The sequence below is a fragment of the Mesorhizobium sp. M0518 genome, assembly GCF_040321125.1.
GTDB lineage: Bacteria > Pseudomonadota > Alphaproteobacteria > Rhizobiales > Rhizobiaceae > Mesorhizobium.
On record NZ_JAMYQY010000012.1, the window covers coordinates 1 to 112,265 of the forward strand.

Here is a 112,265-nt window from a genome sequence, read left to right on the forward strand (position 1 = left end):
GGCGACCTAATACAGGGTCGCATTGCGCCCGAAATCCGCCGAACCCGTCAAACCCCAGCCAATCCGGCCTCAAACCCGAGCCGCAAGGCACCCCACATTGGCCCGACCCTCCCTCCTTGCCCCTATAACTTAATAACGCAACGGGCCCGCAAGGGGGGAGATCGGCTGTCACCAGCGCCTCCGCCAAACTTGTAAAGGTGTTTCGCGCCACCCTCACCGCTTGACCTCCCACGTCGTCACTCGCTCGCCGTTGACCGGATCCTTGCCGTCCTTCAACTGTACACCTTGCGCCAGCAGTTCGTCGCGGATGCGGTCGGCCTCGGCCCAGTTCTTGGCGGCGATGAATGCGAGACGCTTGGCGATGGCCTTGGCGACGTGGTCTTCATCAACCGTCGCCGACGCGACATCGAAGCCGAGGAACAGCAGCGACGCCTTCAGCGCAGCAGCCGCATCGTTGCCGTCCGCTGCCTCGCCAGCCAACTGCGTCAAGACCTGGAAGGCGGCATAGGTTGCGAGATCGTCCGACAAGGCATCGATGACCTGCACGGGCAGCAGTCCTGCGGCGGCCGGCGCAAGGTCGGCCGCCCGCTTCCATTTGCGCAGCGTGTTCTCGGCCTCTTCCAGCTTGCGCACGGAAAAGTCGATTGGTTCGCGATAGTGCGTCATCAGCATCGCCAGCCGCAGGACCTCGCCCGGCCATTTGCGGCCGCCAAACGTCTCGGTCTCGAGCAGTTCGTTGATCGAATAGAAATTGCCGACGCTTTTCGACATTTTCTGACCTTCGACCTGCAGGAAGCCGTTGTGCATCCAGATGTTGGCCATCACGTCCGTGCCATGGGCGCAGCGCGACTGGGCGATCTCGTTCTCATGGTGCGGGAAAATCAGGTCGAGGCCGCCGCCATGGATGTCGAACACCTCGCCAAGATAGGCGGCCGACATTGCCGAGCATTCGATGTGCCAGCCCGGCCGACCCCTGCCCCATGGCGAATTCCAGCCAGGCTCCTCCGGCGACGACAACTTCCACAGGACAAAATCGCCGGGATTTTTCTTGTGCGCGTCGACGGCGACGCGAGCACCAGCCTGCTGCTCGTCGAGATTGCGCTTCGACAGTTGGCCGTAGTCCGGCATCGACGCGGTGTCGAACAGGACTTCGCCCGCGGCAACATAGGCATGGCCGCGTTCGATCAGGCTTTGAATCAAGGTGATCATGTCGACTTTGCCGTCGGCGCGGGGCTCGACGAATTCGGTGGCGCGCGGCTCGACCGTCGGCTCCAGGCAGCCGAGAACCGCCACATCCCTGTGGAACTGGTCGGCGGTCTTTTCGGTCACCCGCCGGATCGCCTCGTTGAGCGAAAGTGTTCCGGAAGCGATCTCGCCGCCGAAGTCGCGCAGAGCGCGCGCGTTGATCTTGTCGTCGACGTCGGTGATGTTGCGCACATAGGTGACGTGCGCCTGCCCATAAACGTGACGCAGCAAGCGGAAAAGCACGTCAAAGACGATCACCGGCCTGGCATTGCCGATATGGGCAAAGTCGTAGACGGTCGGGCCGCAGACATACATGCGCACGTTCAGCGGATCGATCGGGACGAAATCCTCTTTCGTCCGCGTCAGCGTGTTGTAGAGGCGCAGGCCCTGCGATGCGTCGGACATTCGTGCCTTCCCGGTTCAGAACTCAATGTGACGAAGCCAGCCCCGCGCGAAACGCAAATCAGGCTCCAGCCTGCTGGCCGGGGCGTTTGTCCAATCTGGGGAAAGATGAGGCGTAAACGTCCGGACCAGCACGAGGCTAGCCAATAATGCAAATGCCACAGATGGCGAAAGACGTTTTCATGGGCGGCTTTATCGCCTTGGCTTGTGTTGCCGTCAAGTCGCAAGTCTCGGCAAAAACGTCGCTGGATCACAGGTAATGATGCACTGAAACATTTTATTAAACATGTCGGCACAGTCATGAAACATTCGCCGGCTAGATCAGCAGGCGTCACGATTTGGTCAGAATCAGCTATCAAACGCAGACACGAAAATGTTACCTGGGAAGAGAAACATGCCCCGAACCAAGCAGGAAGCCAACCGAGCCAAGCAGCCGGCACTGGCCAACCACTATCGCGCGATCGGCCCGGCCGCGATCGTCGCCGCCCTCCTCCACACCGCGAAGAAGAAAAAGCCGGTACAGAAGATCGTGTCGCCCCGCGCCGCCTGAAGTGGTGTGCGGCCCTGCGCCAAGGGCGCCTGGCAAATGGCGCAGACATACGCCGCTGAAGAACAGTTCAACTAGAACAACGTCATCTGATTGTCGTCCGCGCCGGGCTTCTGGCGCTTGACCTTTTCGGGCTCCGGCCCGATCTCGCCCCGCTCCTGAATCTCCGGGCCGGTGTTGGCGACCTTGTTGACCAGGTCGGAGACGGGAATGGCCTCGAAGAAATCGAGTTGAGCCGGCCGCAACAGATCGGCGACATCACGCGGTTCGAGCGTGCGGCAATCCAGCCAACGGGCGAAATCCCTGGGGTCGATCACCACAGGCATGCGGTCGTGGATATGCGCGATGTCGGCATTGGCGTTGATGGTCAGGATGGCGCCGGTGTCCATTTCCGAACCGCCCGACTCGGCATAGGTCTCGATCAGTCCGGCGAAGGCGACCAGCCCGCCATGCCTTGGGCGTATCCAGTAAGGCTGGCCTTTCTTGCCGCCGGTTTGCCGCCATTCATAAAAGCCGGACGCCGGCACCAAGGCGCGGCGATGGCGCATGGCGGCCTTGAACGACGCCTTTTCGGCAGCCCCTTCGGAGCGCGCGTTGAACAGCAGCGGAAACTCGCCTGTGTCCTTCACCCAGGTCGGGATCAGCCCCCAGCGCACCAGCATTGGCTGCCGGTCCGGCTGATTGGAGCCCGGCGCCCGCGGGGGGCCGGCGACCGCCATCAGGATCGGCTGGGTCGGGGCGATGTTGTAGCGCGCCGGGAAATCCTCCAGTTCCGCCAAGCCTAGCAACGCGGCAGTCTGGTCCGGCGTCGCGGTCAAGGCAAAACGTCCGCACATGGTCGATTGGCGTCCTTCGAATGGTTCAGCTTGAAAGTGGCGATGCAACCGGCGTTGCGCAACCGCTAAAGCTTGCCCATGCTGGGCGATCCACAACAGACCTGCCTACACGCCTGATCGGGAACCCATGAACGAAGCGCGCAAAACACTTCCGGCAGTCTCGGTCGCCGTCGTGCGGGCAGACACCGTGCTTCTGGTCAAGCGCGCCCGGCAACCCTCGCAAGGGCTCTATGCCTTTCCGGGTGGCAAGGTCGAAGCCGGTGAGACGCTGGAACAGGCCGCGGTCCGCGAACTGTTGGAAGAGACCGGCTTGCGGGCCACCGATTATCGCCGGCTTCGGGAAATCCACATCGACGGCAGGGACGACAGCCACCCGGTTGACTATCTCCTCACAGTCTTCGGAGCCGTCTATGCCGGCGGCGAGGCGGTGGCCAGCGACGATGCAGAGACGGCGGCCTTCTATACGCTCATCGAGATGGCGGCGCTGCCGCTAGCAGGCTCGGTATTCGCGGTCGCAGAAGACTTGTTGGCCCCTGGCAGAAACGCCGGACTGCTGCCCTGAAAACCGCCTTGCAGGCGACAAATTGTTTCGCCACAAAGACTTATCCTGTTTGGCAGAGCCACGCCGTTGGGTAGAGAAGGCTTATGAACCGTCCATCCATGCTCCTCGCCGTGTGTCTTTCCGTCAGCACGACCGTTTCGATACGGCCCGCGCTCAGCGCCGAGTCGCCGTTCGAGCCTGGGTTGATGCGGCTGGCGGAGGTTCTGGGCTCGCTGCATTTCCTGCGCAATCTGTGCGGCGAGAAGGGCGAGCAGTGGCGTGTCGAGATGACAAAACTGCTCGATTCGGAAAATCCGGACGCCGAGCGGCGCGCCCGCTTCATCGCCAGCTTCAATCGCGGCTACCGCTCTTTCGGCGGCACCTATACGAGGTGCACGCCCTCGGCGACCGAAGCCATCAGCCGCTACATGAAGGAAGGCGAGACGCTATCTCGCGATATCGCCTCGCGTTACGGCAACTAGGCACTCGCTCATCAACAACTATCCGGATCATTGCTGGGCACAGCGGATATATCGGCTTGTGCCAGGCGATATCTTGGTGCAATCCTCATGTTGCACTTCTGCAACAGTATTAACGAAACCTTACCGCGCGAAAGCGGAATTAACTCAAACTGAAGGTTTTCGCCCCGCAGGCCGCCCCAATCGGCTAAGTTTGACTCGAGCTGAACGCAGCTTCGCACAAGGCAATCGGGCTTTGTAAAAGACGATCAAAAAAATGTCGTATTTACAAATACTTAATTGCCCCTGCGTGTGAAATGAACAGATCAGGCCTGATCCACATCGATGGATCGCAGCTTGAAAGGGTGGACATTCGCTTATGGAACATGGTGTCAACGACATCGACGCGCTGGTCAGGGAAGAAAAACGCCTGACCGCCGTGGAAAGCCACAGCGAGGCCTGGGCGGAAGGTCTCTCCGCCGGGATAGAGCCCGAGATCATCGCCGAAGCAGCGCTCGAAACAGCCTTCGGCGAGATGTTGCGTGCCAATGGCGAGACCTCGGCCCTTGCCCTGCTCGACCGTATGCGTGAAAAGGTGATTGCTGGCGCCTTCGAACCTGAACGGCTGCGGCACTGAACCGACGTCCGGTTCTTTGACGGGAACATGCCGCTCGGGCGTCATGCCCGGAAGCAGGGAGAAACGGGCAGTGAGTTTTTCGATGTCAGGCAAGCCGTGTGGCTTGATCCTTCGCATCTCCTTCGCCGCTTGCTGTGCCGCGATTCCCCTGCTTGTGTGTCTCGCGAGCAGCCCCGTGTATGCGCTGAGCGAAATCAAGCGCGAAGAGCTCCCCCCGACAGTCACGCCGCCGGCCGACGACGACATGTCGCCCCCCGGAAGCGCCGTGCCAATGCCCAACCCGGTCGGAACACCGCCGCCGGCCAGCCAGCCGACTGCTCCTGCCGAAGCCGAGCCGGACAGCCCGGCGGATGGCGGCGTGACCAGACCGCGCGTCGATCCGGAAACGCCGGTGCCTGAGGTCGTCTACGATCTCGGCAAGCTGCCGGAACCGGTGCGGCGCATGCACGATCTGATCGTCGAAGCCTGCAAGGGCGGCGATATCGAAAAGCTGCGACCGTTGATCGGCACGGGCGAGAGCATGACACAGATATCGCTGACCGACATAGACGGCGACGCCATCGCCTTCCTCAAGGGCCTCTCCGGAGACCCAGACGGCCAGGAGATTCTGGCCATCCTGGAGGAGGTGCTTAATGCCGGCTACGTCCACCTCGATGCCGGCACGCCACAAGAACTCTATGTGTGGCCGTATTTCTTCGCCCTGCCGCTGGACAAGCTGGACGCCAAGCAGCGGGTCGAGCTCTTCAAGATCGTCACCGCCGGCGATTTCAATGATATGAAGCAGTTCGGCGCCTATATCTTCTACCGTGTCGGCATCACGCCTGCCGGACAGTGGTCGTTCTTCGTCGCCGGGGATTGAGCTTTCTGCCTCTGCCCTTGCAGAGATCCGGGAGCCTAGACGGGCAATGCCTCGGAAAACTCCACCGCTTTGCCTTGGCCTGGCGTGACGATTTCGCCCTCCCACATGACACGTCGGCCTCGAATGACGGTGCCGACCGGCCAACCCGTCACTTCCCTGCCATCATAAGGCGTCCAGCCGGCTTTCGAGCCGGCCTGCGCATTGGTGATCATCTCGCGCCGCATCATGTCTACGATGGTGAAGTCGGCGTCATAGCCGGCGGCGATGCGGCCTTTCCTGGCCATGCCGAAGATCCGCTGCGGGCCATGACTGGACAGGTCGACAAAGCGCTGCAAGGTCAGCCGGCCGGCATTGACGTGGTCGAGCATGATCGGCACCAGCGTCTGCACGCCGGTCATTCCCGACGGTGAGGCCGGATACGGCTTGGCCTTCTCGGCCAGCGTGTGCGGCGCATGGTCGGAGCCGAGCACGTCGACGACGCCTTGGGCAATGCCGTGCCAGACGCCGTCGCGATGGCGGGCGGCGCGCACCGGCGGGTTCATCTGGATCAGCGTGCCAAGGCGTGCGTAGTCGTCGGCGCTTAGCGTCAAATGATGCGGCGTTGCCTCGCAGGTCGCGACATCCTTGTGTTGTTCGAGAAACACAATCTCCTCGGCCGTCGAGATGTGCAGGACATGAATGCGGGCGCGAACGCTGCGCGCGATGCGTACAAGCCGTTCGGTACAGCGTAAGGCGGCGATCTCGTCGCGCCAGACAGGGTGCGATGCCGGGTCGCCCTCGATGCGCTCGCCAAGACGCTCGCGCAGCCGGAATTCGTCTTCCGAATGAAAGGCGGCGCGCCGGCGCGTGTTTCTCAGGATCGACGCCACGCCCTCGTCATCCTCGACCAGCAGGTCGCCAGTGGACGAGCCCATGAAAACCTTGATCCCGGCAGCGCCCGGCAGCCGCTCAAGCTCGCCGACATCCCCGGCGTTTTCGCGGGTACCGCCGACCCAGAAGGCGAAATCGCAATGCATGCGATCCGTGCCGCGCCGGACCTTGTCGGCAAGCGCTGCCTCGCTGGTGGTCAGCGGATTGGTGTTGGGCATCTCGAACACGGCGGTGACGCCGCCAAGCACGGCCGCGCGCGAACCCGTTTCCAAATCTTCCTTGTGCTCCAGTCCCGGCTCGCGAAAGTGCACCTGGCTGTCGATGACACCCGGCAGGATATGCAGGCCGCGGCAGTCGATCGTCTCGCCGGCCGAGGCCTGGCGGAGATCGCCGATGGCGGCGATGCGCCCGCCCTTCACGCCGATGTCGCGAGCCCCTTCGCCGTCGTGGTTGACCACGGTGCCGCCTGTCAGGATGAGGTCGTAGATCATGGCCATGCTCTCTTGCGGGGGGAGTGCCAGCGGCTTACGTAAAGGCCGACCGTTTTGCAAGATCAGGTTGCTTTTCCGCCCATGCCCTTTGCCCAGCTCAAAGACCGCGCCCTCATTTCCGTATCAGGTCCGGATGCCGAGCATTTTTTGCAAAACATCGTGACCACCGATCTCGACATCCTGGCTCCCGGCGAAGCCAAGCCCGGTGCGCTGCTGACGCCGCAAGGCAAGATCCTGTTCGATTTCCTGATCTCGCGCACCGGCGAGAATGCATTCCGGCTCGAATGCCGTGCCGACATAGCGGACGATTTCATACGCCGGCTGACGCTCTACAAACTGCGCGCCAAGGTCGAGATTGCCAAATCCGATCAGGCATTTGTCACCGTCGCATGGGGACATGAATCAACACCCTCACAATCTGATTCAACGGCAGCCGCCGACACACGCTTTCCGAAGGGTGCCGTCACGCGTTCCTATGGCGAAACAGATGAGCGCAGCGATCTTGCCGCGTGGCAAGCCTTCCGCATTGCCGGCGGCATTGCCGAAAGCGGCAGCGACTACCAACTCGGAGACGCCTTCCCCCACGACGTGCTGCTGGACGAAACCGGTGGCGTCGGCTTCAAGAAGGGCTGCTATGTCGGCCAGGAGGTCGTCTCGCGCATGCAGCATCGCGGCACGGCCAGGCGGCGTGTGCTGATTGTGTCGGCCGACGGGCCCCTGCCCGCGCCGGGCACCGAGCTAACCGTTGCAGGCCGGCCGGTTGGCACGCTCGGCTCGACCACCGGCACGACCGGTCTGGCCATTGCACGCATCGACCGGGTCAAGGCGGCGCTCGACGCCGGCCAGCCGATCATGGCCGGTGACGCCACCGTTTCACTCGCCATCCCGGTCTGGGCAAAATTCGCCTTCCCGCAGGAAGCCGTCAGCGCGGAGGAGGCCTGATGGCTGCCGACCGCGTCGGCGCGCCGGCACGCGCGTGGCAGCGCATGCTCTCGGGCCGCCGGCTCGACCTGCTCGATCCCTCGCCGCTCGACATCGAGATTTCAGACATTGCGCATGGGCTCGCCCGCGTTGCCCGCTGGAACGGCCAGACCAGCGGTGAGCATGCCTTTTCGGTCGCCCAGCACTCGCTGCTGGTCGAAGCGCTGTTCCGCGACCTGGTACCCGAGGCTTCGGCCGACGCCCGGCTGGCGGCTCTTCTGCACGACGCCCCCGAATATGTCATCGGCGACATGATCTCACCGTTCAAATCGGTAATGGGCGGCAGCTACAAGGATTGTGAGTTGCGGCTGCAACGCGCCATCCATCTGCGCTTCTCGCTGCCGGAACCGGGTGCTGCGCTGCGCAAGGAGATCAAGCGCGCCGACCAGATCGCCGCCTATTTCGAGGCAACGCTGCTCGCCGGCTTTTCGACCGCCGAGGCGACCGAGTTCTTCGGCCGTCCGCGCGGCTTCAATGCCGACCGCTTCGATTTCACGCCACGCTCGGTGACCTGGGCGCAAAATGCGTTCCTGAAGCGGTTTTCCGCGATCGAGACATCGCGACACCAGGTTTCGGCGACCGCAATCGACTAAAAACGCTAAATTAACCGGCGGCGGCCACAATAGCGCGTTCGATCACGGTCCGCAGGCGCGCTCATGCCCGTCGCTGATGCCAAGGATGGTCCGACCATCCCGAAACGGGAGGCCGAAGGCATGGACCACTCCCGCCACATGGAAGACGAACTGCGCGAGCAGAACCAACGCTTTTCGGCTGCGGTCGAGAACATGTCGCACGGCCTGTGCATGTTCGACGCCGACGAGCGGATGATCATCTGCAACGGCAACTACCTGAACATCTTTTGCCTCGAAGCCAGCGTGATAAGGCCCGGCATCCGGTTCCTCGACATTCTGCGCCACAGCGCCGATATCGGCATCGCCTCGCAAACCGCCGACGAACTCTACGCCATCCGCAAGCCCTATATCGATCAGGCAAAGCCCTCGACCTACGAAGAAACACTGTCGGACGGCCGCATCGTCAGCATCTCGCACCGCCCTCTGACTCTGGGCGGCTGGGTCTCGATCTATGAGGACATCACTGAGCAGCGCCGCGCGCAAGAGGATCTCAAGGAGCAGCACCGCCGCTTCGACGCAGCGCTCGCCAACATGTCGCAAGGCCTGCTGATGTATGACGCCGACGGCAAGATGATCGTGCGCAACGGGCGTTTCCTAGAACTCTACAACGTCACCGCGGCGGACTTCCCGCTTGGAACGACGCACCGCGACGCGCTCGAACGATTGCTGGAACTCGGCATCTATACGAAGATCGATGTCGACAGCGAAGTCGCCAAGACCGAAGCCTGCCTGGTGGCGAGAAAAATGCATTCGGCCTATCGGCATCTTACCGACGGCAGGACGGTTCTGGTCACCCGCCAGCCGATGAGCGGCGGCGGTTGGGTGGCGACCTTCGACGATGTTACGGAGCGCCGCCGTACCGAAGAGCGCATGACCCATCTTGCGCATCACGACATGCTGACCGGACTGCCCAACCGCTCGATGTTTCGCGAACGGCTCGACCTTGCGCTGGAGGACACGGCGGCCACGCCGCTGGCGATCTTCTCGCTCGATCTCGATCGCTTCAAGGCGGTCAACGACACTTGGGGACATCCGGCCGGCGACTGGCTGCTGAAGAGCGTGGCCGAGCGGCTGCAGCGCTGCCTTCATAATGAAAACGACGTCGTTGCCCGCTTCGGCGGTGACGAATTCGTCATCATCCAGTTCAATTTCAAGGGCATTGCCAATGCTGAAAAACTCGCGAAGCGCATCATCGAGACAATAGGAAAACCGTTCCGCGACAAGAGCCGCGAGATGCATATCGGCATCAGCCTGGGCATAGCGGTTTTCCCCGACGACGGTGGAGATGCCGACACGCTGCTGAGGAACGCCGATACGGCGCTTTACCGGGCGAAGAGCGAAGGGCGCAATCAGTATCGGTTCTTCGAACCCGGAATGGACGCAATGGTACAGGCACGGCGTGCGCTGGAGATCGACCTCGAGACCGCGCTGCCGCGCCAGGAATTCGACCTCGACTTCCAGCCCATCATGAACATCGCATCCGGGGAGATCGTCGGCGCGGAAGCCTTGATGCGCTGGCATTCGCCGACACGCGGCACGGTGGCGCCGGACAGCTTCATTCCGGTCGCCGAAGACACTGGATTGATCGTGCCGCTTGGCGAATGGGCGCTGAGGAAAGCCTGCACGGCGGCGGCCGACTGGCCCGCCGGCCTGCGCGTCGCGGTCAATGTCTCGGCCGTGCAACTTAAAAGCGGCAGCTTCGCCCGCAGCGTCATCTCGGCGCTGGCTTTCTCCGGCGTGCCAGCCGATCGGTTGGAACTGGAGATAACCGAAACCGTGCTGATGGACGAAAGCGAGGCGGTGCTAAGGACGCTGCGGCAGTTGCGCGAACTCGGCGTCCGCATCGCGCTGGACGATTTCGGCACCGGCTATTCCTCGCTCGGCTACCTCAGGCGTTTTCCCGTCGACAAGATCAAGATCGATCGTTCGTTCATCCACGACCTGGGCAATCGTGACGCCGCGGCGATCGTTCGCACCGTCATCGGGCTGGGCGCCGAGCTTGGCATCACTGTCACCGCCGAGGGGGTCGAGACCGAGGTGCAACTCGACATCCTGCGCGGCAATGGCTGTACCGAGGCGCAGGGCTATCTGATCGGCGTGCCGTCAACGGCCGCCGAGATCCAGCGTCTGTTGAAATCCCGAGCGCTCCACAGCCAGACCGGCTGAGGCCGGCCATCGTCAACGCAGCGTGTCGATGTATTTGCCGTGGAAGCTGACATAGCCGGGCTCGACCACCTTGAGATGCCGCCCGATCAGTGCATGAAACCGCGGCAGTTGATGAAACGGCACGCCGGGATAGGCATGATGCTCGGCATGGAACGGCATGTTCCACGCCAGCCTGCGGACCAGCCAGTTGGTCAACGTGGTCCTGGTGTTCTCCAGCATGTTGGCGACGAACGGACAACGGCCGTGCTCGGCTAAGAGATAGAGGCGCAGAAACGGCTGTCCCAACAGAGCGGGCAGGATCCAGACATAGAGAAGCACCGAGAGCCGGAAATAAACGGTCACCAGAATGACCACGGCATAAAGGGCGATCATGGCGCGCGCCTCGCTGCGCACCTTGTCATAGCCTTTTGGCGGAACGTAGCTTTCCCGGCCGCGGTCCATCGCATTGGCATAAAGCGTCTTGAGGTGGCCCCACCACAAGGGGATGCCGGATATGTGGACGAGATATTGCCGCCATGTCTCCGGTTTGGGGAAGGCCAGTTCCGGGTCGTTCTGCGGGTCCTGCGTGTATCGATGGTGGGCGAAATGGAAATAGCGAAACCAGTCCGCCGGCAGCGCGATCGCCAGGCTGCACACCCGCGCCACGGCATCGTTCAGCCATTGCGACTCAAAGGCCGTGCGATGGACCGTTTCGTGCAGCAGCGTGAACAGGAAGACGATGAGGATACCTTGCGGCAGCATCAGCAGTGGCCAGAACGGCACCTTGACGGCGATCAGCGATCCGACGACCACGATCGCGCCCCAATGAGCAGCAAGCTGAACGAGGCCCGCAACATCAGACTTGGCGGTCAGCCGATTGCGCTCCTCCTGCGTCAGCGATGAAATTACGTCACGATGATCCACGTGCTTCGATCCAGACTGGAGTTTGATGAACCCACTGTAGCCAATGAACAACCTTTCCAAAAACGACGATTTCTGCAATCTAGATAAGCTGAACTTATCTATTCGGTGATTATGGCCGTACCTCCCTCTCTCAAAGGGCTTCAAGCTTTCGAGGCTGCGGCCCGTATAGGCAGCTTTGCCGCGGCGGCGGAAGAGCTTTCGGTGTCGGCCGCTGCCGTCAGTCAGCTCATCCGCACGGTCGAGGAGCAGATGGGCCGCAAGCTGTTCCACCGCGTCAACCGGCGCGTCGTCCTCACCGAGGCCGGCGTCGAGATGCTGCCCAGGCTGACCATGGCCTTCCAGGAGATCGGCAGCGTCGCGCGCCAGCTGGGCGGCGATACGTTCCGCCCACGCCTTGTGGTGTCGGTGCCGCCATCCATGGCCATGGGTTGGCTTTCGCAGCGTCTCGCTGGTTTTGCCTCAAGCCATGGCGTCGTCGACATATCGCTCAGAGGCGACGACGACCCGGTGCCGTTCGACCGTGAACTGATCGACATCAGGCTCTCCTATGGGCCGCATTATCGCGAGCACCCGACCGAGGACATCGTCCAGGACGCAGTCTATCCCGTGTGTGCCCCCGGGCTGGCGGACACAATCAAACCCGAGGGCCTGGCCAGCCTGCCGCTTATCCACACGGGCTGGGGACCGACTGGTGCGTCCTTTCCGTCCTGGCACAACTGGTTCGAGGCGGCCGGCATTGAGCCCGGCCGGGCAGCGCAGCGCGGCCTCTCGGCCAACTCATCGCGCGCGGCACTCGACCTTGCCATTTCGGGATTGGGCGTGGCGCTGGCGCAAGGGATCTACTGTGCCGCGGCGCTGGCAGACGGCCGACTTGTCAGGCCCCTCGCCCAGGCACTGGAGCTGCGCCAGCCCTATTGCCTGACGATCCCGGAGCGCAGCGCCAGGCGCGATGTCGTGGCGGCGTTTCGCCTGTGGCTGATCGACGAGTGTCGGCGCGCAGTCGGCTCGCCGGCACTGCGTTGACGTAGTGTGCGGCGATGATCAGAGGTGCCCGCTCAATGCCTCAGCCATGTCCTTGTTTGTCGCCACGGGGATGATCTCGAACTCCACCAGATCCGCCCATTCGATGACCCAACGCTGCAGCAGTGTGACGTCATCGGTCTCCACCAGCAGGAAGCAGCGGCTCATGTCCGCCGCGATCCAACTGTGGTGCACGAGAAGCTCGTCAGGTTTCAGGCGGCCGCGGTCGCGAAAGCGGCGGTAGATCTCCTTGCGATCGCAGCCGGTGAAATCCTCGATGACGATGAACTGCATGTTCTACCCCCGATCAAATTACCGCCCCGGCCGGTCCAGCCGCTCCAGGAACCACTGCGTCAGCCGCACCCAGACCTCGTCCTTCTCGCCGGAATCCTCCCAGCCATGGTCGAGGTTGGGATTGTCGTTGACCTCTATGACGAAGACGCCGTCCTTGGTCTCCTTGAGATCGACTCCATAGAGCCCGTCACCGATGCAGCGCGCCGCCTTCACTGCCGTCTCGACGACATGCGCCGGCGTTTCCTTTAGCGTGAAGGTCTTGATGCCGCCCTGGTCGGGCTTGCCGTTGGCCTTGTGGTTGACGATCTGCCAGTGCTTCTTGGCCATCAGATAGTGCACGGCAAACAATGGCTGGCCGCCGAGCACGCCGACGCGCCAGTCATACTCGGTCGGAATGAATTTCTGCGCGATCAGAAGGTCGGAATCCTCCAGCCATTCGGTGGCCAGCGTCTTCAGTTCCTCGAAATTGGCGCATTTCTTGACGCCGCGCGAGAACGACGAATCCGGGATCTTCAGCACCAGCGGAAAGCCCAGGGTCTGCGCCGCCAGTTCGAGATCCGAGGTGCCGGCGATCATCACCGTCGGCGGCACCGGCACCTTGTTGTAGGCCATCAGCTCGTTGAGATAGACCTTGTTGGTGCAGCGGATCATCGACAGCGGATCGTCGATCACCGGCATTCCTTCCTGCTGGGCGCGGCGGGCGAAACGATAGGTGTGGTTGGAGATCGAGGTGGTCTCGCGGATGAACAGCGCGTCGTAATTGGCGAGCTTGGCGAGGTCCCGTTTGGTGATCGGCTCGATTTCGACGCCCATCTTCTCGGCGATCTTGGCCCAATAGCGCAGCGACGATATCTCCGAGGGCGGCAATTCCTCATGCGGGTCGACCAGCGTGGCGAAGGTGTAGCGCGCCGGCGTGCGGCCCTTGGTGTCGCGCCATTCGCGGTTGGTGTAGGTCTCCAGGCACTGGATGAAGCTTTTTTCCTCGTCCTCGGTCATCCGCGCCAGCGGATGGAAACCGATCTTGCGGATCGAGGCCCATTCGGCGCTGTCCTTGATGTGGACTTCGAGCGCCGGCGCGCGGAACCAGTCGAACAGAAGTTTGGCGAAGCGGTCCCAGATTTTCGACGGGCCGATGCCGAAGAAGATGCAGACCTTTTGCGGAAAAACGTCGCCGAGGTCCTTGCGGCATTTGTTGAGCGCCAGTTCCAGTTCCGGCAAAGCGTGTTCATAGAGCTTGCGCTCCGACAGGTCGATCATCGTCTCGACGGTCGGGATCACCTTGTGGCCGCGCGAGCTTGCCAGCAGCGACGCATAGTAGCCGCGGCTCTGGTAGGCGTAGTTGTTCGACAGGTTGATGACCTTCGGCCGCTGGCCGCGAAACAGCGACGGATGCGCAAGATAGTCGCGATTGGTGATGATCTTGTGTGGTGTCGCCACCTGGTCGAGATCGCTCTGCCTGCCGGTAAGGATGACCCAGGTCATTATCTGTCACGCTTTCCCAGAGTGATGGCGGCACGCAGTCCATCGCGACCGAACTGCGCCATGTTCATGAAGATGCCGTAAGGCACGGGAATGTTGGCTGCATCAAGGATGGTCTCCTGCCTTTCATCCTCGACCCAAGGGTCGTGGATCAGGATATGGTCGCCGTCATCGCCGATCGCCAGCACCCAGTGCGGCACCTTCTTGCCGAACATCAGGAAGCCGCTGATCAGCACCAGCACCAGCTTTCCCCCAGCGATCGCAGCGCGGATATCGTCGATTGTGAATGCACGGTAATTCACCGGGATACCGTAAAGTTCCGCGCGTCGGCGAAAGTCGACCTGGGCCAGTTCCATCACCCTGCGCTTGTCCTCACTGCGCACCGATTGCAGGAACAGCGCGCCATAGAAGGAAACGTAGATCTCCACCGCGAGCCCGCTTTCGTAGCCCGAGACAGCAAGGCCGAATGGCTCGCAACCACCGGGACCCGACATCATGAAGACGGTCGTCGCTTCACGCCACAGGCGGATTTCCATGACCGGATCCGGCACGAAGCCGCGATCGAAATTGGCCATCGCCATCATCAGGCAGCACGGGCCGCAGGTGAATTCGCAGGTCTGCGGGTAGAACGGAACCTTGGTGGCGATCGGAATGTCGCCACGCAAGGTCTTTTCGTAGCGAAGTGCCGTTTCGCCATCCTCATAGTAGCCGGGCTCACGGCCGATCTTGCGATAACCGGCCCGTTCGTAGATGCGGATCGCGCGGCTGTTGTCCTCGCGAACTTCGAGGCGCAGCATCATGCGGTCGTGCTCGAAGGCGGCATCTTCGGCGGATCCGAGCAGCATGCGGCCGACACCCAGTCCGCCGAAAAACGGACTGGTCGCAATCGAGTAGAGGCGCGCCACGCCGCTGCCCTTGCGAAACAGCACGATCGCATAGCCGGCCACGCGGCCGTCGACTTCGGCGACCAGCGTCTCGGCGGTTTCACGCTCGATGAACAGGCGGAAGGAGCGGCGGGAAATACGGTCGCTTGAGAAAACAGCTTTCTCAATGGCGGCGAGATCATCGACGTCAGACGCGCGGGCCGTGCGGATCTCGGCAGGCATGCGGCTTCAGAAAACCTCGATTGGTGGTGGAAATGGCCCTACTCGAACACGTCCTTGACGCCAACCAGGGCGTTGGGAAAACCGGCGTCCACCTGGGCGCACGAAGTCCGCTCCACCACCTTGAATCTTCGCCTCGGGTTTCCAAAAACCGTTTCCGATTTTCGGGGCGATGCGACGGCATTCATCAAGCGCTATCGCACCTCGATTAGGGCCGAATTGTGACAAATCCGACGCCGGCCCGACGGGCGCAAAAGGTCCTTCGGCCGGATCAGCATTCGCGCATCGACGGCACCGGCAAAAGCGATGCCGTTCAGCTTGCCAGCCCGTTTACAAGTTGCGTGTAGGCGCTCCTCGCGACCTCGGCCAACCGCTCGCGCGGCAAGGAGCCGACCACGGCACAGCCATAGCCCTTGTCCAGCCAGTAGACGGCCTCGGGTCCGTCTTGCGCGGCGGCGTAGGTGCCCTTGGCATTCTCGGTCGATTCCGTGGTGACGAACAGCGAGATACGCTGCCCATTGCCGTCCTCGTAAAGCAGCATGGCGGCCTTGCTCTCGCCTGCCGGCAACAGCCGGCCGCCCACCAGCTGGAATCCGTCGGCGGTCAGGTCCGGCGCCACCAGCTTCAGCCCTACCCGGTTGGACAGCCAGGTCTGCAGATGGTCCTTGTCGCTGGCCGGCACCTCGACGGCATGCCGCTTTTCGGCGGCATAGATGACATGGGCCGCGATTGCCTGCTCGGCCAGCCGATCTTCCGCCGGGTCCTCCTGGCCGATGCCATCGATGCCGGCAAAGTAGCCACCAAGTCCGCCAGTGACCAGAAGCACGGCGGCAGCAGCGGCAAGCCACCAGCGTGAGCGTGGCACAGATGCCTTGACCGGCACCTCGCCAAGCACGACCTTGCGCAACCGCGCAGGCACGGCTTCGTCCAGCACGTCGGCGAAGGCGGCACGCAGCGCCGCTCGGTCGGCGGTGAAACGGGCGCTCTTGGCCTTCATCTCGGGATTGGCGTCGAGCCAGGCATCGTAGGCCGAGCGCTCATCGCCGGGCAGCTCGCCATCGAGCGCCATGTGGATGTCACGTTCGGAAAAGTCGCGGCGGATCATTTCTCGACGATCCTTATCGCCCGGCGGCGCGCCGTGTCGTCCAGCAACCCGCGCAATTCCTCACGCCCGCGCGCAATGCGCGACATCAGCGTGCCCGCAGGCACGCCCAGAATGTTGGCGGCTTCGGCATAGGAAAAACCTTCGATGGCAACCATGACAAGGGCTGCGCGACGGTCGGGGCTGATCGCCTGCAATGCGTCGATGATCTCGCGCGAGGCAATGCTCTCCATCTGCTCGGCCGGCTGGGCAACGGCCTCGCCCGCCTCCAGCGGCAGCATCGCCGCCTCGCCGCGGCGGTTCACCTTGCGCATCTGGTCGATGAACAAATGATGCATGATCGTAAACAGCCACCTCCTGGGGCTTTCTCCTGTCTGCCAATTGTCGAGCCGCACAAGCGCCCGCTCGAGGCAATCCTGGACGAGATCGGCGGCAGCGTCGCGGTCGCGCAAAAGCGAGCGTGCGTAGCGGCGCAGGCGCGGTATTTCGCCAAGGATTGCTGCCTTCTTTTCGTCCATGACCGCTGGTTTTCGAGGTCGCCCTTGTTGATCCGATTGAACGCGCCTTCCGGGCGCGGCGCAAGCGGCCAGCGCGAAGCGGTCCGCCGCTCCGGTCACCCAAGCAATGAGATAACGCTGGCTGGTGCCGATTTATTCCCGACCGGAAGGCAGCGGCAAATCGATTGCTTAGATACGTAAAATATGCACAATAGGTGAAATACGTATGAGGACCACCCGATGAAGCAGTTCACCTTTTCAGACATGAACCGGGCGTCCGGCGAAATTCTCGAAACGGCAATGATCGAGCCTGTCGCTCTCACGAAACGTGGCAAGGAGAAGCTGATCATCCTGTCAGCCACCCAATACCGGCAGCTCGTCAGTTCGCCTCATGCCGTAGCCTACACGCTTGAGGACGCGCCGGACGAGATCCACGATGAACTCATGTCCGGATTGGAGGCCATCACAACCGGCGACAAGCCGGATGCTTAAGCCCGGCGATTTGCTTCGATACTACTATCTATGGGCGCGGCAGGCTGATGTCGGCGAGGAGTCCGGCCGCAAGGCGCGGCCCGTCTGCATTGTGGTTAGAACGCCCGGCAACGCCTGCCGCACTCTTCTTGTTCCCGCTCACTTCGCAAAAGCCCGACCAGTCCCACACGCATGTTGCCGTGAGCGAAATCGAGTGCCGCAGAGGTGGGCTCGATTTTCCGTCGTGGCTGATTCTAGACGAGTACAACCGCGTACAAGTCGACGAAGCTTATGATCTGGTCACGACGAAGCCAATAGGCCCCTTCAGCCCGGCGTTTGTCCGCAAGATCGCGGGCCTCATCAAAGAGGCAGTCGTACAACGCCGCGTGCGTGGCACCATCCGAAAATAGCGAATAGGCGGTCCATGAACCGGTAAGAACTGTTCACGGAAGCAAGCGTGTCATCCCTCCTTCGCCGCCCGCGTCAGCAGCCGCTGATAAAACAGTCCGATGCCGATCAGCACCGCGCCGAGGCCGATGAAGGACAGCGCCCTGAGCACTCCCTCCAACTCCGACATGTCGAAGATGAAGACTTTCAGCACGGCGATCGCGATCAGCGCGGCCGAGGCAATTCGCAGCACCTGCGACTTCAGCCAGACGCCGGCGGTGAGCAGCGCCACACCGATGACCAGCCAAAGCGCCGAGTAGGTGTAGGTTTCCAGCTGGCCGAGGCCGCTCCACAAGCCGATGAACTCGCCCTTGAACAGACGCCTCACCGAGAGCGTGGCATAGGCGAAGGCAAGTGCGGCAGCCACCACAGCCAGCATCTGCGCATACCATTTCGGCCGCTTGTCCCTGGTGTAGAGCGCCAGTCCCCCGGCGGCGATCGCCGGCAGGAGATAGGCGAGGAACAACAGGTTGAACACCGGGATGCGGCCGGTCGATTCGTCGGTGAACAATGGGTTCAGCAAGACGAAATGCCTGACAACGATGAAGGCGACCGAGGCCACACCGGCGGCCATCGAACCATAGCGCAGCACCGAGCTTGGCGAGCGCATGTCGATGGCGACCAGGATGGCGCCGGCGCCAATGGCGATCAGCGTGTAGATCGACTGTTCGGCGAGCGTCATGGCACCCGTGTCGATGACGCCGCCGTGCATGGCGTGGCGCACCAGCATGGCGAGCGTGAGCAGCGCAAACAGCGCCGCAGCCGCCTCCATGGCAAGGCGCGGCCGGCCATTCGTGGTGCGGGCGAGCTGCCAGGCGGCGAAGCCGAAGGCCAGCGCCGGCACGCCGTAGCCGGGCAACAGCCAGTTGAAGACCGGTGTCCTCGACAGGAACCCGGCGCCGACAATGGTCGGGTCGAAAGCGACGCGGCCAAGCACCGCGATCACAGCGCCGACCGAAATCCAGCCGAGCACCGGATAGGCGCGCCGGCGCGTGGCCAGCGCCGGCACGATGGCCGCCGCACCGAGCAGGATGGTGGCCCAGCCGGAATCGAAAGCCATATGCATGAGCAGGAGCCCGGCGATGGCCGCGCCGCCCAGGGCAAACGACACCGCGACACCGCCCTTGAGCGGCGGCTCCTCGGCCCGCGCGATCCACTCGCCACCGGCGGCGAAAATGACGACCAGCAGTGCCGCCGCGGCAGCGTAGACAAAGTCACGGTCGAGATTGCCGAAAGTGAACCAGAGCGCCAGCAGGACGACCAGCGGGACGATGACGCCCCACGCTGCCCATGAGGCCGCGCGGATCTGCGTGCCGGCGGCGAACCGGCGTGCGGCCCAGAAGCCGGCGCCGATGAAAACCAGGCCAAGTACGATGCCGATGCGCAAGGTCAGCGCGTTGGACGTGGCCACCGGCAGTCCGTCGACGCCCAGGGCACCGCCCGAAAAATCGGAAGCGATCGAGGTTGGCGGGATGATGCCGAGATAGATCAGCACCATGACCAGTCCCGCGGCATAGAGGAGCGGCAGCGCCAGCGGACGATAAAGCGCGACAGCCACCATTGCGGCGATCACCACCGCGCCCGGCAAGGCATCGCCGGCGGCTGCAAAGACCGGGTCGACCGACAGGCCCAGCGCCGAGAATGCGATGAACAAGCCAGGCACGATAGACGGCCAGTCGAAAACCCTGGCCGGCCCGGTTTCATCGCCACGGCGAGCGAGCCAGACAAGGGCCAGCACAGCCAGCGTGACGGCGTCGATGAACAGGATGGCGGAGAGGTTCGCCCCCGGCGCATCGGTCATATAGAGGATGGTCCAGACACCGGTGCCGAAAAAGGCGGCCGCGATCAGTAATTTCCAGTCGCGCATGCGGGCGATGACGCCGGTCGCTGCGAGCACGATCGCGAGATAGCCGAACAGCGCCCAGGGACTGGGTGCCTGCGAGGCGACCAGCACTGGCGTCACCATGGCGCCGACAAGGCCGATGCCGGCCAGCGCCTGGCCATGGACAAGGGCTGCCGCGATCGTCGCCACCCCGATGACGCCAAGCAGAATGAAAGCAAGTGCCGGGCCGATGAAGCCGTAAATGCCATGCGCGGCATAGACGGTGCCGAACAGGATGAAGGCACCGGCCGCGGTCAGGATCGCCGGGATATAGGCGCCGGCAGCGCCTTGCACCGGTACTTTGAAGCCGGTGCGCCGGATGAACTCGCCGCCGGCGACCAGCACAAGGCCGAGCACGCCGGCCATGCTCAGCCGCACGCCGGGACCGAAAATGCCGGCTTCGATGGTGTAGCGGATTAGGAACAGGCCGCCCAGCGCCAGTGCGATGCCTCCGACCCAGACCGCCCAGCGGGTGCCGAGCGCGGTTTCGACATCGGATTGGCGGGCGGCTTTCGCCGCTCCGGGAAGCTCCGCGGGATCCACCGCCTTCGGTGCCGGTTCTGGAGCGGTCCACGGCCCGGAGACGATCTCGCCGGTCGAGTCTTCCGTGTCCGTGGCTGGCGCCGGGGCGGTGACTGATGCGCTTACCTCCGGCGGAACGATATCGGTCGCAGCCGCTGCGTCCGGAGCCATGTCGGCGGGCGCGTTGTCGTCCACCTGTTCGGACGACTGGGCCGCAGGCGGCACGGCACCGGAAAGGACCAGGCTGCGCAGCGCGCCAAGCTCGCGCTCGACAAGGCCGATGCGGCTCTGCTGGCGCGAAATGATGACGAACAAAGCGATGATGGCGACAAGGCCGATCAGGCTTTCAAACATGGCGGTTCCCCCAAACCAGGCCAGTTTTCACTGACATCCGTCGTACTGACATTCAAATGCGGCGGCCAAGCGGCCAGAAAATCCAAGCTCGGAAAACTCAATGCGCCGCCAGTCAACGCGCCGCCAGATTGGCGGCCGGAAAGATCGAGCATGTTTCGGTGCCGAAAGCCAGCAGCTTGCCGCCGGCATCCTTCAACGTCGCTTCCGACACCGCCAACGTGCGGCCCTTGTGAACAACCCTGCCCTCGCACACCACCTCGCCGGTCCTCGGCGTGATGGGACGCGTCAAATTCACCTTGAACTCCGCCGTCGTATAGGCCTCGCCCTTTTCGAGCAGCGTCTGCACGGCACAGGCCAGTGCCGAATCGAGCAGCGTCGCCGCCCAGCCGCCATGTACGCTGCCCAGCGGATTGAGATGGCGCTCGCTCGGCATGCCACGAAAGACAGCGCGCCCTTCCGAGACTTCGGTGAGAGTGAAATTCAGCTGAAAGGAAATCGGCGGCGCCGGATACTTGCCGTCGACGATGCGCTGCAGCAATTCCAAACCGGTGTATTTCAGGATGTCGGCGTGCGGAATGGTGCCGAGGCCGAGCGGTGAGACCCGGCCAGGATAAAGTTCGACCTCGCTCATGTGATGATTTCTCTGGCTGCGTCCTCGCCAGCTATGGCCTTGCCGCGCGCGTGATGTTTGCGCAAGGCGGCGAGGAAGCCGGTACGAGCGTCTGGCGGCTCGAAGCCGCGCGGCTCATAGACATGGCGGTTGAAGAAGAAGCCGGTGAGCCGGAAGGCGTCCTCGACCGCTGCCGCATCGGCGCGCAGGCCGGAGCCGCGCTGCAGGAAAGCCGGCAGAGTCAGCATCTTGTCGCGCCAAGGCAAACCGGCTTCGCGCGATACCGCGCGTCCCGACTTCGGCGAGACATAGGCCAGGTCCTGTCGCGTGCCGGTGGCGGCACATTGACTGAGATCGAGGCCGAAGCCGAGTTCGTCCAGCACCAGAAGCTCGAAGCGCGCCACCAGTTCGCCGGCAATTTCGGCATCGTCGAGATGGACGATCATTACGGCAAGCGTTTCGTAAAGACCTTCGTGCGCATCGCGCTCGGGCAGCAGGCGCAGATGCGCGGCCATGGTCTGCAAGCCGTAGACGGCGACGGCGCTGTCCATCAGCCGGGCCGCGTTCATCTCGATCGCTTCGGCCTGGAACGTGCCGAGGTGCTCGTCAAGGCGCGCTCGCCACAACAGGTCGACACGGTTGCCGGGCTGGAGAACAGGCTGCTGCTTGCGCGAACGGCCGCCGCGAACAAGGCCGAGATGACGGCCATGCGCTCGCGTCAACACCTCGAGAATGGCGCTGGTTTCGCCATGCTTGCGGGTGCCGAGAATGATTCCCTCGTCGCGCCATTCCATTTCAGGAGCTTTTCACCGATCGGGTGGCGAAATCAAGGTATCGGCTTGGCCCTGGGTAACTCTCATGCCAATGGCATAAAAAACCGCCCGCAGCGATGTGCTGCGGGCGGGCTGGTGAGGTCAGTCGATCTGTTAGAAATTGCGCTGGAAGCGAACGATGCCGCCGACGCTGCTCTTCTTGTCGGCCTTGGTCCAGTTGTTGAAATCGAAGTCGTCGAATTTTCCTGCATTGAGGTAATCGACTTCGGCCGTGATCGTGTAACCGGGGACGATGGTGTAGGCAACGTTGGCCGCGACGCCGAGGTTCTTCCAGTCGTCATAGGAGACCTGGGCGTTGAACGAGGTCTTGTCGTTGAACTTGTAGGTGCCGCCGCCCCAGATCGCCCAGTTTCCGCCCCATGGCTTGTATTGGGTACGGCCTGTGCCGAAGTCGTTGATGTTGTCGTTGGTGCCGTAGCCGCCCATGACGAACAGCGTCAGTTCCTTGCTGACGTTGACGTCCAGACGGACCTTGCCGGACACTTCCTCATAGTTGCTGTCATAGGCCACGACGCCGGTGATCGCACCCCAGTCGCCCTTGTACTTCAAACCGCCGACAACATGCGGAACGTAGCTGTCGATCGTGTTGACGGCGGTGCCTTCTTCGAGCGAGACCACGCCCGTGAAGCCGCTGCCTGCGTCGAAGTAGTAGCTGATGAGGTTGGTATCCTTGACACCATACGGGATGAGCGTGTCCTGGATGACATTGCCGGCATAGCCGATGAACTGGTCGTATACCGTTTCATCCTTGCCGACCCGCAGGCCACCGAGCTGGATCCAGGCGAAATTCAGCGAAGTCTTGCTGGTTCCATCTGCCTTGTTATTGCCGGCTTGCCAGCCAGTGCTTGAGCTTCCGTCATAGTCGCCAGAGGAGTTGCCGAACTGGAACCGGGTCTCGGTGAAGGTCTTCAACGTGCCGAGCTCGGTTTCCTGGCCGGTATAAGTCCTCAGCGTGAAGCGCATGTTCTTGTAATAAGTGTCGTGCCTATCGCCGTCCATGTGATCGGCAACGTTGTTGACACCATCGAACGTGCCGGAATCGCCGACGCCCATGTCGTAGCGAAGATAGCCGCCGATGCGCAGGCAGGTCTCGGTGCCAGGGATGTAGAAGTAGCCGGCGCCATAGACGTCGCAAATCTTGACGTATTCGGCAGGTTCCGGCTCGGCAACGACGACAGCGTCCGCGGCGCGCGCGCCGCTGGCCGCGATGAGGGCCGCGGCTGAGCCGAGAAGGAGGCTCTTGATGTTCATTCTCTGACCTCTCCAGTCATAGTTATAAATGGCTTCGGATTTGTGGCTGGCGGCAATGTTTTCCCGCCTCACCCCCACAGCGAAAAAGGCTCGCATCGCTCGCCCTTTTCAGCGGCGAACATACCCATCGATCATCTGTCTTCAATGACGATTTCCCGAATAATGCCAATTCCTTGAACAGATTAATACTGTGTTGCACAAATAACACTTGCGAATCCGACGAGTGGCACAACTGGCACAATGTCATTTATTAAATATATATACCGATACTTTCGCGGCTAAATACAATTGTGACGTGCTATATTTCCAAAATGACCGTATAATGCGGAATATCTACCTGATTTACGCCGAAATCGCCTGAATCTTGCCGCCCCCTTTATCGTCAGATGCCGCCGATCCGCCAAACCCACTTTGATACCGAGGCGAAAAGCAGGATGACGCCTCCAAGCCTGTCTGCCTCTTCCAAAGCGATCGAAACCCCCTGGAGCGCTGTCGCGTCGCTGATTGTGACAGCAGTCAACCGTTGAAGGCGATTCCTTCGCGACGCCTCTCAGTCGACCTTGGCGACGCAGGCGACGTGGTCGCCCGCCTCGATAGGCGGATTGGCACACATAGGTCCTGGAAAGCATCGCTTCGGCCAGAATGTCCCTGGTCACGCCATGCGATGGCGGATGGTCCGGCGACAGGATCAGGGTTCTGGTTGGCTAGAGCGGCGTACCGTTCGGCACTTCACGCCCGCGCGCGTGATCGGCAAGCACTTCATCGGCCACGTGCCAGGATTTTTCAAACTCGACGGGGTTGATGCCGATGTATCCGCCGACCGTGATCAGCGCTTTGCACATCATCGCTTCGTCGGCGGGAAGGTCGGCGCAGAACGCTTCCCGGCTTTTGCCCTCGAAAAGCGTCCAGGCAATTGCCAGATCACAGGCGGGATCGCCCTTTTCCACCTCATCTCGTCGCTAAGATAGAAGCCTCAGCTGCCAATCTCGACCGGCCTGACCGCAAGATCACTCCTGCGTGGCGACCAGTCGGCTGACAAGCGCCGTGTCGATGTTCAGATTGCTGACCATGGACCTGGAGCGATTTATTTGAACTCTCCGAAAACCGCTTGCCGCTGTCGCTACGCGAACCTTCGGTCTAGCGCGGAAACTCGAGCCCCATCTCGCGATAGCGCTCGGGGTCGTCGCCCCAGTTCTCGCGCACCTTGACGAACAGGAACAGGTGCACCTTCTGTTCCAGGATACCGGCTATTTCCATGCGTGCCGCCTGGCCGATGGCGCGGATGGTCTCGCCCTTGTGGCCGAGCACGATCTTCTTCTGGCTGTCGCGCTCGACATAGATGGTCTGGTCGATGCGCACCGAGCCATCCGGCTTCTCTTCCCATTTCTCGGTCTCGATATGCGAGGAATAGGGCAGTTCCTGATGCAGCCTGAGATACAGCTTCTCGCGCGTGATCTCGGCCGCGAGTTGGCGCATCGGCAGGTCCGAGATCTGGTCTTCCGGATAGTACCAGGGGCCGACCGGCAGAGCCTCGGCCAGATAATCGAGCACGTCCTTGCAGCCGGAACCGGTCAACGCCGACACCATGAAGGTGCGCTTGAACGGCACCCTTTCGTTGGCTGCCGCCGATAAGGCCAGCAGCGCCTCGTGCTTGACCCGGTCGACCTTGTTGAGGATCAGCACCATCGGCTGGCGCACATCCTTCAGCCGCTCGAGGATGGCGTCGGCGTCGCCCCTGATGCCGCGTTCGGCGTCGATCAAAAGCAGCACGATATCGGCGTCCTTGGCGCCGCCCCAGGCGGTGGTCACCATCGCCGTGTCGAGCCGCCGCTTTGGCTTGAAGATGCCGGGCGTGTCGACAAAAACGATCTGCGCATTATCATGCGTGGCGATGCCGCGCACGATGGCGCGGGTCGTCTGCACCTTGTGGGTGACGATCGACACCTTGGCACCGACCAATTGGTTGACCAAGGTCGACTTGCCCGCGTTGGGCGCGCCGATCAGCGCGACAAAGCCGGAATGCGTGGCGGCTGCGGTCGCCGGCTCTTCGGTGGCGGTCATGCCGCACTCCCTTCACTTGAGCGCGCGCGCTCCGGTTTTTGGGCCGACGTGGTGGCCCAGACGCCTTCGCGCACAAGAAATGCCGAAGCCGCCGCTTCTTCGGCAACCCTGCGGGAGCCGCCAGTACCGCTTATCGGCGCAAAGCCGCGGACCTGCAAGGACACGGTGAAGACGGGCTGGTGGTCCGGGCCTTCTCGTTTCTCGATCACATATTCAGGGCGCGCATCGCGGGTCTTGGCAATCCATTCCTGCAGATCGGATTTCGGATTGAGCGGCTTTGCGATCACCGTATGCGAGCGCGGTTCCCAGTAGCGCAGGACGAACCGCCGCGCGGCCTCGATGCCACCGTCGACGTAAACCGCCGCGATCAGCGCTTCGACCGCATCCGCCAGATAGTTTCCGCCCGAGCCACGCGACCGCATCTTCAAGGCGGAATCGGCGCGGACCAGATCCTCCAGCTGCATTTCGATGCCGATTTCGGAGCATGTCCGCGCATCGACCAGCGCATTGAAGCGCGGCGCGATTTCACCTTCCGGCGCATCGGGAAATTTCTCGAAAAGCATATCGGCGACGACAAGCCCAAGCACGCGGTCGCCAAGGAATTCCAGACGCTGGTTGTTGCTGGCCGCCTTGACCGCACTGGAATGCGTCAAGGCGGTCTCGAGCAAACGGATATCCTTGAAGACGTGACCGGTCTTGGCCTTCACCAAACCGGCCAGAGTTTCGCCCGTCGGACGCTTCAAAGCCATCAATTGACGAAGTGGAACAGGCGCGAAGCGCGCATCAGCGACGGCCATTTCCAGATTTCGAGAGGGCTCGCCTTGCCGGCGATCGAGAAGAAGACAAGATTGGCGCGGCCAACCAGATTTTCCGCGGGAACGTAGCCGACGGTGAAACGGCTGTCGGCGGAATTGTCCCGGTTGTCGCCCATCATGAAATAGTGGCCGGCCGGCACGTCGAATTCGCGGGTGTTGTCGCCGATCGAGTTCGAATTCAGATCGAGCGTGTCGTAGCTGACGCCGTTGGGCAAGGTCTCACGATAGACGTCGATCGGGCGCGATTCCTCGGTGATGTCGGGATTGTCGATCTGGCCTGTTTTCACGCGCGGCACGCCGACGCCGTTGATGAACAGCTGGCCGTCCTTGACCTGGATCTTGTCACCCGGCAGGCCGACCACGCGCTTGATGTAGTCGACGGACGGATCAGGCGGGAACTTGAAAACCGCTACATCGCCGCGCTTCGGCTCGGAGCCCCAGATGCGGCCTGAAAAAATATCGGGTCCGAAAGGCAGCGAGTAGCGCGAATAGCCGTAGGACCATTTGGTGACGAACAGATAGTCGCCTTCCAAAAGCGTCGGCCGCATCGATCCCGACGGGATCGAAAAAGGCTGGAACAGCAGCGTGCGGATGACCAGGGCGAGCAAAAGCGCCTGGACGATGACGCTGACGGTCTCGCCAAGCCCGCCGGATTTCTTCTCGGATTTTTCAGCCACGCTCATGTCGTCCTCGATTGTGCGTTGGATGGTATAGAGTCTCGGCGCGCGCTGGGCAACGTCAATGCCGGTCGTCAGAGGCAATCAATGTGGCGCTTCTTCGACGGGCAGCGCCTCGATGATCACAAAGGCTTGAGCGAGCGGGAAATCATCCGTGATGGTGAGGTGGATCGCCGCCCGGTGGCCCTTTGGCAGGATTTTGTCCAGCCTGGCCTGCGCTCCTCCCGTCAGCGCCATGGTCGGCGCGCCACTGGGCAGGTTGACGACACCCATGTCGCGCCAGAACACGCCCTGCGCCAGACCGGTGCCCAGCGCCTTGGCGCAGGCCTCCTTGGCAGCGAACCGCTTGGCATAGGAGGCAGCACGCGCCCGCCGGTTTTCGGAGCGGGCCTGTTCGATCTCGGTGTAGATTCTCTGGATGAAGCGCTGGCCGTGACGCTCCAGCGACTTTTCGATGCGTCTGATGTCGATCAGGTCGCTGCCGATGCCGATGATCATCGCGCGGTGGAACCGATGCTTGCGCCGGGATGGGACGATTGCGCATGCCGGCTTGCACGCTCGGCCAGACGCTTGCGCCGCTGTTCGCGGAAAGCGTTCATGCCCCAGCGCGTGATGGCGTAGAACAGCAGCCCGAAGGCGAGCCCGAGCGGAACCGCGCCGATCAGCATCGGTTCGAGGACCGGTTTCCACAATTGCGCGAAGGAGAGATTATGCAGCATCTCGCCCAGATGTGCCGGCGGCCCATGCGTCGGCAGGCGGTCATGCAGGATGAGCTTGCCCGTTTCCCACGACGCGCCCCATAGCAACGGGAAGGTCAGCGGGTTGCCGAAAAAAACCGCGCCGAGAGCGGCCGCCACCAGATTGCCGGCGATCACCCAGCACAGGAGGGCAGCGATGATGAAATGGAAACCGACGGGAAAGAATGAAGCGAAGACACCGGCCGCAACACCGGCCGCAACCGCATGCGGTGTGGCCTTCAGCCGCAGGATGCGCTTGGAAAAATACTGAAGCGAGCGCGAAAACGAGCGGCGCGGCCAAAGGTAGGTACGCACCCGCTCATAAAAGCCATCAGGCTTGCGGCGTCGAAAAAGCACTCTGTTCCCGTTCCACAGCGCCCGCAACGGCACCTTCAGCCGGGCGTGGCAGCCACATCTTGCGCTTGACGATCACCCTATGGCAATCGCCACCTTATATAACGACGCGCTGGCGCAAGAACAACCAAACACCTTCTGTGCGCCGCGCTTGTCGCCGCCCTTAGGGGCGGCAGGTCTTGCTTCGAACATCGGATAATCGCGGCGAATTTAGGGAACCGGCAGTCGCATCGCCGAAAGGCGCATCGTCGCCGGCGGCTACGGCAGGTATTCGCTGACCTCGACCAGATTGCCGTCTGGGTCACGGAAATAAACCGACATCATCGGACCTCGGGCCCCGATACGTTCAACCGGGCCGAGTTCCACCACCACACCATTGGCCGCGAGCCGGGCACGGACCTCATCCAGTGGCCGGTCGGTGATCAGGCAGAAATCACCTGATCCTGATGTCGGCGACTTCGCCTTGGGCTCGAAAGTGCGGCCGACCTCATGCACATTGATCTTATGGGTACCGAAAGCCAGCGCCGTCGGCCGATCCGCCGCGTCGATGCGCTCAAAACCCAGCACGCGCTGGTAAAACTCACAGGTCACTTCCAGCGAAGCGACCGTCAGCACGAAATGATCGATGCCGGCGACCATTTCCAATCTGTCTTCACGCATGTCGCTTTCCCCAAAACCGCCGCACATTGTTGGGCGAAAAAAATGCCCCGTCAGATGTTGCGGCTGCCGGGCTTGATCGCCGGGATGGCGGCAAGCTCCGGCGGCAGCCGGTCGGCCGGATAGGCCGGGACCTCATACTCGGCAAGCGCGATGAGCGGCACACCGACATCGGTCTTGCCGGCCGAACGGTCGATGATGCAGGCCGCGGCCGCCACCTCGGCGCCAAGATCGCGCAGGCACTCGATGGTCTCACGGATCGACAGGCCAGTGGTGACGATGTCCTCGACGATGACGACACGCGAGCCCCTGGCGATCTCGAAGCGGCGCAAGCGGAACTCGCCCCCTTCCCGCTCGACCCAGATCGCCGGCACGCGGAGATGACGCGAGGTCTCGTAGGCTGGGATCAGCCCTCCGATCGCCGGGCCGACGACATAATCAATCTTGCCTGGCACGCCAGCGCGTATCTTCTCGGCCAACGCCTTGCACAGAAGCTCGGTCTTGTCGGCATGCATGAACACGCGCGCCTTCTGCAGGAAGACCGGACTGCGCAGGCCCGAGGTCAAAATGAAATGCCCTTCCAGAACAGCACCCGCCTCGCGGAAAATGCCCAGCACTTCATCGGTGTTCATGTCTGCCTCTTTTTGATTGACCATGACTTTGTCCGAAACCGGAGCATGGTCTAGCCATTGACGCGTCTTGCGTCGCTGACGCTCGAATTGTCCTTGAGCTGCGACAGCAGCCGGTTGAGGTGCTTGAGATCCCAGACTTCGAGATCGATCAGCATTTCGGTGAAGTCGGGAGCAGTGCGCACCATCGACAGTGTATGGATGTTGGCGTCGTTCGAGGCAACCACCTGCGCTATATCGGCGAGTGACCCCGGCGCGTTGATGGCGGTGACCGATACGCGCGCCGGAAAGCGTTCCTTGGTGCGCTCGTCGATGTCCCAGCGCACGTCGATCCAGCGTTCGGGCTGATCGTCGAACGCCTGCAGCGCCGGCGACTGGATCGGATAGATGGTGATGCCGGTGCCCGGCTGGACGATGCCGACGATGCGATCGCCAGGCACCGCCCCTTCCGGCGCGAAGCGCACCGGCAGATCGCCGCGCACGCCGCGGATCGGCACGGCGCCATCGCGTGGCTGGTCCTTGTCCTTGCGCGCGGCACGACCCGGAATCTGGAACAGCATGCCGGCGGCATTGCGGATCTTCGACCAGCCCTCCTCGCGCGGCTTGGGGACGGCCGTGGTGACGCGCTCATCCTTGTAGTCGGGGAATACCGCCTTCATGACGTCGGTGGAGGCGAGCTCGCCGCGCCCGACGGAGGCCAGCACATCCTCGATGTCCTTGCGCGCCAGCCTGTGCAGCACCTGCTTCAGGCTCTCCTTGGTGAAGGTCTTGCCGGCACGCTCGAAGGCGCGTTCCAGGATGCGGATGCCGAGACCCGAATATTGCTTGCGGATGGCATTCTTGGTGGCACGGCGGATGGCCGAGCGCGCCTTGCCGGTGACGACGACCGATTCCCACGCCGCCGGCGGAACCTGTGCCTTGGAGCGGATGATCTCGACCTCATCGCCGTTCTTCAGCTCCGTCATCAGCGGCATGATGCGGCCGTTGACCTTGGCACCGACGCAGGTGTCACCGACATCGGTGTGCACCGCGTAGGCGAAGTCGATCGGTGTCGCGCCGCGCGGCAGCGCAATCAACATGCCTTTCGGGGTGAAGCAGAACACCTGGTCCTGAAACAGTTCTAGCTTGGTATTTTCGAGGAAATCCTCGGGATTGTCGCCTTCGGCAAGCTGCTCGATGGTGCGCCGCAGCCAGGCATAGGCGTTGGTTTCCTTCGAAATCGCGTGGGCGGCGCCATTCGTCTTGCCGCCGGTGTCCTTGTAGATCGAATGGGCAGCGACGCCGTATTCGGCGATCTTGTTCATCTCTCGGGTGCGGATCTGCAGTTCGACACGCTGGCGCGACGGGCCGACGATGGTGGTGTGGATCGACCGATAATCGTTCTGCTTCGGCGTCGAGATGTAATCCTTGAAGCGGCCCGGCACCATCGACCACGCGGTGTGGATGGCGCCAAGCGCCCGGTAACAGTCCTCGACCGTATCGACGACGACGCGGAAGCCGAAAATATCCGAGAGCTGCTCGAAGGACAGTGCCTTGGCCTCCATCTTGCGGAACACCGACCACGGCTTCTTCTGCCGGCTCTTCACGCCGGCGTTGATCGCATGCTTCTCGAACAGCGTGGACAGCGCTTTTTCGATGTCCGTCAGCACGCCCTTGTTGCGCTCGAAGATTTCGGCAAGCCGTGCGGTGACGGCGCGATAGGCCTCCGGATTGATGAAGCGGAAGGCGATCTCCTCCAGCTCCTCGCGCATGCCTTGCATGCCCATGCGGCCGGCCAGCGGCGCGTAGATATCCATCGTCTCCTCGGCGATGCGCAGGCGCTTGGCTTCCGGCATGTGGTCGAGGGTGCGCATATTGTGCAGGCGGTCGGCGAGCTTGACCAGCAGCACGCGGACATCTTCTGAAATCGCCAGCAGAAGCTTTCTCAGGTTTTCCGCCTGCTCGGCCTTCTTCGAGACGAGATCGAGCTTCTTCAGCTTGGTCAGGCCCTCGACCAGCTTGCCCATTTCGGGGCCGAACAGATCGTCGATCTCGGCCCGTGTGGCGGTCGTGTCCTCGATCGTGTCGTGCAGCAGGGCGACCGCGATCGTCGCCTCGTCCATATGCATCTCGGTGAGGATGGCGGCGACTTCGAGCGGGTGCGAGAAATACGGGTCGCCGGAAGCGCGCTTCTGGTGGCCATGCTTCTGCATGGCATAGACATAGGCCTTGTTGAGCAACGCCTCGTTGACGTCAGGCTTGTAGCGCTGGACGCGCTCGACAAGCTCATACTGACGCATCATGGGCGGGATCTCGCGGTGCTGAAATGATTGATGCGCCGCACTAGCGTACGGCGCATCCCATAGATAGCCACGAAACTGACTGGACGGAAGTGCCGGAAACGTATTCCAGGCAGGTCCAGAGCGCTGGCTTAGTAGTCGTCGCTCTTTTCCGGCGGCACCAGGCCCTCGATGCCGGCCAGGAGGTCTTCCTCGGTCATCCGGTCGAAGGTGACGTTCTCCTCGGTGTCATCGGCGTCGGTGGCCGCAACGGCGGCGCCGGTCTGATCGGCAATCGCCTCGCCGTCGGCTTCGGGCTCGTCGACCTCGACATGCTTCTGCAGCGAATGGATCAGATCTTCCTTGAGGTCGTCGGGCGAAAGCGTCTCATCGGCGATCTCGCGCAGCGCCACGACCGGGTTCTTGTCGTTGTCACGCGGCACGGTGATCGGCGCGCCCTGGCTGATCTGGCGGGCGCGGTGGCCGGCCAAGAGCACCAGCTCGAAGCGGTTGTCGACCTTGTCGATGCAATCTTCAACGGTTACGCGGGCCATGGATTGCCCCTTTCATGCGATGGATTTGATGGAAAACAGGCGCGGTCCATAACCCGAACGCCGCCAAAATACAAGCATCATGGCAATGGCCGGGCTGCATGGCGCCCAAACCTTGGTTCAAACACCCGATTTGGCAAAACCTGTCTGTGGTTATGTGTTCGGTGTCCCGATCACAATTGCTTGCAGTACAGCACGCACCCTTGGATTGCCGCGAAACTGGCGCTATCTCGGATGGCATGGAGGTCAGCCGGTTTATTATGAGCCTGACCGAACGCTATCGCATTTCGTTTAGACGGCCGTTTATTTCGAGAAGGAATATTTTCCATGTTCGACCCTCGTGAAAAAATCGCCCTATTCATCGACGGCGCCAATCTTTACGCGACGTCGCGTGCACTCGGCTTCGACATCGACTATCGCAAGCTCCTGTCGAGCTTTCAGAAGCGCGGCTATCTGTTGCGCGCCTATTATTACACGGCGCTGGTCGAGGATCAGGAATACTCCTCGATCCGTCCGTTGATCGACTGGCTCGACTATAATGGCTTCAAGGTGGTCACCAAGCCGGCCAAGGAGTTCACCGACTCGACCGGTCGCCGCAAGATCAAGGGCAATATGGACATCGAGCTTGCGGTCGATGCGCTGCAGCTCGCCGATGTCGTCGACCACTACGTCATCTTTTCCGGCGACGGCGACTTCCGCACGCTGGTCGAGGCGTTGCAGCGGCGTGGCCGCAAGGTGTCGATCGTCTCGACCATGGCCTCGCAGCCGCCGATGATCTCCGACGACCTGCGCCGCCAGGCCGACCATTTCATCGACCTGATGACATTGAAGAACGAGGTCGGCCGTGATCCCTCCGAGCGGTCGGTGCGGCGGCCCGAGCCGGCCGAAGTCGACGAGGACGATTACTGAGGCCAGTCGCCTTGACCGCCCTTTCCGCCTCCGAACCCGGCCGCGATTGCCCGCTCTGCCCGCGGCTGCATGACTTCATCGCCGAATGGCGGCAGCGCGAGCCGTCCTGGTTCAATGCGCCGGTGCCGACTTTTTTGCCTCCCGAAGGTGACGCGACGGTCCAACTGCTGATCGTCGGGCTGGCGCCCGGCCTTCGCGGTGCCAACCGAACGGGCCGCCCGTTCACCGGCGACTATGCCGGCGACCTGCTCTACTCGACGCTGATTTCGCACGGTTTTGCACGCGGCGAATTCAAGGCCAGACCCGACGACGGATTGGAGCTTGTCGGCACCGCGATCACCAACGCGGTGCGCTGCGTGCCGCCGGAGAACAAGCCGGTGGCCGCAGAGATTGCCACCTGTCGGACATTCCTGGTGCCGACGATCGCGCGGTTCCCCAATTTGCGCGCCGTGCTGGCACTGGGATCGATCGCGCACCAGTCGACCGTGCGGGCACTGGGTGGGCGCGTCGCCGCCTACCCGTTCAAGCATGGCGGGCAGCTGCCGGCCGGTGGCGTCACGCTGTTTTCGAGCTATCACTGCTCACGCTACAACACCAATACCGGCGTGCTGACCGAGGCAATGTTCGTCAGCGTTTTCAGCCAGATAGCGGCGTTCTTGGGCAAGTAGGCACGATAAGCAATCAGCTTCTCCCCTTGACAATAGTCAACCATGGTTTACAGTTACCATGATGCAGGTTTTCGAAACCGATACATTCAAACGCTGGCTCGAAGACCTCCGCGACGCGCAAGCAAAAGCCCGCATTGTTCGGCGCATCGACCGACTGACTGTAGGCAATCCGGGAGACGTCAAGCCCGTTGGCGAGGGCATAAGCGAAATGCGGATCGACGATGGTCCTGGCTATCGCATCTATTTCCTCCAAGCAGGCAACTTGTGCGTGCTGCTCCTTTGCGGTGGCGACAAAGGAACGCAAAGCAGAGACATCGCAGCCGCAAAAAAACTCGCCAAGGAATGGAAGGACAAGGCAATATGGCAATGAAAGTCACAGCCTTTGACGGGGCCGAATATCTCGACACTCCAGAGGCAATCGAAGCATATCTGGCAGCGACGTGCGAAGATGGCACCGCAGCGGAGATTGCTCATGCGCTTGGCGTCATTGCGCGTGCGCAGAACATGACGAGACTTGCCGAGAAAGCCGGTATGACGCGACAGGCTCTCTACAAGGCCCTGAGCGGCGAAGGGAATCCCGAATTCGCAACGATCATGAAAGTGGCCGAGGCGCTTGGTCTGAAACTGACCTTCGTGAGCGCGCAGGCAGGACGGAACGCTGCGTAACACGAATCAGCGCGCCGACATTTGGTTCTCCATCTCGCCAGCGGAATTCGTCTGATCAAGGTGCAGCGAACAGCTCGGCCAATTTCTCCGGCCCACCCTGCAGCACATTCAGGTCGACATCGCCGTTGATGCCGTCGACGCGACCCCTGTTGTGGTACTGCCAGTAGACCCAGTCGTCGCGATCCGGCTCCAGGAGCAATGAGCGGAGCCAGAGCGGACGGGCAGCAATCCGCGCTGCATACGCTTCCGCTGCGTCGTCGGTCAGATAGACCACCGCCGGCTTGCCGAACGCCGCCTCGACTGGAGCGAGGAACGCGGCCAGTTCGGCGTTCAATTGTTCGGGCGTCGGCCGCTGCGGGCAGTTGCCGCCGAATTCGATATCGACCACGGGTGGCAGCAGGGGCTGATCGTGCGGCACCACCGAGATGAAATTCTTCGCCTGGTCCGCACCCGGCCGGCAAAAGGTGAAAAAGTGATAGGCGCCGACGGCGAGACCGGCGGCCCGGGCCTCTTCCAAATTCCGTGCGAAAGCATCATCGACATGATCGCCGCCTTCGGTCGCCTTGATGACGGCAAAGGCGACATCGTCGGCGGCTACGCGCCGCCAATCAATCTGGCCCTGATGATGGGAGACGTCGATGCCCCTGACCGGATATTTATCGCGATCCGGCGAGAATGTGCGGAAGTAGAGATAGCCGCCTGCCGTGATGAGGCACACCGAGACCAGGCTCGCTAGACCGAAAAGAACAATCCGGTTCGTCAAGCGAATGGCCCCAGCCTACCCACGCTCTTTTAAGAGCCGGCCCTTCTCGCGCGACCAGTCGCGCTGCTTCTCGGATTCGCGCTTGTCGTGCAGTTTCTTGCCGCGGCCGACGGCGAGCAACAGCTTGGCGCGACCCTGGTCGTTGAAATAGATTTTCAGCGGCACCAGCGTCATGCCTTCGCGGTCGACACTCTGCGACAGTTTCGCCATCTCGCGCTTGTTGAGCAGCAGCTTGCGGCGCCGGCGCGGCTCATGGTTGAAGCGGTTGGCCTGCAGATATTCCGGCAGATAAGAGTTGATCAGCCAGATCTCGCCGCCTTCGACCGAGGCATAGCTGTCTTGGATGTTGGCTTGGCCCTGGCGCAGCGACTTGACCTCGGTGCCGGTCAGCACCAGACCGGCCTCGACCGTGTCGAGCACCTCATAGGAAAACCGCGCCTTGCGGTTTTCCGAAACGGTCTTGTTGTTGGGATCGGCTTTTCTGACTTGATTCATGATGCGGAGAGGTGGCGCCTCATCCCTAATTAATCAAGCCGGCGTGCTTCATCGCCGCATCGATCTTGTCGGCGGTCGACTGTTCGACCGTCATTAGCGGCGAACGCAGCACATTTTCGACCTTGCCCAGCTTCGACAGCGCATATTTCGCCCCGGAAACGCCAGGTTCGATAAAGATCGCCTTGTGCAGCGGCAGCAGACGATCTTGCAATTCCAGTGCCTTGGCGCTGTCGCCGGACAGCGTCGCTTCCTGGAATTCCGCGCACAGCCGCGGCGCGACATTCGAGGTCACCGAGATGCAGCCGACGCCGCCATGCGCGTTGAATCCAAGCGCCGAAGCATCCTCGCCCGAAAGCTGGATAAAATCCATGCCGCACGTGGCGCGCTGCTCGGAGACCCGTTCGACCTTGCCGGTGGCATCCTTGACGCCGACAATGTTCTTGAAGTCGTGCGCAAGCCGCCCCATCGTCTCCGGCATCATGTCGATCACCGAGCGCGGCGGGATGTTGTAGATGATGATCGGCAGCTTGGTCGCCCTGGCGACCGCCGCGAAGTGCTCGTACAGGCCGCGTTGTGTCGGCCTGTTGTAATAGGGCGTGACAACGAGTGCAGCATCCGCACCGGCCTTCTCGGCATACTGCACGAGGCCGACCGCTTCCTCGGTGTTGTTGGAGCCGGCGCCGGCGACGACCGGAACGCGGCCCTTGGCCACCTCGATACACACCTTGACGACCTGGCGGTGCTCGTCATGCGACAGCGTCGGCGACTCGCCGGTGGTGCCGACCGGCACCAGTCCAGTCGTGCCCTCGCCGAGTTGCCATTCGACGAATGCGCGAAAGGCTTTCTCGTCGAAACGCCCGCTCTTTTCGAACGGTGTCACGAGCGCAGTAAGCGAGCCTCTCAGCATATCGTCCAACTCCTTGGCACTTCTATTTTGTGTCGGTGTTTTGTTGTGCGCGCCTTCTAGCCGAAAGCGAAGCGGCGCACCATAGTCTCGACATGGTTGCACGGCAAGCATTGCCATGGTGCCAGCAAGCGCAATTCGAACGGCCTCGATAACTCTTTGTTTACGAGCTCTTCACGACCTAAGTTTAGGCTTCGAGGCATCTCCGCCTGCTTGTGGAATGCCAGGACAAGGAAGATTTAAGGATCATGCCGGGCGGTCGGCCTCACATTCTCGCGCTGCTTGGCGCCACGCTCGCGCTGATGCCGGGCATGGCGATCAGTGGTAGCGTGGACGTACGGGTCACCTCAGCCATTCCGATGCCAGGCGCGGCAATTGCGCTGCCTGACCTGCAGGGCAGGATCCCACAGCCGCCCTTGCCCGACGTCGCCCCCTTGAAAAGCGGGCTGGATGCGTTGGCGGCGGGCGATAGTCCCCGCGCTCGTGGTGTGCGCGATGGCCTTCCCGCTCAGTCGCTCGACCAGCATATCCTTGCCTGGGCGATCGCGCTTTATGGCGGCGACAAGATTCCGAGCGGCGATATCACTGCTGCGGCCAAGATGCTGCCCAATTGGCCGGGCACCGTCACCCTGCGCAAAAACAGCGAACGCGCACTCTATCGCGAGAACCCTGCCCCCGATGCCGTCATTGCGGCATTCGACGGCGGCCAGCCGCAGACATTCGAAGGCGTGATGGTTCTTGCCCGCGCCTATGTGGCGTCAGGCAATATCAAGGCGGCACGTTCGGTGCTGTCGCCCTTCTGGCGCACCGCGATCCTGGAGGCCAAGGACGAGGCGGCGCTGATCAAGGAATTCGGTAGCCTGATCCCGGCCGCCGACCACCGCTTTCGCATGGAGCGCATGTTCTATGCCGACCGTGCGAATTCCGCCCTGCGTGTCGCCGGCCTTGCCGGTGCCCAGCAGCTCGCCGATGCATGGGCGGCGGCCGACAAAGGCGACAAGAACGCGCCCAAGCTGCTGAAGGCCGTGCCGGCAATGCAACGTTCGGCCGGCTACTTCTTCGCGCAGGCCGAATATCTGCGCAAGCAGGAGGATTTTGCCGGCGCCGCGGCCATTGTGATGCAGGCGCCGACCGATCGCGAAGCTCTGGTCGATCCGGATGCCTGGTGGGTCGAGCGCCGGGTGCTGTCGCGCGAACTGGTAGACCAGGGCGACATGAAGACCGCGTACAAGATCGTCGCCACACACGCCGCCGAAAGTGCCACCAATGCGGCGGACGCCGAATTCCATGCTGGCTGGTATGCGCTGCGCGGCCTGAACGACCCAAAAACCGCGGCCAGTCATTTCGCTCGCATCGCGGACCTCGCCCAGGGGCCGATGACGCTGTCGCGCGCCTATTACTGGCTCGGCCGTGCCGCGGAAGTCGGCGGTCCGGGCAATGCCAAGGACTATTTTGCGCGCGCCGCTGCCTATGGCACGACATTCTACGGCCAGCTTGCCGCCGAACGCGTGGGGCGGCAGGCGCTGAACATCGTCTATCCCTCGCCAAGTGCAGCCGACCGGCAGAATTTTGCCGGCCGCGAGGCCGTCAGCGCCATCAAGCGGCTGCAGGAGGCGGGCTACGACCGCTATGCCGAGACGCTCTATCGCGACCTTGCCGGGCAGTTGACCAGTCCGGGAGAACTGGCGCTGCTGGCTGTCGTTGCGGAAAAGCAAGGGAACCATTTCATGGCACTGAAAATCGGCAAGATCGCCGGGGCGCGCGGCATCGATGTCGGGGCATTGTCGCATCCGCTCGGCGTCATTCCCGATTCGGCCGACATTTCCGGCTCGGGCAAGGCGCTGGCCTATGCGATCGCCCGCCAGGAAAGCGAATTCAACATCGGCGCAGTGTCGAGCGCCGGCGCGCGCGGGCTGCTGCAGCTGATGCCGGGAACCGCAAGGCAACTGGCGAAGAAGGCCGGGCTGCAGTTTTCGCAAACACGGCTGACCACTGATGCCGGCTATAACGCGACGCTTGGTTCGGCCTTCCTCGGCGAACAGCTCGACCGCTTCAACGGCTCCTACGTGCTGACCTTCGCCGGCTACAATGCCGGCCCCAACCGGGCCAGCCAATGGGTGGCCAGGTATGGCGACCCACGCGGCAAGGACATCGACGCGGTCGTCGACTGGATCGAGCGAATTCCCTACACGGAAACAAGAAGTTACGTTCAGCGCGTGATGGAGAATTACGAAGTCTACAAGATGCGTATTTCGGGTAAATATGACATCGTGGGAGATCTGGTGAACGGGCGGAGTTGAGGCTTTCTGTCCTTCTCCCCTTGTGGGAGAAGGCAAAAGAGCCTTTCATTTGACCATCCCTGCCCTCGCCTGTAGCTGTCCAGATCGGTACAGCGAGATCGAACATTCTGATGGCAAGCGAGCAAAGTTTCTCCGACTTCTTCTTCAGCGCACCCGATGGGCTACGCCTTCATGCGCGCATCTATGGTGAGGCCAATACCGGATCCTGGCCGGTTGTCTGCCTGCCTGGCCTGACCCGCAATGCCAGGGATTTTCACGAGCTGGCGCTCTATCTGTCGACGGATGCGGCAACTCCGCGAAAGGTCGTCGCCTTCGACTACCGTGGGCGCGGGCAGTCAACCTATGATCCCGACGTCAAAAATTACAATGTCGGCGTGGAGGCCGGCGACCTCCTGGCCGGGCTGACGGCGCTGAACATCGGAGAAGCGGCCTTCATCGGCACCTCGCGCGGCGGGCTGATCATCCATGTGCTCGGGATGATGCGGCCATCCATCCTGAAAGTCATTGTTTTCAACGACATCGGACCGGTGATCGAGACGGCCGGGCTTGCCCATATCCAGTCTTATCTCGAGCGCGACCCGGGACCGAAAACCCGCACGCAGGCGGCGGCCGCCCAGCGCAGCGTGCATGGCGAAGACTTCCCCTCCCTTGCCGGCGCCGATTGGGATCGAATGGTATGGGCTCTCTACCGCGAAACGGATGGTGGGCTGGTGCCGGATTTCGATCCGAAGCTGGTGGATACCGTTGCCAGTCTCGATCTGACGCAGAAGCTGCCTGATCTATGGCCTCAATTCGAGGCGTTGGCCGCCATCCCGTTGCTCGCCATACGTGGTGCCAATTCGAGATTGCTGTCCATGGATACGCTCAAGCAAATGAGAGAGCGCCATTCCATGATGGAGACGATCACTGTCGAGGGCCAGGGCCACGCGCCATTCCTCGAGACCGGCAGCCTGCCGGGCGACATAGCCGCTTTTCTCGATCAAGCCGAGCGGAAGAATATCCTGAAGTAAATCCCATGACCAAACAAGGTCACGGGACAACTACAATAGTATAGGCAGGATTCTTCAGCCTACTTGGCTTTTGAACTTTTCCGAGTCGCTTTCGGGGATTCCTTTGCGGTAGCGGCTGCCTCGTCCCTCTTTTTCCGCCCTGCCGTCGGCGACGAAGGCGTCGTCACGGGCGAAGAAAACATGGTGCCTTCAGCGCGATTGCCGCCCGGCTGAGTCGATCGAGGCGTTTCCAACACAATGACGCAGCCGTCGAGATCGTTTGTGGCCAGATGCGCGTAGCGCATGGTCATCGACAGCGTCTGGTGGCCGAGCCACATCTGCACGCGCCTGATGTCGATGCCGCCCTGGACAAGACGCGAGGCGCAGGTATGGCGCAGTATGTGCGGCACCACCTGATCATCGGCGCCGAGGCCGACTTCGGCCTTCGCGTCGTTCCAGATGGCACGAAACTGTGCCTGGCTGAGCTTGGTGAACGGTCCTTTGGGCCGGCGACCCTCAGTGGGAGGCAGCTTGATGACTTCTTTGACTCGCTCGGTCATTGGAATGGTGCGGCTGCGGCCGGATTTGGTGATCCAGAAACTGACGCGATGCTCCTGGATATCGTTCCAGATCAGCCCAAGCGCCTCGCCGAGACGGCATCCGGTGTCGACCAGGAAGACGGAAAGCCTGTAGGCATCCTCGCTGCGGTTCTTGATGGCGGCGAACAGGCGCGCCTCTTCGTCCCTTTCGAGGAAGCGAATCCGACCCGCCCGCTCCTTCTGGCGGCGGAACTCGGGCAGGCTGTGGATATCTCCCATCTTGTGAGCCTTGCGCAGCAGTTTGCTGAGGGCAGCCATTTTTCGATTGATGGTTGCGTTGCTGTTGCCGCGCTGGCGCAAGGTGCCGATAAGGTTGTCCAGGGTACTTTGGTCAAAGGCGCTGAAACGCTCCCCAAGGAGAATCTCGTCTATTTCGCCGATGAACGAGCTGACATTATACTTATGCCGCCCATCATCCCATAATATGTCCCGATATGCTGAAAAAAGATCTCCGACCCGATGCGACTTTACTTCTCTAATCTTGTTGTAGGTGTATCGAATCTTCGGACTTTGAGAAGAAAACATCGAAAAATGATCAGAGGTCTCGCCCTCTTGAATCGCTTCGTTCGTCATCATTTGCCACACCCCCGAGTGGGATAGGTCAGCCCTACCCGCTTGGAAGCGTCCTTTCAAGAGATTTTAATCACGCAGTTGTGATTTCATCCGCCCATCAGCGGATCCCACGAAATCACCCCACGGATTTATTCAGCTACCGTTACCCCCATCCTTCCGTTTGCCTTGATCCAGTCACGAAACAAAAACAGCCCGGGCGTTGTGCGCCCGGGCTGGATTTCACCTGTAAGGAACCAGCCCTTAGAACGAGCGCTGGAAGCGGAGGATACCGCCGATGCTGCTGTCATCGTCAGCGCCGGTCCAGTTGGACGCCGGGAAGCTGCCCGCATTGACGTAGTCGACTTCGGCCGTGACCGTGAAGCCGGGAACGACGTCATAGGCGATATTCGCCGCGATGCCGAGGTTCTCGTCTTCATCATACGACACCTGGGCGTTGAACGAGGTCTTCTCGTTGAACTTGTAGGTGCCACCGCCCCAGACTGCCCAGTTGCCGCCCCACAGCTTGTACATGGAGCGACCACCGCCGAAGTCGTTGATATTATCATCAGTGCCGTAGCCACCCATGATAAACAGCGAAAGTTCATTCGTGGCGTTCACATCCAAACGAACCTTTCCAGCAACTTCTTCGTAATTGCTGTCATAAGCAATGACACCGCTGATGCCACCCCAACCCTGCGTCCACTTCACGCCGCCAACGACATGAGGGACGTAGCTGTCGATCGTGAAGTCGCCATAGCCTTCTTCGAGAGAGACCACAGCCGAGAAGCCGTTCCCAGCGTCGAAGTAGTACTGAATCACGTTCGTGTCGAAGCCACCATAAGGAACGAGCGTATCCTGGATGACGTTGCCAGCATAACCGGTAAACGTATCGAACGCCGATTCGTCCTTACCGACGCGCAGGCCACCGAGCTGGATCCAAGCGAAATTAAGCGAAATGCCCTTATTGAAGGCTTCGTCGCTAAAATTCGTGTTGCCGAAATTGATACGAGTCTCGGTGTAGGTCTTCAAGGTACCGAGTTCGGTCTCCTGGCCGGTCCAGGTCTTCAGCGTGAAGCGTGCATTTTTTCTCCAGGTATCCTGGACGTCACCATCCATCCGGTCGATAGCACGAGCACCATTAAACGAACCAATGTCACCAGCGCCGATGTCGTAACGCACATAGCCGCCGATGCGCAGGCAGGTTTCGGTGCCGGGGATGTAGAAGTAGCCAGCGCCATAGACGTCGCAAATCTTGACGTATTCAGCGGGTTCCGGCTCGGCGACGACGACGGCGTCGGCGGCGCGCGCACCGGAAACTGCGATCAGGGCCGCAGCGGAGCCGAGGAGAAGGCTCTTGATGTTCATTTTCTGACCTCCAGTCAAAAGTTAAAAAACGGGTCTGGGTATTCTTTGCTGAAGGACAGCGTTCCCTGCCCCATCCCCACTACCGAAAAAGATGCGCACCGCGCCGCTCCTTCGAAATCGACATTACCCATGAGCCGGCGGCGTTCAACCACGATCGTACCGGCGAAAGGGCTGTTCGGATGCTATCCCCTGGCGTTGTTGCACAAATGACACGATTTGGCCTCACTCAGAAAGCTCTCGTTAACCATCAGGCCCGCCGCACCCCCTTGTTTGCCGCCGAATCCGGCGAAGGGCCGTCGGAATCATGGCAAGCTCCCGAGTCGCTAGCCAGGAAACAACCGCAGAACCGCCACATCCATGGAAGGTCGCGGTTCGGCGCCTTCTTATTTTTGCATATAATGATGCGGGCTTGTTGATTGTGCCGGCGCTTTTCTTTATCCACCGGCGCAACGGAGAGGTGGCCGAGTGGTCGAAGGCGCTCCCCTGCTAAGGGAGTAGAGGTCAAAAGCTTCTCGTGGGTTCGAATCCCATCCTCTCCGCCATCCTGCTTCGCTCTTCGAGCTTCGCAGGACAAGTCCAGACCTCTGCGCGAAGCAGGATGCCCTCCGAAGCCTCGGCGAAGGAGGGCTAAAACCCTAGCAAAACAAGGTTTTCTGCTTGCACTGTGCGCTTCGCAGGACAAGTCCAGACCTCTGTGCGATCCCAGCAAAAGCAGGGGTTGGCGGGCCGCCTTCCCCGAGCCAGGATACTCGCTTGGTTAAGGGGGTGGCTCGTGTGGTACGTATACCTGCTGGAAAGCAAGGCTACGGAAGGTGAGCGCTACATCGGCGTGACTTCAGACCTGAAGCGCCGACTTGCCGAACATAACGCCGGAAAATCCAGCCATACATCCAAGTTCATGCCATGGCGGATCGTCACCTATATCGCCTTCTCGAATCGAGCCAAGGCGACCTCGTTCGAACGTTATCTCAAATCCGGCTCCGGACACGCTTTCGCCAGCAAACGTCTTTGGTGATTGTTCGCGCGACGGCGGAAAATCCAGTATATTTTCGAAAAACCCTGGAGCCTCAATCACTTAACGCATAAAAGCGGTTTGCCGGTTCCGCTGTTTCGTTCGATTCTGACTGGAGGTCAGAAAATGAACATCAAGAGCCTTCTCCTCGGCTCCGCTGCGGCCCTGATCGCAGTTTCCGGTGCGCGCGCCGCCGACGCCGTCGTCGTCGCCGAGCCGGAACCCGCTGAATACGTCAAGATCTGCGACGTCTACGGCGCTGGCTACTTCTACATCCCCGGCACCGAAACCTGCCTGCGCATCGGCGGCTATGTCCGTTATGACATCGGCGCCGGCGACGTCGGCTCGTTCGATGGTGCTCGCAGCAACGACGTGCAGGACGGCAAGAACCAGGGAGCCTGGTACAAGAACACCCGCTTCACGCTCAAAACCTGGACCGGCCAGGAGACCGAGCTCGGTACCTTGAAGACCTACACCGAGACCCGCTTCAATTTCGGCAACAGCAACGGTGATCCCGACTTTGGCCCGAACGATGCGCACAACAAGGACGTATCGCTGAACTTCGCCTGGATCCAACTCGGCGGTCTGCGCGTCGGTAAAGACGAATCGGCCTTCGATACGTTCATCGGCTACGCCGGCAACGTCATCCAGGATACGCTGGTTCCCTACGGCGACTTCGACACCAACGTCGTCCAGTACTATTTCGACGCAGGCAATGGTTTCTCGGCCGTGCTCTCGCTCGAAGAAGGCTCGGGCGCTGGCTCTGTCGACGATCTCGGCAACGGCAAGTATGGCGTTGGCACGATCGACAGCTATGTTCCCCATGTCGTCGGCGGCGTGAAGTGGACCCAGGGCTGGGGCGCGATCACCGGTGTCGTTGCGTATGACAGCAACTACGAAGAAGTCGCTGGCAAGGTTCGCTTGGATGTGAACGTTTCCAACGAGTTGTCGTTGTTCATCATTGGTGGCTATGGCACCGACGATAACCTCAACGACCCGACCTACGATCAGCCCGCGGGCGGTCGAGGCTTCTACAAGCAGTGGGGCGGCAACTGGGCAGTTTGGGGCGGTGGCACCTACAAGTTCAACGAGAAGACCTCGTTCAACCTTCAGGCGTCTGCTGATGACTGGAAGAACGTCGGCGTCGCAGCGAACGTTGCCTATGACATCGTCCCCGGCTTCACCGTCACGGCCGAAGTTGACTATCTTCACGCCGGCAAGTTCGATGAGGGCAGCACGGATAACGTCGCCTGGACTCCGGCCGACAAGAAGAACAGCGTCGGCGGCCTGCTCCGCTTCCAGCGCTCGTTCTAATACATTTCGACTTGTCGAAATCGAAACCTGGCGGGCAACCGCCGGGTTTTTTCAGGACGTTGTACGACCATCGGATGCGGTGCTGATTCGGTATTAACAGCGAAAGTCTCGGACGCATTGCATGCACCCGCAAAGCTCGTCGGCAAATTACGGATTGGACTATTTGTCCGCTAGATCGCCCAACGCATCAATCAGCGTCTGAATTTCGTTTTCATAATTCTTCCAGCGCTTGACGGACGATTTGTAGATCGGCTGGCGAACCTGCCAGCGGCTGGGCGTGTTGACCGAACCATCCCTGTCGAAAAAACGCAGGCAGGCGTCATCCCAGGGCAGCCCAAGGTACTCTATGAGGCGGCGTGACTGCGCCTCCTGATCCTCGACCAGCGTTTCGTAGCGGTTTTCGAAAATCCTGCCTGGAAAAATCTTATCCCAATGCCGCATCAGGCGGTCATATTCGCGATAATAGAGGCCCAGTGTTCTCAGATCGCTATTGTAGCTGTGTCCCTCGCTGAAGTTCTGGACAAAACAAGACACGCAATTGTCGATGGCGTCACGGCGGCAATGAATGATGCGCGCGCCAGGAAAAAGAAGACCAATAAGTCCGATCAGCTCAAAATTATGCGGCGTCTTGTCCACCACCCGAAGTGCGGCAGGCGCTCGTTCCGTCAGATAGGACAGATGCTCTTCGGCCAGTGTTCTGGACATATCCGCCGTGATCGACATGATCGGCCGGCTCAGATCTCCAGCCGATGACGTTTTGAGGCCAATCGCATTTGCAACCCGCCTAAGTTTGCTGAGTTCCCCTGCCCCATGAACATCGGGATGGCTGCCGCAGATCTGTTCCGTGAGCGTTGTCCCCGAGCGCGGCATGCCAACCACGAACACCGGCGCGTCCGAAGAGTTTCCATACCCTGCCCTGGCGACCAACATATCCGGCGTGAAGGTCTCAATCATCGAATCGACCCAGCGACGGTACAGTTCGATGTGGAACTTGTAGCCGGAAGCCTTTTTCGCCTCATTGAAATGATCGAAAGCTTCTTCATAGCGCTTGAGGTCATTCAGCACCTTGCCGGCAGCGAAATGAAGCTTCTGAGCGCCATCTGAATCAAGCTTGGGATTGCGGAGTTCAAGAAGGATGGATTGGAGTTCCACCGGCTCTTCGGTGAACTTCTGTGTCTGTACAAGATCGTTGTAAGCAGCGGGAACCGCGATGCGACGCTTGATTGTTTCCTTCAAGTGGGCGGAGGCGCTGTCCATGCGCCCCAGGCTGGTTAGCGCGCTGGCCAGTCCGACCAGCACCTTAGGGTGATGGCGGTTGATCTTCAGCGCCTTCTCGTAGACCGGCAAAGCCATGTCGGGTTTGCCAAATTCATTGTAAGCGCGCCCCAATGCGCAAAGCGCATCGACCAGATCCGGCTTCAGTTGCAGCGCGTGCAGCATATGCTTGATTGCCGACGAATATTCCCCGACCTTCACATAGGCCTCGCCCAGGCTGAGGTGGTAGTAAGGGTTTTTCGGTTCCTCCCCGACGGCTCTGGCGAAATATCGCAAAGCCGCCTCATCGTCGTAGCCGAGGCAAATGGTCCCCAGGATATATAGAGCGAGCGGATGATTTGGCGTGCGCGACAGAACTCGAAGGCACAGGTCTTGAGCCTCGTTGAGCCGTTTTGCCTGCTGGAAAGTGTATGCCTGTTGCAGTAACGCTTCATCGACCTGCGCATGTGAAGGTGAATTTGCCACCGGCAAATTGGCTTGCGGCAATTTGAGTTTCGGCGCGGGACCGGGCTTGATGTGCTTGGACCAGGCAGGCGGCAGACGATTGTTCATTGCGTGTCGCTAGCAAAAACGGCCGAAAGAATCCAGCATTACTGATCTGCCCAGCGGCAACTTGCACCGACCCATCCGGCGCGCTAGCAAGAAGGCCCTTTCAAGCGAGCTTCCGCCATGCACCAGCGCCCTCCCCTCATGCCGCTCATCGCAGCGCTTCCCTCGACGGTGCCGTTTGTCGGCCCCGAAGCGCAGGAGCGCGAGCGTGGCCGCGCTTTTCGCGCCCGCATCGGCGCCAATGAGAGCAGCTTTGGTCCCTCGCCGCGCGTCACCGCCCGGATGGCCGAGATCGCCGGCGACATGTGGATGTATTGCGATCCCGACAATCACGATCTGAAGGTGGCGGTCGCCGCGCATCACGGCGTGAAGGCCGAGAACGTCGTTGTCGGCGAAGGCATAGATGGCCTGCTCAGCCTGGTGGCACGCATGTATGTCGCGCCTGGTGACGCGGTGGTTACCTCGCTCGGCGCTTATCCGACCTTCAACTTCCACATTGCCGGTGTCGGCGGGCGGCTGGTGACAGTCCCTTACGAGAACGACAAAGAAAGCCTGGATGGCCTGCTGGCGGCGGTGCGCAAGGACAAGGCCCCGCTGGTCTATCTCTCCAACCCCGACAATCCAATGGGCAGCTGGTGGGAGGCGAGCGAGATCATCCGCTTCATCGAGGCGCTGCCGGAAACCACCATGCTGGTGCTCGACGAGGCCTATGGCGAACTCGGGCCGGCCTCGGCGATGCCGCCGATCAATATCTCCAGGCCAAACGTCATCCGCATGCGCACCTTCTCGAAGGCTTACGGGCTGGCGGGCATACGTTGCGGCTATGCGATCGCCGAGGCCCAGGTGATCCGCGACTTCGAGAAGATCCGCAACCATTATGGCGTCAGCCGCATGGCGCAGATCGCCGGCGTCGAGGCGCTCGCCGATCAGGACTATCTGCAAAGCGTGGTCACGCGGGTCGCGGCCGGCCGCCGACGCATCGCCGGCATTGCCGAAGCGAACGGGTTGAAGCCACTGGCATCGGCGACCAATTTCGTCACCATCGATTGCTGCGGCGATGGCGCTTTCGCGCTGAAAGTTCTGCAAGGTCTGCTGTCACGCGACGTCTTCATCCGCAAGCCTATGGTGCCACGGCTCGACCGCTGCATCCGCGTCAGCGTCGGCCTCGATCACGAGCTCGATATTCTTGCCGAGGAGTTGCCTGGCGCGCTGGCAACGGCGCGGGGGAACTAGAATCGCGTCTGCAAGCAGCCCAGCAGCAAAAGCTGCCTACAAATCCATTTCCCAGGTCTGGCCGGTCAGATCCTTGCCGAAGCTGTGGTGGTGCTCCTGCGAGACCAGCGTGAAGCCGGCACGTTCGTAGATTGCACGCGCCGCAACGAGGATGTCGTTGGTCCACAGCACCAGCTTGGTGTAGCCGCAAGCTCGAGCCCGGTTCACGCATTCCGCGACCAGTCGTTTGCCGATGCCGAGGCCGCGCGCCGACGCCTCGACATGCAGCATTCTCAGCTTGGCCACCTTGTCGTCCTGATGAACAAGGAACACCGCGCCGACCGGCTGACCACCGCGCTCGGCGATCCAGCAGAAATCGCGGCCGGGCACGAAATTGCGAATGAAATCGGCGCCGATCTCGGCGAGCATGGCCTCGAACTCGATCGTCCAGCCATATTCCTCGGCATAGAGTTGGGCCTGGCGCTGCACGACCCAGCCGACATCGCCGACGCGATGCGGCCGCAACGTCACCTCGCTGCTTTCACGGGTGGGGTCGCCCAGCAATTCCCCCGCCTTGCGCAAGGCGCTGCGCAGTTCATGCAACCTGTCGTCGGGGACGCTTTCGATCAGCCGCGCCGTGTCCCGATCGGCCGCCGCTTGCAGTCTGGCAAGCGCTGCCTCGCCTCGTGAGGTCAGCGAGAGGACCCTTCGGCGCCGGTCAGCCGGGTCCGTTCTGGCCTCGGTCAGCCCCTGGCCCGCGAACTTGCGCAGGATCCGCGTCAGATAGGCGGCATCGACACGCAACTGTCTTGATATTTCGGAGGCCGCCGGGCCATTCTCCAGCCGAAAAGCATCAGCCAGGAAACCTCGCTCGCCGGCGATTTCGGCGGAAGCCAGGTTGCTGCGGTGACCCAGTTCGAACAGCACGCGCGCCTCGGTCAAAGTGAATGCACTTTGTGTCAGCGTCTCGTCGAGAAGGCCGACGGTGCGCGTGTAGAAGCGATTGAAGCGCCTGACATCGGCCACCAATGCGTTGCGTTCGTCCAACATCCAGCCAACTCCCAATAGGGCAGCTCCATTTTTCAAAATTAATGGACTGAGTCAATGAAATTTCAAAGCCAGAGGGCCCAGCTATTGCGTCGTGCGCGCAACTCTCATGTTGCATTCCCTGAGCCATGCACCAGATTTTAACGAGACAGGCTTGGAGAGATTCATGACTGGTCATCGCAGGAAAGTGCAGGCGCGCATCTACGGCAATGTGCAAGGCGTCGGCTTCAGAGCATGGGCCCGGGATGAGGCCACAGGCCTTGGTCTTGCGGGCTGGGTTTGCAATGAAGCGGATGGGGCCGTAACGACGCAAATTGCAGGCCTTGATGAAGCGGTCTCGACAATGATCAAGCGCCTCTGGGAAGGGCCGGCCGGAGCTTCTGTTTCCAAGGTCGACATCGAGGAGTTGGCAGCCGGAGAGGCTTTTGTTGGGTACAGGATCGTTGCATGAAGGTGAATTTGGATCGGGCGCCTTGAATTAATTGAACGTTTGTTTTATTGTTGCTCCGCAGAGGAGCTGACATGGCACGCACCACGGGGTCCGATGGCGAAAAGACCGAAGCGACCATCCGTGGGGCGGCGGTCAACCTCATCGCGCGCCTTGGTTACGAGGCGATGTCGATGCGCCAGCTTGCCGCCGAGGTCGGCGTCCAGGCAGCTGCGCTTTACCGCTACTTTCCAACCAAGGAAGAGCTTCTGTTCACGCTGATGCGCGAGCACATGGAAGGTCTTACCGATGCGTGGGAAGCCGCCCGCCCCGTCAGCGCAGATCCCGCGCAACGGCTCTCGGCCTATGTGCGCAATCACATCGCCTTTCACATCGAGCGACGGCACGCCACGCATGTGTCGAACATGGAATTGCGCAGCCTGTCGCCCGAACGGCTGACGCAGATTCTGCGCATGCGCACAGCTTACGAGAAGGAACTGCGCGCCATCCTGCGCGATGGCGACGAGACGGGCGCCTTCAGCATCGACGACACCGGGCTGACGGCCATGGCGCTGATCCAGATGATGACCGGCGTCATCGTCTGGTTTCGGCCGGGCGAACGGCTGTCGATCGCTGAAGTAACGGCGACATATCTTTCAATGACAATGCGGCTCGTCGGCGCGAAGATCGACGCCTACAGCGCCGCGCGTCCCTTCGGACGCGCAAAGGACGCTGCAGCATTTTGATTTCGCGCATGATCCCTTTCCGAAAATCAAAGGCGATTTTCGGGGTCATGCGCAGGGAGGACAAGCATGTACACGAACACGCTCAGCTTCGGGCATGACGAGGAGATCGAGGCGCTGCGCGACTTGGTGCGGCGCTTCGCCCAGGACCGGATCGCTCCGATCGCCGCCGACATCGATCGCTCGAACGAATTTCCGGCGCATCTGTGGGGTGAACTCGGTGCGCTCGGCCTGCTCGGCATCACGGCCGATCCCGATTTCGGCGGCAGCGGCATGGGCTATCTCGCGCATGTGATCGCCGTCGAGGAAATCTCGCGCGCTTCGGCCTCGGTCGGCCTCTCCTATGGTGCCCACTCCAATCTCTGCGTCAACCAGATCAACCGCTGGGGAACGCCGGCGCAGAAGGAAAAATTCCTGCCGCCACTGTGCTCGGGCGAGCGGGTCGGCGCGCTGGCGATGTCGGAACCCGGCGCCGGCTCGGACGTCGTCTCGCTCAAGCTGCGCGCCGAAAAGCGCAACGACCGCTACGTGCTCAACGGCACCAAGATGTGGATCACCAACGGGCCTGACGCCGAGACCCTGGTCGTCTACGCCAAGACCGACCCGGACCTGAAATCGCGCGGCATCACCGCTTTCATCGTCGAGAAGGCTTTTGCCGGGTTTTCCGTGGCGCAAAAGCTCGACAAGCTCGGCATGCGCGGCTCCAACACCGGCGAACTGGTGTTCAGGGATGTCGAGGTGCCCTTCGACAATGTGCTGCATGAGGAAAGGCGCGGCGTCGAGGTGCTGATGTCTGGCCTCGACTATGAGCGCACGGTGCTCGCCGGCGGCCCGATCGGCCTTATGGCGGCGTGCCTCGACGTGGCGGTCCCCTATGTGCACGAGCGCAAGCAGTTCGGCCAGGCGATCGGCGAGTTCCAGCTGGTGCAAGGCAAGTTGGCCGACATGTACACGACGATGAACGCCGCGCGCGCCTATGTCTATGCCGTCGCCGCAGCCTGCGACCGCGGCCAGACGACACGCAAGGACGCCGCCGGCTGCGTGCTGTTTGCCGCCGAGAAGGCGACGCTGATGGCGCTCGACGCCATCCAGCTGCTTGGCGGCAATGGCTACATCAACGACTATCCGACCGGCCGCCTGCTGCGCGACGCCAAGCTCTACGAGATCGGCGCCGGCACCAGCGAAATCCGCCGCTGGCTGATCGGCCGCGAGATCATGGCGGAAGAGGTATAGCATGGCTACGCTGCAAACCCAGATATCCCCCTCCTCCGAAGCATTCCATGCCAATGCCGAGCGCATGCGGGCGCTGGTCGCCGACATTGCGGAGAAGGCGGCCACCGTCGAGCGCGGCGGCTCGGAGGAAGCGCGTGAGCGGCATGTTTCGCGCGGCAAGCTCCTGCCGCGCGAGCGCCTCGCGCAATTGCTGGATGTCGGTTCACCCTTCCTCGAGATCGGCCAGTTCGCTGCTTGGTCGATGTATGGCGAGGAGATTTCGTCGGCCGGCATGATCGCCGGCGTCGGCCGCGTCGAGGGCACCGAGGTGATGGTCGTCGTCAACGACGCCACGGTGAAGGGCGGCACCTATTATCCGCTGACGGTGAAGAAGCATTTGCGGGCGCAGGAGATCGCACTGCAAAACAATCTGCCTTGCATCTACCTCGTCGACAGCGGCGGCGCCAATCTGCCCAATCAGGACGAGGTGTTTCCCGATCGGGAGCATTTCGGCCGCATCTTCTACAACCAGGCCAACATGTCGGCATCAGGCATTCCGCAGATTGCCTGCGTCATGGGTTCCTGCACGGCGGGCGGCGCCTATGTGCCGGCGATGTCCGACGAGACGATCATGGTGCGCAACCAGGCGACCATCTTCCTCGGCGGTCCGCCGCTGGTGAAAGCGGCGACCGGCGAGGACGTCAGCGCCGAGCATCTCGGCGGCGCCGATGTGCACACCAGGCTCTCCGGTGTTGCCGACCACTATGCGCTGGACGACGACCATGCGCTCGCCATCTGCCGCCGCATCGTCAAAAACCTGAATCGGAACAAGACTGTAAGCCTAAACTTACAGAGATCGATTCCGCCGCTTCATCCGGCGGATGAACTCTACGGCATCGTGCCGACCGACCTGCGCCAGCCCTATGACGCACGCGAGGTGATTGCGCGCATCGTCGACGGTTCCGAATTCGACGAGTTCAAGCAGAATTACGGCACCACGCTGATCACCGGCTTTGCCCATCTCCATGGCATGCCGGTCGGCATCATCGCCAACAACGGCGTGCTGTTTTCCGAAAGCGCTGTGAAGGGCGCGCACTTCATCGAACTGTGCTGCCAGCGCAAGATCCCATTGGTCTTCCTGCAAAACATCACCGGCTTCATGGTCGGTCGAAAATATGAAGCAGGCGGCATCGCCAAGGACGGCGCCAAGCTGGTGATGGCGGTCGCTACCGCCCGCGTGCCAAAGGTGACGATCATCATCGGCGGTTCGTTCGGCGCCGGCAATTACGGCATGTGCGGCCGCGCCTATTCGCCGCGCTTCCTGTGGATGTGGCCGAACGCCCGCATCTCGGTGATGGGCGGCGAGCAAGCAGCAACGGTGCTTGCCATGGTCAAGCGCGAAGGCATCGAGCGCAAGGGCGGGGAATGGAGCGCCGAGGAAGAGGCGAAATTCAAGAAGCCGATCCTGATGAAATACGAGCATGAGGGCCATCCGCTCTATTCGTCCGCACGCCTCTGGGACGACGGCATCATCGACCCTGCGAAGACCCGCGACGTGCTGGCGCTCAGCCTGTCCGCTGCGCTCAACGCCGAAATCGAGGACACGCGCTTCGGCGTGTTTCGGATGTGAGAATGGACGGTCAACTTCGACGGACAAACGGCGGAACTATACCAGCAGGCCGTTGCTGCCGTGCGAAAAGGCTGAACTGTATGGACCAACCGATTCATCAGCATAGGCGGCTTCGAATCTCAAACAGTGAACTGGCGGCGAGGCAAAATATTCGATACTGCTTATCCAGCATGGGGCAATGGGGACGGGCTGGAAATGAAACTGAAATATTGCCAGGGAACGGCTGCTTCGATACTTTCCGTATTTCTAATATTAACAGCGACCGGCGTCGGCTCGGCGGAATCGCTCGCAGGACGCAAGGGAGACGTGCGTTTTCCGCCGACCTTGGGTTCGGGCGAATGCAACGTTGCCTACAAGGGCTACGTCGCGGCGAGCGGCCATTCGGCCTACGCTACAACCTTTTATTCGCGTGTCGTCGACCTCTACATTGTCTGCGGGGCGAAGCTCAACGCGCCGTCCCAGAAGGCGGCGGAAGAGACGGCGCTGCGCAATTGCCAGGCCGGCTTGACACGGTGGAAGCTCAAGACCGCGAGTGGCGGCTGCGCAATTTCGTCATCGAAATAGATACTACCGACCGCAAGGTAGAACACTCCCTTGGTAAGGGAGAGGTCTACGCCGAGGGCTGGAATGGCTCGCTGGACAGTAGCCCCCTCTGTCCTGCCGGACATCTCCCCCGCATGGGGGGAGATCGACTGTCGCTATCGCTTTCGCCAAATTCCAACATTGAAAGTTCGCAGCGAGGGCAAAGCTGCCAATCTCCCTCCTTGCGGGGGCCGGCAGGACAGAGAGGGGTGTTCAAGCGCCCTGCTTCCCATGGACTGCGAGCCTTACATGCGGAGGCTCCATGTTTGCCAAGATTCTGATTGCCAATCGCGGCGAGATCGCCTGTCGTGTCATCCGCACGGCTCGGAAACTGGGTGTGGGCACTGTCGCCGTCTATTCGGATGCCGACGCGAGATCCCTGCATGTCGAGATGGCCGACGAGGCGGTGCATATCGGCCCCTCGCCCGTCGGCGAAAGCTATCTGCGCGGTGACAAGATCATCGCCGCGGCCTTGGCTACCGGCGCACAAGCCATTCATCCCGGCTACGGCTTCCTGTCGGAAAATCCCGATTTCGTCGACCAGGTGGCGGCGGCGGGGCTCATTTTCATCGGCCCGTCGGCGGCCTCGATCCGTGCCATGGGGCTGAAGGACGCGGCCAAGCGGCTGATGGAAAAGGCCGGCGTTCCGGTCGTTCCGGGTTACCATGGCGAGGCGCAGGAGATCGTGCTGCTTGCCTCCAAGGCACGCGAGATCGGCTATCCCGTGCTGATCAAGGCACGCGCCGGCGGCGGCGGCAAGGGTATGCGCCGGGTCGAGCATCCCGATGAGTTTTCCGAGGCGTTGTCCAGCGCGCGGCGCGAGGCGAAAGCCGCGTTCGGCGACGACCGCGTGCTGGTCGAAAAATATGTCGACAAGCCGCGCCATATCGAAGTGCAGGTGTTCGGCGACAATTTCGGCAACGCCGTGCACCTCTACGAGCGCGACTGCTCGGCGCAGCGCCGCCACCAGAAGGTGATCGAGGAATCGCCCGCGCCCGGCATGACCGAGGCTTTGCGCAAGGCGATGACGGATGCGGCGGTGAAGGCCGCCAAGGCGATCAATTATTCAGGCGCCGGCACCATCGAGTTCATCGTCGATGCTTCGCAGGGCCTGAAGGCCGACCGCTTCTGGTTCATGGAGATGAACACCCGTCTGCAGGTCGAACATCCGGTCACCGAAATGGTGACCGGCACCGACCTGGTCGAGTGGCAGTTGCGGGTCGCCAGCGGCGAAAAGCTGCCCAAGACGCAAAGCGAGATCGCGCTTACCGGCCATGCCTTCGAGGCGCGCATCTATGCCGAGGACGCGGCAAAAGGTTTTCTGCCGGCAACGGGCACGCTGCATCATCTGAGATTTCCAGACGCGGCCCCGCAAGGCGCCACGATGCGCATCGAGACTGGCGTGCGGGCGGGTGACGCCATCTCGCCCTATTACGATCCGATGATCGCCAAGCTGGTCGTCCACGCCACGGACCGCCAGGCGGCTCTGGAAGCGCTTGGCGCGGCGCTATCCCGGACCGAGATCGCCGGCTCGACCGTCAACACCGCCTTTCTTGCCGCTCTCGCCGCCGATCCGGATTTCGCCGCAGGCGACGTCGACACCAGCCTGATCGCCAGGCACCAGACGGCGCTGACCGAGGTCGCGCCGCCAAGCGGAGAAACCATAGCCGCGGCCGCAGTCGCAGCCTCGGGGGCCGGAGCATCGCCGTTGTCAGACGATCCGTGGTCGTCGCTTGCCGGTTATGCCCATTTCCACAGCGTGGCGCGACGCACATGGCTGAAGTTCGGTGAAGACGATATCGCGGCGAAGGTTTCGGTGCGGCCGGATGGACGCTTCCAGGTCGCGCTGGAGAAGCCCTATGACGACACCAATTCGCATGATTTTCGCGCCGCGCCGCGCCTTGCCCGCTGGTCCGGCCACATCACCGTGTTCGAAGGCGCCGTTGGCTACACCTTCGCCGTGTCGGACCCGTTGGCACGGGCCGATGAGGCGGCGGCAAGCGCCGGCAGCCTGCGTGCGCCGATGCCGGGATTGGTCAAGCTGGTGCGCGTGGGAAAAGGCGATACGGTGATCAAGGGCCAGCCGCTGCTGATCCTGGAGGCGATGAAGATGGAGCACACCATCGCCGCGCCGCATGACGGCGTGATCGCCGAGATCGCCACTGAGGGCGCGCAGGTGACCGACGGGACGGTGCTGGTGCGGTTCGTCGAGGAGCACAACGCCGCGACCACAGCAGTGAGCTGACGGTTCGGAAGGCCAACGACAGGGCAAACAAGAAAATGGCCGGGACGAGCCCGGCCATTTCTCTATGCTATCCAGTCGCCAGGGCGGCGATTACTGCGCGATCGGCGCGTATTTGCCGTCATGCCACTGGTTGATGTCGTAGCTGGCATTCTTGAGGTCGCCCTTCTCGTCGAAGGTGACATCACCGACAACGGTGCTGATCGGCGTGCCGTTCTTCAACGCTTCGGCAACCTTGGCCGGGTCGTCGCTGCCGGCACGCTTGATGCCTTCGGCGAAAGCCTGGATGGTGGCGTAAGAGAACAGCGTGAAGCCCTCGGGCACGAAGCCGCCGGCCTTGATCTTCTCGACGGCTGCCTTGGCTTCCGGCTTTGCCTGTGGATCGGATGGGAAGACGAACATGGTGCCCTCGCCGGCCGGGCCAGCAACCTGCCAGAATTCGGGCGAGGCGATGGAGTCCGGCATGATCAGCTGGAACTTCAGGTTCTGTTCCGCCGACTGACGCAGGATCAGGCCGGCTTCAGGATGATAGCCGCCGAAATAAACGACGTCGGCTTTCAAATCCTTGAGCTTGGTGACGAGAGCCGAATAGTCCTTCTCGCCAGCGTTGATGCCATCATAATAGACCTCCTTGAGGCCGCCGGCATTCATCGTTGCCCTGACGGCGTCAGCCACGCCCTGTCCGTAGGCGCTCTTGTCATGCAGGACGACGACATTCTTGCCGGCGAACTTCTTGGCGATCCATGGGCCGATGAAGGCGCCCTGCGCATCGTCACGCGTGTAAAGGCGCATGATCGTCGGCCAGCCGGCCTTGGCGGCCGCGTCGGTCAGCACCGGGTTGGAAGAAGCCGGGCTCATCATCAGCGCGCCGGCTTCGGCATAGACGGCCGAGGCCGGAATGCTCGAACCGGAGCAGGCATGGCCGTCGATGAACTTGACGCCATCGGCGACGACGCGGTTGGCAACCGACACGGCCTGCTTGGGATCGCACTGGTCGTCTTCGATATCGAGCTTGATCATCGACCCGTTGACGCCGCCAGCGGCGTTGATCGCGTCGGCAGCGGCCTGTGCGCCCTGCTTGAACTGATCGCCGATGGTGGCGAGCTGTCCGGTCATCGGGCCGATCACCGCAAAGGTGATGTCATCGGCGAATGCGACCGGCGTGCTCATCATCAGGCCGAATATGGCCGCGTTCAAAATACTCAATTTTTTCATGATGGTAGAACTCCTCCACTCACGCGCGGCCGCCCCGGCCCCGCTTCTTCCAGAGAGGCCGGACAATTTCATCCTTCATTCGGCCTGTCTAGGCGCATTGGCGCCGCTCGATTGGGCCTGCAAGACGTCATCCACGCAAAAAGCCACGCCAGCCTTGTTCCGGCTGGTCGTGGCTTTTTTGTCCGTCGAGCAATCTCCGGGCGCTCTCGCGCCTAAGAATCCCGCTCGCCTTCCCCGTGTCGCGCACAGCTGAGCCTTGCGGCCTGCCACGTTCTTTCTCTTGCCTTCGTGACCGTCTTGCGCGGCCTTCGATTTGGCCGGGTCTGGCCGTCTGTGCGGCCTTGATCCCGGAGCTTCCCTGTCTTCGATGGACCTGTCCGCGATTGGCAGATTTCAGTGCATGGTCATCCATTCGCGGGCTTCGCGCAGCGCCGTGGCGATCTCGACCTTCGACATGGCCGCCGACAGTTCCGAGCGCAGTTCCGCGGCGCGGGCCGAGCCCTTGATGGCGGCGATGTTGAACCATTTGTGGGCGGCAACGACATCGGTCTCGCAATCGCGGCCGGTCGCATACATCATGCCCAGTTCGAAAAGGATGTCGGCCTGGGCAGTTGCCCCCATGGCGCCGAAACCTGCTTCAAGCATTTCAAAACGTGCCATTTCAATCCCCTGTTTCCGGCCCCTGTCAGGCTCCCGAGAGCTGCCTTCTTTTGCCCTTGGCGGCTGCTCTTCCGATGCTTTCGAGAATGCCGTGCAGGCTTGAATCCGTCGTTAAATGGCGTGCTTAATTTGAGGAAAACAAAGCTAAAACAAGAGGTAAACACGGAAATTCGTTAAGGATACAAAGTCAGCAATTCAGCCTGCTTGCGTCAAATTTGACGAAAATTTTCCAATGCCAAGTCAAGACTTCGCTAACCACGGGAGACAAAGGCGAAGCGCCGATCGTTTCATTTCCTTGGCCAGGAGGCTCATTCAGGCCCCTTCAAAATCCGAAACTCTTCCGTTGCGGCACCGCTTTTGTTTTGCCGGGAGCTGGATTAGCTTACGTTTGCGTAAGCGGCAGACCGGCGAGGCGGAGCATCCGGCCGGACATCCAAAGGGAGGAAGACATGTTTCGAAAAGTGAGCCTGGCCCTTGCGGCCACATTGATCATGGCCGGTGCGGCCTGGGCCGATCCGATCGAGGGCAATTGGAAGACGCAGGCCGGCGATACCGCGGCCATCGCTGGCGGCGGCTCGTTTTCCATCACGCTCAAGTCCGGCAAATATGCCGGCAAGACCATCGGCTCGCTCAAGGCGACAGGCGACAACAAATATGCCGGCAACATCACCGATCCGGCAAACGACAAGACCTATTCGGGCAAGGCGACATTGTCGGGCACCTCTCTCAAGATGAGCGGCTGCGTGCTCGGCGGACTGATCTGCAAGAGCCAGACCTGGCACAAGCTCTGATCGAGCGCATCCTTGCGACATGAGGACGGGACCCCGACGGGTCCCGTTTTCGTTTGCCGACACATCCTGCACCGGTGATGCTCGATACCCGCCGGCGGCCATCCAAACCGACGCCGGCGCCGTCGAAACCCCGTCAATCATCTTGAACCGCAGATGAACGCCGGCATCAGAGCCGGTTCAGTTGCATCAGGGCATTCTCCGGCGTGTTGAAGGAGACCGACCCAATGCTTGCTCGCCGCTTCACCATCGTTTGCCTGCTGGTGAGCCTGTTTGGAATGTTCTTCGCCATCCTCGTCGCCGAAGCGGGCCGGCCGGCCCGCGCCTGGGACGAAGCCAGTTCCAGAACCTGCCGCCTCGCCTGCCCTACCCATCTTCGCAACTGAACAAAGAACCAAGACCTCGAAAAGAAAAGCTGAAACACCATGAACCGCATCGCCGCCAACGCTCTCAAGACCCTTCGGCTTCTGCCGCGGGCGGCGCTTATCCTGGCGGTTCTGGCCGCTCCGGTTCTGGCCGTGCCGATGATGCGTTCCGATGCCGGCTCGACGATCGACGCACCTGCCCTGAAGAAGTCCGGCGTCGGCTTTGTGCTCCTGGTCAGCCTGCAGCGCGGTTGAAGAAAAACGGCGCTTTGGCCGCCTTCGGTCGCGACACCCCTCCCAAGTGCCGATCCAAGTCTCTATATTGAGCCATGGAAAAGCGAATCTACCCACAAGCTATCGAATCTGTCGTCATGCCGGAGCCTTTTGGCCGGCAAAGCTTTGATAGCGCCGAAAAAGCCGTCAAGGCACTGCAGGCGCTTTACGACCGCAACACCAAGTTCCTGCGCGACTCCTTCGCAGAGCTGGCGGCAGCAGGCGGCGACAATGGCAAGCGCTACCGGGCCTTCTATCCGGAGATCGGCGTCACCACCAACTCATTCACCCAGATCGACTCGCGCCAGGCCTATGGCCATATGCCGACGCCTGGGCATTTTTCCACCACCATCACCCAGCCGGGCCTGTTCGAAAGCTACCTCGTCGAGCAGTTGCGCCTGATCATGCGCAATCATGGGGTTGCGGTCACGGTGTCGGAATCGACCACACCCATCCCGCTGCATTTCGCCTTCCTTGAAGGCACCCATGTCGACGGCGCGACGGCAGAGCGCATCAAGCGGCCGATCCGCGACCTGTTCGACGTGCCGGATCTCGATGGCACCGACGACCAGATCGCCAACGGCACCTTCGAAGTCGCCTTTGGCGAGCCGAGGCCTCTGGCGCCGTTCACGGCGCAGCGCATCGATTATTCGCTGCACCGGCTGTCGCACTATACGGCGACCACGCCGCAGCATTTCCAGAACTTCGTGCTGTTCACCAACTATCAGTTCTACATCGACGAATTCGTCGCCCGCGCCCGCGACCTGATGGCCAATGGCGGCGGCGGATACACGGAGTTCGTCGAGCCGGGCAATGTCATCACCAAGCGCGGGCAAAGCGCGCCCAGTGAAGGCGTCGCAGTTCCCCGCCTGCCACAGATGCCGGCCTATCACCTGAAGAAATCGGGACATGGCGGCATCACCATGGTGAATATCGGCGTCGGGCCTTCCAACGCCAAGACCATCACCGACCATGTTGCGGTGCTGAGGCCGCATGCCTGGGTGATGCTCGGCCACTGTGCCGGCCTGCGCAACACCCAAGCGCTGGGCGACTATGTGCTGGCGCATGCCTATGTGCGCGAGGACCATGTGCTGGACGACGATCTTCCGGTCTGGGTGCCGATCCCGCCGCTGGCCGAGATCCAGGTGGCGTTGCAGGAAGCCGTCGCCGAAGTCACCGGCCTTACCGGCTACGACCTGAAGCGCATCATGCGCACGGGCACCGTCGCCACTATCGACAATCGCAACTGGGAACTGCGCGACCAGCGTGGCCCGGTCCAGCGTCTGTCGCAATCTCGCGCCATCGCACTCGACATGGAATCGGCGACCATCGCCGCCAATGGCTTCCGCTTCCGCGTTCCCTACGGCACGCTGCTGTGCGTTTCGGACAAACCGCTGCATGGCGAGTTGAAGCTGCCCGGCATGGCGACCGAATTCTACAAGCGCCAGGTGGCGCAGCACCTGACCATCGGCATCAGGGCGATGGAGAAGCTCGCGGAAATGCCGATGGAGCGGTTGCATTCGCGCAAGCTCAGAAGTTTTTCGGAAACGGCGTTCCAGTAGGCCGATACCAGCATCGCGTAGGCATTTCTCATCTTGATTGGGCCGCATTTCTGCCGATAAGCAGGCGGCATGGAGAGAGCGAGCTTCGGGACATTGCTGATTTCGGTTGCATTCCTGGCAATGCTGGCCTGTTCGATCGCGCTGGTGGCCGGGTTTTTCGGAACGCTGCATCCCGCCTTCGATTCCTTCTCGCATTTCCGCGTCCACCTTGCCGTGCTGATGGCGCTTTGCGCGCTGCCGCTGCTGGCCACGACATTTCGCCTGCAGGCGGCCGTGGCACTGCTTTTTGCCGTGGCGGCCTTCGCCACCACTTCCGGGTCGCTGTCCTTCTCCCGCCTGTGGCCGGTTCAGGCCGCCTATGAAGCCAAGAACGAAGACCGCGCGATCTACAAGCTGCTGCAGATGAACCTGCGCTACGACAATCCGACGCCGAAGAAGGTGCTGTCGCTGATCGGCCGGACCAGTCCCGACGTGATCACCCTGGACGAGGTATCGGCGATGTGGGCGACCGAGCTTGGCTATATCAGCAGCGCCTATCCGTACCGGATCCTCTGTCCTTATCCCAACGGCATATTCGGCGTCGCGCTGCTCTCGCGGCGGCCCTTTGCCGCCGGCACCGAGGCGCGTTGCGAAAGGCGCGGCGCCATGGCGACAGCGACCGTCGACTTCGGCGGCATCGACGTCGATGTCGCCGCGATCCATCTCAGTTGGCCGTGGCCACGCGAGCAGTACTGGCAGATCGGCGAGTTGACGGAGCCGCTTTCCGCGCTCGGCGAGACGGCCATCATGGCGGGCGACTGCAATGCCGCGCCGTGGAGTGCCGCCGTGCGGCGGGTCGCGGCGCTTGGCGGGCTGACCGTGATGCCGTCCGCCGGTCCGACCTGGATCCACATCAAGCTGCCGGACTTGCTGCGGCGCTTCGCCGGCCTGCCGATCGACCAGGTTTTCAGCAAGGGCGGCGTGACCATCCATTCCGCGACACGGCTGGAGGACACGGGCTCGGATCACCTTCCGGTCCTGGTGGAGTTCTCACTCAGGCTGAACCAGCAAAAGCCGCTCGACGAACATGAAACCGCGACCGCGGCCATAAGCCAGACCGGCAAGACGCCAGGCTGAAGGATCAGGGCCTGACCAAAGCGATGACGAGATGCTGGACGTGGCCGCCATCGCGATGCTCGCGCACATCGAAAGCGAGCTGCTTGGCCTCATATGCGGCATTGGTGGCCTTGATACGTCGCTGTGCCTCGCGACGTGTCTTGTAGCAGAACCGGTCGTCGGCAATCCTGAGGCCGGAGATCGATCTTTCCGTGGCCCGCATCATCTCCCTGGCGATGCGGCCATGGGTTTCCTCATGGGCGCGGACGCCGGCGAAGAACCGCGTCCAGCGCTTCCGGAGCGTCGGAGTGGTGGCCGAGGCGACACGCGGAAACGTATAGAAGAGATTGAGCGTGCCGTTGGCACGCCGCAAGCGGCAAACGCCCTTGTCCTGGCTGGTGTCAAGGTCCCAGTCCACTGCGTAGCCGGTCAACGCGATGGCGTGCGTCATGAAGCCGTGCTTCGGCCCCTTGCGGTCCATAGCCTGCATCAGCGCCAGCCCCGTGTTCCCGGTGATGTCGTAGGTCCGCGTCTTGACCACCACCCTGGTGCCGGCCGAGGCCGCCGAAGCCAAACCGAACAGCGCACCGATCGCCACGAGGCATGCCAGAACCGCCAGGCGCATTGGCCATCTCCTTATCGTCAAGGAATGGAACCACAAGCGCGCGGCAGTTTCAACAGTCCTAATGTTTCACATGCCACGGGAGACCCGAGATATCGTCGGGTGCTTTGCACGCTGTGGCCGGCGCGGCCTACATGCCCTGGTAGACCGGGCCTTCTCCGCCTTGCGGCGGCACCCAGTTGATGTTCTGGTTCGGGTCCTTGATGTCGCATGTCTTGCAGTGGACGCAGTTCTGCGCGTTGATGACGAAGCGCACATCCTTGGCCGTGGGATCGGCGGCGGCATTGCCATCCTTGTCGACCCACTCGTAAACCCCGGCCGGACAGTAGCGCGTCGACGGGCCCGCAAAGACATCGTGCTCGGACCGCTTCTGCAGTTCCATGTCGCCGACAAGCAGGTGGGCCGGCTCGTTTTCCTCGTGATTGGTGTTGGACAGGAACACCGAGGACAGCCTGTCGAAGGTCAGCACGCCATCGGGCTTCGGATAGGCGATCTTCTTGTGCTGGGCGGCAGGCTCGAGCGTCGCATAGTCGGCCTTGCCATGCTTCAGCGTGCCGAAGGGCGAGACACCGAACAGCGTGTTCAGCCACATGTCGAGGCCGCCGAGGCCGACACCGACGATCGTGCCGAAGCGCGACCACAGCGGCTTGACGTTGCGCACCTTCTTCAAATCCTTGCCGATGTCGGTCGCGCGCCAGGCTTCCTCGTAGGAAGCGAGTTCGTCGTTGGCGCGCCCGGCACCGATCGCCTCTGCGACATGCTCGGCCGCCAGCATACCGGACAGCACGGCATTGTGCGAACCCTTGATGCGCGGCACGTTGACGAAGCCCGCCGCACATCCCATCAGCGCACCACCGGGGAAGGAGAGTTTCGGCACCGACTGCCAGCCGCCCTCGGTGATGGCGCGCGCGCCATAGCCGAGGCGCTTGGCGCCGTCGAAAGTCCCGCTGATCGCCGGATGGGTCTTGAAGCGCTGGAATTCCTCGAACGGCGACAGATAGGGGTTCTTGTAATTGAGGTGGAGGACGAAGCCGACCGCCACCTGATTGTCCTCGAGATGGTAGAGGAACGAGCCGCCGCCGGTCTTCAAGTCAAGCGGCCAGCCGAAGGAATGCTGGACCAAGCCCGGCCGGTGGTTCTCCGGCTTGACCTGCCAGAGTTCCTTCAGGCCGATGCCATATTTGCCCGGTTCGCGGCCATCGGAAAGCTTGTATCTGGCGATCAGCTGCTTGGCGAGCGAGCCGCGAGCGCCCTCCCCGATCAGCACATATTTGCCCATCAGCGCCATGCCGGGTGCGAAACCCGGACCGTGCGTTCCGTCCTTCTCGATGCCCATGTCGCCGGTGACGACGCCGGTGACGGCGCCTTGCTCATTGTAGAGCAGGCCGACAGCGGCAAAGCCCGGATAGATCTCGACGCCGAGCGCCTCGGCCTTGGTCGCCAGCCAGCGGCAGACATTGCCGAGCGAGACGATGTAGTTGCCGTGATTGTTCATCAGCGGCGGCATCAGCATGTTGGGCAGGCGAAACGAGCCGGCAGGACCAAGGACCAGGAAATGGTCTGATGTGACCGGCGTCTTGAAGGGATGGCCGTCCTCATCGCGCCAGCCCGGCAAGAGCCGGTCGATGCCGATCGGATCGACAACGGCGCCGGAGAGGATATGGGCGCCGACCTCACCGCCCTTCTCCAGGACGACGACCGAAAGCTCGGGATTGACCTGCTTGAGGCGGATGGCAGCGGCGAGGCCCGCCGGTCCGGCGCCGACGATAACCACGTCGAATTCCATGCTTTCGCGTTCGATGTCGCTCATCAACCCCTCCGCACTGGCTTATCCCATTCGGGTATCTTGCTGGCTCCCGCGCTGCATAGCGCATCAATTGACGACAGGAAACCGGCGCATACGTGACAATGCCGTTTTGGCCAAAAAGTCGCGCATTGCGAGGCTGGAAGACTGCTTTTCGCCCGGCATTGCCTGCGAGGCGCGCGTTTTTAATTGTTCGACGGCTTGCTTATCGGCCATACTTCACGCCATGCGCATTCCTGGGCCAGCCGGCTTTTCATCGACGCGCTTTCTTTTCCCGCCCGGCCGGATCCGCCGGGCGCTCCTTTTGGCCCTTCTGATGCTGGCGCCGCATCACGCTGCCGCCGACGAAGTGAAGGTCTGGGCGGCAGGCGCCTACTCCTTCTCCGACGAGCTTGGCGGCTTCCGCATCACCGGCGCCTCGGGCATCGGAACGAAGGACGATCCGTTCGTCATCACCGAAGAGCTGAATTCGTCAACGCCGGTGACGCTGACGATCCGCACGACAAAGCCGATCCAGGCCTTCGGCAAGGCCGGCGAATTCGCCAACGGCATGATGTATATGCGCATCGAGGTGCTCAACAACAGCGGCCAGGCCTGGATCGAATTCCAGTTCGAATTGCAGGAGATCCTGAACCAGCCGAGCGTGTTCGGCGACGGGCTTTCCTTCGACCAGCGCAACAAGACGCCGGACAATATTTTGTCGAGCAATTTCGCCGATTTCGATCGCGATTTCGAACCCTATGACCGGCTGCTGTTCAGGAATGGCAAGGTCGACCCGCTGAAAACCGCCAGGTTCGAATTCCTGATGACCGACTACACGCCGCGCTGGACCTTCTATCTGGTGCAGGATCCGCGCATACCGACGGGGTGAAATATGCCGGTATCTAAGCGATGCCGGCACGCGAACGGTGGCTCCCTGCGCTCCCGGCTGCGGCAAAGATGCGGGCGCCGCTGCGGGAATATTCGACTGTGATCGCCAACTAGTTGGCCGTCTCCGGATCAACGCCAAGCGAGGCGAAACGCTGGGCAAGCAGGTTGGTCAGCGGCGTTGAGGTCGATCAGCCCCGAATCCCCTGCAGCCGCGTGACGACGGTCAGATCGCTGATCACGTAGGACACCGGTTCGAAATTCGGCTGCACCTCGATCTCGGCGCTACCGCTCGACAGACGCGTGGCCAGCACATTGGAAGGCGCGGGCCGCAGGGTGTGATTCCGATCCATTCGCTGAGAGACGCCCGTGGCGGTAGGGGCGGGTATTACATGTCGGCTATTTCAAGAGCTTTAAACATAAAACTAATACTGCCACGACCTCGCCCCCGGCCAGAGCTGCCGCCCCCAAGATTAAGATTAATATTTGCCAAAATCAATTCGCCTATGAGATTTGTGCTCATGTCTCCTATTCTTACTCCTTCCAAATCAATAACGTCTATGAAATACGCGGTTGCCCCTCCAAATATTAAGCTGCACGGTCTCTTAACATATCCACAGCTGCCTTCGTAATTCCAATTCATATCCGGTGTAACCAGCTTCGCAGTCTGACTATCGAAATCGATATTTATTCGGTCCAAACTAACATCGTGGAATGAAAAGGAATTTATGAAATCCTCTGGTTTGTCGATTTTCTCCGTTGCCATTACAATATCCGATCTGTGTAAGTGCAGACACCCGCACACTTGTCTTTTACTCCGAATCTCAGCCTGCCACCAGCGCGCCGCCCAAGTATGCGGTGAGAGTGCACTATTTCCTTTGACCGCTGTCCAGCAATTCCGTTGTTCGACTCATGTTTGGAACGCATACATTCGGTGAAGGTGCGCATTCCGGGTCCACTCTTGATGCATGGACACGTGGGATAAAAGTGCACGCCTTCCTGATGACCGACTATACGCCCAGATGGACCTTCTATCTGGTGCAGGATCCGCGCATACCGACGGGGTGGAGCAAGAGGCCAGCCTTGCAAATTGCCGCCACGCGGACGAATGTGAATCCATGACTGCTGCTTCCCCAAACAACAGACCTGATATTGCCGACCTGCTGGCCTTTTATGCCAGCGCGGGCGTCGACGAGGCGCTTGAAGACCAGCCGGTGAACCGGTTTGCCGAGGTTGCGCCAAAGCCGGCGGAGCGCGCGCCGACCGCGGCGCCTGCGGGCGGCACCGCCGCACAGCAGCGTTCGACAAATCGCCCCGAAGGGGGCGACAGGCCAAATGCGCCACCTGTTTTGCGCGCACCGTCGGCCACGGTTCCCGACGAAATTCAGGCAGCACTTGCCCGCCAATTGGCAACGACGGCAACAACGCTTGACGAGCTTCGCCAGCACATGGCGGCGTTCGACGGCTGCAATCTCAAGGCCACCGCCAAGAACCTGGTGTTCGCCGACGGCAACCCGGAAGCCGCCGTCATGCTGGTCGGCGAGGCACCCGGCCGCGACGAGGACATCGAGGGCCTGCCCTTCGTCGGCCGATCGGGCCGGCTGCTCGACCGCATGCTGGCGGCGATCGGGCTCGACCGCACTTCGGTCTATATCGCCAATGTCATTCCGTGGCGGCCGCCGGGCAATCGCACGCCGACGCCGCACGAAACCGAGATCTGCCGGCCATTCATCGAGCGGCAGATCGAACTGGTCAATCCGAAGGTGCTGATCAACCTTGGCGGTCCGTCGGCAAAAACCCTGCTCAATACGAGTGAAGGCATCCTGCGGCTGCGCGGCAACTGGCGCGTCCACACGACGGCATCCGGCATCGCCATTCCGGCAATGCCGACGCTGCACCCGGCCTATCTCTTGCGAACGCCCGCGCACAAGAAGCTGGCGTGGCGGGATTTTCTCGAGGTGAAGGCAAAGCTGCGGGAAGTTGGCTGAGGCTTGGCGAGTAGCCAATCTCCGACATGGATGCCGTACCGATAACCTCCGAGGTAATTGAAATACGTCTGCTCTCGACCTAATCATGCCTCATGACAACACCCCAAACGTCCGCCGGCAGCCTCATTCGCGAATGGCGCACCCGCCGCCGCATGTCGCAGCTCGACCTCGCCATGGAGGCCGAGATCTCGCAGCGGCATCTGAGCTTCGTCGAAAGCGGCCGCGCCGCGCCCTCGCGCGACATGGTGCTGCATCTGGCCGAGCAATTGTCGATACCGCTGAGGCAACGCAATCAATTGCTGCTCGCCGCCGGTTTTGCGCCCAGCTTCGGCGAACGCTCCCTGACCGACACGACGCTGGCGCCGGCGATGGCGGCCGTCGAGATCGTCCTCAAAGGCCACGAGCCTTTCCCGGCACTCGCCGTCGACCGCCACTGGAACCTGGTTTCGGCCAATGCCGCCATTGCACCCTTCCTTGACGATGTCAGCGAGGCTTCGCTGCTGACGCCGCCGGTCAACGTGCTTCGCCTCAGCCTGCATCCCGGCGGCATCGCACCGCGCATCGTCAACCTTCAGGAATGGCGAACGCATCTGCTCGAGCGCCTGAAACACCAGAACGACGCGAGCGGTGACCCTGTGCTGGTCGAATTGGAGCGCGAATTGCGCAGTTACCCGTCCGGCTTGAAAGGCAGCCGGCCGGTGTCCGTCGAGCCGAATGCCATCGTGCATCCGCTCAGGCTGGCGCATGGCGATCAGGTGCTGTCGTTCATCAGCACCATCACTGTCTTCGGCACGCCGCTCGACGTGACGCTTTCGGAACTGGCGATCGAATCGTTTTTCCCCGCCGATGAACAGACGAGGACAGTGCTGGTTCGGTTGGCGAAGGAGCGAGCCGAGCTGTCGTAATCACCCTTCAGGCAAAGACGCCTTGCGCGTGCGGGTGCGCTCCAGGCCAAGCTGGCGTTCGCGCCAGATGATGAAGATGCCGGCGGCGACGACGATCAGGCCGCCGACAAGCATATGGAGCGTGGCGACGTCGCCGAAGACGAGATAGCCGACGACGACGCCGAGGATCATCGAGGTGTATTCGAACGGCGCCACCACCGAGGCCTCGGCATGGCGATAGGCCGCCGTCATCAGGATCTGGCCGAGGCCGCCGCAGAAGCCGGCGGCAACAAGGAGAGCTGCCTGGAGCGGCGTCAGCGCCTGCCAGCCGAATGGCAGCGACAGCAGCGACATGACGCTTGCCGTCACCGAAAACCACAGCACGATGGTCGCTGTGCGCTCGCTTTGCACGAGATTGCGCACCAAGAGCATGGCGACGGCCGAGATCGCCGCCGCGACAAGAGCGGCCATGACGCCAAGCACTTCCTGATCGTCGAGCGCCTCGTCGGAACTCAGCAGCGTCAGTTCCGGCCAGGAGATGATCAGCACGCCGACCAGGCCGACCGCGACCGCGCTCCAGCGATAGACACGGATGGCCTCGCCGAGGAAGATCGAGCTGAACACCACCACCAGCAGCGGCTGCGCGTAGTTCAGCGTGATCGCTTCCGGCAGCGGCAGCCGGGTCAACGCAAAAAAGCCGAGCCCCATGGCGCAGACGCCGACAAGGCCGCGGGCGATGTGGTTGAACGGACGCCTGGTGGTGAAGGCAGTGCCGAGTTCTTTCCTGAAGGCCAGGAAGGCGATGATCGGGAAGATGGCGAAGAAAGAGCGGAAGAAGACAATCTGGCCGGCCGGAACCGTGCCTGCGGCTTTGATGCAGGTCTGCATTCCGACGAAGACCGCCACCGACACGATCTTGAGCATGATGCCGGTAAGCGTGTCGTGCCCGCCGGCATCATCGCCGGCTGTGGCCGAGGGGCTGCCGGGGCCTGCTCTCACGCTCCCGACGCTTCCCGGATCGTCGTCCAGATACGCGCCGGCGTTGCCGGCATGTCGATGTGCTTGACGCCATAAGCGCGCCAGAGCGCGTCGGTCACCGCATTGAGTGCCGCAGGCGTCGAGCCGATGGTGCCGGCCTCGCCCGCGCCCTTGATGCCGAGTGCATTGGTGGTCGAAGGCACGTTGCGGGTCTCGAAATGGAAGAACGGGAAATTGTCGGCGCGCGGCATGGCGTAATCCATGAAGCTCGCCGTCAAAAGCTGTCCATCCTCGCCATAGATAGTGTCCTCGGTCAGTGCCTGGCCGATACCTTGCACGACGCCGCCATGCACCTGGCCGGCGAGCAGGATCGGGTTCACGGTGACGCCGAAATCGTCGACGATGGTGTAGCGGACGATCTCGGTCGCGCCGGTGTCGGGATCGATCTCGACCTCGCAGATATGGGTGCCGTTGGGATAGGTGCATTCGTCCTGCACGAACTCGCCAAAGCCCTTGAGATCGTCTGATGTCTTGGCGGCCTTGGCGATAGCGGAAAAATCGATCGAGCGATCGGTGCCGACGATGCGGGCAACACCATCAGACAGCTCAATGTCGCCGGCAGAAGCCTCCAGTTCGTCGGCTGCGATGCGCTTGATCTTGTTGGCCAGATCCTCGCCCGCGCGGGAAGCCGATACACCCCCCAGCGGAATGGAGCGCGAGCCGCCAGTGCCACCGCCGGCCTTCAATTCGTCGGTGTCGCCCTGGCGGACATGGATCTTGTCGATGTCGAGATTGAGCTTTTCCGACAGGAACTGTGCATAGGCGGTGGCGTGCCCCTGCCCGTTGGTCTGGGTGCCGATCTTCAGCGTCACCGTGCCATCGCCATTGAGTTCGACGAAGGCCGGTTCGGAGCCCGGAAAGGCACAGGCCTCGATATAGGTCGCCATGCCGAGACCGCGGATTTTTCCGCCGGCCTTCGATTGCGCCAGCCGCTCCGGAAACGCTTTCCATTCGGATTGCTCAATGGCGCGCTCCATATGGCCTTCGAATTCACCGGTGTCGTAGAGGCGGCCGGTTTGCGTCCGATAGGGAAATTGCTCCGGCCGGATGAAGTTGCGGCGGCGGATCTCCTCGACAGGCAGGCCGAGATCGTGGGCGCAGGCATCGACCAGCTTTTCCAGCAGGAAGGCTGCTTCCGGTCGGCCGGCACCGCGATAGGCATCGACCGGGCAGGTGTTGGTGTAGAGGCCGGTCACCGAGACGTCGAGCGCCTGGATATCATAGACGCCGGTCGACATGGTGACGCCGATATAGGGGATGAACGGACCGTATTGCGAGATATAGGCGCCGATGTTGGCGAGCAGGTCCACCTTCATGCCGAGAAAGCGGCCGTCCTTGTCCAGCGCCATCTCGGCCTTCACGAAATTGTCTCGGCCTTGCGCGTCGGTCAGGAAGTGTTCGGTGCGGTCGCCCGCCCATTTCACCGGGCGGCCAAGCCGCTTTGCCGCTTCCAGCACCAGCGGATATTCGCGGTAGACGAAGCTCTTCGGCCCGAAACCACCGCCGACATCAGGCGTGATGACGCGCAGCTGGTCTTTCTTGATCTTGAACACGCTGGCCAGGATATACTGCATGGAGTGCACGCCTTGCGACCCGGTGGTCAGCACGAAGCGCTTCTCCTCAACGTTCCATTCGCCGATCGCGGAGCGCGGCTCCATGTAGTTGCACACCAGCCGGTTGTTGACGAACTCGATGCGGGTGACATGGGCGGCCTTGGCGAAAGCCGCTTCGGTCTTTTTCCTGTCGCCCATGTGGTAGCTGAAGGCGCGGTTGGAACCAAGCTCCGGCCAGACCAGCGGCGTGCCTTCGGCAAGTGCATTTGCCGTCCCCGAGGCCGCGTCTTCGCCGTCGTAGTCGACATCGATCAGTTCGGCGGCATCCTGCGCCAAGGCTCGGCTGTCGGCGACGACGAAGGCAACGGCATCGCCGACATAGTTGACGCGGTCGCGGCACAGGATCGGGATGTCGCGCGTCGGAGCCTTGGTGCCGTCCGGCTGTTCCTGCATGACGCCGGATTTCAGATCGCCGAGATGGGCAAGATCCTTGCCGGTCAGCACCAGATGGACGCCAGGTGCCGCCTTCGCCGCCTCGGTCGAACCGATGGTGAAGCTGGCCTTGGCGACCGGCGAGCGCAGGACATAGCCATGCAGGACGCCAGCCGGCTGGATGTCGTCGGTATAGCGGCCCTGGCCCTGGATGAAGGCGGCATCCTCGCGCCGCAGCACGGATGCGCCCATGCCGAATTTCGGTGTGACGACGGTCATGGATGCCTCGTGATGATGACAGGAGAAGGAACGCCTGAAATAGGCATTGCCTCAGTTTTGTCGAGGGGCGGTTTCGTGTAAAGAGCGCGGACTTCAAATTTCTTGGACCAGCGGACACAATCCGCCGCCAACGCAATCGACAGGAAAACCCACGGAATGCGCACGGACACCGGCCAGGTCTTCAAACTCGAAGACTATCGCCCCAACGACTACCTCATTCCGAAAACCGACCTTACCTTCCGCCTTTCGCCAGACGCAACGCGTGTCACCGCCGTGCTCACGATAGAGCGTCGTGACGACGTCTCCGTGTCGGCACCGCTGGTGCTCGACGGCGACGGGCTGACCCTCAAGCGCATAGAGATCGACGGCAAGAAGGTAAAGCCGGCGGATCTGCTGGCGACGCCTGATCAACTGACCATCCTCAAGCCGCCGGCGGCGCGTCGCTTCCAGTTGCTCATAGAGACCGAGGTGGCGCCGGCCGGCAACGAAGCCCTGATGGGCCTCTACCGCTCGAGCCATGTCTACTGCACGCAATGCGAAGCCGAGGGCTTTCGCCGCATCACCTATTTCCTCGATCGTCCCGACATCCTGTCCGTCTACACGGTGCGCATAGAGGCAATACGTGACGAAGCGCCGCTGCTCCTGTCCAACGGCAACCCGGTCGACAGGGGCGACCTCGGCGACGGCTGGCACTATGCAGTGTGGCACGACCCTTTCCCCAAGCCGTCCTATTTGTTCGCGCTGGTGGCCGGCAATCTCGGCCAGCTTGCGGACAGTTTCGTCACGCTATCGGGCCGCACGATCGAACTCGGCATCTATGTCGAGCCCGGCAAGGAGAACCTGGCCGGCTACGCGATGGATGCTCTGAAGCGGTCGATGAAATGGGACGAGGAGGCGTTCGGCCGCGAATACGATCTCGACGTCTTCAACATCGTCGCCGTGTCCGACTTCAACATGGGCGCGATGGAGAACAAGGGCCTTAACATCTTCAACGACAAATATGTGCTGGCCGACCGGGAGACCGCGACGGACGCCGATTTCGCCAATATCGAGGCGATCATCGCGCATGAGTATTTCCACAATTGGACAGGCAACAGAATCACTTGCCGCGACTGGTTCCAGCTCTGCCTGAAGGAAGGCCTGACGGTTTTCCGCGATCACGAATTCTCTGCCGACCAGCGTTCGCGCGCGGTCAAGCGCATCGCCGAAGTGCGCACCTTGCGCGCCCACCAGTTTCCCGAGGACCAAGGTCCGCTGGCGCATCCGGTGCGGCCGCGCCGCTACCGCGAAATCAACAATTTCTACACGGCGACGGTCTACGAGAAGGGCTCCGAAGTGGTGCGCATGATCCGCACAATTCTCGGTGCCGACGTCTTTCGCGCCGGCATGGACCTCTATTTCGAGCGACACGACGGTGACGCGGCGACGATCGAGGATTTCATCAAGGTGTTCGAGGATGCGTCCGGCCGCGACCTGTCGCAGTTCGCGCTCTGGTATCATCAGGCAGGCACGCCGAACCTGACGATCAGTTCGACGCACAATCCGGCCGCGCAAGAATTCACGCTCGAAATCGAGCAGTCGGTGCCGCCGACACCGTCCGAAAGCCGCAAGCGGCTGATGCACATCCCGCTGGCTTTCGGCCTGATCGGCGCCGGCGGCAAGCCTGTGCCGTATAGCGGCGTCGAAGGCGCCAGCGTCGAGGACGGCGTCATCCATATCCGCAAGCGCCGCCACATGGTGCGGTTTTCAGGCGTCACCGAGCGCCCGGCCGTGTCGCTCAACCGCGGCTTTTCGGCGCCGGTGACATTGTCCGTCGAGCAGAAAGCCGACGACCAGTTCTTTCTCGCCCGCCATGACAGCGACGCCTTCTCGCGCTGGCAGGCCTTCAACACATTGCTGACCGATGCACTGATATCAGCCTTCCGCGAGGTCCTCGGCGGCAAGCAGCCGGCCTTTGCACCGCGGCTGATCGAACTCGCCGGCAGCATCGCCGGTGACGAGACGCTGGAGCCGGCCTATCGAGCACTGGCGCTGGCATTGCCCGGCGAAGCCGACATCGCCCGCGACATCGGCAGGAACATCGACCCCGATGCCATCTATGCGGCTCGCGAGGCACTGGCGCTGGCGATCGGCACTGCGAACCGGGACGTTTTTTCGGGCCTCTACCGCAGCCTTGCCGACAGAGAAGCGTTCAGCCTCGACGCGGCGAGCGCCGGACGACGCGCCTTGCGCAACACCTTGCTGGATTATCTGTCGCTGCAGCCGGGTGGAGCAGCACTCGCCGCCGGGCATTTCCAGTCGGCGACCAACATGACCGACCGCGCGGCAGCACTTGCCGTGCTCGCGCATCGTCACCACGGTTCGCCCGAGGCGGTCGAGGCGCTGGCGGCTTTCGAGACGACCTATGGGTCCGACCCGCTGGTCATGGACAAATGGTTCCAGATCCAGGCCAGCGTTCCGGGGCCGCAAACCGTCGACACCGTGAAGGCCCTGACCAACCACCCGGCCTTCTCGATGGGCAATCCGAATCGAGTTCGCTCGCTGATCGGCACCTTCTCCAGCGCCAACCAGACCGGCTTCCATCGTGCTGACGGCGAAGGCTACTGGTTCTTTGCTCAGACTGTGCTCGAGGTTGAAAAGGGCAACCCGCAAGTGGCAGCCAGGCTGGCGACGGCGCTCAGATCGTGGCGTTCGCTCGAACCTTTGCGGCAAGCCAAGGCCAGGGAAGCGCTGCTGTCGATCGCCGGCGCCGAAAACCTATCGGCGGATCTGCGGGATATTGTCGAGCGTACGCTGGCATAAGCGGGCGCCCGGCAAGAGACATTGGGCCGTTTCGGCGTTATTTTAGTCGATTTTTAATCTTTTTTCGCCGGACCACTGGACAAGGCGAATCACCTTTGATTCTTTACTGACGATTCGGATGTGCGGCGTTTGCCGGATCGCCAAGCAGCATAGGCAAATTCGGGGAGTGCCATTTATGGCGAAGGCGGACGCGTGGGGCGCGCCCGGAGGGACGGTTTTTGCGCATCGCGAGACGCGCGGCGACGGTCTTGCCGGGAATACGCGGCTCATCGCCGAACCGGCCTACCGGCGGCTTCTGGCCGCCGAGCCGCTGCTGCGCCGATCAATACCCGCCCTCATCATCACCTTCCTGATCGTCATCGCAGCGCTGCGCGTGCTGTCACTGATGAACGAGCGCGACGATGTCGAGCGCAATGCCAAGGCGATCCTGACGCTGGCGGCGGGCCAGTTGGCCAGTTCGCTCGCCACCACCTCGGAAACGGTGCCCGGCGCCATACAGGATCTGCTGGAGACCACCAGCCGTCAGGGCGCGATGGGCCGCAGCCATGTGCTTGTCATCACCGACAGCGCTTTCAAGATCGTCGCGGTGACGCCGCGCTCGATGCCATGGCAGGGCCATTCGCTGGACGGCCTCGTCGAGGGCGGCCAGCCCTTGTTCATGTTCGGCGATCGTGCCGGCGTCATGGACGTCAACATCGGCGGACGGGACTGGTACGCCGCGGTCAGCCTGGCGGATGGCGGAAAGGGCGCATCGGCGGCCCTGGTGCCACAGGACGCGGTTTTCGATGCCTGGCGCAAGACCGTTTCGCTGAACGTCACCCTGTTCGTGCTGACGGCCGGCGTGCTGATCGTCATCCTCTATGCCTATTTCGGCCAGGCCGCGCGTGCGCAGGCGGCCGACCGCATCTACCTCGAAGCGCATCAGCGCATCGACATGGCGCTGGTTCGCGGCCGCTGCGGCCTGTGGGACTGGGACATGGTGCGCGGCAAGATGTACTGGTCGCGCTCGATGTACGACATGCTCGGCTACAAACCCTGCGACACGATGCTGTCCTTCGGCGAGGTCGATCAGATCATCCATCCCGAGGACGGCGACCTGTTCGAGCTCGCCAACAGAATCGTCGCACGCGAGATCGACCACATCGACCAGGTGTTCCGCATGCGCCACGCCGACGGCCAATGGATCTGGATGCGCGCACGGGCGCAGGTCATCGATCCGGAAGCCCCGGAGATCCAGCTGATCGGAATTGCCGTCGACGTCACCGAACAGCGTCATCTGGCGCTGCGTTCCGAGGCTGCCGACCTTCGCCTCAGAACGGCGATCGAGAACATCAACGAATCCTTCGTGCTGTGGGATTCGACGCAGCGCCTGATCATGTGCAATTCCAAATACCAGCAGGACAACGGGCTTTCGGACCGCGACGTGATGCCGGGCACCGCGCGCGCGGCGCTGGAAGAACGCATGCTGGCCTTTGCTTCCGAACGGCGGCTTGCCCACACCAGCGGTCTGCAGGGCGGCGCCACTTTCGAGCGGCAGCTGGCCGATGGCCGCTGGCTGCAGGTCAACGAACTGAAGACCCGGGACGGCGGCATCGTCTCGGTCGGCTCCGACATCACCCAGATCAAGCTGCACCAGGAGAAGCTGGTCGACAGCGAGCGCCGGCTGATGGCAACGATCCATGATCTCAGCCTCGCGCGGCGGGCCGAAGAGGAGCGCTCGCGCGAACTGGTCGACCTCAACCGCAAATACATGAAGGAAACCGAACGGGCCGAAGCGGCGAACCGGGCCAAATCCGAATTCCTGGCCAACATGTCGCATGAGTTGCGCACGCCGCTGAACGCGATCATCGGCTTCTCCGAACTGATGGAACAAGGGCTGTTCGGCCCGCTCGGATCGGAGCGCTACGAAGAATATGCCACCGACATCAACAGCAGCGGCAAATATCTCCTGGGCGTCATCAACGACATTCTCGACATGTCCAAGATCGAGGCCGGCCAGTTTTCGCTGGACCGGGAAGAGATCGATCTTGGCCCGCTGATCAGCGAAACGGTTCGCGTCGTCTCGCTGCAGGCGGCGCAAAAGGCCATCACCGTGGAAACGCGCATTGCCGATGCGCTGACGCTGGTCGCCGATCGCCGCGCGATCAAGCAGATCGTCATCAACCTTTTGTCCAATGCGGTGAAATTCACCGGCCAGGGCGGCCACATATCGGTCAGGGCCCGCAACACATCCGGCGCGCTGGTGCTGACGATCGAGGACAATGGCTGCGGCATTCCCAAGGAGGCGCTCGGCAAGCTAGGACGGCCCTTCGAGCAGGTGCAGAACCAGTTCTCCAAGAGCCATGCCGGGTCTGGCCTTGGCCTTGCCATCTCACGTTCGCTGGCCGAGCTTCAGGGCGGCGCGCTGAAGATCCGGTCGAGCGAAGGTGTCGGCACGATCGTGTCGGTGCGCATTCCGGTGAAGAGGGCCGTGCCGGCGATCAAGGTTGCAGCGTGAATATTTTATCACCATCCCAGGCCTGATCCCACCTCATGGACGCGAGGTGAAACGCTTTGACAAAGTTATCTATTTTATCCACCTTAGATAAGAAAGGTAGACTTTGTCATGCGAGTGACTTCAACAGAATTCCAGCAGAATGTCGGGCGTTTTCAGGACGCTGCCCAGCGTGCGCCGGTCGCAATCACAAAGAATGGCCGGACCCACACGGTACTCCTGTCGGCGGCGATGTTCGAGGTGTTGGTCAAGGGACGAGTCGCCCGTAACGCGGAAGAACTGGATGATGAGACGCTGAACGCCATCGCCGAAAGCGCCGTACCGAGCGAATATGCCGGGCTCGATGCGATGCTCAAAGACTGGACACCGTGAGCCTGCCCAAACCTATCCCGGGTCTGGTGATTTCCTATTCTTACCTCTGGGTGAGAGAACACGAAAGGGTGCCGAAGAAGGTCGCAAAAACCGACCATGCGCCATTGTCGCCGCGCGCCGGGTCGTGGAGGGCCGTGAAGTCATAACGGTCGTTCCGGTCACACACTCGCCACCGGCTGATCCTGCCGATGCAGTAGAAATACCTGCGCCACTCAAAGCCCATCTCTGCCTCGATGACACGCCGTCATGGATCGTCGTGACCGAAACCAATGACTTCCTCTGGCCGGGTCCCGATCTCAGGCCCATCGCGAGAAGCAAACCGTCCCGATTCGACTATGGTATGCTGCCGCCGCGCTTCTACGCCTATCTGCGGGAGAGAATTTTGCAGGCTCACGCACGCCGCGCGCTCCGGCAGATTCGGCGAACAGAGTAGCTGCATGAGACTGGAAACACGAAACGTCTTCAATTCCAAGGGACGATCGCTTCACGGTGATCCCGAACGAAACAAAAGATCAAAGTCCTTCCTGACCTTCTGCGACGTCTCCTTGAGGTGTGCTTCCAGCACACCGAAATCCGGCAAGTCGGTCACCGCCAGAAGCAGATCCGAAAGCCCCGGCGGAACGTCGTCGCGCTCAAAGGCTCCGGTGAGGCACAGCCGCGTCATCTGGGTCAGTGCAAGATAGAGCGCGTAGGCATCGCCAAGCTCCTGCCTTATCCCGGCATCGGCGAAGCCCGGTGCGAGGCGCGACAGGATCTCGGCGGTGCCGGTGGCGCGGCGCCCGGTCTCGACCTGCCCGGTGATGACGGCCACCTGGGCGATGAATTCCAGATCGATCAATCCTCCGGGAATAAGCTTGATGTCCCAGAGATCGCGCGGCGGCTTTTCCTTCTCGATCATGGCCCGCATGTCCGCAGCCTCGGCCATCACCTTGGCGGCGTCGCGCGGCTGTCCAAGCACCGTCGCCACTTCCGCTTCAACCTCGCCGCACAGGCTGGCGTCGCCGGCAATGGCGCGGGCGCGGGCCAGCGCCATGTGTTCCCAGGTCCAGGCTTCCTGGCGCTGGTATTTCTTGAAGGCATCGATATGGGTGGCCACCGGCCCCTTGTTGCCGGACGGCCGCAGGCGCAGGTCGAGTTCGTAGAGCACGCCCTCCGCCGTCGGCGCGGACACCGCCGCGATCAGCCTTTGCGTCATGCGGGTGTAGTAATGCGAAGGCGCCAGCGGCTTGTCGCCGTTGGACTCTTCGGCATCCGGCGCGTGGTCGTAGAGCAGGATCAGGTCGACATCCGATCCGGCAGTCAACTCGCGGCTGCCGAGCTTGCCCATGCCGAGCAGCGAAACCACGCCGCCGGCAATGATGCCGTGGCGTGCCGCGAATTCGGCCGTCACCGCCTTCAACGCAGCCTCGATGGTGAGATCCGCCAGATCGGAAAAGGCGCGGCCGGCCCGCGCCGGATCGATCGAGCCGGCGAGCAGCCGGACACCAATCAGGAATTTCTGCTCGGAGGCAAAAATGCGCAGCCGGTCGAGCACATCCTCGTAAAGTCGGTCGCCCTCGACGAAGGCGGAAAGCCGCGCCGACAGATAGGCGCGGTCCGGTAGTTCGGTGAGCAAGGCCGGGTCGAGCAAACCATCGAAGACATGCGGCCTGCGGGTGATGATCGCCGCCAGCCGGGGGGCGGCCCCCATGATCGTCGCCAGAAGCTTCAGCAGGGCAGGATTGGACTGCAGCAGGGAGAACAGCTGGATGCCAGCCGGCAGGCCGGCGAGAAACTCGTCGAAGCGCATCAGAGCTTCGTCGGCCCGGCGCGTCTGGCCGAAGGCGCGCAGCAGCGCCGGCGTCAGTTCCGTCAGCCGCTCGCGTGCCTCCGCCGACTGGGTGAGGCGATAGCGGCCGAAATGCCAGCCACGGATGACACGGCAGATGTCGCTTGGCCGCTGGAAGCCGAGCCCGTGCAAGGTCTGCAGCGTATCGGGATCGTCGACATCGCCGGTGAAGACCAGGTTGCCGATGCCGGTCGACAGTTCGGGTGCTGTTTCGAACAGTGCCGCGTAGTGACGTTCGACCTGCTGCAGCGAGGCACGGAACGCTTGAGAAAAGGCAGAAGCATCGGCAAAGCCGAGCATGTAGGCGATGCGCTCCAGGCCTTCATCATCTTCCGGCAGCGTGTGCGTCTGCTCGTCGGCAACCATCTGCACGGCGTGTTCGACGCGGCGCAGGAACCAGTACTGGCGGGCGAGCGCATCGCGCGCCTCGGCGGTGATCCAGCCGCGGGTCGCAAGCTCGCCGAGCATCGGCACGGTCTCGCGGCCACGCAGTTCAGGGAAGCGTCCGCCGGCGATGAGCTGCTGGGTCTGGACGAAGAACTCGATCTCTCGAATGCCGCCGCGGCCAAGCTTGACGTTGTGGCCTTTGACCGCAATCTCGCCATGGCCCTTGTGGGCGTGGATCTGGCGCTTGATCGAATGGACGTCGGCAATCGCCGCGTAGTCCATGTATTTGCGCCAGATATAGGGCTGCAACTCCTTGAGGAAGGCCGCACCCGCGGCCAGATCGCCTGCCACCGGCCGTGCCTTGATCATCGCGGCGCGCTCCCAGTTCTGGCCGCGTGCTTCATAGTAGCGCAGTGCCGCCTCGACCGGGATCGCCAGCGGTGTCGAACCGGGGTCTGGGCGCAGTCTCAGATCGGTGCGGAAGACATAACCGTGTTCGGTGCGGTCCTGCAGGATGCGCACCAGGCGGCGCGTCAGCCTCGAAAACAACTCGGTGGCGTCGAGCGGATCGACGACGGCGGGCGCTTCCGGATCGAAGAAAACCACCAGATCGATGTCGGAGGAAAAATTCAGCTCATGCGCGCCGAGCTTGCCCATGCCGAGCAGGATCCAGCCCGACTGTTTCGATGGATTGCCGACATCCGGCAGTTTGAGTTTGCCCTGGCCATGCGCGTCACGCAGCAGGAAGTCGACGGCCGCACGGGTGCAGGCGTCTGCAAGATCGCTCAATCGCCGGACCGTCAGCGCCGTTTCGGCCTCGCCGGCAAGATCGGCCAGCGCGATCAGGAAATGCGCCTCCGCCTTCCACTGGCGCAGCTCCATCATCAGGCCGGATTCCGAGACTGCTTCGGTTAGATGCACCTGGTCGATGGCGGCGCCGATCGCCTTCAGCCGAGCCTCGATCGTCTGCTCGAACAGCCCGTCCAGGATTTGCGGCCGGCGACGTGCGGTATCACGCAGGAACGGCGACAGATCGAAGACGGCGGCAAGGAAATCCTGGCCCTCCCCTTTGCCTGCCAGGAACTTGGCCAGCCGCGTCAGTCCTTCTTCGCGCGCGGCGGAAGCGATCTCGGCCAGTTCCAACCGCGCACGGTCCTTGTCGAGCGGAGCAAGCTTGGCAGCCGGCTTCAGCAGCCATCCAGTCTCCACCCGCTTCGCTGCAGTGCTCATCAGTGATCCTCCCGAGCCGGGAAACTCATGACCACGGATAGTCCAGGATTGCCAGGCAAGAGTTCAAGCCGGCCATTGTGGAACGTCATGACCGCCTTGGCGAGGCTGAGGCCAAGACCGGAACCCGGCTGCGAACGGCTCTTCTCCAGCCGCACGAAACGTTCCGTGGCGCGGGCGCGGTCGCCATCGTCGGGAATGCCGTGTCCATTGTCGGCAACGGACAGGCGAACGTCCGCACCGGCTCGCTCGAGCGTGACGCGCACCGCCGGCTGGGCATTGGCGCCGGTGGAATATTTGATGGCGTTGTCGACGATGTTCGACAGCGCCTGGCCGATCAGTTCGCGGTTGCCGTTGACGGACACCGCCTCGCGCGCGTCTGCTTCCAGTGACACGCCTGCCTCTTCCGCCACCGGCTCGTAGAGTTCGACGACATCGCGCACGGCCTCCGCCAGATCGACGCGGTTGGTGTTCTCCGAGGAGTAGCCAGCCTCCAGCCGGGAGATCATCAGGATGGCGTTGAAGGTTTTTATCAACTGGTCTGACTCGGCAATGGTGCCTTCCAGCGCCTGCCGGTAGTCGGTAGGCTTTTGCTTGCCCGAAAGCGTCGCTTCGGCCCGGTTGCGCAGCCGGGTCAGCGGCGTCTTCAGATCATGCGCGATGTTGTCGGAAACCTGCTTCAAGCCTTCATTCAGCGCGGCGATCCTGGCCAGCATGGCATTGAGATTTTCGGAGAGCCGGTCGAACTCATCGCCAACCCCCGTCACCGGCAGCCTGCCCGACAGATCGCCGCCCATAATGCGGCGGCTGGCTTCCGACACGCTGTCGATGCGCTTCAGCGCGGCGCGGCCGACAAAAAACCAGATCAGCAATCCGCCCAGCCCCATCATGCCGAGCGCCAGCATCAGCGCACGGCGGATGACCGCACGAAACCGCTCCGGCTCGCCAAGGTCGCGGCCGACCAGCATGATCATCTGGTTCGGCAGCCGCAGCACCAGCGCAATGGCGTTGTGGCCCTTTTCGCCCTGCGCCTGCGCATCGTTCTGCTCGGATTGGGTGGTGGTACCCTGCTCGGCGGGAAGGTTGCGCAGGCGCTCGAGCTCTCCCTCGCCAAAGCGCTGATAAGAGAACGGACTGCTGGTCCAGCCTTCGTTCTCGAGAACGCCCGGCTCCAGGCTCTGCACATTGCCGGTCAGGATTTGGCCGTTGGCGTCGGCGATCAGGTAAAGGTTGGCGCCGGGCTGGCGCGAGCGCTGTTCCACCACGCGCACCAGGATCGGCAGGCCACCGCGCTGGTAGGCGCGGGCAAGGCCGAGCACTTCGTCATTGATGGTCTCCTGCGTCTGCGCGGTCAGCATTCGCGCCGACAGCGACGTCATGTAGAAGACGAGCGCCACCGCGCACAGCGCGAAGAGCAGGAAGTAGAGCGCCGAAAGCCGGGCTGCCGTCGTCTTCATGATGGCTGGCACGGAAAGAGCCATGCCGCAGCTAGCCGCTCTTCAGCATATAGCCGGCGCCGCGAACCGTATGCAGGATGGGCTTGTCGAAGCCCTTCTCGATCTTGCCGCGCAGCCGGGAGACATGGACGTCGATGACATTGGTCTGCGGATCGAAATGGTAGTCCCAGACATTTTCCAGCAGCATGGTGCGCGTCACCACCTGGCCGGCATGCCGCATCAGATATTCGAGCAAGCGGAATTCACGCGGCTGCAGCGTTATCTCGCGTGACGCACGGCGGACCGAATGCGACAGCCTGTCGAGTTCGAGATCGCCGACGCGGTAGACGGTTTCGGCTTCCTTGGCACTGGCGCGCCGGTTCAGCACCTCGACGCGGGCGAGAAGCTCGGAGAAGGCATAGGGTTTCGTCAGGTAGTCGTCGCCGCCGGCGCGCAGCCCCGTGACCCTATCATCGACCTCGCCGAGCGCCGACAGGATCAGCACCGGCGTCGTGTTGCCCCTGGACCGGAGACCGGCAATGACCGACAGGCCGTCGCGACGCGGCATCATCCGGTCGATCACCATCACGTCGTAGTCGCCGGCGTCGGCGAGCGCAAAGCCGGTTTCGCCGTCACCGGCGACATGAGCGGTGTGACCCGCCTCGGCAAAGGCTTTCTGCAAGTAATCCGCAGCCTCGCGATCGTCTTCTATGACGAGAATCTTCATAGGGCTGTTATACGCGATTTCGCCGGAAGGTTGAGTGGCAGACATCTGCATTGTGGCCTTTGCCAAAGCGCACCGCCATCAAGATTGCCCGAAGCCGTGCGCGATAAAGCTGCTCGCCGCCGATGTCGTTTGCATCGGATCGCGGAAGCGCTTTAGAAAGTGTGCGGCAGCGGACGATGGGAAGCCCGCTGCCGCCGGGGGAAGGCGCGATGACTGACTAACGCGCGCTCCTCCATGCTTTCCCGTACGGCGGCTCGGGGTGTTGAAACTGCCGCACTGGAAAAGTCCAACCTGCCGCCGGAACGCCCTCACCCACCTGGAAAGGCCGAGAGAACGCTCCGGGACCGACCTCAGCCCTTGGCGACGGGCAGCGCGACGAAACGATTGGTGTCGTCGCGGGTGATCTGCATCAGCACTGCCTTGCGGCCGGAGTTGACTGCATCGGTCATCGCCTTGGTGACGTCGTCGGTGCCGTTCACTTCGGTCGAATTGACCGATGTGATGACGTCGCCCGGCTGGATACCGCGATCGGCGGCATCGCTGTCGGGATCGACATCGGTCACCACCAGTCCCTTGCCGTTTTCAGACTTGGTAACGGTCAGGCCGAGATCGGCCAGCGTGTCGGGCTTGGCCGGGGCGGCGGGCTGCTGCTGGTCGACAGAGGCCTGCTTGTCGTTCGAGGGCAGTTTGCCGAGATCGACCTTGACCGTCTGGCTCTTGCCGTCGCGCCACACGGTGACGTCGACCGACTTGCCAGGCGAATAGGCGCCGATCAGCCGGGCCAGTTCCTTCGGCGAAGCGACATCCTTGCCGTCGACCTGGGTGATCACGTCACCGGCCGTGATGCCCGCCTTCTTGCCGGGACCATCGTCCTGGGCACTGGAAACCAGTGCGCCGTTGTTGGACTTCAGACCAAGCGACTCAGCGATGTCGGAGGTGACCGGCTGGATTTCCACACCGAGCCAGCCGCGCTGCACGGAACCGCTCTTCATCAGGTCCTGAACGACCTGCTTGGCGGTCGAAGCGGGAATGTCGAAGGCGATGCCGACGCTGCCGCCTGACGGCGAGAAGATCGCGGTGTTGATGCCGACGACCTGGCCGTTGAGGTTGAAGGTCGGACCGCCAGAATTGCCGCGGTTGACCGATGCGTCGATCTGGATGAAGTCGTCATAAGGGCCAGCGCCGATGTCACGGCCGCGGGCGGAGACGATGCCGGCGGTGACGGTTCCACCAAGGCCGAACGGATTGCCGACGGCCACCACCCAGTCGCCGACGCGAACCTTGGAGTCATCGGCGAAGTCGACATAGGTAAACTTGCCGACGCCGTCGACCTTAAGCACGGCGAGATCGGTGCGCGGGTCGGTGCCGATCAGCTTGGCGTCGAGCTCCTTGCCGTCATGCATCACCACGGTGAAGGCCGAGCCTTCCGAAACGACGTGGTTGTTGGTGACGAGATAGCCGTCATCCGAGATGAAGAAGCCGGACCCTTGAGCAACCGGCCGCGGCTGGTCGTTGTTGCGGTCGCGGTGGCTGAAGCGCCTGTTGCCGCCACCCTGGCCGTCCTGGTCACCAAAGCCACGGAATTCCTTGAAGAAGCGGCGCAGCTGTGGATTGTTGGGCAGGTTGTTCATGCCATCCTGGTCGTCGGACGGGTCGGAGCCATCATCGGCGGCCGGGCTGATCTTGGCCTTGACCTTGACGCTGACAACGGCGGGAGAAACGCGCTCGACGACATCGGCGAAGCCCGGCACCTGCGGCGCCTCGACGCGCACGGCATCGGCCAGAACAGGGCTGGTTCCGCTGGTCAGCGCGCCAACGCCGATCGCACCGGCCACCGCGACAGATGCGACGGCAGCCATGAGACGCTTGCGGGTGACGGAATATGAATTGGGGGCAATATTCATGGATTTCTTATCCTCTTTCAACGGACGCTGCTTGGTCGGCATCCTCAGGAAAGGAGAATTAGAGCGGCACACATTACAGCGCCATTTCCGACACATGAAACTTTGGTAATGTTTGGGAGTCAGGGGACGTACAATCCCCTTGGCTGCGATGTCCAATGTGCTATCTTGTACACAACTCAGCACAAGGCTTTCATAAATGACAGCAAGCACCACCATGACCATCCGGGTCTCTCCCGAAACCAAGCTGAAGCTGGAGCGGATCGCCACCGACACCCGGCGTAGCAAATCGTTCCTCGCCGCCGAGGCGGTCTCGGCCTACGTCGATCGCGAACTCGATATCATTGAAGGCATCAAACGCGGCATGGAAGATGCGGCGGCTGGCCGTGTCGTGCCTCACGACGATGCGATGGCGGAAATCGACGCAGTCATCGAATCGGCGGAAGCCAGGCGCTTGGGCAAGGCGTGAAGCGGTTCGTCGCCTGGTCGCGAGAAGCGCTGGACGATTTTAAGCAGCAAGTTGCCTTTATCGCTCAGGACAATCCTGCTGCCGCCCGACGCCTGGCGGATCGTATTCGTGAAATGGGCCAGGGCCTTGGTGAGATGGCGACGGGCCGCCCAGGCCGAGTGACAGGCACATATGAGAAGCTCATCGACCGCCTGCCCTACATCATTGCCTATGAGTTGCGCCCGATCGCTAGCCGTCAGAGCGTCGCTATCCTGCGCGTCATTCACACGTCGCGGGACTGGCCCTCGGAGGAATGGCCGAGCTAATTGCCTAGTATCTTGTCCAGCGCCGCCTGTTCCTCAGTGGTCAACGCATTGGTCGCCAGCACGCGGCGCGACCGCGCGGTCAGCACGATGAAACCGCCTCCCACCAGCAACAGCAGGACGGGCGTGCCCCAAAGCAACGCATTGCGCAGGTCGAAACGCGGCTTCAGCAGCACGAACTCGCCGTAACGCGACACGACGTAATCCATCACCTGCTGGTCGGTGTCGCCGGCGACGAGGCGCTGACGCACAAGGACGCGCAGGTCGCGGGCAAGGTCGGCATCGGATTCGTCGATCGACTGGTTCTGGCAGACCATGCAGCGCAAGCCTTCCGAGAGCGCCCGCGCCCGCGCCTCCAGCGTCGGATCAGGCAGCACCTCGTCAGGCTTCACCGCCAGGGCCGTGCCGGCAAAGGACAGCGCCAGCAGCAGGACAATGGAGGTCAGCGAAAGCCGCGCGTTCATGGCAGGGTCGCGGATGGCACCGCGCTCGCCTGCTTGCGCCGCCGCGACGGCGCGCCGACGCGCAGGCGCCGGTCCATCAGTGACATCGCCGCGCCCGCCATCATCATCAGGCCGCCGCCCCAGATCAACGTCACCAGCGGTTTCCACCACAGACGGACGACGACGGAACCGTCATTGCCCTCGTCGCCGAGCGAGATGTAGAGCTGCGAGAAACCAATCGTCCTGATGCCCGATTCCGTCGTCGTCATCTGCCGCACCGGATAAAACCGTTTGGCGGAGCTGATTTCGCCAACAGGGCTGCCGCTGACGCCGATCAGTTCGAAGCGGCCGAGATCCTCGCTGTAATTCGGTCCCTGGGCCGGATGAAGCCCGACGAAACGCAGCGTATGGCCGGACAGTTCGACGGTCTCACCGGCATGCATCGACAGAATCTTCTCGGTGCCGAAGCAAAGTGTGCCGACGATGCCGAGCGTGGTCAGACCGAGGCCAAGGTGAGCGAAGGCGGTGCCGAAGACCGAGCGCGGCAGGCCGAGCAAGCGCCTGACCATGATCCCCGCTGCGACATTGCCGACCCCCGATTTGACGGCGAGGTCGGTGAGCGCGCCAAGGATCAGCCAGACGGCAAGGCCAACGCCCAGGGCTGCGAACACCGAGGCGCCGTCGATGAACAAAGCGGTGACCAGCGTCGCCAGCAGCGCCGCTGCAAAGGCCGCCATAAGGCGCTGCGCGACGGCGAAGACATCGCCGCGCTTCCAGGCCAGCAACGGCCCGAACGGAACCACGAGCAGCAGCGGCACCATCAGCGGTCCGAAGGTGAGATTGAAGAACGGCGCGCCGACCGAGATCTTGTCGGCTGAAAAGGCTTCGACGGCGAGCGGATAGAGTGTGCCGACGAGGACGGTCGCCGTCGCCGTCGTCAGGAACAGATTGTTGAGGACCAGCGCCCCTTCTCGGGAAATCGGTTGGAACAGGCCGCCGGTCGTCAGCCGGGAAGCGCGCAGCGCAAACAGCGCCAGCGAGCCGCCGATAAACAGCGTCAGTATGCACAGGATAAACACGCCGCGCGTCGGATCGGTGGCAAAGGCGTGCACCGAGGTCAGCACGCCTGAACGCACGAGGAAGGTGCCGAGCAGCGACAGCGAAAAGGTCAGGATGGCGAGCAGCAGCGTCCAGATCTTCAGCGCCGAGCGCTTTTCCATGACGATGGCCGAATGGAGCAGCGCGGTCCCCGCCAGCCACGGCATGAAGGAGGCGTTCTCGACCGGATCCCAGAACCAGAAACCGCCCCAACCGAGCTCGTAGTAGGCCCAGTACGATCCCATGGCGATGCCGCCGGTCAGGAACATCCAGGCGACCAGCGTCCACGGCCGCACCCAGCGTGCCCAGGACGCGTCGATGCGGCCTTCGATGAGAGCGGCAACCGAGAAGGAAAAACAGATCGAGAAGCCGACATAGCCGAGATAGAGAAAAGGCGGGTGAATGGCGAGGCCGAGATCCTGCAGGATCGGGTTGAGATCGCGGCCTTCGATCGGCGCCGGATTGAGCCGGATGAACGGATTGGACGTCGCCAGGATGAACAGGAAGAAGGCGGCGCCGATGGCGCCTTGCACCGCAAGCACATTGGCGCGCAGCGTCGCCGGCAGGTTGGAGCCGAAAGCGGCGACGAGCGCGCCGAAGAAGGTCAGGATCAACACCCAAAGCAGCATCGAGCCTTCATGATTGCCCCAAGTTCCGGTGATCTTGTAGATCAACGGCTGCAAGGAATGCGAGTTTTCCCACACGCTCGCCACCGAGAAATCGGAGCTTGCATAGGCACTCGCCAACGCTGCGAAGGACAGCGCCGTCAAGGCAAAGCCGGTCACTGCGACCGGACCGCCGACGGCCATGAGGCGCTGGTTGTTCAGGCGCGCGCCAAACAGCGGCACCACCGTCTGCACCAGCGAAAGCGCAAACGCCAGGACGAGGGCGAAATGTCCCGTTTCAACCATGCCCGTGATCCATTGTCGCTCTCCTGCCGGAGCTATTCACTCTTGTTCTCCTGCCAGACGCCCTTGGCCTTGAGGCCGTCCGCAACCTCCTTGGGCATGTAGCGCTCATCATGCTTGGCCAGCACGCTATCGGCAACAAAAACCCCGTCCGGGCCGAAAGTACCCTCGGTGATGACGCCCTGCTCTTCGCGGAAAAGGTCGGGCAGGATGCCGGTGTAGGTGACCTTGACCGATTTGTGCGTGTCGGTCACCGAAAAGCCGACCGTGGCCCCCTGCCCGCGCTGGATCGTGCCTTTTTCGACCAATCCACCCAACCGGATGCGCTGGCCAGGCTGGACGCTGGCGGTGGTGAGATCGGCCGGCATGTAGAAATAGGAGGCCTTCTGGCCAAGCGCGTAAAAAGTCAGCCCGGTCGCGGCAGCCAGGAAGACCAGCCCGCCCGCGATCACCGACAATCGTTTCTGCTTGCGCGTCATGTCTTGTTCTACTCCGTCGCCGCAAGCCCAAGCGAAGCGGCAAAGGCAGTGAATTTCTTCGCCTGGTCGCTGTCGGCTCCAAAGACGGCAATGGCGCGACCGAGCGCCTCACGCGCCTGATCGGCCTTGCCGAGCACGACATAGGAACGAACGAGCCGCATCCATCCTTCCGGATCGCGCGGATTTTGCCGCAGTTTGTCGTCGAGGCCGGCAACCATCGTATTGATCATGGTCTCCCGGTCCTGCGGCGACATCGAGGATGCGGCGTCGACATCGCCGGCATCGGGACCGTTGGTGGCGCCGCCGGAAGCGACGTCGGAGCTTCCGGATTTGGCGAGCGCCTGCTCGACGGCACCGCGCCATGGCGAATCCGGCGGCAATCTGTCCAGCATCGCCTGCCATGCCGTGGTCGCTTCCTTGGCGCGACCCTCCTGCGCCAATGCCATGGCCAGGTAGAAGCTGGCCTTCGCATTGGCCGGATCGAGCTTCAGGGCTGCTTCGAAAGCATCCTGGGCATCGGCCGAGACAATGCCGCCTGCCGCGCTGGCGATCGCCTCGCCGAGACCGGCCTGGCGAACGGCGCTGTCGCCATCGAGCCGAATGGCGTTGCGATAGGCTCCTGCCGCGTCGGAAAAGCGCTGCATGCGCAGATAGACCGGTGCCAGCACGTCCCAGCCCCTGCCGTCAGTGGGATTGGCGGCCAGATGGGCTTCGGCCCGCGCCACCAGCTCGTCGACCGAACTGTCGGCAGGATTCTTGGCCAACCGCTCGCTGAGCGGTTGCGACGGCAGGTCAGGAGAGCCAAGCTTGACATAGAGCCCCCAACTGACCAGCGGCACCGCCAGCACGGCTACGGTTGCCACCAGCCTTGCCGTGACCGGCGCTCGGCCAGGGTTTGCGCCGCCGACGGCACCCGCATTGTCAAGGCGAAGGATGCGGCGAGCGATCTCGGCGCGGGCCTCGGCGGCTTCGGCCGGCTGGATCAAGCCACGCGCGGCGTCGCGGTCAAGCTCGGACAATTGGTCCCGATAGACTTCGAGATCATGTTCGCCGCTCGACGACGCGCCCTTGGCGCTGGCGGCCAGCGGCAGCAGCACCGCCAGGCTTGCACCCAGCGTGAGAATGGCGGCTATGACCCAGAACAGCATGGTTCTTCCAATACCGGCAGAGCTCTGCCGTGCCAACAGATGCATGCTGCGACGCTTTGACGACGCCAGCCGCCAATCGTCGGCAGACGGTCGTCAGGTCAGCGGCGTCCAGCTGCCATCGGCGTTGCGGCAAGCGGTTCCACGCGCCGTGACCCCGGCACCGGCGGAAAACACCGTCTGCGTGTACTGGCGGCAGTCCTGCGAACCGACGCGGTACGGCTGGGCCGGAACCACCTCGCCGTAGCGCGAAGCCTGAGCGCCCTTCCACGTCACCTTCTGGCCACTGGTCGTATATTCTAGCGCCTTGTATTCAGCCTCAAGCGCGCTGCGCTTCTCGGTCTCGCTGAGGCCGTTGCCGATCGCCCCGCTGATGAGGCCGCCGCCCATCGCCGAAATGATCGTCGTGGTCACCTTGCCGCTGGAAGGAGGTGTCGAGGCCGGTGTCACTGCCACGGTTGGACCCTTGCCGCTCAAGGTGGTGCAGCCGGAAACAGCCAGCAATGCGGAAACGAGAGCGACGCGAATCTTCATGCCAACAACCGATTTTCTTGAGTGGGAGCCTGCCATGGACGCGCCGGGGGCCGCGTCATCGGAGAAGTTGGCGTGGCCATAGTATTGATATTTGTCGGAAATTTGGCCGCTGGCCGCTGCAGGACCAATCGAAATGCCGCCAATAACATCTCCCGTCCCTCTATGTCGATTGGCCCTAGTGAACATCACTGAAGGCTCCGCAATCGCACCACCGCCTTCAATCCGCCCATACCGGACCGCTCGAGCGCCAGAACGCCTCCATACTCGTTGACGAGGTCTGCGACAATGGCCAGCCCCAGGCCTGTTCCGGGCTTTGTCTCGTCCAGACGCCGTCCCCGCTTCAGCGCGTCGCGCGCCTTGTCCTCGGGAATGCCTGGACCGTCATCCTCTATGCCGATCTCAAACAGGCCGGCCGGGTCGTCCTTGCCGGTCAAGGGCACGACCGAAACCTGCACCGCGCTCTTTGCCCATTTCATCGCGTTTTCAAGGAGATTGCCCAGCAACTCCTCAAGGTCCTCGCGCTCGCCGGCGAAGACGATCTCGGCCGCCGGCAGCGACAGCGACAGATTTGTCCGCGGATTGAGCTTCTGCATAACCCGCACCATGCGCTGCACCAGCGGCGTCACCGGCGTGCGGTAGACGACGCTGTCGCGTTGTGCCGCGACGCGGGCGCGCTGGAGATAGTGTTCAACCTGCTTCTGCATGGAAGCGGCCTGTTCGGCGATCAGCTGCCCCTTGGCACCGCCGAGCGCGCGGCCCTCGTTGAGCAGTACCGCCAGCGGCGTCTTCAGCGAATGGGCGAGATTGCCGACCTGTGTTCGCGACCGCTCGACGATGCGCCTGTTGTTTTCGATCAAGGCATTGGTTTCGTTGGCAAGCGGTTCGATCTCGGCCGGGAAGCGGCCGTCGAGCCTCTGGGCGGTGCCTTCGCGCACCATGGCTAGCGCGTTCCTGACCCGGCGCAGCGGCTGCAGGCCGAGCAGGATGGCGATCGCGTTGATGGCGATCATGCCGACGCCGAACAGGCTGAGATAGGTCAGCAGGCGGCGCTGAAAGGTAGCGATTTCCTGTTCGAGTTCGCTCTGGTTGCCCATGACGCGGAAACGCGCGGCCCGGTTCTTGGCGTCGAGAACGAATTCGCTCTCGAAAACTTCGAGTTGCTCGCCGTCGATGCCTTCGGCTGCGTAGCTGCGCTGAAAGCTGGCATTGAACGGCACCTCGGCAACGCTCGGCGACGGGATGTTTTTCAACATCGAAGACGAATGAAGATCACCATGCACACCTTCCGAAGCGGGCTCCACCGACCAGTACCAGCCCGAATTCGGCTCCGAGAACCGAAGGTCGCCGAGGTCTGGCGCGCCAGTCAGCGCCCCGCTGTCGGAGATGCCGATCGAACCGATCAGGTTGAACAGATGCGCCGAAAGCAGGCTGTCGAAGCCGCGTTCGCTGGCTTGGCGGTAGAGCGTGGTTATCAAGGTGAAGATGACGACGAGCGTCACGATCGCCCAGACCGTGGAAAAGGCGATGACGCGGAACGTCAGCGAACGCGGCCACAAACGCAGCGAAAGCGGCGTCCTTGCGGTTGGTTTGAGCGGTTCCGAGTTACGCCTCCGGCTCACGCATGCGGTAGCCCATGCCGCGCACGGTTTCGATCATGTCGATGCCCATCTTCTTGCGCAGCCGCCCGACAAACACCTCGATGGTGTTGGAATCGCGGTCGAAATCCTGATCGTAGAGGTGCTCGACCAGTTCGGTCCGCGAGACGACCTCGCCCATATGGTGCATCAGATAGGCAAGCAGGCGGAACTCGTGCGACGTCAGTTTCAGCGGCACGCCGTCGACATCGGCCTTGGAGGCCTTGGTGTCGAGACGCAGCGGCCCGCAGGTCAGTTCGGACGACGCATGGCCGGCAGCCCGCCGGATCAGGGCCCGCAGCCTCGCCAGCACCTCCTCGATGTGGAACGGCTTGGTGACGTAGTCATCGGCGCCGGCATCGATGCCGGAGACCTTGTCGCTCCAGCGGTCGCGCGCCGTCAGGATCAGCACCGGCATCTTGCGGCCGCCGCGTCGCCAACGCTCGACCACGCTGATGCCGTCCATCTGCGGCAGGCCGATATCGAGCACGACGGCGTCGTAGGGCTCGGTGTCGCCAAGGAAATGGCCTTCCTCGCCGTCGAAGGCGCGGTCGACGACATAGCCGGCATCGACCAGCGCATCCGATATCTGCCGATTGAGATCCTTGTCATCTTCGACGACGAGTACACGCATGCGGAGTTCGATACCTGTTGAAGAGCTTTACCTGTTGAAGAGCTTTGTCAGATTGAAGACTGGGGCAGATATAGGCCGATTCCGGCGGCCTGGGAAACGTAGCCTAAGGTTGATTAGATCAGTTCAGCGGAACGACGATTTCGGAACGGCGCGGACGTTGTCCGTCCTTGCCCGGAACGAGCACGACGATGACACAGACCGGCTGGCCGCCGCGCGTCGACTGCGAGGCCTTGGCCAGCGTTCCGCCATTCTGTTCGGCCACCTGTTGGCCGATGGCGTAGCAATCGGACGCCGCCAGTACGATCGGACTGGCCAGGTCGGGCGGCGCGATGACCGGTATCGCTATCGCCTGCGACGCGAACAGTCCGGCAGCACAAAGCGCCAGTGTCGCGGTTCGGAAGTGGGAGCGAAGCGTTTTCATGACCGGCGTTGTAACGCATCGGTGCTGAACGTGAAATGAACGGTGAACGTCGCTGAAAACATGCTCGCCACACCCCTGCAACGCGAGACAATCAACCTGGAATTTCACCGCCTCGAACAGGTGAAATCCCGCGAAAGTCCAGTCTAGACTCGGTTTTGACCATATTGAAAGCGCATCAGGCATTTTCCTGCGTTATCGCGCGAAAACGCAGCAGCCCGTGATGCACGAGCAGATCCTCGTCATGGCGGGCTTCGGCAAATTCCAGCGACAGTCGTGTCTGGCCGCGAGGGCCAATCACCAATGCTGCGTCGGCAAGGCGCGCCTGGATGGCGGCCATGATGGCAAGCGTTTCCGCGTCGCCATGGGCTTTCGACCAGACATGCAGCGTAATCAACTGATCGTCGGTGTTCTCGGTGCCCGTATCCCAGTCGAAAGCGGAGGTATGGCCCCAGGTCACGTACGGAAAAGCGGCATTATCGGTTGGCCGTTCGAGCAGTCCGGCGCCGCCCAGCAAGGCCGACAGCGATGCATCGCTTTTCAGCCTGAGAAACAGTGCCTGCTGTAAATCGCCTGGCGCGGTCATCGTCTTTTCCTCCGGTTCCTGCGCTGCCGACTATTGCTTTTCGGAAGCCTGTCCGCGTTCTGCGTGTTCTGACAGATATAGCCATTCGACGCGCGGAGGCGATGGCGATTCGTCATCGTAATGATGCCGATGATCTCGAAAGGCGACTTTACCAACACCATCGTCCGCGGGCACCGCGCCGGGAGCATAGACACTCGATTCCTGGTCACATATTCTCGCTCTACAGGGTCGCATGACGCAATGTTCCTTGCCGTTTTTGATCCACGAAGCCATTTCGGAAGCTGATGATGCTCGATGCAGAAAAGACCAGGGCTGCGTCTCGGTTGTTGGTAGGCCACTGGGACAAGGGCACCCGTCTCGACGCCATACCTGAGGCGTTGCGCCCACAAACACGGCTCGAAGGTTACGCCATCCAGTCGCATGTCATGGATCGCTCGGTGGCCCCACTTTTCGGCTGGAAGATTGCCGCGACCAGTCTGGCCGGACAAAGGCACATTAACGTCGACGGCCCGATGGCCGGACGTCTCCTGGCCGAAAAAGCGGTGGAGGTCGGCGGGACGGTTTCCCTGGCGACGAGCAAGATGCGCGTGGCCGAGATCGAGTTCGCTTTCCGCTTCGGACGCGAACTGCCGCCTCGTCCGGCACCCTATGAAATCGCCGAGGTGATGAAAGCCGTGGCGACCTTGCACCCGGCGATCGAAATTCCGGACTCACGCTATGACGATTTTTGCGCCGTCGGGGCGCCGCAACTCATTGCGGACAATGCCTGCGCCAATCTGTTTGTCATCGGCGAGGCGGCGGACGACTGGCGAGACGTGGACCTTGCAAAGCACCCCGTGGTCGCCTCCGTTTCCGGAAGGCCGCAACATAGCGGATCGGGAGCAGCCGTGTTGGGCGATCCTCGCATCGCGCTCACCTGGATCGTCAACGAGCTGTCGGGCCTGGGCATAGCGCTCCAACCGGGACAGGTGGTGATTACAGGTACCTGCGTGACGCCGATTGGGGTCGAGGCCGGCGACGAAGTCATTGGCGATTTGGGCAGGTTCGGCAGCGTCTCCGTGCGGTTTGTCTAATAGCCCCCACGCTGCCTGGCCACGAAACTGCGCACCGCCAGCACCAGAACGGTGATGATGATCAGGATCACCGAGAGCGCGGCGATCGCTGGGTCGATGTTGTCGCGCAGGCCCATCCACATCAGCCTGGGCAGCGTGATGGCGTTGACCGAGGTGATGAACAGGGTGACGCCGATTTCTTCCCAGGACAGCACGAAGGAGAGAAGCGCCGCGGTAATGATGCCGAACTTGATGTTGGGCATGATGATGCGGGTGGCGCGCTCCCACACAGTGGCGCCTAAGCCCCGCGCGGCAAGGTCGATGCGGCGGTCGAGCTGGCTGAGCGAGACCAGCATCAGCACCGTGGCGAAGGGCACGGTCATCACCGAATGCGCCATGGCGACGCCAAGCCAGGTGTCGTAGCCGAAGAACGCGCTGAACCCCGAGATCGAGGTCAGCAGGAAGTAGAGCGTGATCGCCGAGACCACCGGCGGCACCACCATCGGCAGCAGCACGAAGCCGACCAAGGCCGCGGTGAAGCGCGGCTGGAACATCCAGACGCCAAGGCTGAAGCACAGCGCGAGCACGGTGGAAAAGGCGCTGCTGACGACGCCGATGCGGATCGAGAGCAGGATCGATTGGAGCCAGCGCGGGTCCTCGACCAGCGCCCGGTAGTGGCGCAGCGATAGTTCGCCCGACGGCATAGCCAGCATGCGGCTCGGCGTCAGCGATACCGGGATGACCGCAAGCAGCGGCATCAGCAGGAACAGCGCCACGAAGGCGGCGATGATCAGCGAGACGGGACCGGGGCGGTAGGTCGGCATCAGATCAACTGCTTCGGTCTGACATAGCGGAACAAAAGCGCCATCAGCGCGCCGACGAACAGCACCAGCACGACGCTGATCGCTGCACCCAGCCCCCAGTCCGGGCTCTGGAAGATCCTGAGATAGATCAGCTCGGCGATCATGACGCTGCGGCCGCCACCGAGGATCGCCGGCGTGACGAAGAAGCCGAGCGAGAAGACGAAAACGATCATCGCCGCGCCGATGATGCCGGAGCGCGTCATCGGCACAAACACCGTCCAGAAGGTGCGCATGCGGCTGGAGCCGAGCCCGCGCGCGGCCAGGAGCACGCGGTCGTCGAGACTGCGCATGGCCGATGCCAGCGGGAAGACGGCGAACGGAATGAGGAAGTGCGTCATGCCGACGATGACGCCGAATTCGTTGCGCACCAGCGCCAGCGGTTCGGAAATGAAGCCGATCGCCTGCAGCCAGGTGTTGATCAGGCCGCGATTGGAGAGCAGCGCCACCCAGCCGAAAGCACGGGTCAGCACGGAAATCCAGAAGGGAACGAGAATGCAGAACTCGGCGATCAGGCGCTGTGCCGGGGTTCCACGCACCCAGACGACGGTGATGGCGTAGGCAGCTGCCACCGAAACGACAGTGACGACCGCCGCGATGCGCAGCGTGCGGATGAACACCGACTGCACGAGATCGTCGGTGAGCAGCGCCTCATACTGGCCGAGGCCGGGCGTCGGCAGTGTAAAGCTCCATTTGACGACGCCGAGGAACGGCCAGGCATAGGCCAGGACAAGAAACAGGAGCAGCGGCGCCATCAACAGCGCCGCGCCCATCCTGTCGGAGAGATAAAATCTCATTTCGACCCGATTACCCCGCCCCTGATCAGGCCGAGATGATCTTGGTGTATTCGTCGAGCGCCGGCCCGTAATTCTTGGCGTACCAGTCCATGTCGAGCGCGATCTGCTTCTTCATGTTCTCGGGATCGACCGGATTGATGCGCTTCTTGTCGGCGGGGATCAGCGCGTCGGCAGCCGGGTTTGCAGGACCTTGGCCGAGCTTGTCGAACATGACCAGCTGCTTTTCAGGGTCCTGGGCACTGGCGATGAACTTCATCGCAGCGTCCTTGCCGCCGGGGTTGCCCTTGAGCACGGCCAGCGCGCCGGGCGAGATCAGGCCCTGGTCCCAGATGAACTTGATCTTGCCGCCCGAATCCTGCTCGATCAGCGAGGCGCGGGTCGACCAGACGATCGCCATCGAGGCCTCGCCATTGAGCAGCACGCTCTGGCTTTCGGCGCCGCCGCCCCAATAGGCAACGACATTTTCCTTGAAGGCGGCGATCTTGTCATGGGCGCGCTTGAGGTCGAGCGGGTAGAGCGACGCAGGCGCGATACCGTCGGCGAGCAGCGCCGCTTCCCAGCTCGACACGCCCCATTTGTAGAGCGAGCGCTTGCCGGGGAATTTCTTCACGTCGAAGAAATCGGCCATGCCGGTCGGCGCGTCCTTGCCGTACTTCTCGGAATCATAGGCGATGACATAGGAGAAGAAATAGGTCGAGGCGGCGTATTCCCAACCAAAGCCGGGCCGCATCTTCTTCTTGTCGACGATGTTGTAATCGATCGGCTCGAGAGCCCCTTGGGCGCCGAGCGTGATGGCCGAGAACGGGTCTACGTCGACGAGATCCCAGGTCGGCGCGCCGCTCTTGAACTGTGCGGCGATGGCGCCTTCGGTCGGACCCGAACCGTCCATCTTGACGGTGATGCCGGTGTCCTTGGTGAAGGCCTGGCCATAGGCGGCATCGTAGGCGGTGATGGCATCGCCACCCCAGTTGACCAGCACAAGTTCCTTGGCCTGCGCAAAGGCACCTGTCGAGCGCAGCAGCATCGGCGTGCCGGCCAGCACGAGTGCCGCCAACTGTGTGAATTGCCGGCGCGAGATCTCGCCGCGACCTGCCCTGGCGGACAGGCTCTCGATGGCTTGTTTCTTGGTGTCATGTGTCATGTCAGTTCCCCTTTTTTGTTGTTGATAGTGCCGGAAAACGGTGCTGCGATATCTCGCCACACCGTTCGTCATTGCCCTCCATACGGAAGGAGGAAACCCTTTTCCGCCGGCCAGGTGAGCCAGACGGAGTTGCCCTTGCTCAAGGCCGCGGCAGCCACCTCGTTCGGCACCGAGACCGTGACCTTGGCGCCTTGCAGCGTTGTCAGGTCGAGCCGCGTTGCCGCGCCGAGATAGGTGGAGTTGGTGGCGGTAGCGGCGATGCCATTCTCACCATCTGCCGCCTCGCCCGATATCGACATGTATTCGGGCCGGATCGCCAGGATGGCATCGCCGCGCACGAGTTCGGCCTTGCAGCCCATGCTGACCGCGCGGTCTTCGCACAGGCCAGTCGAGCCATTGCCGGCGGGCTTGACCCCCTTTAGGGGCAGCATGTTGATCTCGCCGAGGAATTCGGCGACGAAGCGGTTGTCCGGCCGGTCGTAGACCTCGTCGGGCGCTCCGACCTGCAGCAGCTTGCCATGGTTGAAGATGGCGACGCGCGACGACAGCGCCAGCGCCTCGCTCTGGTCGTGGGTAACGAAGACGAAGGTGGTTCCGGTCTCCTGATGCAGCCGCTTCATCTCGGCTTGCATCTGGCCGCGCAGGCCCTTGTCGAGTGCGGAAAACGGCTCATCGAGCAACAGCACGCCCGGCTCGAACACCAGCGCTCGCGCCAGCGCCACGCGCTGCTGCTGGCCGCCCGACAGCTGCGCCGGCAGTTTCTTCTCGTGGCCCTTGAGGCCGACGCGCTCGATCATCTCGCCGACACGGCGCTTGATGTCGGCGGCCGATTTCTTGCGCACCTTGAGTGGGAAGGCGATGTTGGCTTCTACGCTCATATGTGGGAACAGCGCGTAGCCCTGGAACACCATGCCGGCGGCGCGTTGCTCTGCCGGCCGGTCGGTGATGTCGACGCCGTCGCTGAACAGCTTGCCCTCGGTCGGCTGAACGAAGCCGGCAAGGATCATCAGGAAGGTGGTCTTGCCCGAACCGGACGGCCCGAGCAGGGTCAGGAACTCGCCACGGCCGATATCGAGCGACAGATTGTCCAGCGCACGGAACGAGCCGAAGCTCTTGCCGATCCCGATTGCCTTGATCTCTGCGGCACGGCCGGGTTGCTGCATACTGCCCTTTCCCTAACGCTTGTCGAAATCGTAGGCAGGGTGCCGGCTCACCGCAACCGAATAGTTTTCGCGTGATCGGCAAATTCCATTCATCTATGGCGAGATGTCGCCAACTGCCCTCAATACGGCAGAATGCGGTTCTCCTGGAGTTTCGACCGCAGCCATCCCGCGAACGCTTCCAGAACCGGATGCGAAGCCTTGGCATGTTCGGAGACCAGGAAATAGGAGCGCGGCGACTTGATCGCGATGTCGAACGGCCTGACCAGCCGGCCCTCGCTCAGCGCCCGCCGGCTGGTCAGTTCGTCGCCCATGGCGATGCCCTGGCCGGCAATCGCCGCCGAAAAGACGAGGTTCATGTCCGAAAAGAAGATGCCGCCCTCAATGTCGGGGTTTTCCACCTTGGAGAGCGCCAGCCAGCGCGCCCAATCCTCGGTGTCATCGAGATGCAGCAGGTTGGCCCGCAGCACGTCCGACGGCCGGGAAAAACCGCCGATCTTGTTGAGCAGCGTCGGGCTGCAGAGCGGCGTGAACGAGATTTCGCAGAGCGGTTCGACCGCCCGGTTCGGCCAATTGCCGACACCAAACGCAATGAAGGCATCGGCATCGGCGTTGCTAACATCGTCGAGCCGCCGCGGCGTCAGAATGCGCAGCGCCACGTCAGGATACATCTGCCGGAACTCGCCGATATGGGTGCACAAGAACAGCGAGGCGAAGCCGGGCGTGCAACTGACGGCGAACGAGCCGCCGACGCCGGTGCCGGCATCACGCGTCACCGCGTCGCCCAGCACGGTCAACGCCTTGCGCACGTCGCTGGCGTAGCGCTGGCCGCGCGGCGTCAGCGCCACGCCCTTGCCGATGCGTTCGAGCAGGTCGAAGCCGAGGTCGCGCTCCAGCAGGCGAAGCTGATGGCTGACAGCGCTGCGGGTCAGGTGCAACTCGTCGGCGGCGCGCCAGACGCTGCCGTGGCGGGCGAAGCTGTCGAGCGCACGCAGCGCTTGTGTCGATGGTATACGCAAGGAGCCTCAGGTGAACCGAATTTGCACGAACCGGGAAAACATATCACTTTTTAGCGACCCGCTTCACTGCTTTCTTCTCATGCCATGGAGAAACCGGTGGCCACCTCGGCGCAAGCAACCGCCCTTGCCTGTCTCGACGGCATCCAGCCGTTGTTGTCCGCGTGGACACGCACCATCTTCGATTACGGCGAGACCGCGTGGCGGGAGTATCAATCAGCCGCCTGGTATGTCGAGCGGCTGAAACTCGAAGGCTTTTCCGTCGAAGAAGGTTCCGGCGGCATGCCGACCGCCTTCTGCGCGCATTGGACCAATGGCCCCGGCCCGACCATCGGCATGTACGCCGAATACGACGCGGTGCCGGGCAATTGCCAGGATGCCGCTACGGTCGAGCGTCCGCGCCGGGGACTTGGCAACCAGGCCGGCGGCCACACCGACCCGCATTCCGGACTGGGTATTTCGAGCCTCGGCGGGCTGCTGGCGACCAAGGCCGCGATGCAGCGCCACGGCATATCAGGCACGCTGCGCTTCACCGGCGAACCGGCGGAAAAGGTGCGTGGGTCCAAGCCGATCCATGCCGCCAAGGGTTATTATGACGGCCTTGCCGGCATGATCTCCTTTCATCCGTTCTATATGCTGCCGCTCTGCAACACGGCGCGCTGGGACACGCATTGCGGCGCGGCCTACGCGATGATCTATCGATTCATCTGCGACCAACCGGAGCGCTGGGCGCTGGCTGCGGGTGCCGCACCCATTCCGCAAGCACATTCGGCGGCGCGCGCGCCCGGCGCCAACGACGCATTGATGATGATGTACATGGCCTCCAAGGCTCTGCGCGATTCCATGCTGCCTCACCAGGGCGGCTGGTCGATCAGCGAGGCGATCCTGACGGCGGGGCAAGCGACCGCCGACAATTTGCCGGCGGGGCTGGCCGAGATCCAGTACATGATCCGCGTGCCGACGCTTGCCATGGCCGAGCAGGTCACCGCGGTGCTCGACCGCAATGCCGAGGCCGCTGCCAGCATGAGCGGCTGCCGCCATGAGCGGCATTGGGTGTCGAAGTCACGGCCGGGACTTGCCAACCATGCCATGGCCGAAATCGCCTATGAAGCACTGTCGAGCGTGGGGCCGCCGCGCTGGGACGAAGACGCCAAGGCAGTCGCGCGCGAAATACAGGTCAATGCCGGGCGCATGGCGAGCGACGAGCCGTTCATAGAAGAACTGGAGCGCCTGATCGAGCCGCAGGCGGCGGAAGCGATCCTGCGCCGCGATCTGCCGCCCTCGCAGGTCAATTCGACCTCCGACGATTACACCGACATGTCGTGGCATGCGCCGACGGCGCGCTTCTATGTCGCCCGCCCGGCGCTGCGTTCGGAGACCGGCTATCCCTATCCGTCATGGGTGATGAATGCGTTGGGCGGTATTCCCGCCACCATCGACCCGATGGTGGCCTGCGCCTCCCGCACGATCGCGCTCGCCGCCCTTCGCCTGCTCGAGGACAAAACCGCCCGCGATGCGGCGATGAATGAATTCGTCGCCCGCACCGGCGGCGGCATAGGCGGCTCGAACTGGATCGCGCCGCTCTGCGACTACGAGCCGCCGATTGGATTTCGTTGGCCTGAATATGTCACCACCCCACGCGGACGCGACTGGTGGATACCGAGCAATTAGACACCCTCACGAGGAGCACCCCATGACCGTTCATGACCGCATTGTCGCCGAGCCGTTTTCGCTGCAGCGCCGCAACCCTGCCGGCGGCACCAAGCCGCTGACCGCCTGGGGCTTCGCCAACGAGACCGACGTGCTGACCGACGTGCTGCTCGGCTCACCCAATTTCCTGCGTCATCTCTCGACTAGCTCGCTGTCGCGAAAGCATCTGCGCGAGGCACCCTGCAACGTGCAGATTGCCCAGGCGCAGCACAAGGACCTTGTCGCCGCCTACGAGCATTTCGGCGTCAACATCCACTGGCACGAGCCGACGCCGGAACTGCCGATGCAGGTCTATTCCCGCGATTCCAGCGTCATGACGCCCTACGGCGCCTTCATCACCGCCATGGCCAACTGGTGGCGGCGCGGCGAGAATTATGCCGCAATCCGCACCTACGAAAAGCTCGGCATCCCGATCTACGACATGGTCACGGCTGGTACGTTCGAGGGCGGCGACTTCAACGTCATCGAGGACGGCGTCGTGCTGATCGGCTGCGGCGGCGCCCGCACGCAGGAGGAAGGCGCGCGCCAAGTACAAGCCTGGTTCGACAAGGAGGGCTGGGAAACCCGCATCGCCTTCATCGACGAATACTACGTCCATATCGACCTGATGGTGGTGCCGATCGCCGAAAAGCTGACCGCCGTCTGCCTCGCCTGCACCGAACCCGGCATCGTCGACTGGCTGAAGGGCAAGGGCCACGAGATCATCGACGTGCCGTTCCGGGACACGATGGCCCTCGGCTGCAACTTCATGTCGCTCGGCAAGGACCGGGTGATCGCGCCGACCTCCAGCCAGACGCTGATCGGCCAGCTCAAGGCGCGCGGTTTCGAGGTCGCGGCCGTCGACATGAACGAGATTTCCAAGACCGGCGGCGGCATCCACTGCATGGCGCAGGCGCTGAAGCGCGAACCGGCCTGAGGAGTGGGATAGCGCTACGCTGCTTCGCTCACATTCGCATCAGCATGATCGGCATCCTGGCGGCCGAGGGTGCAAGGTCGCGCGGGCAAAACGGCTGAGATCGCCGGCTGGCGGCACCATGTGCCCGGCTTGCGAGTCGGAACGCTGCCCGATGCGAAACTTGCGCGATAGCTAATATAAGCGCACAGTAAAACCGTCTTTTGGGATAGGACAGCTCATCTGCAAATCGGGAGGAAACCATGAACACCATGAGCCTCACCACGCTTGAACGCGGCAAAACGACAGTCGACGCCGCAGCCCTGGAAGCGTTTTCGGCACAATTGCGCGGCAAAATGCTGAGCGAAGGCGATGCAGCGTATGACGAAGCACGGACCGTCTGGAATGCCACGGTCGACCGGCTGCCCGGGCTGATCGTGTGCTGCGTCGGAGCTTCCGATGTCATCAGTGCCGTGAATTTCGCCAGGGAGAACAGGCTTCTCGTCTCGGTGCGCGGCGGCGGCCACAACATTGCCGGAAGTGCGGTCTGCGATGGTGGCCTGATGATTGATCTGTCATTGATGAAATCGGTGCGGGTCGATGTCGCTGCGCGGCGGGCATGGGTCGGGCCTGGCGCGACGCTTGCCGATGTCGACAAGGAAACGCAGGCCTTCGGGCTGGTGGTACCGACCGGCATCAACTCGACCACCGGCATATCCGGCCTGACGCTGGGTGGCGGCTTCGGCTGGATCACCCGCAAATTCGGCCTGACCATCGACAATCTTGCCTCCGTCGATGTGGTCACCGCCGATGGCAAACTGCTCCGGGCCAGCCATGCCGAAAATCCGGACTTGTTCTGGGCGCTGCGCGGCGGCGGCGGCAATTTCGGCGTCGTCACGGCATTCGAGTTCGAACTCCATGAGTTTGGACCGCAAGTGCTGGCGGGGCTTGTCGTCCATCCCTTCGCCGATGCCGAAAAGGTGCTGCGGGAGTATCGCAAGGCGCTCGAGACCGCACCTGACGAGTTGACCTGCTGGGTGGTCATGCGGCAGGCGCCGCCGCTGCCCTTCCTGCCCGCGGAGTGGCATGGCAAGGAGGTTCTGGTGCTGGCCATGTGCTATTGCGGCGACATCGAGGCAGGCGAAAAGGCGACGCAAAAACTTCGAGCCATCGGCACGCCGATTGCCGATGTCGTGGGCCCCAGCCCGTTCACCGGCTGGCAGCAGGCATTCGACCCACTGCTCACGCCCGGCGCCCGCAACTACTGGAAGAGCCATGACTTCACCGAGTTTTCCGAGGAGGCGGCTGCGGTCGTCAGGGGGGCAATAGCCAGGCTGCCGGGACCCGAATGCGAGATATTTATCGGCCATGTCGGCGGCGCGGCAGGTCGCGTCAAGGAGGACGCAACGGCGTTTCCACAGCGCAGTTCGCATTTCGTCATGAACGTTCACGCCCGCTGGCGCGAACCGACGATGGACAAGGCTTGCACCGACTGGGCTCGTTCAATCTGCGAGGCGGCCAAACCTTATGCCGCCGGCACCGCCTATGTGAACTTCATGCCAGAGGACGAGGTCGACCGGGTCGAAGCGGCCTATGGTGGCAACCATCGACGGCTTCTGGAAATCAAGCAGCGCTACGACCCATTGAACCTGTTCCGCATGAACCAGAATTTGCGCCCGAAAGAAAGCCTGCGAGCTGCTTGAGGCGCGCCCGTGCTGCAGTGATAAAAAAGCACACGTCGCCGCTGGAGGCGCGGGCTTTTACTGTCACATGCTGTTGGCGTCGAGTTGTATTCCCGGCCCGGCCCATCAGCAACAAACCCGATACTGTGTCTTCGCCGCCCTTGTGAGTGCTGGAAAAATGGAGGAATAGTCTTGCGGAATGCATCGCCCTGAAATTGCCGGTTTGCGGTTCTCAGGTCGTGCAATTGCTAGCCGGATATCGAATGGCCAGTCCCGAACCGCGCAAGAGAAGAGGTCCGATCGCCGCCCGGCTGCTGGCGCTCGACGCGTGGATCGATTCCTCGCTCTACGAGATCGGTTTCAAGGCGCGCCAGTTCTGGGAATCGGCGACGATCTTCTCGCGGCGCTTCCGCGTCAACGGCTGGCGCCGTGGCATCATCGAACTGTTGAGCGAAGGTTTCACGCTCGGCGCCGTCGGCATCGTGGTGATGCTGGCGCTGGCCATTCCGGCTTTCCAGGACACGGCCGGCGACTGGCGCGCCCAGGGTGACTTCGCCGTCACCTTCCTCGACCGCTATGGCAACGAGATCGGCCAGCGCGGCATCATCCAGCGCGATTCCGTGCCGGTCGACGAGATGCCCGATCACGTCATCAAGGCGGTGCTTGCCACCGAGGACCGTCGCTTCTTCGATCACTACGGCATCGATGTGCTCGGCCTTTCGCGCGCCATCTTCGAGAATGTGCGGGCGAACTCCGTCGTTCAGGGCGGCTCGAGCATCACCCAGCAGCTGGCCAAGAACCTGTTCCTCACCAATGAGCGCACGCTGGAGCGCAAGATCAAGGAAGCCTTCCTGTCGCTGTGGCTCGAGGCCAATCTATCGAAGAAGGAGATCCTGCAACTCTATCTCGACCGCGCCTATATGGGCGGCGGGACGTTCGGCATCGAGGCGGCCGCCGACTTCTATTTCGGCAAGAGCGTCAAGGACCTGAACCTCGCCGAAGCGGCGATGCTGGCCGGTCTGTTCAAGGCGCCGACCAAATACGCCCCCCACATCAACCTGCCGGCGGCGCGTGCGCGCGCCAATGTGGTGTTGTCCAACCTTGTCGATGCCGGCTTCATGACCGAGGGCCAGGTCCTGCAGGCCAGGCTGCATCCGGCCGACGTCGTCGATCGAGGCGAACAGAAGAGCCCGGATTATTACCTCGACTGGGCATTCGACGAGGTCAAGAAGATCGCCAAGCCCGGCCAGCACTCGCTCGTCGCCCACACGACCTTCGACGCCAACATCCAGAAGGCGGCGGAAGAATCGGTGGAATTCCACCTGCGCCAGTTCGGCAAGGAGTACAACGTCACCGAGGGCGCGGTCGTGGTCATCGAGACCAACGGCGCCGTGCGCGCCATCGTCGGCGGCCGCGACTACGGCGCCAGCCAGTTCAACCGCGCCACCAAGGCGCTGCGCCAGACCGGCTCGTCATTCAAGCCCTATGTCTACGCAACGGCGATGGAACACGGCTTCACTCCCAACTCCATTATTTCCGGCGGCCCGATCAGTTGGGGCAGCTGGTCACCGCACAATTACAACGGCGGGTCGGCGGGCAACGTCACCTTGATCATGGCAATGGCCAAATCGATCAACACCGTGCCGGTGCGGCTGGCCAAGGATCATCTCGGCATCGGCCCGATCAAGGCCATGGCCGAGGCGATGGGTGTGGAATCGCCGATCGAAGCACACAAGACGATGGTTCTCGGCACCTCGGGCATGACCGTGATGGACCAGGCGACGGGCTACAGCGTGTTCGCCGACAATGGCTTCGTCGGCTCCCGGCACGGCGTCAGCCAGCTCGTCACCCGCACCGGCGAGGTGGTCTATGATTTCGCCAAGGATGCGCCGCCGCCGCACCGGGTGCTGTCGGAGCAGGCACTGAAATCGATGAACACCATGCTGGCGGCAGTGCCGGTGATGGGCACCGCGCGGCGGGCTCAACTTCCCAACATCGTCGTCGCTGGCAAGACGGGCACGACGCAGTCCTACCGCGACGCCTGGTTTGTCGGCTTCACCGGCAACTACACGGCGGCGGTGTGGATGGGCAATGATGACTTCACGCCGACCAAGAACATGACCGGTGGCTCACTGCCGGCGATGGTGTGGCAGCGACTGATGGTCTACGCGCACCAGAATATCGACCTCAAGCCGATCCCGGGCATCGACAAACCTTTCGTCGACGAGGAGATCGCGGCCAAGGCCGAGGAAGCGCTGAAGAAGAGCGACGAACAGGCGGCGGCCAATGCGGCGGCCGAGCGGCCGCCGGTGCTGTCCAGCCGCACGACCCAGACGCTGCGGGACATGACCACGCTGTTCCAGTCGGCCCCCGTCCTCAGTACGCCTCAACCGCCGGAGACGCTGTCGGCGCTGTGATCTTTCCGACTGGGCAGGTCTTTCAACTGGTCCGGGGCGGCAAATCCATCGGCCCGCTTGCCACAAGGCCCCGCGCCGCGATATCCCCGAGCGGCAACTCTTCGTGTTCCCGGCCCCTCATGCTCAAGAATGCCTTCCTGACGCTGCTTTCGCTTGCCATAGCCATCGTCGGCGGTGGCGGCAGCGTCTGGTATGCGCTGAAAGTCCAGGATGGTGTCGGCGCCATCAGGATCGGCCAATGGACGGCCTTTCCCGATATCGGCACGCCGGCCGCCGATCCCTATTCCAAAGCCCGCGTGGCGCGCGAGGGTGTGCTTGCGCTCGGCCGCGCCGAGGGGCTGTCCTTCGTCGCCGAGCGCGACACGGGCGGCGCCGAGCTCAAGCGCGAATGCACCTACACAATCGAGGGTGGTTTCCCGACGGCACGGTTCTGGACGCTTTATGCCGCCGACCAGTCGCTCGGCGTGGTCGAAACCGGCAAACCCCGGCTGGCGGCGCTGCAATCCTATGGGGTGGTGCGCCAGCCCGACAATTCGGTGATCATTTCCGCCGGCCATCACCCGATGCCGGGCAACTGGCTGCTGACAGACGGCTCCGGCAGGATGTATTTCGTGCTGACCTTCTACGACACGCCGATCGCCAGCAGCACCGGCCTGTCGGACGTCTCGCTGCCGCAAATCGTCAAGGTCGGCTGCAATGCGTAGTTTTTACGCTGCGATGCGCGGACTTCTGCATGCCGTCCTGCTCGGCCTGCTCGGCGCCGGCATCGTGCACATCGCCGTGCTGCTGCTGGTGCCCGAGTTTTCCGAACGCGATGCCTGGTCGCGGCTGTCCATGGCGTCGGACCTATACAAGATGACGCGGCTCGATGCCGAGGCCGGTGGCGCGCCCGTGGTGAAATCCGTCGACCCGCTGTTTTACGCGACGGCCTGCCGGTTCGATCTGGGCGAAGGCATGGTCCGCGTCAAGGCACCTGGACATGTCCCGTTCTGGTCGGTCTCGGTCTATGACCGCAGCGGCCACAACATCTATTCCTTCAACGACCACACAGCGACCGGCGGCGTTCTGGATGCCGTCGTGCTGACGCCGGCGCAGATGATCGACGTGCGCAAGGATCTTCCAGAGGATCTTCAGGGGGCGATCTTCGTCGAAGCGCCGATCGAGGAAGGCATCTTCGTCATCCGCGCCTTCGTCCCCGACGAGAGCTGGAAGCCGATCGTGTCGCACTTCTTCGAACAGAGTTCCTGCGAGTTGCAGGACTTCTAGCCATGATCCCGGACCAGTGGTCGGTGGCCGCCGAAACTCAGTGGTGCGGGACCGGTTTTGTTCCTGGCGAGCCCGGCTTGTCGGGATCGACCGGCCGCACTTCGCCGGCACACGGCCGCTCGTAGCGGATGCCGGGAAAGATGATCACCGCCGCCGGCATTTCAGCGGTTTGCTTTACTCTGGTGTTTGGTGCCGTACGCGGCACGAAAGACAGTACCATGCCCATGGTTCGCGCATTCCTCTCGGTTTCCCCGGAGCACAACGCAACGCCTCCAAATGTCATTAAGGCCGGCAGAGGGTTAACGGAACGCTAACGGATCGTCGCTAACTTGAACTTTGTTCTTGGCATTCTCGGAACCGACACGGTCCCGGTCGAGCGTCGTCAAGGTTGTGTCGAGTACGGGCGTATCCTTCGTGTCATCTTCGGACTTCAGGCAAATCGCGGTACGAAAAGACTCGGGAAAGGCCGAAAGGCTGTTCCGCGCCGCGGTGTCGGCGTTCTGCTCGCTCACCCGCCCTTCACGCCGTGAGATTGGCCAACTCGAAGACCTGACGCTGCCGCTGTTCGACAATGTGTCCGTCGAATCTCGCCGTTACGTGGCGGCCGCCCTTTCCGAATGCGAATACGCCCCCGCCGCCCTGGTGCGCCGCCTTTGCGAGGAACCGGTCGACATTGCCGCGCCGCTGCTCATCCGCTCACGCGCCGTCAGCGACATCGATCTCATCGCCCTGATCGGGCGACATGGCCTGCCGCATGCGCGTGCCATCGCCCGCCGCAAGGGCTTGAACCCGACCATTGCTGATCTGATCAGGGCCCTAGAGAGGCCAACCCTGGTGCGTGCGCCTGAACCGGATGCGAACGCCGCCGCGGCAGACAAGATCGCGCCAGCGAGCGCGGAAACCGCCTCCGGCGAGTTGGCCCGGGAACAGGCGCTCGGCATCGCAGCCGAGAATGCACGGCGCAGGCTGCGCTCGATGATGCGCCCGGGCGATGAGGCGGCAGCGACGAACGCCGATCCTTTCAAGGGCGCCGACACCTATGTGAAATTGCGCGAGACAGCTCTGACGGGAAACGCCGCGTTCTTCCAAACCGCGCTCGCCGATGCACTCGATATCGATTTCGAGATCGCGCGATCGCTCACCGCCAACCAGAATTATGCCTCACTGCTTGCCGCCTTACGCTCGCTCGACCTCAGCGAGGACAGGGCCTTCCTGATCGCGGTTGCCGTCTATCCCAGCCAGTTCCCGCATCCGCAGGCTATCCGGACTTTCCTCGACCGTTACCGGCTGCTGCATCGCGAAGCGGCCCAGGACAAGATGCGGTCGTGGCGGGCGGAAACCCTTTCAAGGGCGGTTCGCGGCGCAGCACCTGCCAACAGCGATACACGCACCGCCTCGAACAGCGACGATGCGGCTGATACCTCCGGCCTCAGGGCGTCTTCACGGAAATAAGCTCCTCGACAGGCACGGTGCCGGCCTCGATCTCGACCACCCAAATGTCGGGATCGAACTTTTTCTCCCTTTCCAGCCTGGCGTCGAGCACGGAGGCATCCTCGCCGGCTCCGAGCAGAGTGAAAAACCGGTCGTCGGGCTTGGCCGAATCATAGCTTGTCTGCGGCGCCGGCCCGAAGAGGGCAACCTCGCCCAGCCTGCCCCGCGCCAGGACGAAGATAGCGCCGGCCTCGGTCGCGCCGCGCTTGACCACGGCGGCAAATCCGCCGGCGCCGAAAACCCGGCGCAACAGGGCCGAGACCCACAGATCCGATGTGACACGCATGAGAAAACTCCGCGAATGCATGTCGCCCAAAAGGTGGGTTCCGGTTTTGGAACAACGGCATGCATGAGAACAAGGCAGGCGGGTTCTCTAAAGTAGTTTGCCGTTTCAAGGAAACGGCAAACTACTTTAGCCCTTGTTTGACGCGATTCCGGACGGAAAACCGTTTCACACTTTTCCTGGAATTGCTTTGTCGATATTTCCGCCGCTGGGCGAGCCGTCGTTCAGCCGTCAGTTGGTCAGGCCGATCTCGCGCATCTTGACGTAGACGATCTCATCGGGCTCGCCGGTCTGCGGCAGCCCGAACAGCGACTGGAATTCCTTGATCGCTGCCTTGGTGCGCGCGCCGACGACACCATCCAGCTGCATGTCGTCATTGCCGAACGCCTTGAGCCCGGCCTGGATCTTGACGATGCGGGCATCGGGCGCTTGCGTCGCGGCATTCGCCTGTCCGGAATTTGTCTGTCCCGAACCTGTCTGCAAAGACACCGGAACGGCGGCCGGCGTATCCGGACGCGGCTGCGGCCTGGGTACCACGGAAGCGGTTTTCGGCGTCGCGCCCAGTTGATCGAGCAGAAGCGCGTCGATCTCGCCGGACGTGTTGAGCCCAACCTTCTGCTGATAGTCCTGGATAGCCTTGCGGGTGTTGGGTCCGGAAATGCCGTCGACCGTTCCCGAATAGAAATCGAGATCCTTCAATATGCCTTGCACCTGCTCGACAACCGGATCGCCCTTGATCGGTGCCGGCGCGCCGGATGGCCGCACGATGTTGAACGTCGTTTCCGGCTCGTCGGGCGCCGCGTGCGGAAAACCCGCAATGCTGCGGGTCGCGAAGAATGCGCCGGCATGCGGGAAAGGCTGGTACCACAAGGCATTTGCGGAGACGTAGAACAGCGTCACCAGGAATGCCGTCGAGCCGCCCACCAGGACAGGGTTGCGCGAGATCATGCCGCCGACGGCGACAGCGCCGTCCTGAAAGGCGTTGCTGCGGCGCTTGACCGCCTTAGCCTGTTTTGCGGAGCGAGCCATTTCTGTCCCCTTTCGCCATCGCTACAGGCATGGTCAGCACGCCGGCCTTCTCCGCCTGATGTCCCTTCGGTCCGTTCACCGGCAGGCTGATGGTCACCGTGGTGCCCTCGCCCGGCATGCTTTCGATGGACATCGTGCCTTCGTGGAGCGCCACCAGACCCTTGACAAGTGAAAGGCCAAGACCAGTCCCCTCGAAACGGCGGGTATAGTCGTTCTGGATCTGCATGAAGGGCTTGCCGAGATTGGCGAAATCCTCCTCGGCGATGCCGATGCCGGTGTCCCTGACCCAGAAATGCAGGCGCGAACCGATCCGCTTGGCACCGACGACGACGTCGCCGCCGTCGGGGGTGAACTTGATCGCGTTGGAGACCAGGTTGATGAGCATCTGCTGCACGGCGCGCTGATCGGCATTGATGTCGCCGGCGTCCGGCGCGATCTGCGCCCGCAGATCGATGTTCTTGGCCTGCGCCTGCAGTTGCATCATCGACTGGCACATGTCGACCGCTTCCGCGAACCGGAACGGCTCGGGTTCGGTCGCGTAAACGCCCGATTCAATCCTGGACACGTCGAGTATCGAGGTTACGACGGCGAGCAGATGCTGGCCCGAATCCCGTACCAAGCCGACATATTCCTTCTGGCGCGGATCCTTGAAGGCGCCGAACATCTCGTGCAGCAGCATATCCGAGAAGCCGATGATGGCATTCAACGGCGTGCGCAGTTCGTGGCTGACCACCGCCAGGAAGCGCCCCTTCGCCACTTCGGCGGATGCGGCCGCCTCATTGGCCGCCGCGAGATCCTCGCGCAACCGGCTGATCTCGTCATTCTCGCGCAGGACGAGCGTAAAGACGTCACCCTGTTCCTCACCACGCACCAGATCAAGCGAGAACGGCCGGTAATTGTCGGCCGTCAGGCTATTGCCGTTCTGAGGCAGCCGGATGCGCAATTCGAGCCGGCGCGACAGCGCACCGTCGCGCATGTCGGCCATCGCGCTGAGATAGGAAACGCGATCCGACAGATGGACGCGATCGAAGAGGCCGTTTCCGGACAGCAGTTCGGGCGGCAGTTTCAAAAGCGTGCGGGCCTTTGGCGACGCGTCCAGTACCTCGCCATGACGGGCAACGCGCAAGACCACCGCATCGATGATGTCTTCGAGCCGGTCGGCAGTGTCGACCACAGCCGCGTCGGCGGTGTTTTGAAACGCCGATGCACGCGGCATCAGTGTCAGCGCCCACACCAACGGCACCAGCCAGTGCCACGCCGCGATCTGCGCTCCTGCGAAAGGAAATACGGTTCCAGCCAAAGGCTGAGCCAGGATGGCGACAGCGGCCGACACGGCTCCCCACAGTGCTGCACGTCGCGAGCCGCCGATCCACCAGGCTTCGAAAGGCAGCGCCAAGACAAGCATGGCGACAGGCGAACCCAACCCGCCCGCGGCGGCAATGAGACTGCCGAGCGAAATGCCGGCCAGCACCAGGGCGACCCGACTCGCCATCGCCATCTTGCCGGTCGCCGCCACCAGCAAGGCGACGAACCAGCACAGGCCAAAGGCGGCGAAGATGGCGGCCATGGTGACGGCAACGCCCATGCCTGAAGTGACCAGCGTGACCGCGGCGCCGGCGGCAAAGAAAGGAGCGGCGAGCATGACGCCGATGAAACGGCGCTGGCGCTCGCGGTCGCTCCGCCCAAGGATGGACGGATGGACCATACGTTCGCAACCGGCAGAAATCGCGCCAGGCAATTCAACGTATCTGGCCTTGATTGAACTCAACTCAACGCACTCGCACTTGTCGTGGACAGCTCTGCTTTGCAGATGGTTCTGGTTGGCTTTGAAACTCGCATCCAGCGTTTAAGGAATGGATAAGGCAGGGCCGACCAAGGCCCTGGCCTGCGGCAAATATCGGGATGCCGGCCGCCGAAAGCACGGGCAAATGCAGCCATAGTAAACGGAGAGTTATCCGGCGACGGCACCTATCGGACAGACGCACACGGCACTCGGACTTCCACATTCCAAGAAAAATACAGGAAAATCATGGGGATATATGGTTATTTGTTGTTAAGGAAAATCACTGGCAATTGAGACAAAACGATTGCAGAACGCTTCGTCTCGAATTTGCCTAAAATTTGAGGAAAATTCTCTCTTTGCCTGCAAGCCGTCCTTTGCGCCTGTGTGCCAAGATCCTGCCTACAAAAGAGGTCATGCCATATGGATGCATGATCCGGTCACGACGAGAGGGCAAGGGCATGGTCTTCCTCATAAGAATGGCTTTCTGGTTTTCGCTGGTGCTGCTGGCGCTGCCGCTGACTGTCGGCCCCGATGAATCGGGCCGCGAAAGCGTCGGGCCGATCCAGGCCTTGTTTGCGGCACGCGAAGCGGTTGGCGATATCGCCGGCATTTGCGAACGCAAGCCCGATGTCTGCGAGACCGGCAAGTCGGCAATGCACACCATCACCGCCCGCGCCAAGGAGACCGCCAAGATCGCGGCAGCGATAATGGACGACAAGTCCGCCGCCAGCCCCGACACATCCACGATGACCGGCAGCCTGCCCGAAGAAATCGTCTTGCCCGAGACCGTCAACCTGCCGCCTCAGAATT

108 protein-coding genes and 1 tRNA gene (1 of these 109 running past the window's edge) are annotated in these 112,265 nt (G+C 62.3%); 48 read left to right on the plus strand and 61 right to left on the minus strand.

Going from position 1 to position 112,265, the window contains the following annotated elements:
- Nucleotides 1-213: 213 nt before the first annotated feature.
- Nucleotides 214-1,650, minus strand: a complete 1,437-nt coding sequence (cysS, locus tag NKI66_RS18260) for a cysteine--tRNA ligase (RefSeq protein WP_352550591.1) — start codon at nt 1,648-1,650, stop codon at nt 214-216.
- Between the two features lie 391 nt (nt 1,651-2,041).
- Here cysS and NKI66_RS18265 point away from each other — a divergent pair, with 391 nt between their 5' ends.
- A complete protein-coding gene (locus NKI66_RS18265; RefSeq protein ID WP_081738801.1) occupies nt 2,042-2,197 on the plus strand; it encodes a hypothetical protein in 156 nt (51 codons plus the stop codon).
- A 71-nt stretch (nt 2,198-2,268) separates the two neighbouring features.
- Here the strand turns inward: NKI66_RS18265 and NKI66_RS18270 are convergent, their stop codons facing one another.
- Nucleotides 2,269-3,030, minus strand: coding sequence for an SOS response-associated peptidase (locus NKI66_RS18270; RefSeq protein ID WP_352752472.1), 762 nt, complete (start codon nt 3,028-3,030; stop codon nt 2,269-2,271).
- Between the two features lie 127 nt (nt 3,031-3,157).
- Between NKI66_RS18270 and NKI66_RS18275 the strand changes: the two genes are divergently transcribed.
- From NKI66_RS18275 to NKI66_RS18290, 4 genes are all read left to right on the plus strand, one after another.
- Nucleotides 3,158-3,592 carry an NUDIX hydrolase gene (locus tag NKI66_RS18275; RefSeq protein WP_352752474.1) on the plus strand — a complete coding sequence of 145 codons (435 nt, stop codon included), beginning with the start codon at nt 3,158-3,160 and terminating at the stop codon, nt 3,590-3,592.
- Between the two features lie 83 nt (nt 3,593-3,675).
- The gene (locus NKI66_RS18280) at nt 3,676-4,053 is read left to right on the plus strand and encodes a TIGR02301 family protein (RefSeq protein ID WP_023812891.1); all 378 of its coding nucleotides are present in this window, start codon (nt 3,676-3,678) and stop codon (nt 4,051-4,053) included.
- Between the two features lie 355 nt (nt 4,054-4,408).
- On the plus strand, nt 4,409-4,666 hold the full coding sequence (locus NKI66_RS18285; protein WP_008874920.1) for a hypothetical protein: 258 nt from the start codon (nt 4,409-4,411) through the stop codon (nt 4,664-4,666).
- A 70-nt stretch (nt 4,667-4,736) separates the two neighbouring features.
- A complete protein-coding gene (locus tag NKI66_RS18290; protein ID WP_023812890.1) occupies nt 4,737-5,525 on the plus strand; it encodes a hypothetical protein in 789 nt (262 codons plus the stop codon).
- 35 nt (nt 5,526-5,560) lie between these two features.
- Here the strand turns inward: NKI66_RS18290 and NKI66_RS18295 are convergent, their stop codons facing one another.
- The gene (locus NKI66_RS18295) at nt 5,561-6,892 is read right to left on the minus strand and encodes a dihydroorotase (protein WP_352752476.1); all 1,332 of its coding nucleotides are present in this window, start codon (nt 6,890-6,892) and stop codon (nt 5,561-5,563) included.
- Between the two features lie 75 nt (nt 6,893-6,967).
- Between NKI66_RS18295 and ygfZ the strand changes: the two genes are divergently transcribed.
- The 3 genes from ygfZ (at nt 6,968) to NKI66_RS18310 (ending at nt 10,665) form a co-directional block, all read left to right on the plus strand.
- Entirely contained in the window at nt 6,968-7,828 is an 861-nt protein-coding gene (gene ygfZ / locus NKI66_RS18300; protein WP_127289341.1) for a CAF17-like 4Fe-4S cluster assembly/insertion protein YgfZ, read from the plus strand.
- Nucleotides 7,828-8,460, plus strand: coding sequence for an HD domain-containing protein (locus tag NKI66_RS18305; RefSeq protein WP_127289343.1), 633 nt, complete (start codon nt 7,828-7,830; stop codon nt 8,458-8,460). Before ygfZ ends, NKI66_RS18305 begins: the two co-directional genes overlap by 1 nt.
- A gap of 63 nt (nt 8,461-8,523) precedes the next feature.
- Entirely contained in the window at nt 8,524-10,665 is a 2,142-nt protein-coding gene (locus NKI66_RS18310; protein WP_352752478.1) for a putative bifunctional diguanylate cyclase/phosphodiesterase, read from the plus strand.
- A 12-nt stretch (nt 10,666-10,677) separates the two neighbouring features.
- Here NKI66_RS18310 and NKI66_RS18315 read toward each other — a convergent pair whose 3' ends face one another.
- Nucleotides 10,678-11,568, minus strand: a complete 891-nt coding sequence (locus tag NKI66_RS18315) for a fatty acid desaturase family protein (RefSeq protein ID WP_352752480.1) — start codon at nt 11,566-11,568, stop codon at nt 10,678-10,680.
- 111 nt (nt 11,569-11,679) lie between these two features.
- Here NKI66_RS18315 and NKI66_RS18320 point away from each other — a divergent pair, with 111 nt between their 5' ends.
- On the plus strand, nt 11,680-12,591 hold the full coding sequence (locus NKI66_RS18320; protein ID WP_128303041.1) for a LysR substrate-binding domain-containing protein: 912 nt from the start codon (nt 11,680-11,682) through the stop codon (nt 12,589-12,591).
- A gap of 18 nt (nt 12,592-12,609) precedes the next feature.
- Here NKI66_RS18320 and NKI66_RS18325 read toward each other — a convergent pair whose 3' ends face one another.
- The 5 genes from NKI66_RS18325 to NKI66_RS18345 all read right to left on the minus strand — a co-directional run bounded on the left by NKI66_RS18325 (nt 12,610) and on the right by NKI66_RS18345 (nt 17,084).
- Complete coding sequence (locus NKI66_RS18325; protein WP_127268533.1) at nt 12,610-12,882, minus strand: DUF3303 domain-containing protein; 273 nt, start codon at nt 12,880-12,882, stop codon at nt 12,610-12,612.
- Nucleotides 12,883-12,900: 18 nt separating this feature from the next.
- Nucleotides 12,901-14,364: a RimK family ATP-grasp domain-containing protein gene (locus tag NKI66_RS18330; RefSeq protein ID WP_023812882.1), complete on the minus strand. Its 1,464-nt coding sequence runs from the start codon at nt 14,362-14,364 to the stop codon at nt 12,901-12,903.
- Nucleotides 14,364-15,467 (minus strand): peptidase C39 family protein, encoded by a 1,104-nt coding sequence (locus NKI66_RS18335; protein WP_127257394.1) that lies wholly within the window; start codon nt 15,465-15,467, stop codon nt 14,364-14,366. The genes NKI66_RS18330 and NKI66_RS18335 overlap by 1 nt, the downstream gene beginning before the upstream one ends.
- 310 nt (nt 15,468-15,777) lie before the next feature.
- A complete protein-coding gene (locus NKI66_RS18340; protein WP_352443177.1) occupies nt 15,778-16,569 on the minus strand; it encodes an anti-sigma factor family protein in 792 nt (263 codons plus the stop codon).
- The gene (locus NKI66_RS18345; RefSeq protein WP_352752482.1) at nt 16,566-17,084 is read right to left on the minus strand and encodes a sigma-70 family RNA polymerase sigma factor; all 519 of its coding nucleotides are present in this window, start codon (nt 17,082-17,084) and stop codon (nt 16,566-16,568) included. The genes NKI66_RS18340 and NKI66_RS18345 overlap by 4 nt, the downstream gene beginning before the upstream one ends.
- Nucleotides 17,085-17,303: 219 nt before the next feature.
- Between NKI66_RS18345 and NKI66_RS18350 the strand changes: the two genes are divergently transcribed.
- Entirely contained in the window at nt 17,304-17,555 is a 252-nt protein-coding gene (locus tag NKI66_RS18350; RefSeq protein WP_023812878.1) for a type II toxin-antitoxin system Phd/YefM family antitoxin, read from the plus strand.
- 439 nt (nt 17,556-17,994) lie between these two features.
- Here NKI66_RS18350 and NKI66_RS18355 read toward each other — a convergent pair whose 3' ends face one another.
- From NKI66_RS18355 to rpoZ, 14 genes are all read right to left on the minus strand, one after another.
- Nucleotides 17,995-20,739: a DUF2339 domain-containing protein gene (locus tag NKI66_RS18355; RefSeq protein WP_352752484.1), complete on the minus strand. Its 2,745-nt coding sequence runs from the start codon at nt 20,737-20,739 to the stop codon at nt 17,995-17,997.
- A gap of 112 nt (nt 20,740-20,851) precedes the next feature.
- A complete protein-coding gene (locus tag NKI66_RS18360) occupies nt 20,852-21,370 on the minus strand; it encodes a PaaI family thioesterase (RefSeq protein WP_023812876.1) in 519 nt (172 codons plus the stop codon).
- On the minus strand, nt 21,367-22,143 hold the full coding sequence (recO, locus tag NKI66_RS18365; RefSeq protein ID WP_023812875.1) for a DNA repair protein RecO: 777 nt from the start codon (nt 22,141-22,143) through the stop codon (nt 21,367-21,369). The genes NKI66_RS18360 and recO overlap by 4 nt, the downstream gene beginning before the upstream one ends.
- 132 nt (nt 22,144-22,275) lie before the next feature.
- Nucleotides 22,276-23,433 carry a porin gene (locus NKI66_RS18370; protein ID WP_023812874.1) on the minus strand — a complete coding sequence of 386 codons (1,158 nt, stop codon included), beginning with the start codon at nt 23,431-23,433 and terminating at the stop codon, nt 22,276-22,278.
- A gap of 704 nt (nt 23,434-24,137) precedes the next feature.
- Nucleotides 24,138-24,380, minus strand: coding sequence for a hypothetical protein (locus NKI66_RS18375; protein ID WP_023812872.1), 243 nt, complete (start codon nt 24,378-24,380; stop codon nt 24,138-24,140).
- 190 nt (nt 24,381-24,570) lie between these two features.
- On the minus strand, nt 24,571-25,494 hold the full coding sequence (era, locus tag NKI66_RS18380) for a GTPase Era (protein WP_023812871.1): 924 nt from the start codon (nt 25,492-25,494) through the stop codon (nt 24,571-24,573).
- Nucleotides 25,491-26,243: a ribonuclease III gene (rnc, locus tag NKI66_RS18385; protein ID WP_023812870.1), complete on the minus strand. Its 753-nt coding sequence runs from the start codon at nt 26,241-26,243 to the stop codon at nt 25,491-25,493. Before rnc ends, era begins: the two co-directional genes overlap by 4 nt.
- The gene (lepB, locus tag NKI66_RS18390) at nt 26,243-26,992 is read right to left on the minus strand and encodes a signal peptidase I (RefSeq protein WP_023812869.1); all 750 of its coding nucleotides are present in this window, start codon (nt 26,990-26,992) and stop codon (nt 26,243-26,245) included. Before lepB ends, rnc begins: the two co-directional genes overlap by 1 nt.
- 78 nt (nt 26,993-27,070) lie before the next feature.
- On the minus strand, nt 27,071-27,484 hold the full coding sequence (acpS, locus tag NKI66_RS18395; protein ID WP_023812868.1) for a holo-ACP synthase: 414 nt from the start codon (nt 27,482-27,484) through the stop codon (nt 27,071-27,073).
- Nucleotides 27,481-28,080, minus strand: coding sequence for a DUF2062 domain-containing protein (locus NKI66_RS18400; RefSeq protein WP_023812867.1), 600 nt, complete (start codon nt 28,078-28,080; stop codon nt 27,481-27,483). Before NKI66_RS18400 ends, acpS begins: the two co-directional genes overlap by 4 nt.
- A 255-nt stretch (nt 28,081-28,335) precedes the next feature.
- A complete protein-coding gene (locus NKI66_RS18405) occupies nt 28,336-28,716 on the minus strand; it encodes a VOC family protein (RefSeq protein ID WP_031213577.1) in 381 nt (126 codons plus the stop codon).
- Nucleotides 28,717-28,787: 71 nt separating this feature from the next.
- Entirely contained in the window at nt 28,788-29,366 is a 579-nt protein-coding gene (gene pyrE / locus NKI66_RS18410) for an orotate phosphoribosyltransferase (protein WP_023812865.1), read from the minus strand.
- A 50-nt stretch (nt 29,367-29,416) separates the two neighbouring features.
- Nucleotides 29,417-31,645 carry a RelA/SpoT family protein gene (locus NKI66_RS18415; protein WP_023812864.1) on the minus strand — a complete coding sequence of 743 codons (2,229 nt, stop codon included), beginning with the start codon at nt 31,643-31,645 and terminating at the stop codon, nt 29,417-29,419.
- 128 nt (nt 31,646-31,773) lie between these two features.
- Complete coding sequence (rpoZ, locus tag NKI66_RS18420) at nt 31,774-32,175, minus strand: DNA-directed RNA polymerase subunit omega (protein ID WP_023812863.1); 402 nt, start codon at nt 32,173-32,175, stop codon at nt 31,774-31,776.
- A gap of 324 nt (nt 32,176-32,499) precedes the next feature.
- Between rpoZ and NKI66_RS18425 the strand changes: the two genes are divergently transcribed.
- The 4 genes from NKI66_RS18425 to NKI66_RS18440 are packed head-to-tail and all read left to right on the plus strand — an operon-like array spanning nt 32,500 to nt 34,415.
- A complete protein-coding gene (locus NKI66_RS18425; RefSeq protein WP_023812862.1) occupies nt 32,500-33,081 on the plus strand; it encodes a LabA-like NYN domain-containing protein in 582 nt (193 codons plus the stop codon).
- An 11-nt stretch (nt 33,082-33,092) separates the two neighbouring features.
- Nucleotides 33,093-33,749: a uracil-DNA glycosylase gene (locus NKI66_RS18430; protein ID WP_023812861.1), complete on the plus strand. Its 657-nt coding sequence runs from the start codon at nt 33,093-33,095 to the stop codon at nt 33,747-33,749.
- A 58-nt stretch (nt 33,750-33,807) separates the two neighbouring features.
- On the plus strand, nt 33,808-34,119 hold the full coding sequence (locus NKI66_RS18435) for a type II toxin-antitoxin system RelE/ParE family toxin (RefSeq protein ID WP_023812860.1): 312 nt from the start codon (nt 33,808-33,810) through the stop codon (nt 34,117-34,119).
- A complete protein-coding gene (locus tag NKI66_RS18440; RefSeq protein ID WP_023812859.1) occupies nt 34,110-34,415 on the plus strand; it encodes an addiction module antidote protein in 306 nt (101 codons plus the stop codon). The genes NKI66_RS18435 and NKI66_RS18440 overlap by 10 nt, the downstream gene beginning before the upstream one ends.
- Before the next feature lie 55 nt (nt 34,416-34,470).
- On the opposite strand, the gene NKI66_RS18445 is transcribed toward NKI66_RS18440, so the two are convergent.
- From NKI66_RS18445 to dapA, 3 genes are read right to left on the minus strand one after another with little or no spacing between them, the layout of a single operon-like run.
- Nucleotides 34,471-35,178: a glycoside hydrolase family 25 protein gene (locus tag NKI66_RS18445; protein WP_023812858.1), complete on the minus strand. Its 708-nt coding sequence runs from the start codon at nt 35,176-35,178 to the stop codon at nt 34,471-34,473.
- A 15-nt stretch (nt 35,179-35,193) separates the two neighbouring features.
- Complete coding sequence (gene smpB / locus NKI66_RS18450; RefSeq protein ID WP_013532594.1) at nt 35,194-35,673, minus strand: SsrA-binding protein SmpB; 480 nt, start codon at nt 35,671-35,673, stop codon at nt 35,194-35,196.
- A 25-nt stretch (nt 35,674-35,698) separates the two neighbouring features.
- Nucleotides 35,699-36,580 (minus strand): 4-hydroxy-tetrahydrodipicolinate synthase, encoded by an 882-nt coding sequence (gene dapA, locus NKI66_RS18455; RefSeq protein ID WP_023812857.1) that lies wholly within the window; start codon nt 36,578-36,580, stop codon nt 35,699-35,701.
- Between the two features lie 245 nt (nt 36,581-36,825).
- On the opposite strand from dapA, the gene NKI66_RS18460 reads away from it, so the two are divergent.
- Nucleotides 36,826-38,877, plus strand: coding sequence for a lytic transglycosylase domain-containing protein (locus tag NKI66_RS18460; RefSeq protein WP_352752487.1), 2,052 nt, complete (start codon nt 36,826-36,828; stop codon nt 38,875-38,877).
- A 110-nt stretch (nt 38,878-38,987) separates the two neighbouring features.
- A complete protein-coding gene (locus tag NKI66_RS18465) occupies nt 38,988-39,887 on the plus strand; it encodes an alpha/beta fold hydrolase (RefSeq protein ID WP_352752489.1) in 900 nt (299 codons plus the stop codon).
- 59 nt (nt 39,888-39,946) lie between these two features.
- Here NKI66_RS18465 and NKI66_RS18470 read toward each other — a convergent pair whose 3' ends face one another.
- A complete protein-coding gene (locus NKI66_RS18470) occupies nt 39,947-41,041 on the minus strand; it encodes a tyrosine-type recombinase/integrase (RefSeq protein WP_352752490.1) in 1,095 nt (364 codons plus the stop codon).
- Nucleotides 41,042-41,278: 237 nt separating this feature from the next.
- Entirely contained in the window at nt 41,279-42,382 is a 1,104-nt protein-coding gene (locus NKI66_RS18475; protein ID WP_352584950.1) for a porin, read from the minus strand.
- 451 nt (nt 42,383-42,833) lie between these two features.
- Here NKI66_RS18475 and NKI66_RS18480 point away from each other — a divergent pair.
- From NKI66_RS18480 to NKI66_RS18490, 3 genes are all read left to right on the plus strand, one after another.
- Nucleotides 42,834-42,924, plus strand: a tRNA-Ser gene (locus NKI66_RS18480).
- 230 nt (nt 42,925-43,154) lie between these two features.
- Nucleotides 43,155-43,397 (plus strand): GIY-YIG nuclease family protein, encoded by a 243-nt coding sequence (locus tag NKI66_RS18485; protein ID WP_023812851.1) that lies wholly within the window; start codon nt 43,155-43,157, stop codon nt 43,395-43,397.
- 123 nt (nt 43,398-43,520) lie between these two features.
- On the plus strand, nt 43,521-44,708 hold the full coding sequence (locus NKI66_RS18490) for a porin (protein ID WP_023812850.1): 1,188 nt from the start codon (nt 43,521-43,523) through the stop codon (nt 44,706-44,708).
- A 159-nt stretch (nt 44,709-44,867) separates the two neighbouring features.
- Here the strand turns inward: NKI66_RS18490 and NKI66_RS18495 are convergent, their stop codons facing one another.
- Complete coding sequence (locus NKI66_RS18495; protein ID WP_352752492.1) at nt 44,868-46,535, minus strand: tetratricopeptide repeat-containing sulfotransferase family protein; 1,668 nt, start codon at nt 46,533-46,535, stop codon at nt 44,868-44,870.
- Nucleotides 46,536-46,652: 117 nt separating this feature from the next.
- Here NKI66_RS18495 and NKI66_RS18500 point away from each other — a divergent pair, with 117 nt between their 5' ends.
- Nucleotides 46,653-47,765, plus strand: a complete 1,113-nt coding sequence (locus tag NKI66_RS18500) for a pyridoxal phosphate-dependent aminotransferase (protein ID WP_352752493.1) — start codon at nt 46,653-46,655, stop codon at nt 47,763-47,765.
- Between the two features lie 36 nt (nt 47,766-47,801).
- Here NKI66_RS18500 and NKI66_RS18505 read toward each other — a convergent pair whose 3' ends face one another.
- Complete coding sequence (locus tag NKI66_RS18505; protein ID WP_352752495.1) at nt 47,802-48,794, minus strand: bifunctional helix-turn-helix transcriptional regulator/GNAT family N-acetyltransferase; 993 nt, start codon at nt 48,792-48,794, stop codon at nt 47,802-47,804.
- A 163-nt stretch (nt 48,795-48,957) separates the two neighbouring features.
- Between NKI66_RS18505 and NKI66_RS18510 the strand changes: the two genes are divergently transcribed.
- The 6 genes from NKI66_RS18510 to NKI66_RS18535 all read left to right on the plus strand — a co-directional run bounded on the left by NKI66_RS18510 (nt 48,958) and on the right by NKI66_RS18535 (nt 55,630).
- A complete protein-coding gene (locus NKI66_RS18510; protein ID WP_352752496.1) occupies nt 48,958-49,242 on the plus strand; it encodes an acylphosphatase in 285 nt (94 codons plus the stop codon).
- 71 nt (nt 49,243-49,313) lie between these two features.
- Nucleotides 49,314-49,964 carry a TetR/AcrR family transcriptional regulator gene (locus NKI66_RS18515; protein WP_352752498.1) on the plus strand — a complete coding sequence of 217 codons (651 nt, stop codon included), beginning with the start codon at nt 49,314-49,316 and terminating at the stop codon, nt 49,962-49,964.
- 66 nt (nt 49,965-50,030) lie between these two features.
- Nucleotides 50,031-51,194, plus strand: coding sequence for an isovaleryl-CoA dehydrogenase (locus NKI66_RS18520; RefSeq protein ID WP_352752500.1), 1,164 nt, complete (start codon nt 50,031-50,033; stop codon nt 51,192-51,194).
- 1 nt (nt 51,195) lies between these two features.
- The gene (locus NKI66_RS18525; protein WP_352752502.1) at nt 51,196-52,803 is read left to right on the plus strand and encodes a carboxyl transferase domain-containing protein; all 1,608 of its coding nucleotides are present in this window, start codon (nt 51,196-51,198) and stop codon (nt 52,801-52,803) included.
- A 195-nt stretch (nt 52,804-52,998) separates the two neighbouring features.
- Nucleotides 52,999-53,367, plus strand: a complete 369-nt coding sequence (locus tag NKI66_RS18530) for a hypothetical protein (protein ID WP_352752568.1) — start codon at nt 52,999-53,001, stop codon at nt 53,365-53,367.
- A 280-nt stretch (nt 53,368-53,647) separates the two neighbouring features.
- Nucleotides 53,648-55,630 carry an acetyl/propionyl/methylcrotonyl-CoA carboxylase subunit alpha gene (locus NKI66_RS18535; protein WP_352752504.1) on the plus strand — a complete coding sequence of 661 codons (1,983 nt, stop codon included), beginning with the start codon at nt 53,648-53,650 and terminating at the stop codon, nt 55,628-55,630.
- A 90-nt stretch (nt 55,631-55,720) separates the two neighbouring features.
- Here NKI66_RS18535 and NKI66_RS18540 read toward each other — a convergent pair whose 3' ends face one another.
- Together NKI66_RS18540 and NKI66_RS18545 are read right to left on the minus strand one after the other, a co-directional pair.
- Entirely contained in the window at nt 55,721-56,842 is a 1,122-nt protein-coding gene (locus NKI66_RS18540; RefSeq protein ID WP_109662624.1) for an ABC transporter substrate-binding protein, read from the minus strand.
- 393 nt (nt 56,843-57,235) lie between these two features.
- Nucleotides 57,236-57,502, minus strand: coding sequence for an SEL1-like repeat protein (locus NKI66_RS18545; RefSeq protein ID WP_013532614.1), 267 nt, complete (start codon nt 57,500-57,502; stop codon nt 57,236-57,238).
- Nucleotides 57,503-57,951: 449 nt separating this feature from the next.
- Between NKI66_RS18545 and NKI66_RS18550 the strand changes: the two genes are divergently transcribed.
- The 5 genes from NKI66_RS18550 to NKI66_RS18570 all read left to right on the plus strand — a co-directional run bounded on the left by NKI66_RS18550 (nt 57,952) and on the right by NKI66_RS18570 (nt 61,606).
- Nucleotides 57,952-58,293 carry a DUF2147 domain-containing protein gene (locus NKI66_RS18550; protein WP_027035768.1) on the plus strand — a complete coding sequence of 114 codons (342 nt, stop codon included), beginning with the start codon at nt 57,952-57,954 and terminating at the stop codon, nt 58,291-58,293.
- Between the two features lie 224 nt (nt 58,294-58,517).
- On the plus strand, nt 58,518-58,676 hold the full coding sequence (locus NKI66_RS18555) for a hypothetical protein (RefSeq protein ID WP_023812838.1): 159 nt from the start codon (nt 58,518-58,520) through the stop codon (nt 58,674-58,676).
- A 39-nt stretch (nt 58,677-58,715) separates the two neighbouring features.
- A complete protein-coding gene (locus NKI66_RS18560; RefSeq protein WP_127292634.1) occupies nt 58,716-58,910 on the plus strand; it encodes a hypothetical protein in 195 nt (64 codons plus the stop codon).
- A 116-nt stretch (nt 58,911-59,026) separates the two neighbouring features.
- A complete protein-coding gene (locus NKI66_RS18565) occupies nt 59,027-60,490 on the plus strand; it encodes an AMP nucleosidase (RefSeq protein ID WP_502900945.1) in 1,464 nt (487 codons plus the stop codon).
- 69 nt (nt 60,491-60,559) lie between these two features.
- Nucleotides 60,560-61,606 (plus strand): endonuclease/exonuclease/phosphatase family protein, encoded by a 1,047-nt coding sequence (locus NKI66_RS18570; RefSeq protein WP_352752508.1) that lies wholly within the window; start codon nt 60,560-60,562, stop codon nt 61,604-61,606.
- A 4-nt stretch (nt 61,607-61,610) separates the two neighbouring features.
- On the opposite strand, the gene NKI66_RS18575 is transcribed toward NKI66_RS18570, so the two are convergent.
- From NKI66_RS18575 to NKI66_RS18585, 3 genes are all read right to left on the minus strand, one after another.
- Complete coding sequence (locus NKI66_RS18575) at nt 61,611-62,210, minus strand: DUF922 domain-containing protein (protein WP_352752510.1); 600 nt, start codon at nt 62,208-62,210, stop codon at nt 61,611-61,613.
- A gap of 127 nt (nt 62,211-62,337) precedes the next feature.
- Nucleotides 62,338-64,017, minus strand: a complete 1,680-nt coding sequence (locus NKI66_RS18580; RefSeq protein WP_352752512.1) for an electron transfer flavoprotein-ubiquinone oxidoreductase — start codon at nt 64,015-64,017, stop codon at nt 62,338-62,340.
- Nucleotides 64,018-64,080: 63 nt separating this feature from the next.
- A complete protein-coding gene (locus tag NKI66_RS18585) occupies nt 64,081-64,227 on the minus strand; it encodes a hypothetical protein (RefSeq protein ID WP_155930595.1) in 147 nt (48 codons plus the stop codon).
- Nucleotides 64,228-64,237: 10 nt separating this feature from the next.
- Here NKI66_RS18585 and NKI66_RS18590 point away from each other — a divergent pair, with 10 nt between their 5' ends.
- Nucleotides 64,238-64,882 (plus strand): hypothetical protein, encoded by a 645-nt coding sequence (locus tag NKI66_RS18590; RefSeq protein WP_027035774.1) that lies wholly within the window; start codon nt 64,238-64,240, stop codon nt 64,880-64,882.
- 187 nt (nt 64,883-65,069) lie between these two features.
- Here the strand turns inward: NKI66_RS18590 and NKI66_RS18595 are convergent, their stop codons facing one another.
- The gene (locus NKI66_RS18595) at nt 65,070-65,231 is read right to left on the minus strand and encodes a hypothetical protein (protein ID WP_164892863.1); all 162 of its coding nucleotides are present in this window, start codon (nt 65,229-65,231) and stop codon (nt 65,070-65,072) included.
- A gap of 35 nt (nt 65,232-65,266) precedes the next feature.
- Nucleotides 65,267-65,644 (minus strand): hypothetical protein, encoded by a 378-nt coding sequence (locus NKI66_RS18600; RefSeq protein ID WP_352752515.1) that lies wholly within the window; start codon nt 65,642-65,644, stop codon nt 65,267-65,269.
- A gap of 352 nt (nt 65,645-65,996) precedes the next feature.
- Between NKI66_RS18600 and NKI66_RS18605 the strand changes: the two genes are divergently transcribed.
- Complete coding sequence (locus NKI66_RS18605) at nt 65,997-66,866, plus strand: uracil-DNA glycosylase (protein WP_352441288.1); 870 nt, start codon at nt 65,997-65,999, stop codon at nt 66,864-66,866.
- A gap of 92 nt (nt 66,867-66,958) precedes the next feature.
- Nucleotides 66,959-67,771, plus strand: a complete 813-nt coding sequence (locus NKI66_RS18610) for a helix-turn-helix domain-containing protein (RefSeq protein WP_023812827.1) — start codon at nt 66,959-66,961, stop codon at nt 67,769-67,771.
- Here the strand turns inward: NKI66_RS18610 and NKI66_RS18615 are convergent, their stop codons facing one another.
- Nucleotides 67,772-68,674: a DMT family transporter gene (locus NKI66_RS18615; RefSeq protein WP_245273271.1), complete on the minus strand. Its 903-nt coding sequence runs from the start codon at nt 68,672-68,674 to the stop codon at nt 67,772-67,774.
- Nucleotides 68,675-68,745: 71 nt separating this feature from the next.
- The gene (locus tag NKI66_RS18620; RefSeq protein WP_352752517.1) at nt 68,746-71,052 is read right to left on the minus strand and encodes a xanthine dehydrogenase family protein molybdopterin-binding subunit; all 2,307 of its coding nucleotides are present in this window, start codon (nt 71,050-71,052) and stop codon (nt 68,746-68,748) included.
- Between the two features lie 156 nt (nt 71,053-71,208).
- Between NKI66_RS18620 and pepN the strand changes: the two genes are divergently transcribed.
- The 3 genes from pepN to NKI66_RS18635 all read left to right on the plus strand — a co-directional run bounded on the left by pepN (nt 71,209) and on the right by NKI66_RS18635 (nt 76,720).
- The gene (pepN, locus tag NKI66_RS18625; RefSeq protein WP_023812824.1) at nt 71,209-73,854 is read left to right on the plus strand and encodes an aminopeptidase N; all 2,646 of its coding nucleotides are present in this window, start codon (nt 71,209-71,211) and stop codon (nt 73,852-73,854) included.
- Between the two features lie 175 nt (nt 73,855-74,029).
- Complete coding sequence (locus NKI66_RS18630; protein ID WP_352752520.1) at nt 74,030-76,351, plus strand: PAS domain-containing sensor histidine kinase; 2,322 nt, start codon at nt 74,030-74,032, stop codon at nt 76,349-76,351.
- A 108-nt stretch (nt 76,352-76,459) separates the two neighbouring features.
- Nucleotides 76,460-76,720 carry a type II toxin-antitoxin system prevent-host-death family antitoxin gene (locus tag NKI66_RS18635; protein ID WP_023812822.1) on the plus strand — a complete coding sequence of 87 codons (261 nt, stop codon included), beginning with the start codon at nt 76,460-76,462 and terminating at the stop codon, nt 76,718-76,720.
- 484 nt (nt 76,721-77,204) lie between these two features.
- Here NKI66_RS18635 and NKI66_RS18640 read toward each other — a convergent pair whose 3' ends face one another.
- From NKI66_RS18640 to NKI66_RS18655, 4 genes are all read right to left on the minus strand, one after another.
- Nucleotides 77,205-80,165, minus strand: coding sequence for a bifunctional [glutamine synthetase] adenylyltransferase/[glutamine synthetase]-adenylyl-L-tyrosine phosphorylase (locus NKI66_RS18640; RefSeq protein WP_352752522.1), 2,961 nt, complete (start codon nt 80,163-80,165; stop codon nt 77,205-77,207).
- The gene (locus NKI66_RS18645; RefSeq protein WP_023812819.1) at nt 80,165-81,643 is read right to left on the minus strand and encodes a sensor histidine kinase; all 1,479 of its coding nucleotides are present in this window, start codon (nt 81,641-81,643) and stop codon (nt 80,165-80,167) included. Before NKI66_RS18645 ends, NKI66_RS18640 begins: the two co-directional genes overlap by 1 nt.
- Nucleotides 81,644-81,650: 7 nt before the next feature.
- The gene (locus NKI66_RS18650) at nt 81,651-82,325 is read right to left on the minus strand and encodes a response regulator transcription factor (protein WP_023812818.1); all 675 of its coding nucleotides are present in this window, start codon (nt 82,323-82,325) and stop codon (nt 81,651-81,653) included.
- A gap of 350 nt (nt 82,326-82,675) precedes the next feature.
- A complete protein-coding gene (locus NKI66_RS18655; RefSeq protein ID WP_023812817.1) occupies nt 82,676-84,229 on the minus strand; it encodes a Do family serine endopeptidase in 1,554 nt (517 codons plus the stop codon).
- Nucleotides 84,230-84,425: 196 nt separating this feature from the next.
- Between NKI66_RS18655 and NKI66_RS18660 the strand changes: the two genes are divergently transcribed.
- Complete coding sequence (locus tag NKI66_RS18660; RefSeq protein ID WP_023812816.1) at nt 84,426-84,695, plus strand: CopG family ribbon-helix-helix protein; 270 nt, start codon at nt 84,426-84,428, stop codon at nt 84,693-84,695.
- Nucleotides 84,692-85,000, plus strand: coding sequence for a type II toxin-antitoxin system RelE/ParE family toxin (locus NKI66_RS18665; protein ID WP_023812815.1), 309 nt, complete (start codon nt 84,692-84,694; stop codon nt 84,998-85,000). The genes NKI66_RS18660 and NKI66_RS18665 overlap by 4 nt, the downstream gene beginning before the upstream one ends.
- Here the strand turns inward: NKI66_RS18665 and NKI66_RS18670 are convergent.
- The 9 genes from NKI66_RS18670 to NKI66_RS18710 all read right to left on the minus strand — a co-directional run bounded on the left by NKI66_RS18670 (nt 84,997) and on the right by NKI66_RS18710 (nt 92,876).
- A complete protein-coding gene (locus tag NKI66_RS18670; protein ID WP_023812814.1) occupies nt 84,997-85,461 on the minus strand; it encodes a cytochrome c-type biogenesis protein in 465 nt (154 codons plus the stop codon). The two genes, NKI66_RS18665 and NKI66_RS18670, sit on opposite strands and share 4 nt — an antisense overlap.
- Nucleotides 85,458-87,449 (minus strand): heme lyase CcmF/NrfE family subunit, encoded by a 1,992-nt coding sequence (locus NKI66_RS18675; RefSeq protein WP_023812813.1) that lies wholly within the window; start codon nt 87,447-87,449, stop codon nt 85,458-85,460. The genes NKI66_RS18670 and NKI66_RS18675 overlap by 4 nt, the downstream gene beginning before the upstream one ends.
- Nucleotides 87,450-87,481: 32 nt before the next feature.
- A complete protein-coding gene (ccmE, locus tag NKI66_RS18680) occupies nt 87,482-87,925 on the minus strand; it encodes a cytochrome c maturation protein CcmE (protein ID WP_023812812.1) in 444 nt (147 codons plus the stop codon).
- Nucleotides 87,926-87,933: 8 nt separating this feature from the next.
- The gene (gene ccmI / locus NKI66_RS18685) at nt 87,934-89,073 is read right to left on the minus strand and encodes a c-type cytochrome biogenesis protein CcmI (protein WP_023812811.1); all 1,140 of its coding nucleotides are present in this window, start codon (nt 89,071-89,073) and stop codon (nt 87,934-87,936) included.
- A gap of 93 nt (nt 89,074-89,166) precedes the next feature.
- Nucleotides 89,167-89,604, minus strand: coding sequence for an RT0821/Lpp0805 family surface protein (locus NKI66_RS18690; protein ID WP_023812810.1), 438 nt, complete (start codon nt 89,602-89,604; stop codon nt 89,167-89,169).
- Nucleotides 89,605-89,789: 185 nt separating this feature from the next.
- Nucleotides 89,790-91,223 (minus strand): ATP-binding protein, encoded by a 1,434-nt coding sequence (locus NKI66_RS18695; RefSeq protein ID WP_352721843.1) that lies wholly within the window; start codon nt 91,221-91,223, stop codon nt 89,790-89,792.
- On the minus strand, nt 91,207-91,872 hold the full coding sequence (locus NKI66_RS18700) for a response regulator transcription factor (protein ID WP_023812809.1): 666 nt from the start codon (nt 91,870-91,872) through the stop codon (nt 91,207-91,209). Before NKI66_RS18700 ends, NKI66_RS18695 begins: the two co-directional genes overlap by 17 nt.
- A 118-nt stretch (nt 91,873-91,990) precedes the next feature.
- Nucleotides 91,991-92,293 carry a hypothetical protein gene (locus NKI66_RS18705; protein WP_023812808.1) on the minus strand — a complete coding sequence of 101 codons (303 nt, stop codon included), beginning with the start codon at nt 92,291-92,293 and terminating at the stop codon, nt 91,991-91,993.
- Nucleotides 92,294-92,468: 175 nt separating this feature from the next.
- Nucleotides 92,469-92,876 carry a DUF3168 domain-containing protein gene (locus tag NKI66_RS18710; protein ID WP_023812807.1) on the minus strand — a complete coding sequence of 136 codons (408 nt, stop codon included), beginning with the start codon at nt 92,874-92,876 and terminating at the stop codon, nt 92,469-92,471.
- Nucleotides 92,877-93,163: 287 nt separating this feature from the next.
- On the opposite strand from NKI66_RS18710, the gene NKI66_RS18715 reads away from it, so the two are divergent.
- On the plus strand, nt 93,164-93,949 hold the full coding sequence (locus NKI66_RS18715) for a 2-keto-4-pentenoate hydratase (protein ID WP_023812806.1): 786 nt from the start codon (nt 93,164-93,166) through the stop codon (nt 93,947-93,949).
- Here the strand turns inward: NKI66_RS18715 and NKI66_RS18720 are convergent.
- From NKI66_RS18720 to NKI66_RS18740, 5 genes are all read right to left on the minus strand, one after another.
- Nucleotides 93,946-94,752 (minus strand): ABC transporter permease, encoded by an 807-nt coding sequence (locus NKI66_RS18720; protein WP_023812805.1) that lies wholly within the window; start codon nt 94,750-94,752, stop codon nt 93,946-93,948. The two genes, NKI66_RS18715 and NKI66_RS18720, sit on opposite strands and share 4 nt — an antisense overlap.
- Nucleotides 94,752-95,585 carry an ABC transporter permease gene (locus NKI66_RS18725; RefSeq protein ID WP_023812804.1) on the minus strand — a complete coding sequence of 278 codons (834 nt, stop codon included), beginning with the start codon at nt 95,583-95,585 and terminating at the stop codon, nt 94,752-94,754. Before NKI66_RS18725 ends, NKI66_RS18720 begins: the two co-directional genes overlap by 1 nt.
- A 25-nt stretch (nt 95,586-95,610) precedes the next feature.
- Nucleotides 95,611-96,726, minus strand: coding sequence for an ABC transporter substrate-binding protein (locus NKI66_RS18730; RefSeq protein ID WP_023812803.1), 1,116 nt, complete (start codon nt 96,724-96,726; stop codon nt 95,611-95,613).
- Nucleotides 96,727-96,794: 68 nt separating this feature from the next.
- Nucleotides 96,795-97,889: an ABC transporter ATP-binding protein gene (locus NKI66_RS18735; RefSeq protein ID WP_023812802.1), complete on the minus strand. Its 1,095-nt coding sequence runs from the start codon at nt 97,887-97,889 to the stop codon at nt 96,795-96,797.
- A gap of 119 nt (nt 97,890-98,008) precedes the next feature.
- Nucleotides 98,009-98,905, minus strand: a complete 897-nt coding sequence (locus tag NKI66_RS18740; RefSeq protein WP_023812801.1) for a LysR substrate-binding domain-containing protein — start codon at nt 98,903-98,905, stop codon at nt 98,009-98,011.
- Between the two features lie 84 nt (nt 98,906-98,989).
- Between NKI66_RS18740 and NKI66_RS18745 the strand changes: the two genes are divergently transcribed.
- From NKI66_RS18745 to NKI66_RS18770, 6 genes are all read left to right on the plus strand, one after another.
- Nucleotides 98,990-100,573 carry a zinc-binding metallopeptidase family protein gene (locus NKI66_RS18745; RefSeq protein ID WP_031213575.1) on the plus strand — a complete coding sequence of 528 codons (1,584 nt, stop codon included), beginning with the start codon at nt 98,990-98,992 and terminating at the stop codon, nt 100,571-100,573.
- 22 nt (nt 100,574-100,595) lie between these two features.
- Nucleotides 100,596-101,528 carry a dimethylarginine dimethylaminohydrolase family protein gene (locus NKI66_RS18750; protein ID WP_352609863.1) on the plus strand — a complete coding sequence of 311 codons (933 nt, stop codon included), beginning with the start codon at nt 100,596-100,598 and terminating at the stop codon, nt 101,526-101,528.
- 239 nt (nt 101,529-101,767) lie between these two features.
- Nucleotides 101,768-103,207, plus strand: coding sequence for an FAD-binding oxidoreductase (locus NKI66_RS18755; RefSeq protein WP_023812798.1), 1,440 nt, complete (start codon nt 101,768-101,770; stop codon nt 103,205-103,207).
- Between the two features lie 242 nt (nt 103,208-103,449).
- A complete protein-coding gene (locus NKI66_RS18760; protein WP_023812797.1) occupies nt 103,450-105,603 on the plus strand; it encodes a transglycosylase domain-containing protein in 2,154 nt (717 codons plus the stop codon).
- Nucleotides 105,604-105,722: 119 nt separating this feature from the next.
- A complete protein-coding gene (locus tag NKI66_RS18765) occupies nt 105,723-106,307 on the plus strand; it encodes a DUF1214 domain-containing protein (RefSeq protein ID WP_023812796.1) in 585 nt (194 codons plus the stop codon).
- On the plus strand, nt 106,300-106,869 hold the full coding sequence (locus NKI66_RS18770) for a DUF1254 domain-containing protein (protein ID WP_023812795.1): 570 nt from the start codon (nt 106,300-106,302) through the stop codon (nt 106,867-106,869). The genes NKI66_RS18765 and NKI66_RS18770 overlap by 8 nt, the downstream gene beginning before the upstream one ends.
- 37 nt (nt 106,870-106,906) lie before the next feature.
- Here NKI66_RS18770 and NKI66_RS18775 read toward each other — a convergent pair whose 3' ends face one another.
- Entirely contained in the window at nt 106,907-107,095 is a 189-nt protein-coding gene (locus tag NKI66_RS18775; protein ID WP_023812794.1) for a hypothetical protein, read from the minus strand.
- A 188-nt stretch (nt 107,096-107,283) separates the two neighbouring features.
- Here NKI66_RS18775 and NKI66_RS18780 point away from each other — a divergent pair, with 188 nt between their 5' ends.
- On the plus strand, nt 107,284-108,321 hold the full coding sequence (locus NKI66_RS18780) for a hypothetical protein (RefSeq protein WP_023812793.1): 1,038 nt from the start codon (nt 107,284-107,286) through the stop codon (nt 108,319-108,321).
- Here the strand turns inward: NKI66_RS18780 and NKI66_RS18785 are convergent.
- The 3 genes from NKI66_RS18785 to NKI66_RS18795 form a co-directional block, all read right to left on the minus strand.
- Nucleotides 108,299-108,646 carry a DUF1491 family protein gene (locus tag NKI66_RS18785; protein WP_023812792.1) on the minus strand — a complete coding sequence of 116 codons (348 nt, stop codon included), beginning with the start codon at nt 108,644-108,646 and terminating at the stop codon, nt 108,299-108,301. The genes NKI66_RS18780 and NKI66_RS18785 overlap by 23 nt on opposite strands.
- Nucleotides 108,647-108,874: 228 nt before the next feature.
- Nucleotides 108,875-109,672 carry a peptidoglycan-binding domain-containing protein gene (locus NKI66_RS18790; protein ID WP_023812791.1) on the minus strand — a complete coding sequence of 266 codons (798 nt, stop codon included), beginning with the start codon at nt 109,670-109,672 and terminating at the stop codon, nt 108,875-108,877.
- Nucleotides 109,647-111,377, minus strand: a complete 1,731-nt coding sequence (locus NKI66_RS18795) for an ATP-binding protein (protein WP_023812790.1) — start codon at nt 111,375-111,377, stop codon at nt 109,647-109,649. Before NKI66_RS18795 ends, NKI66_RS18790 begins: the two co-directional genes overlap by 26 nt.
- Nucleotides 111,378-111,913: 536 nt before the next feature.
- Between NKI66_RS18795 and NKI66_RS18800 the strand changes: the two genes are divergently transcribed.
- Nucleotides 111,914-112,265, plus strand: the 5' portion of a protein-coding gene (locus NKI66_RS18800; RefSeq protein WP_023812789.1) for a DUF5330 domain-containing protein. The gene runs 2 nt beyond the window's last position; 352 of the gene's 354 nt are visible here — the first part of the coding sequence; the start codon lies at nt 111,914-111,916; only part of the stop codon is in view: it crosses the right edge, with 1 base visible at nt 112,265.

What these genes read in the sequence shown, in the direction of transcription:
- NKI66_RS18730 (WP_023812803.1), bottom strand. Translation starts at nt 96,726, where the DNA reads ATGACACATGACACCAAGAAACAAGCCATCGAGAGCCTGTCCGCCAGG.
- NKI66_RS18415 (WP_023812864.1), bottom strand. Translation starts at nt 31,645, where the DNA reads ATGATGCGTCAGTATGAGCTTGTCGAGCGCGTCCAGCGCTACAAGCCT.
- NKI66_RS18630 (WP_352752520.1), top strand. Translation starts at nt 74,030, where the DNA reads ATGGCGAAGGCGGACGCGTGGGGCGCGCCCGGAGGGACGGTTTTTGCG.
- NKI66_RS18765 (WP_023812796.1), top strand. Translation starts at nt 105,723, where the DNA reads ATGCTCAAGAATGCCTTCCTGACGCTGCTTTCGCTTGCCATAGCCATC.
- NKI66_RS18735 (WP_023812802.1), bottom strand. Translation starts at nt 97,889, where the DNA reads ATGCAGCAACCCGGCCGTGCCGCAGAGATCAAGGCAATCGGGATCGGC.
- NKI66_RS18295 (WP_352752476.1), bottom strand. Translation starts at nt 6,892, where the DNA reads ATGGCCATGATCTACGACCTCATCCTGACAGGCGGCACCGTGGTCAAC.
- NKI66_RS18500 (WP_352752493.1), top strand. Translation starts at nt 46,653, where the DNA reads ATGCACCAGCGCCCTCCCCTCATGCCGCTCATCGCAGCGCTTCCCTCG.
- NKI66_RS18600 (WP_352752515.1), bottom strand. Translation starts at nt 65,644, where the DNA reads ATGGCAACGGAGAAAATCGACAAACCAGAGGATTTCATAAATTCCTTT.
- NKI66_RS18700 (WP_023812809.1), bottom strand. Translation starts at nt 91,872, where the DNA reads ATGCGTGTACTCGTCGTCGAAGATGACAAGGATCTCAATCGGCAGATA.
- NKI66_RS18510 (WP_352752496.1), top strand. Translation starts at nt 48,958, where the DNA reads ATGACTGGTCATCGCAGGAAAGTGCAGGCGCGCATCTACGGCAATGTG.
- ygfZ (WP_127289341.1), top strand. Translation starts at nt 6,968, where the DNA reads ATGCCCTTTGCCCAGCTCAAAGACCGCGCCCTCATTTCCGTATCAGGT.
- dapA (WP_023812857.1), bottom strand. Translation starts at nt 36,580, where the DNA reads ATGCTGAGAGGCTCGCTTACTGCGCTCGTGACACCGTTCGAAAAGAGC.
- NKI66_RS18345 (WP_352752482.1), bottom strand. Translation starts at nt 17,084, where the DNA reads ATGGACGAAAAGAAGGCAGCAATCCTTGGCGAAATACCGCGCCTGCGC.
- NKI66_RS18660 (WP_023812816.1), top strand. Translation starts at nt 84,426, where the DNA reads ATGACAGCAAGCACCACCATGACCATCCGGGTCTCTCCCGAAACCAAG.
- pepN (WP_023812824.1), top strand. Translation starts at nt 71,209, where the DNA reads ATGCGCACGGACACCGGCCAGGTCTTCAAACTCGAAGACTATCGCCCC.
- NKI66_RS18405 (WP_031213577.1), bottom strand. Translation starts at nt 28,716, where the DNA reads ATGGTCGCCGGCATCGATCATTTCGTGCTGACGGTCGCTTCGCTGGAA.
- era (WP_023812871.1), bottom strand. Translation starts at nt 25,494, where the DNA reads ATGACCGCCACCGAAGAGCCGGCGACCGCAGCCGCCACGCATTCCGGC.
- NKI66_RS18590 (WP_027035774.1), top strand. Translation starts at nt 64,238, where the DNA reads ATGCGCATTCCTGGGCCAGCCGGCTTTTCATCGACGCGCTTTCTTTTC.
- NKI66_RS18640 (WP_352752522.1), bottom strand. Translation starts at nt 80,165, where the DNA reads ATGAGCACTGCAGCGAAGCGGGTGGAGACTGGATGGCTGCTGAAGCCG.
- NKI66_RS18550 (WP_027035768.1), top strand. Translation starts at nt 57,952, where the DNA reads ATGTTTCGAAAAGTGAGCCTGGCCCTTGCGGCCACATTGATCATGGCC.
- NKI66_RS18330 (WP_023812882.1), bottom strand. Translation starts at nt 14,364, where the DNA reads ATGACCTGGGTCATCCTTACCGGCAGGCAGAGCGATCTCGACCAGGTG.
- NKI66_RS18465 (WP_352752489.1), top strand. Translation starts at nt 38,988, where the DNA reads ATGGCAAGCGAGCAAAGTTTCTCCGACTTCTTCTTCAGCGCACCCGAT.
- rpoZ (WP_023812863.1), bottom strand. Translation starts at nt 32,175, where the DNA reads ATGGCCCGCGTAACCGTTGAAGATTGCATCGACAAGGTCGACAACCGC.
- NKI66_RS18705 (WP_023812808.1), bottom strand. Translation starts at nt 92,293, where the DNA reads ATGAAAACGCTTCGCTCCCACTTCCGAACCGCGACACTGGCGCTTTGT.
- NKI66_RS18775 (WP_023812794.1), bottom strand. Translation starts at nt 107,095, where the DNA reads ATGGGCATGGTACTGTCTTTCGTGCCGCGTACGGCACCAAACACCAGA.
- NKI66_RS18470 (WP_352752490.1), bottom strand. Translation starts at nt 41,041, where the DNA reads ATGATGACGAACGAAGCGATTCAAGAGGGCGAGACCTCTGATCATTTT.
- NKI66_RS18360 (WP_023812876.1), bottom strand. Translation starts at nt 21,370, where the DNA reads ATGAGCGAGGTCGAACTTTATCCTGGCCGGGTCTCACCGCTCGGCCTC.
- NKI66_RS18605 (WP_352441288.1), top strand. Translation starts at nt 65,997, where the DNA reads ATGACTGCTGCTTCCCCAAACAACAGACCTGATATTGCCGACCTGCTG.
- NKI66_RS18440 (WP_023812859.1), top strand. Translation starts at nt 34,110, where the DNA reads ATGGCAATGAAAGTCACAGCCTTTGACGGGGCCGAATATCTCGACACT.
- NKI66_RS18350 (WP_023812878.1), top strand. Translation starts at nt 17,304, where the DNA reads ATGAAGCAGTTCACCTTTTCAGACATGAACCGGGCGTCCGGCGAAATT.
- NKI66_RS18710 (WP_023812807.1), bottom strand. Translation starts at nt 92,876, where the DNA reads ATGACCGCGCCAGGCGATTTACAGCAGGCACTGTTTCTCAGGCTGAAA.
- NKI66_RS18265 (WP_081738801.1), top strand. Translation starts at nt 2,042, where the DNA reads ATGCCCCGAACCAAGCAGGAAGCCAACCGAGCCAAGCAGCCGGCACTG.
- NKI66_RS18355 (WP_352752484.1), bottom strand. Translation starts at nt 20,739, where the DNA reads ATGTTTGAAAGCCTGATCGGCCTTGTCGCCATCATCGCTTTGTTCGTC.
- NKI66_RS18795 (WP_023812790.1), bottom strand. Translation starts at nt 111,377, where the DNA reads ATGGTCCATCCGTCCATCCTTGGGCGGAGCGACCGCGAGCGCCAGCGC.
- NKI66_RS18275 (WP_352752474.1), top strand. Translation starts at nt 3,158, where the DNA reads ATGAACGAAGCGCGCAAAACACTTCCGGCAGTCTCGGTCGCCGTCGTG.
- NKI66_RS18535 (WP_352752504.1), top strand. Translation starts at nt 53,648, where the DNA reads ATGTTTGCCAAGATTCTGATTGCCAATCGCGGCGAGATCGCCTGTCGT.
- NKI66_RS18720 (WP_023812805.1), bottom strand. Translation starts at nt 94,752, where the DNA reads ATGCCGACCTACCGCCCCGGTCCCGTCTCGCTGATCATCGCCGCCTTC.
- NKI66_RS18690 (WP_023812810.1), bottom strand. Translation starts at nt 89,604, where the DNA reads ATGAAGATTCGCGTCGCTCTCGTTTCCGCATTGCTGGCTGTTTCCGGC.
- NKI66_RS18745 (WP_031213575.1), top strand. Translation starts at nt 98,990, where the DNA reads ATGGAGAAACCGGTGGCCACCTCGGCGCAAGCAACCGCCCTTGCCTGT.
- NKI66_RS18595 (WP_164892863.1), bottom strand. Translation starts at nt 65,231, where the DNA reads ATGGATCGGAATCACACCCTGCGGCCCGCGCCTTCCAATGTGCTGGCC.
- NKI66_RS18755 (WP_023812798.1), top strand. Translation starts at nt 101,768, where the DNA reads ATGAACACCATGAGCCTCACCACGCTTGAACGCGGCAAAACGACAGTC.
- NKI66_RS18655 (WP_023812817.1), bottom strand. Translation starts at nt 84,229, where the DNA reads ATGAATATTGCCCCCAATTCATATTCCGTCACCCGCAAGCGTCTCATG.
- NKI66_RS18760 (WP_023812797.1), top strand. Translation starts at nt 103,450, where the DNA reads ATGGCCAGTCCCGAACCGCGCAAGAGAAGAGGTCCGATCGCCGCCCGG.
- ccmI (WP_023812811.1), bottom strand. Translation starts at nt 89,073, where the DNA reads ATGCTGTTCTGGGTCATAGCCGCCATTCTCACGCTGGGTGCAAGCCTG.
- NKI66_RS18570 (WP_352752508.1), top strand. Translation starts at nt 60,560, where the DNA reads ATGGAGAGAGCGAGCTTCGGGACATTGCTGATTTCGGTTGCATTCCTG.
- NKI66_RS18620 (WP_352752517.1), bottom strand. Translation starts at nt 71,052, where the DNA reads ATGACCGTCGTCACACCGAAATTCGGCATGGGCGCATCCGTGCTGCGG.
- NKI66_RS18715 (WP_023812806.1), top strand. Translation starts at nt 93,164, where the DNA reads ATGCTCGATGCAGAAAAGACCAGGGCTGCGTCTCGGTTGTTGGTAGGC.
- NKI66_RS18565 (WP_502900945.1), top strand. Translation starts at nt 59,027, where the DNA reads ATGCCGGAGCCTTTTGGCCGGCAAAGCTTTGATAGCGCCGAAAAAGCC.
- smpB (WP_013532594.1), bottom strand. Translation starts at nt 35,673, where the DNA reads ATGAATCAAGTCAGAAAAGCCGATCCCAACAACAAGACCGTTTCGGAA.
- rnc (WP_023812870.1), bottom strand. Translation starts at nt 26,243, where the DNA reads ATGGCTTTGAAGCGTCCGACGGGCGAAACTCTGGCCGGTTTGGTGAAG.
- NKI66_RS18495 (WP_352752492.1), bottom strand. Translation starts at nt 46,535, where the DNA reads ATGAACAATCGTCTGCCGCCTGCCTGGTCCAAGCACATCAAGCCCGGT.
- NKI66_RS18790 (WP_023812791.1), bottom strand. Translation starts at nt 109,672, where the DNA reads ATGGCTCGCTCCGCAAAACAGGCTAAGGCGGTCAAGCGCCGCAGCAAC.
- NKI66_RS18490 (WP_023812850.1), top strand. Translation starts at nt 43,521, where the DNA reads ATGAACATCAAGAGCCTTCTCCTCGGCTCCGCTGCGGCCCTGATCGCA.
- NKI66_RS18270 (WP_352752472.1), bottom strand. Translation starts at nt 3,030, where the DNA reads ATGTGCGGACGTTTTGCCTTGACCGCGACGCCGGACCAGACTGCCGCG.
- NKI66_RS18645 (WP_023812819.1), bottom strand. Translation starts at nt 81,643, where the DNA reads ATGGCTCTTTCCGTGCCAGCCATCATGAAGACGACGGCAGCCCGGCTT.
- ccmE (WP_023812812.1), bottom strand. Translation starts at nt 87,925, where the DNA reads ATGACGCGCAAGCAGAAACGATTGTCGGTGATCGCGGGCGGGCTGGTC.
- NKI66_RS18320 (WP_128303041.1), top strand. Translation starts at nt 11,680, where the DNA reads ATGGCCGTACCTCCCTCTCTCAAAGGGCTTCAAGCTTTCGAGGCTGCG.
- NKI66_RS18515 (WP_352752498.1), top strand. Translation starts at nt 49,314, where the DNA reads ATGGCACGCACCACGGGGTCCGATGGCGAAAAGACCGAAGCGACCATC.
- NKI66_RS18670 (WP_023812814.1), bottom strand. Translation starts at nt 85,461, where the DNA reads ATGAACGCGCGGCTTTCGCTGACCTCCATTGTCCTGCTGCTGGCGCTG.
- NKI66_RS18635 (WP_023812822.1), top strand. Translation starts at nt 76,460, where the DNA reads ATGCGAGTGACTTCAACAGAATTCCAGCAGAATGTCGGGCGTTTTCAG.
- NKI66_RS18505 (WP_352752495.1), bottom strand. Translation starts at nt 48,794, where the DNA reads ATGTTGGACGAACGCAACGCATTGGTGGCCGATGTCAGGCGCTTCAAT.
- NKI66_RS18310 (WP_352752478.1), top strand. Translation starts at nt 8,524, where the DNA reads ATGCCCGTCGCTGATGCCAAGGATGGTCCGACCATCCCGAAACGGGAG.
- NKI66_RS18540 (WP_109662624.1), bottom strand. Translation starts at nt 56,842, where the DNA reads ATGAAAAAATTGAGTATTTTGAACGCGGCCATATTCGGCCTGATGATG.
- acpS (WP_023812868.1), bottom strand. Translation starts at nt 27,484, where the DNA reads ATGATCATCGGCATCGGCAGCGACCTGATCGACATCAGACGCATCGAA.
- NKI66_RS18610 (WP_023812827.1), top strand. Translation starts at nt 66,959, where the DNA reads ATGACAACACCCCAAACGTCCGCCGGCAGCCTCATTCGCGAATGGCGC.
- NKI66_RS18425 (WP_023812862.1), top strand. Translation starts at nt 32,500, where the DNA reads ATGTTCGACCCTCGTGAAAAAATCGCCCTATTCATCGACGGCGCCAAT.
- NKI66_RS18545 (WP_013532614.1), bottom strand. Translation starts at nt 57,502, where the DNA reads ATGGCACGTTTTGAAATGCTTGAAGCAGGTTTCGGCGCCATGGGGGCA.
- NKI66_RS18785 (WP_023812792.1), bottom strand. Translation starts at nt 108,646, where the DNA reads ATGCGTGTCACATCGGATCTGTGGGTCTCGGCCCTGTTGCGCCGGGTT.
- NKI66_RS18650 (WP_023812818.1), bottom strand. Translation starts at nt 82,325, where the DNA reads ATGAAGATTCTCGTCATAGAAGACGATCGCGAGGCTGCGGATTACTTG.
- NKI66_RS18525 (WP_352752502.1), top strand. Translation starts at nt 51,196, where the DNA reads ATGGCTACGCTGCAAACCCAGATATCCCCCTCCTCCGAAGCATTCCAT.
- NKI66_RS18615 (WP_245273271.1), bottom strand. Translation starts at nt 68,674, where the DNA reads ATGCTCAAGATCGTGTCGGTGGCGGTCTTCGTCGGAATGCAGACCTGC.
- NKI66_RS18370 (WP_023812874.1), bottom strand. Translation starts at nt 23,433, where the DNA reads ATGAACATCAAGAGCCTCCTTCTCGGCTCAGCCGCGGCCCTCATCGCG.
- NKI66_RS18305 (WP_127289343.1), top strand. Translation starts at nt 7,828, where the DNA reads ATGGCTGCCGACCGCGTCGGCGCGCCGGCACGCGCGTGGCAGCGCATG.
- NKI66_RS18675 (WP_023812813.1), bottom strand. Translation starts at nt 87,449, where the DNA reads ATGGTTGAAACGGGACATTTCGCCCTCGTCCTGGCGTTTGCGCTTTCG.
- NKI66_RS18530 (WP_352752568.1), top strand. Translation starts at nt 52,999, where the DNA reads ATGAAACTGAAATATTGCCAGGGAACGGCTGCTTCGATACTTTCCGTA.
- NKI66_RS18575 (WP_352752510.1), bottom strand. Translation starts at nt 62,210, where the DNA reads ATGCGCCTGGCGGTTCTGGCATGCCTCGTGGCGATCGGTGCGCTGTTC.
- NKI66_RS18280 (WP_023812891.1), top strand. Translation starts at nt 3,676, where the DNA reads ATGAACCGTCCATCCATGCTCCTCGCCGTGTGTCTTTCCGTCAGCACG.
- NKI66_RS18475 (WP_352584950.1), bottom strand. Translation starts at nt 42,382, where the DNA reads ATGAACATCAAGAGCCTTCTCCTCGGCTCCGCTGCGGCCCTGATCGCA.
- NKI66_RS18285 (WP_008874920.1), top strand. Translation starts at nt 4,409, where the DNA reads ATGGAACATGGTGTCAACGACATCGACGCGCTGGTCAGGGAAGAAAAA.
- NKI66_RS18580 (WP_352752512.1), bottom strand. Translation starts at nt 64,017, where the DNA reads ATGAGCGACATCGAACGCGAAAGCATGGAATTCGACGTGGTTATCGTC.
- NKI66_RS18560 (WP_127292634.1), top strand. Translation starts at nt 58,716, where the DNA reads ATGAACCGCATCGCCGCCAACGCTCTCAAGACCCTTCGGCTTCTGCCG.
- NKI66_RS18555 (WP_023812838.1), top strand. Translation starts at nt 58,518, where the DNA reads ATGCTTGCTCGCCGCTTCACCATCGTTTGCCTGCTGGTGAGCCTGTTT.
- recO (WP_023812875.1), bottom strand. Translation starts at nt 22,143, where the DNA reads ATGGAATGGCGCGACGAGGGAATCATTCTCGGCACCCGCAAGCATGGC.
- pyrE (WP_023812865.1), bottom strand. Translation starts at nt 29,366, where the DNA reads ATGAACACCGATGAAGTGCTGGGCATTTTCCGCGAGGCGGGTGCTGTT.
- NKI66_RS18725 (WP_023812804.1), bottom strand. Translation starts at nt 95,585, where the DNA reads ATGAGATTTTATCTCTCCGACAGGATGGGCGCGGCGCTGTTGATGGCG.
- NKI66_RS18335 (WP_127257394.1), bottom strand. Translation starts at nt 15,467, where the DNA reads ATGCCTGCCGAGATCCGCACGGCCCGCGCGTCTGACGTCGATGATCTC.
- NKI66_RS18325 (WP_127268533.1), bottom strand. Translation starts at nt 12,882, where the DNA reads ATGCAGTTCATCGTCATCGAGGATTTCACCGGCTGCGATCGCAAGGAG.
- lepB (WP_023812869.1), bottom strand. Translation starts at nt 26,992, where the DNA reads ATGAGCGTGGCTGAAAAATCCGAGAAGAAATCCGGCGGGCTTGGCGAG.
- cysS (WP_352550591.1), bottom strand. Translation starts at nt 1,650, where the DNA reads ATGTCCGACGCATCGCAGGGCCTGCGCCTCTACAACACGCTGACGCGG.
- NKI66_RS18750 (WP_352609863.1), top strand. Translation starts at nt 100,596, where the DNA reads ATGACCGTTCATGACCGCATTGTCGCCGAGCCGTTTTCGCTGCAGCGC.
- NKI66_RS18585 (WP_155930595.1), bottom strand. Translation starts at nt 64,227, where the DNA reads ATGGCCGATAAGCAAGCCGTCGAACAATTAAAAACGCGCGCCTCGCAG.
- NKI66_RS18770 (WP_023812795.1), top strand. Translation starts at nt 106,300, where the DNA reads ATGCGTAGTTTTTACGCTGCGATGCGCGGACTTCTGCATGCCGTCCTG.
- NKI66_RS18460 (WP_352752487.1), top strand. Translation starts at nt 36,826, where the DNA reads ATGCCGGGCGGTCGGCCTCACATTCTCGCGCTGCTTGGCGCCACGCTC.
- NKI66_RS18340 (WP_352443177.1), bottom strand. Translation starts at nt 16,569, where the DNA reads ATGATCCGCCGCGACTTTTCCGAACGTGACATCCACATGGCGCTCGAT.
- NKI66_RS18435 (WP_023812860.1), top strand. Translation starts at nt 33,808, where the DNA reads ATGATGCAGGTTTTCGAAACCGATACATTCAAACGCTGGCTCGAAGAC.
- NKI66_RS18520 (WP_352752500.1), top strand. Translation starts at nt 50,031, where the DNA reads ATGTACACGAACACGCTCAGCTTCGGGCATGACGAGGAGATCGAGGCG.